General features: G+C 40.7%; 102 protein-coding genes, 21 tRNA genes, 1 rRNA gene, 1 riboswitch and 2 other annotated features (1 of these 127 running past the window's edge). Of the genes, 97 read left to right on the forward strand and 27 right to left on the reverse strand.

All coding sequences use genetic code 11. The features are described 5' to 3' along the window. From rrf to ACFVSW_RS19235, 27 genes are all read left to right on the forward strand, one after another. Nucleotides 1–91, forward strand: a 5S ribosomal RNA gene (rrf, locus tag ACFVSW_RS19105); the annotation flags it as partial. 10 nt (nucleotides 92–101) lie between these two features. After that, a tRNA-Val gene (locus ACFVSW_RS19110) sits at nucleotides 102–177 on the forward strand. A 24-nt stretch (nucleotides 178–201) separates the two neighbouring features. Beyond that, nucleotides 202–277 (forward strand) — tRNA-Thr (locus tag ACFVSW_RS19115). Between the two features lie 144 nt (nucleotides 278–421). Then, nucleotides 422–497: transfer RNA gene (locus ACFVSW_RS19120), tRNA-Lys, on the forward strand. A 14-nt stretch (nucleotides 498–511) separates the two neighbouring features. Continuing rightward, a tRNA-Leu gene (locus ACFVSW_RS19125) sits at nucleotides 512–596 on the forward strand. A gap of 15 nt (nucleotides 597–611) precedes the next feature. Then, nucleotides 612–686 (forward strand) — tRNA-Gly (locus tag ACFVSW_RS19130). A 5-nt stretch (nucleotides 687–691) separates the two neighbouring features. After that, nucleotides 692–780: transfer RNA gene (locus ACFVSW_RS19135), tRNA-Leu, on the forward strand. A 14-nt stretch (nucleotides 781–794) separates the two neighbouring features. Beyond that, nucleotides 795–871 (forward strand) — tRNA-Arg (locus tag ACFVSW_RS19140). Nucleotides 872–877: 6 nt separating this feature from the next. Beyond that, nucleotides 878–954: transfer RNA gene (locus ACFVSW_RS19145), tRNA-Pro, on the forward strand. A gap of 18 nt (nucleotides 955–972) precedes the next feature. Next, nucleotides 973–1,045, forward strand: a tRNA-Ala gene (locus ACFVSW_RS19150). A 21-nt stretch (nucleotides 1,046–1,066) separates the two neighbouring features. Continuing rightward, nucleotides 1,067–1,143 (forward strand) — tRNA-Met (locus tag ACFVSW_RS19155). A gap of 25 nt (nucleotides 1,144–1,168) precedes the next feature. Then, a tRNA-Ile gene (locus ACFVSW_RS19160) sits at nucleotides 1,169–1,245 on the forward strand. An 18-nt stretch (nucleotides 1,246–1,263) separates the two neighbouring features. Continuing rightward, nucleotides 1,264–1,356 (forward strand) — tRNA-Ser (locus tag ACFVSW_RS19165). 161 nt (nucleotides 1,357–1,517) lie between these two features. After that, nucleotides 1,518–1,591 (forward strand) — tRNA-Met (locus ACFVSW_RS19170). Between the two features lie 3 nt (nucleotides 1,592–1,594). Beyond that, nucleotides 1,595–1,671, forward strand: a tRNA-Asp gene (locus ACFVSW_RS19175). A gap of 7 nt (nucleotides 1,672–1,678) precedes the next feature. Beyond that, a tRNA-Phe gene (locus ACFVSW_RS19180) sits at nucleotides 1,679–1,754 on the forward strand. Between the two features lie 28 nt (nucleotides 1,755–1,782). Next, nucleotides 1,783–1,858 (forward strand) — tRNA-His (locus ACFVSW_RS19185). 11 nt (nucleotides 1,859–1,869) lie between these two features. After that, nucleotides 1,870–1,943 (forward strand) — tRNA-Gly (locus ACFVSW_RS19190). A 6-nt stretch (nucleotides 1,944–1,949) separates the two neighbouring features. Further along, nucleotides 1,950–2,023, forward strand: a tRNA-Ile gene (locus ACFVSW_RS19195). Nucleotides 2,024–2,035: 12 nt separating this feature from the next. Further along, nucleotides 2,036–2,110 (forward strand) — tRNA-Asn (locus ACFVSW_RS19200). Nucleotides 2,111–2,115: 5 nt separating this feature from the next. Beyond that, nucleotides 2,116–2,206 (forward strand) — tRNA-Ser (locus tag ACFVSW_RS19205). A 10-nt stretch (nucleotides 2,207–2,216) separates the two neighbouring features. Next, a tRNA-Glu gene (locus ACFVSW_RS19210) sits at nucleotides 2,217–2,288 on the forward strand. 453 nt (nucleotides 2,289–2,741) lie between these two features. Continuing rightward, nucleotides 2,742–4,691 (forward strand): 1,4-alpha-glucan branching protein GlgB, encoded by a 1,950-nt coding sequence (gene glgB / locus ACFVSW_RS19215; protein WP_387318221.1) that lies wholly within the window; start codon nucleotides 2,742–2,744, stop codon nucleotides 4,689–4,691. Continuing rightward, nucleotides 4,633–5,778, forward strand: coding sequence for a glucose-1-phosphate adenylyltransferase (locus ACFVSW_RS19220; protein ID WP_387318222.1), 1,146 nt, complete (start codon nucleotides 4,633–4,635; stop codon nucleotides 5,776–5,778). Before glgB ends, ACFVSW_RS19220 begins: the two co-directional genes overlap by 59 nt. A gap of 149 nt (nucleotides 5,779–5,927) precedes the next feature. Beyond that, nucleotides 5,928–6,959 (forward strand): GlgC family sugar phosphate nucleotidyltransferase, encoded by a 1,032-nt coding sequence (locus ACFVSW_RS19225; protein ID WP_387318223.1) that lies wholly within the window; start codon nucleotides 5,928–5,930, stop codon nucleotides 6,957–6,959. Further along, nucleotides 6,956–8,407 (forward strand): glycogen synthase GlgA, encoded by a 1,452-nt coding sequence (gene glgA, locus ACFVSW_RS19230; RefSeq protein ID WP_387318224.1) that lies wholly within the window; start codon nucleotides 6,956–6,958, stop codon nucleotides 8,405–8,407. The genes ACFVSW_RS19225 and glgA overlap by 4 nt, the downstream gene beginning before the upstream one ends. Further along, entirely contained in the window at nucleotides 8,397–10,790 is a 2,394-nt protein-coding gene (locus tag ACFVSW_RS19235) for a glycogen/starch/alpha-glucan phosphorylase (RefSeq protein ID WP_387318225.1), read from the forward strand. Before glgA ends, ACFVSW_RS19235 begins: the two co-directional genes overlap by 11 nt. 231 nt (nucleotides 10,791–11,021) lie before the next feature. Here ACFVSW_RS19235 and ACFVSW_RS19240 read toward each other — a convergent pair whose 3' ends face one another. Then, nucleotides 11,022–11,960, reverse strand: coding sequence for a 1,4-dihydroxy-2-naphthoate polyprenyltransferase (locus ACFVSW_RS19240; RefSeq protein ID WP_387318226.1), 939 nt, complete (start codon nucleotides 11,958–11,960; stop codon nucleotides 11,022–11,024). Between the two features lie 345 nt (nucleotides 11,961–12,305). Here ACFVSW_RS19240 and ACFVSW_RS19245 point away from each other — a divergent pair, with 345 nt between their 5' ends. From ACFVSW_RS19245 to menC, 6 genes are all read left to right on the forward strand, one after another. Beyond that, nucleotides 12,306–13,706 carry an isochorismate synthase gene (locus ACFVSW_RS19245; protein WP_387318227.1) on the forward strand — a complete coding sequence of 467 codons (1,401 nt, stop codon included), beginning with the start codon at nucleotides 12,306–12,308 and terminating at the stop codon, nucleotides 13,704–13,706. A 1-nt stretch (nucleotide 13,707) separates the two neighbouring features. After that, nucleotides 13,708–15,456, forward strand: a complete 1,749-nt coding sequence (gene menD, locus ACFVSW_RS19250; protein ID WP_387318228.1) for a 2-succinyl-5-enolpyruvyl-6-hydroxy-3-cyclohexene-1-carboxylic-acid synthase — start codon at nucleotides 13,708–13,710, stop codon at nucleotides 15,454–15,456. Further along, nucleotides 15,456–16,265 (forward strand): 2-succinyl-6-hydroxy-2,4-cyclohexadiene-1-carboxylate synthase, encoded by an 810-nt coding sequence (menH, locus tag ACFVSW_RS19255; protein WP_387318229.1) that lies wholly within the window; start codon nucleotides 15,456–15,458, stop codon nucleotides 16,263–16,265. Before menD ends, menH begins: the two co-directional genes overlap by 1 nt. 14 nt (nucleotides 16,266–16,279) lie before the next feature. Continuing rightward, nucleotides 16,280–17,098, forward strand: a complete 819-nt coding sequence (gene menB, locus ACFVSW_RS19260) for a 1,4-dihydroxy-2-naphthoyl-CoA synthase (protein WP_387318230.1) — start codon at nucleotides 16,280–16,282, stop codon at nucleotides 17,096–17,098. A 68-nt stretch (nucleotides 17,099–17,166) separates the two neighbouring features. Next, entirely contained in the window at nucleotides 17,167–18,648 is a 1,482-nt protein-coding gene (locus ACFVSW_RS19265; protein WP_387318231.1) for an o-succinylbenzoate--CoA ligase, read from the forward strand. Further along, nucleotides 18,645–19,751 carry an o-succinylbenzoate synthase gene (gene menC / locus ACFVSW_RS19270; RefSeq protein ID WP_387318232.1) on the forward strand — a complete coding sequence of 369 codons (1,107 nt, stop codon included), beginning with the start codon at nucleotides 18,645–18,647 and terminating at the stop codon, nucleotides 19,749–19,751. The genes ACFVSW_RS19265 and menC overlap by 4 nt, the downstream gene beginning before the upstream one ends. Nucleotides 19,752–19,988: 237 nt before the next feature. Here the strand turns inward: menC and ACFVSW_RS19275 are convergent, their stop codons facing one another. Both ACFVSW_RS19275 and ACFVSW_RS19280 read right to left on the reverse strand, forming a co-directional pair. Next, complete coding sequence (locus ACFVSW_RS19275; protein ID WP_024030132.1) at nucleotides 19,989–20,147, reverse strand: DUF1540 domain-containing protein; 159 nt, start codon at nucleotides 20,145–20,147, stop codon at nucleotides 19,989–19,991. A gap of 122 nt (nucleotides 20,148–20,269) precedes the next feature. Further along, nucleotides 20,270–21,217 (reverse strand): metal ABC transporter solute-binding protein, Zn/Mn family, encoded by a 948-nt coding sequence (locus tag ACFVSW_RS19280; RefSeq protein WP_387318233.1) that lies wholly within the window; start codon nucleotides 21,215–21,217, stop codon nucleotides 20,270–20,272. Nucleotides 21,218–21,410: 193 nt separating this feature from the next. On the opposite strand from ACFVSW_RS19280, the gene ACFVSW_RS19285 reads away from it, so the two are divergent. Next, nucleotides 21,411–21,983 carry a beta-class carbonic anhydrase gene (locus tag ACFVSW_RS19285; RefSeq protein WP_387318234.1) on the forward strand — a complete coding sequence of 191 codons (573 nt, stop codon included), beginning with the start codon at nucleotides 21,411–21,413 and terminating at the stop codon, nucleotides 21,981–21,983. On the opposite strand, the gene yidD is transcribed toward ACFVSW_RS19285, so the two are convergent. Continuing rightward, the gene (yidD, locus tag ACFVSW_RS19290) at nucleotides 21,958–22,203 is read right to left on the reverse strand and encodes a membrane protein insertion efficiency factor YidD (RefSeq protein WP_387318235.1); all 246 of its coding nucleotides are present in this window, start codon (nucleotides 22,201–22,203) and stop codon (nucleotides 21,958–21,960) included. The two genes, ACFVSW_RS19285 and yidD, sit on opposite strands and share 26 nt — an antisense overlap. Nucleotides 22,204–22,344: 141 nt before the next feature. Here yidD and ACFVSW_RS19295 point away from each other — a divergent pair, with 141 nt between their 5' ends. Continuing rightward, nucleotides 22,345–22,818 carry an S-ribosylhomocysteine lyase gene (locus ACFVSW_RS19295; protein ID WP_024030136.1) on the forward strand — a complete coding sequence of 158 codons (474 nt, stop codon included), beginning with the start codon at nucleotides 22,345–22,347 and terminating at the stop codon, nucleotides 22,816–22,818. 40 nt (nucleotides 22,819–22,858) lie between these two features. Here the strand turns inward: ACFVSW_RS19295 and ytzI are convergent, their stop codons facing one another. Together ytzI and ACFVSW_RS19305 are read right to left on the reverse strand one after the other, a co-directional pair. Then, nucleotides 22,859–23,029, reverse strand: coding sequence for a YtzI protein (ytzI, locus tag ACFVSW_RS19300; RefSeq protein ID WP_387318342.1), 171 nt, complete (start codon nucleotides 23,027–23,029; stop codon nucleotides 22,859–22,861). 116 nt (nucleotides 23,030–23,145) lie between these two features. Then, nucleotides 23,146–23,403 carry a DUF6154 family protein gene (locus ACFVSW_RS19305; protein ID WP_387318236.1) on the reverse strand — a complete coding sequence of 86 codons (258 nt, stop codon included), beginning with the start codon at nucleotides 23,401–23,403 and terminating at the stop codon, nucleotides 23,146–23,148. A 212-nt stretch (nucleotides 23,404–23,615) separates the two neighbouring features. Here ACFVSW_RS19305 and ACFVSW_RS19310 point away from each other — a divergent pair, with 212 nt between their 5' ends. Both ACFVSW_RS19310 and ytkD read left to right on the forward strand, forming a co-directional pair. Then, entirely contained in the window at nucleotides 23,616–23,939 is a 324-nt protein-coding gene (locus ACFVSW_RS19310) for a hydrolase (RefSeq protein WP_387318238.1), read from the forward strand. An 87-nt stretch (nucleotides 23,940–24,026) separates the two neighbouring features. Further along, a complete protein-coding gene (ytkD, locus tag ACFVSW_RS19315) occupies nucleotides 24,027–24,506 on the forward strand; it encodes an RNA deprotection pyrophosphohydrolase (protein WP_387318239.1) in 480 nt (159 codons plus the stop codon). Between the two features lie 21 nt (nucleotides 24,507–24,527). On the opposite strand, the gene ACFVSW_RS19320 is transcribed toward ytkD, so the two are convergent. The 3 genes from ACFVSW_RS19320 to ACFVSW_RS19330 are packed head-to-tail and all read right to left on the reverse strand — an operon-like array spanning nucleotide 24,528 to nucleotide 27,129. Further along, on the reverse strand, nucleotides 24,528–25,334 hold the full coding sequence (locus ACFVSW_RS19320; RefSeq protein ID WP_387318240.1) for an ABC transporter permease: 807 nt from the start codon (nucleotides 25,332–25,334) through the stop codon (nucleotides 24,528–24,530). Then, complete coding sequence (locus ACFVSW_RS19325; protein ID WP_387318241.1) at nucleotides 25,315–26,091, reverse strand: ABC transporter ATP-binding protein; 777 nt, start codon at nucleotides 26,089–26,091, stop codon at nucleotides 25,315–25,317. Before ACFVSW_RS19325 ends, ACFVSW_RS19320 begins: the two co-directional genes overlap by 20 nt. 21 nt (nucleotides 26,092–26,112) lie before the next feature. Next, nucleotides 26,113–27,129 (reverse strand): ABC transporter substrate-binding protein, encoded by a 1,017-nt coding sequence (locus ACFVSW_RS19330; protein ID WP_387318242.1) that lies wholly within the window; start codon nucleotides 27,127–27,129, stop codon nucleotides 26,113–26,115. 113 nt (nucleotides 27,130–27,242) lie between these two features. Here ACFVSW_RS19330 and ACFVSW_RS19335 point away from each other — a divergent pair, with 113 nt between their 5' ends. From ACFVSW_RS19335 to ACFVSW_RS19400, 14 genes are all read left to right on the forward strand, one after another. Continuing rightward, nucleotides 27,243–28,031: an alpha/beta hydrolase family protein gene (locus ACFVSW_RS19335; RefSeq protein WP_387318243.1), complete on the forward strand. Its 789-nt coding sequence runs from the start codon at nucleotides 27,243–27,245 to the stop codon at nucleotides 28,029–28,031. A gap of 36 nt (nucleotides 28,032–28,067) precedes the next feature. Beyond that, nucleotides 28,068–28,310 (forward strand): DUF2584 domain-containing protein, encoded by a 243-nt coding sequence (locus tag ACFVSW_RS19340; protein ID WP_024030145.1) that lies wholly within the window; start codon nucleotides 28,068–28,070, stop codon nucleotides 28,308–28,310. Between the two features lie 157 nt (nucleotides 28,311–28,467). Further along, entirely contained in the window at nucleotides 28,468–29,769 is a 1,302-nt protein-coding gene (locus ACFVSW_RS19345; RefSeq protein ID WP_387318244.1) for a Gfo/Idh/MocA family protein, read from the forward strand. A gap of 320 nt (nucleotides 29,770–30,089) precedes the next feature. Further along, nucleotides 30,090–32,807, forward strand: a complete 2,718-nt coding sequence (locus ACFVSW_RS19350) for a fibronectin type III domain-containing protein (RefSeq protein ID WP_387318245.1) — start codon at nucleotides 30,090–30,092, stop codon at nucleotides 32,805–32,807. Between the two features lie 167 nt (nucleotides 32,808–32,974). Next, the gene (locus ACFVSW_RS19355) at nucleotides 32,975–33,922 is read left to right on the forward strand and encodes a carbohydrate ABC transporter permease (protein WP_387318246.1); all 948 of its coding nucleotides are present in this window, start codon (nucleotides 32,975–32,977) and stop codon (nucleotides 33,920–33,922) included. Between the two features lies 1 nt (nucleotide 33,923). Beyond that, nucleotides 33,924–34,760, forward strand: coding sequence for a carbohydrate ABC transporter permease (locus ACFVSW_RS19360; protein ID WP_387318247.1), 837 nt, complete (start codon nucleotides 33,924–33,926; stop codon nucleotides 34,758–34,760). A 48-nt stretch (nucleotides 34,761–34,808) separates the two neighbouring features. After that, entirely contained in the window at nucleotides 34,809–36,149 is a 1,341-nt protein-coding gene (locus ACFVSW_RS19365; protein ID WP_387318248.1) for an ABC transporter substrate-binding protein, read from the forward strand. Nucleotides 36,150–36,276: 127 nt separating this feature from the next. Beyond that, nucleotides 36,277–37,395, forward strand: coding sequence for a glycoside hydrolase family 88/105 protein (locus tag ACFVSW_RS19370; RefSeq protein WP_387318249.1), 1,119 nt, complete (start codon nucleotides 36,277–36,279; stop codon nucleotides 37,393–37,395). Nucleotides 37,396–37,580: 185 nt separating this feature from the next. Further along, the gene (locus ACFVSW_RS19375; protein ID WP_387318250.1) at nucleotides 37,581–39,383 is read left to right on the forward strand and encodes a sensor histidine kinase; all 1,803 of its coding nucleotides are present in this window, start codon (nucleotides 37,581–37,583) and stop codon (nucleotides 39,381–39,383) included. Further along, complete coding sequence (locus tag ACFVSW_RS19380) at nucleotides 39,376–40,533, forward strand: response regulator transcription factor (protein WP_387318251.1); 1,158 nt, start codon at nucleotides 39,376–39,378, stop codon at nucleotides 40,531–40,533. The genes ACFVSW_RS19375 and ACFVSW_RS19380 overlap by 8 nt, the downstream gene beginning before the upstream one ends. 156 nt (nucleotides 40,534–40,689) lie before the next feature. Further along, nucleotides 40,690–42,096: a glucuronate isomerase gene (uxaC, locus tag ACFVSW_RS19385; protein ID WP_387318252.1), complete on the forward strand. Its 1,407-nt coding sequence runs from the start codon at nucleotides 40,690–40,692 to the stop codon at nucleotides 42,094–42,096. Nucleotides 42,097–42,116: 20 nt separating this feature from the next. After that, nucleotides 42,117–43,115 carry a LacI family DNA-binding transcriptional regulator gene (locus ACFVSW_RS19390; protein ID WP_387318253.1) on the forward strand — a complete coding sequence of 333 codons (999 nt, stop codon included), beginning with the start codon at nucleotides 42,117–42,119 and terminating at the stop codon, nucleotides 43,113–43,115. Nucleotides 43,116–43,217: 102 nt separating this feature from the next. Next, nucleotides 43,218–44,699: a tagaturonate reductase gene (locus ACFVSW_RS19395; protein WP_387318254.1), complete on the forward strand. Its 1,482-nt coding sequence runs from the start codon at nucleotides 43,218–43,220 to the stop codon at nucleotides 44,697–44,699. Beyond that, nucleotides 44,699–46,192: a UxaA family hydrolase gene (locus tag ACFVSW_RS19400; protein WP_387318255.1), complete on the forward strand. Its 1,494-nt coding sequence runs from the start codon at nucleotides 44,699–44,701 to the stop codon at nucleotides 46,190–46,192. Before ACFVSW_RS19395 ends, ACFVSW_RS19400 begins: the two co-directional genes overlap by 1 nt. Nucleotides 46,193–46,434: 242 nt before the next feature. Here the strand turns inward: ACFVSW_RS19400 and ACFVSW_RS19405 are convergent, their stop codons facing one another. Further along, nucleotides 46,435–47,196: an IclR family transcriptional regulator gene (locus ACFVSW_RS19405; protein ID WP_387318256.1), complete on the reverse strand. Its 762-nt coding sequence runs from the start codon at nucleotides 47,194–47,196 to the stop codon at nucleotides 46,435–46,437. A 207-nt stretch (nucleotides 47,197–47,403) separates the two neighbouring features. On the opposite strand from ACFVSW_RS19405, the gene ACFVSW_RS19410 reads away from it, so the two are divergent. From ACFVSW_RS19410 to ACFVSW_RS19430, 5 genes are all read left to right on the forward strand, one after another. Continuing rightward, nucleotides 47,404–48,054, forward strand: a complete 651-nt coding sequence (locus ACFVSW_RS19410) for a bifunctional 4-hydroxy-2-oxoglutarate aldolase/2-dehydro-3-deoxy-phosphogluconate aldolase (RefSeq protein ID WP_387318257.1) — start codon at nucleotides 47,404–47,406, stop codon at nucleotides 48,052–48,054. Then, nucleotides 48,051–49,064 carry a PfkB family carbohydrate kinase gene (locus tag ACFVSW_RS19415; RefSeq protein WP_387318258.1) on the forward strand — a complete coding sequence of 338 codons (1,014 nt, stop codon included), beginning with the start codon at nucleotides 48,051–48,053 and terminating at the stop codon, nucleotides 49,062–49,064. Before ACFVSW_RS19410 ends, ACFVSW_RS19415 begins: the two co-directional genes overlap by 4 nt. A gap of 26 nt (nucleotides 49,065–49,090) precedes the next feature. Further along, nucleotides 49,091–49,921, forward strand: coding sequence for a 5-dehydro-4-deoxy-D-glucuronate isomerase (gene kduI / locus ACFVSW_RS19420; RefSeq protein WP_387318259.1), 831 nt, complete (start codon nucleotides 49,091–49,093; stop codon nucleotides 49,919–49,921). 578 nt (nucleotides 49,922–50,499) lie between these two features. After that, a complete protein-coding gene (gene kduD / locus ACFVSW_RS19425; protein ID WP_387318260.1) occupies nucleotides 50,500–51,282 on the forward strand; it encodes a 2-dehydro-3-deoxy-D-gluconate 5-dehydrogenase KduD in 783 nt (260 codons plus the stop codon). Next, nucleotides 51,282–52,118 (forward strand): sugar phosphate isomerase/epimerase family protein, encoded by an 837-nt coding sequence (locus ACFVSW_RS19430; RefSeq protein WP_387318261.1) that lies wholly within the window; start codon nucleotides 51,282–51,284, stop codon nucleotides 52,116–52,118. The genes kduD and ACFVSW_RS19430 overlap by 1 nt, the downstream gene beginning before the upstream one ends. 61 nt (nucleotides 52,119–52,179) lie before the next feature. On the opposite strand, the gene pckA is transcribed toward ACFVSW_RS19430, so the two are convergent. After that, nucleotides 52,180–53,766: a phosphoenolpyruvate carboxykinase (ATP) gene (pckA, locus tag ACFVSW_RS19435; RefSeq protein ID WP_387318263.1), complete on the reverse strand. Its 1,587-nt coding sequence runs from the start codon at nucleotides 53,764–53,766 to the stop codon at nucleotides 52,180–52,182. A 262-nt stretch (nucleotides 53,767–54,028) separates the two neighbouring features. Continuing rightward, nucleotides 54,029–54,165, forward strand: a riboswitch (SAM riboswitch). Nucleotides 54,166–54,367: 202 nt separating this feature from the next. On the opposite strand from pckA, the gene metK reads away from it, so the two are divergent. Then, the gene (gene metK / locus ACFVSW_RS19440; RefSeq protein ID WP_024030147.1) at nucleotides 54,368–55,567 is read left to right on the forward strand and encodes a methionine adenosyltransferase; all 1,200 of its coding nucleotides are present in this window, start codon (nucleotides 54,368–54,370) and stop codon (nucleotides 55,565–55,567) included. Nucleotides 55,568–55,802: 235 nt separating this feature from the next. After that, on the forward strand, nucleotides 55,803–57,707 hold the full coding sequence (asnB, locus tag ACFVSW_RS19445) for an asparagine synthase (glutamine-hydrolyzing) (RefSeq protein WP_387318265.1): 1,905 nt from the start codon (nucleotides 55,803–55,805) through the stop codon (nucleotides 57,705–57,707). 82 nt (nucleotides 57,708–57,789) lie between these two features. Here the strand turns inward: asnB and ACFVSW_RS19450 are convergent, their stop codons facing one another. Next, a complete protein-coding gene (locus ACFVSW_RS19450; protein ID WP_387318266.1) occupies nucleotides 57,790–58,302 on the reverse strand; it encodes a gamma carbonic anhydrase in 513 nt (170 codons plus the stop codon). Nucleotides 58,303–58,479: 177 nt separating this feature from the next. Between ACFVSW_RS19450 and ACFVSW_RS19455 the strand changes: the two genes are divergently transcribed. Next, the gene (locus tag ACFVSW_RS19455; RefSeq protein WP_387318267.1) at nucleotides 58,480–59,283 is read left to right on the forward strand and encodes an alpha/beta hydrolase; all 804 of its coding nucleotides are present in this window, start codon (nucleotides 58,480–58,482) and stop codon (nucleotides 59,281–59,283) included. Between the two features lie 16 nt (nucleotides 59,284–59,299). Continuing rightward, complete coding sequence (locus ACFVSW_RS19460) at nucleotides 59,300–60,382, forward strand: tetraprenyl-beta-curcumene synthase family protein (protein ID WP_387318269.1); 1,083 nt, start codon at nucleotides 59,300–59,302, stop codon at nucleotides 60,380–60,382. Between the two features lie 23 nt (nucleotides 60,383–60,405). Here the strand turns inward: ACFVSW_RS19460 and mnmM are convergent, their stop codons facing one another. Next, nucleotides 60,406–60,978 carry a tRNA 5-(aminomethyl)-2-thiouridylate-methyltransferase MnmM gene (gene mnmM, locus ACFVSW_RS19465; RefSeq protein ID WP_387318270.1) on the reverse strand — a complete coding sequence of 191 codons (573 nt, stop codon included), beginning with the start codon at nucleotides 60,976–60,978 and terminating at the stop codon, nucleotides 60,406–60,408. After that, complete coding sequence (mnmL, locus tag ACFVSW_RS19470) at nucleotides 60,975–61,934, reverse strand: tRNA modification radical SAM protein MnmL/YtqA (protein WP_387318271.1); 960 nt, start codon at nucleotides 61,932–61,934, stop codon at nucleotides 60,975–60,977. Before mnmL ends, mnmM begins: the two co-directional genes overlap by 4 nt. Nucleotides 61,935–62,124: 190 nt before the next feature. Here mnmL and ACFVSW_RS19475 point away from each other — a divergent pair, with 190 nt between their 5' ends. The 9 genes from ACFVSW_RS19475 to ACFVSW_RS19515 all read left to right on the forward strand — a co-directional run bounded on the left by ACFVSW_RS19475 (nucleotide 62,125) and on the right by ACFVSW_RS19515 (nucleotide 71,242). After that, nucleotides 62,125–62,388 (forward strand): YtzC family protein, encoded by a 264-nt coding sequence (locus tag ACFVSW_RS19475; protein WP_387318272.1) that lies wholly within the window; start codon nucleotides 62,125–62,127, stop codon nucleotides 62,386–62,388. Between the two features lie 16 nt (nucleotides 62,389–62,404). After that, on the forward strand, nucleotides 62,405–62,569 hold the full coding sequence (locus ACFVSW_RS19480) for a glycogen biosynthesis protein GlgD (protein ID WP_387318273.1): 165 nt from the start codon (nucleotides 62,405–62,407) through the stop codon (nucleotides 62,567–62,569). A gap of 335 nt (nucleotides 62,570–62,904) precedes the next feature. After that, nucleotides 62,905–63,711: a hypothetical protein gene (locus tag ACFVSW_RS19485; protein WP_387318274.1), complete on the forward strand. Its 807-nt coding sequence runs from the start codon at nucleotides 62,905–62,907 to the stop codon at nucleotides 63,709–63,711. Nucleotides 63,712–64,009: 298 nt separating this feature from the next. Further along, the gene (locus ACFVSW_RS19490; protein WP_387318275.1) at nucleotides 64,010–64,522 is read left to right on the forward strand and encodes a NapC/NirT family cytochrome c; all 513 of its coding nucleotides are present in this window, start codon (nucleotides 64,010–64,012) and stop codon (nucleotides 64,520–64,522) included. 3 nt (nucleotides 64,523–64,525) lie between these two features. Then, nucleotides 64,526–65,977, forward strand: a complete 1,452-nt coding sequence (locus ACFVSW_RS19495; RefSeq protein WP_387318276.1) for an ammonia-forming cytochrome c nitrite reductase subunit c552 — start codon at nucleotides 64,526–64,528, stop codon at nucleotides 65,975–65,977. 327 nt (nucleotides 65,978–66,304) lie between these two features. Beyond that, nucleotides 66,305–67,498 carry an MDR family MFS transporter gene (locus ACFVSW_RS19500; RefSeq protein ID WP_387318277.1) on the forward strand — a complete coding sequence of 398 codons (1,194 nt, stop codon included), beginning with the start codon at nucleotides 66,305–66,307 and terminating at the stop codon, nucleotides 67,496–67,498. A gap of 157 nt (nucleotides 67,499–67,655) precedes the next feature. Continuing rightward, nucleotides 67,656–67,879 (forward strand) — a binding site (T-box leader). Nucleotides 67,880–67,921: 42 nt separating this feature from the next. Further along, entirely contained in the window at nucleotides 67,922–70,339 is a 2,418-nt protein-coding gene (gene leuS, locus ACFVSW_RS19505; protein ID WP_387318278.1) for a leucine--tRNA ligase, read from the forward strand. 149 nt (nucleotides 70,340–70,488) lie between these two features. Then, a complete protein-coding gene (locus ACFVSW_RS19510) occupies nucleotides 70,489–70,794 on the forward strand; it encodes a rhodanese-like domain-containing protein (protein ID WP_387318279.1) in 306 nt (101 codons plus the stop codon). A 262-nt stretch (nucleotides 70,795–71,056) separates the two neighbouring features. Beyond that, nucleotides 71,057–71,242 carry a sporulation protein Cse60 gene (locus ACFVSW_RS19515; RefSeq protein WP_024030555.1) on the forward strand — a complete coding sequence of 62 codons (186 nt, stop codon included), beginning with the start codon at nucleotides 71,057–71,059 and terminating at the stop codon, nucleotides 71,240–71,242. 6 nt (nucleotides 71,243–71,248) lie between these two features. Here the strand turns inward: ACFVSW_RS19515 and ACFVSW_RS19520 are convergent, their stop codons facing one another. Then, nucleotides 71,249–72,520, reverse strand: coding sequence for a BaiN/RdsA family NAD(P)/FAD-dependent oxidoreductase (locus ACFVSW_RS19520; protein WP_387318343.1), 1,272 nt, complete (start codon nucleotides 72,518–72,520; stop codon nucleotides 71,249–71,251). Between the two features lie 241 nt (nucleotides 72,521–72,761). Between ACFVSW_RS19520 and ACFVSW_RS19525 the strand changes: the two genes are divergently transcribed. Beyond that, a complete protein-coding gene (locus ACFVSW_RS19525; protein WP_387318280.1) occupies nucleotides 72,762–74,372 on the forward strand; it encodes a putative polysaccharide biosynthesis protein in 1,611 nt (536 codons plus the stop codon). 29 nt (nucleotides 74,373–74,401) lie between these two features. Next, nucleotides 74,402–75,121 carry a 16S rRNA pseudouridine(516) synthase gene (locus ACFVSW_RS19530; protein WP_387318281.1) on the forward strand — a complete coding sequence of 240 codons (720 nt, stop codon included), beginning with the start codon at nucleotides 74,402–74,404 and terminating at the stop codon, nucleotides 75,119–75,121. A 96-nt stretch (nucleotides 75,122–75,217) separates the two neighbouring features. Here the strand turns inward: ACFVSW_RS19530 and ACFVSW_RS19535 are convergent, their stop codons facing one another. From ACFVSW_RS19535 to ACFVSW_RS19545, 3 genes are all read right to left on the reverse strand, one after another. Beyond that, nucleotides 75,218–76,498, reverse strand: coding sequence for a polysaccharide deacetylase family protein (locus ACFVSW_RS19535; protein WP_387318282.1), 1,281 nt, complete (start codon nucleotides 76,496–76,498; stop codon nucleotides 75,218–75,220). 124 nt (nucleotides 76,499–76,622) lie between these two features. Next, the gene (locus ACFVSW_RS19540; protein WP_387318283.1) at nucleotides 76,623–77,057 is read right to left on the reverse strand and encodes a Dps family protein; all 435 of its coding nucleotides are present in this window, start codon (nucleotides 77,055–77,057) and stop codon (nucleotides 76,623–76,625) included. Between the two features lie 94 nt (nucleotides 77,058–77,151). Continuing rightward, complete coding sequence (locus tag ACFVSW_RS19545; RefSeq protein ID WP_387318284.1) at nucleotides 77,152–78,402, reverse strand: TolB family protein; 1,251 nt, start codon at nucleotides 78,400–78,402, stop codon at nucleotides 77,152–77,154. 170 nt (nucleotides 78,403–78,572) lie between these two features. On the opposite strand from ACFVSW_RS19545, the gene speD reads away from it, so the two are divergent. Next, a complete protein-coding gene (speD, locus tag ACFVSW_RS19550) occupies nucleotides 78,573–79,382 on the forward strand; it encodes an adenosylmethionine decarboxylase (protein ID WP_387318285.1) in 810 nt (269 codons plus the stop codon). 123 nt (nucleotides 79,383–79,505) lie between these two features. On the opposite strand, the gene ACFVSW_RS19555 is transcribed toward speD, so the two are convergent. After that, nucleotides 79,506–80,252: an AAA family ATPase gene (locus ACFVSW_RS19555; RefSeq protein WP_387318286.1), complete on the reverse strand. Its 747-nt coding sequence runs from the start codon at nucleotides 80,250–80,252 to the stop codon at nucleotides 79,506–79,508. Between the two features lie 127 nt (nucleotides 80,253–80,379). Between ACFVSW_RS19555 and ACFVSW_RS19560 the strand changes: the two genes are divergently transcribed. The 3 genes from ACFVSW_RS19560 (at nucleotide 80,380) to ACFVSW_RS19570 (ending at nucleotide 81,717) form a co-directional block, all read left to right on the forward strand. After that, nucleotides 80,380–80,808: a DUF2935 domain-containing protein gene (locus ACFVSW_RS19560; RefSeq protein ID WP_387318287.1), complete on the forward strand. Its 429-nt coding sequence runs from the start codon at nucleotides 80,380–80,382 to the stop codon at nucleotides 80,806–80,808. A gap of 147 nt (nucleotides 80,809–80,955) precedes the next feature. Next, nucleotides 80,956–81,378 (forward strand): SRPBCC family protein, encoded by a 423-nt coding sequence (locus ACFVSW_RS19565; RefSeq protein WP_387318288.1) that lies wholly within the window; start codon nucleotides 80,956–80,958, stop codon nucleotides 81,376–81,378. Continuing rightward, complete coding sequence (locus ACFVSW_RS19570; RefSeq protein ID WP_387318289.1) at nucleotides 81,379–81,717, forward strand: ArsR/SmtB family transcription factor; 339 nt, start codon at nucleotides 81,379–81,381, stop codon at nucleotides 81,715–81,717. A gap of 97 nt (nucleotides 81,718–81,814) precedes the next feature. Here the strand turns inward: ACFVSW_RS19570 and ACFVSW_RS19575 are convergent, their stop codons facing one another. Next, nucleotides 81,815–83,170: an amino acid permease gene (locus ACFVSW_RS19575; RefSeq protein ID WP_387318290.1), complete on the reverse strand. Its 1,356-nt coding sequence runs from the start codon at nucleotides 83,168–83,170 to the stop codon at nucleotides 81,815–81,817. Between the two features lie 185 nt (nucleotides 83,171–83,355). After that, entirely contained in the window at nucleotides 83,356–83,577 is a 222-nt protein-coding gene (locus ACFVSW_RS19580) for a DeoR family transcriptional regulator (protein ID WP_007086548.1), read from the reverse strand. Between the two features lie 452 nt (nucleotides 83,578–84,029). Here ACFVSW_RS19580 and pepV point away from each other — a divergent pair, with 452 nt between their 5' ends. The 6 genes from pepV (at nucleotide 84,030) to ACFVSW_RS19610 (ending at nucleotide 91,142) form a co-directional block, all read left to right on the forward strand. Continuing rightward, the gene (pepV, locus tag ACFVSW_RS19585; RefSeq protein WP_387318291.1) at nucleotides 84,030–85,451 is read left to right on the forward strand and encodes a dipeptidase PepV; all 1,422 of its coding nucleotides are present in this window, start codon (nucleotides 84,030–84,032) and stop codon (nucleotides 85,449–85,451) included. 24 nt (nucleotides 85,452–85,475) lie between these two features. After that, nucleotides 85,476–86,333 (forward strand): D-amino-acid transaminase, encoded by an 858-nt coding sequence (gene dat, locus ACFVSW_RS19590; protein ID WP_387318292.1) that lies wholly within the window; start codon nucleotides 85,476–85,478, stop codon nucleotides 86,331–86,333. Nucleotides 86,334–86,450: 117 nt separating this feature from the next. Continuing rightward, nucleotides 86,451–87,020 (forward strand): RNA 2',3'-cyclic phosphodiesterase, encoded by a 570-nt coding sequence (gene thpR / locus ACFVSW_RS19595; protein WP_387318293.1) that lies wholly within the window; start codon nucleotides 86,451–86,453, stop codon nucleotides 87,018–87,020. 26 nt (nucleotides 87,021–87,046) lie between these two features. Next, entirely contained in the window at nucleotides 87,047–88,033 is a 987-nt protein-coding gene (locus ACFVSW_RS19600) for a diacylglycerol/lipid kinase family protein (protein WP_387318294.1), read from the forward strand. Beyond that, on the forward strand, nucleotides 88,020–90,149 hold the full coding sequence (pulA, locus tag ACFVSW_RS19605; protein ID WP_387318295.1) for a type I pullulanase: 2,130 nt from the start codon (nucleotides 88,020–88,022) through the stop codon (nucleotides 90,147–90,149). The genes ACFVSW_RS19600 and pulA overlap by 14 nt, the downstream gene beginning before the upstream one ends. 219 nt (nucleotides 90,150–90,368) lie before the next feature. Beyond that, entirely contained in the window at nucleotides 90,369–91,142 is a 774-nt protein-coding gene (locus tag ACFVSW_RS19610) for a phosphotransferase (protein ID WP_387318296.1), read from the forward strand. Here the strand turns inward: ACFVSW_RS19610 and ACFVSW_RS19615 are convergent. Further along, entirely contained in the window at nucleotides 91,139–91,417 is a 279-nt protein-coding gene (locus ACFVSW_RS19615; RefSeq protein WP_387318297.1) for a YtzH-like family protein, read from the reverse strand. The two genes, ACFVSW_RS19610 and ACFVSW_RS19615, sit on opposite strands and share 4 nt — an antisense overlap. A 163-nt stretch (nucleotides 91,418–91,580) precedes the next feature. Between ACFVSW_RS19615 and trmB the strand changes: the two genes are divergently transcribed. Both trmB and ACFVSW_RS19625 read left to right on the forward strand, forming a co-directional pair. Further along, nucleotides 91,581–92,222: a tRNA (guanosine(46)-N7)-methyltransferase TrmB gene (gene trmB / locus ACFVSW_RS19620; RefSeq protein ID WP_387318298.1), complete on the forward strand. Its 642-nt coding sequence runs from the start codon at nucleotides 91,581–91,583 to the stop codon at nucleotides 92,220–92,222. Between the two features lie 93 nt (nucleotides 92,223–92,315). After that, nucleotides 92,316–93,158, forward strand: a complete 843-nt coding sequence (locus tag ACFVSW_RS19625; protein WP_387318344.1) for a YtnP family quorum-quenching lactonase — start codon at nucleotides 92,316–92,318, stop codon at nucleotides 93,156–93,158. A gap of 112 nt (nucleotides 93,159–93,270) precedes the next feature. Here the strand turns inward: ACFVSW_RS19625 and ACFVSW_RS19630 are convergent, their stop codons facing one another. Beyond that, nucleotides 93,271–93,600, reverse strand: a complete 330-nt coding sequence (locus ACFVSW_RS19630; RefSeq protein WP_387318299.1) for a PepSY domain-containing protein — start codon at nucleotides 93,598–93,600, stop codon at nucleotides 93,271–93,273. Nucleotides 93,601–93,778: 178 nt separating this feature from the next. Between ACFVSW_RS19630 and ACFVSW_RS19635 the strand changes: the two genes are divergently transcribed. The 12 genes from ACFVSW_RS19635 (at nucleotide 93,779) to ccpA (ending at nucleotide 106,703) form a co-directional block, all read left to right on the forward strand. Beyond that, nucleotides 93,779–94,852: a M42 family metallopeptidase gene (locus ACFVSW_RS19635; protein ID WP_387318300.1), complete on the forward strand. Its 1,074-nt coding sequence runs from the start codon at nucleotides 93,779–93,781 to the stop codon at nucleotides 94,850–94,852. Nucleotides 94,853–95,858: 1,006 nt separating this feature from the next. Beyond that, complete coding sequence (locus ACFVSW_RS19640) at nucleotides 95,859–96,380, forward strand: DUF84 family protein (protein ID WP_387318301.1); 522 nt, start codon at nucleotides 95,859–95,861, stop codon at nucleotides 96,378–96,380. A 136-nt stretch (nucleotides 96,381–96,516) separates the two neighbouring features. Then, on the forward strand, nucleotides 96,517–97,002 hold the full coding sequence (locus ACFVSW_RS19645; RefSeq protein WP_387318302.1) for a hypothetical protein: 486 nt from the start codon (nucleotides 96,517–96,519) through the stop codon (nucleotides 97,000–97,002). 197 nt (nucleotides 97,003–97,199) lie between these two features. Next, nucleotides 97,200–97,514, forward strand: coding sequence for a thioredoxin family protein (locus tag ACFVSW_RS19650; protein WP_024026692.1), 315 nt, complete (start codon nucleotides 97,200–97,202; stop codon nucleotides 97,512–97,514). A 95-nt stretch (nucleotides 97,515–97,609) separates the two neighbouring features. After that, the gene (locus ACFVSW_RS19655) at nucleotides 97,610–98,398 is read left to right on the forward strand and encodes a DUF1444 domain-containing protein (RefSeq protein ID WP_387318345.1); all 789 of its coding nucleotides are present in this window, start codon (nucleotides 97,610–97,612) and stop codon (nucleotides 98,396–98,398) included. 364 nt (nucleotides 98,399–98,762) lie between these two features. Further along, nucleotides 98,763–100,988, forward strand: a complete 2,226-nt coding sequence (locus ACFVSW_RS19660) for a DNA translocase FtsK (protein ID WP_483872387.1) — start codon at nucleotides 98,763–98,765, stop codon at nucleotides 100,986–100,988. Nucleotides 100,989–101,231: 243 nt separating this feature from the next. Next, nucleotides 101,232–102,530 carry a UDP-N-acetylmuramate--L-alanine ligase gene (gene murC / locus ACFVSW_RS19665; protein WP_387318304.1) on the forward strand — a complete coding sequence of 433 codons (1,299 nt, stop codon included), beginning with the start codon at nucleotides 101,232–101,234 and terminating at the stop codon, nucleotides 102,528–102,530. A 190-nt stretch (nucleotides 102,531–102,720) separates the two neighbouring features. After that, nucleotides 102,721–103,182 (forward strand): DUF948 domain-containing protein, encoded by a 462-nt coding sequence (locus ACFVSW_RS19670; protein ID WP_387318305.1) that lies wholly within the window; start codon nucleotides 102,721–102,723, stop codon nucleotides 103,180–103,182. A gap of 24 nt (nucleotides 103,183–103,206) precedes the next feature. Continuing rightward, a complete protein-coding gene (locus tag ACFVSW_RS19675) occupies nucleotides 103,207–103,701 on the forward strand; it encodes a YtxH domain-containing protein (RefSeq protein WP_387318306.1) in 495 nt (164 codons plus the stop codon). 80 nt (nucleotides 103,702–103,781) lie between these two features. After that, nucleotides 103,782–104,114: a bacillithiol system redox-active protein YtxJ gene (ytxJ, locus tag ACFVSW_RS19680; protein ID WP_387318307.1), complete on the forward strand. Its 333-nt coding sequence runs from the start codon at nucleotides 103,782–103,784 to the stop codon at nucleotides 104,112–104,114. A gap of 282 nt (nucleotides 104,115–104,396) precedes the next feature. Then, on the forward strand, nucleotides 104,397–105,473 hold the full coding sequence (locus ACFVSW_RS19685; protein WP_387318308.1) for a bifunctional 3-deoxy-7-phosphoheptulonate synthase/chorismate mutase: 1,077 nt from the start codon (nucleotides 104,397–104,399) through the stop codon (nucleotides 105,471–105,473). 231 nt (nucleotides 105,474–105,704) lie between these two features. Continuing rightward, a complete protein-coding gene (gene ccpA, locus ACFVSW_RS19690) occupies nucleotides 105,705–106,703 on the forward strand; it encodes a catabolite control protein A (protein ID WP_024030764.1) in 999 nt (332 codons plus the stop codon). Nucleotides 106,704–106,780: 77 nt separating this feature from the next. Here the strand turns inward: ccpA and ACFVSW_RS19695 are convergent, their stop codons facing one another. The 3 genes from ACFVSW_RS19695 to ACFVSW_RS19705 form a co-directional block, all read right to left on the reverse strand. Continuing rightward, on the reverse strand, nucleotides 106,781–107,950 hold the full coding sequence (locus ACFVSW_RS19695; protein ID WP_387318309.1) for an acetoin utilization protein AcuC: 1,170 nt from the start codon (nucleotides 107,948–107,950) through the stop codon (nucleotides 106,781–106,783). After that, nucleotides 107,947–108,594 carry an acetoin utilization AcuB family protein gene (locus ACFVSW_RS19700; protein WP_387318310.1) on the reverse strand — a complete coding sequence of 216 codons (648 nt, stop codon included), beginning with the start codon at nucleotides 108,592–108,594 and terminating at the stop codon, nucleotides 107,947–107,949. The genes ACFVSW_RS19695 and ACFVSW_RS19700 overlap by 4 nt, the downstream gene beginning before the upstream one ends. A gap of 90 nt (nucleotides 108,595–108,684) precedes the next feature. After that, on the reverse strand, nucleotides 108,685–109,317 hold the full coding sequence (locus ACFVSW_RS19705; RefSeq protein WP_387318311.1) for an N-acetyltransferase: 633 nt from the start codon (nucleotides 109,315–109,317) through the stop codon (nucleotides 108,685–108,687). A 192-nt stretch (nucleotides 109,318–109,509) separates the two neighbouring features. Here ACFVSW_RS19705 and acsA point away from each other — a divergent pair, with 192 nt between their 5' ends. Next, nucleotides 109,510–111,228: an acetate--CoA ligase gene (gene acsA / locus ACFVSW_RS19710; protein ID WP_387318312.1), complete on the forward strand. Its 1,719-nt coding sequence runs from the start codon at nucleotides 109,510–109,512 to the stop codon at nucleotides 111,226–111,228. Nucleotides 111,229–111,278: 50 nt separating this feature from the next. Here acsA and ACFVSW_RS19715 read toward each other — a convergent pair whose 3' ends face one another. Continuing rightward, on the reverse strand, nucleotides 111,279–114,068 hold the full coding sequence (locus ACFVSW_RS19715) for a transglycosylase domain-containing protein (protein ID WP_387318313.1): 2,790 nt from the start codon (nucleotides 114,066–114,068) through the stop codon (nucleotides 111,279–111,281). A gap of 144 nt (nucleotides 114,069–114,212) precedes the next feature. After that, nucleotides 114,213–114,435, forward strand: a binding site (T-box leader). A 43-nt stretch (nucleotides 114,436–114,478) separates the two neighbouring features. Here ACFVSW_RS19715 and tyrS point away from each other — a divergent pair. Then, nucleotides 114,479–115,343, forward strand: partial view of a tyrosine--tRNA ligase gene (tyrS, locus tag ACFVSW_RS19720; protein WP_387318314.1) — the 5' portion only. It continues 389 nt past the right edge of the window; 865 of the gene's 1,254 nt are visible here — the first part of the coding sequence; its start codon is at nucleotides 114,479–114,481; its stop codon lies beyond the right edge, outside the window.

Consider the following 115,343-nt stretch of genomic DNA (forward strand, 5'->3'; position numbering starts at 1 on the left):
ACCCGTTCCCATACCGAACACGGAAGTTAAGCTTCTCAGCGCCGATGGTAGTTGGGGCAGGCGCCCCTGTGAGAGTAGGACGCTGCCAGGCTGTACAATATGGAGGATTAGCTCAGCTGGGAGAGCATCTGCCTTACAAGCAGAGGGTCGGCGGTTCGATCCCGTCATCCTCCACCATATATACCGTAACTTGATTTATTTGCCGGGGTAGCTCAATTGGTAGAGCAACTGACTTGTAATCAGTAGGTTGGGGGTTCAAGTCCTCTCGCCGGCACCATTCTTTTCGAGCCATTAGCTCAGTTGGTAGAGCAGATTGCAGACTTCATTGAATAAGCTTCTGCGGGCAATCTGCGAGAAAGAACGAAAGTTCTTTTGAGCATCTGATTTACCACAATTAAAGATTAGTGAATCATCTTAGTATGAGCCATTAGCTCAGTTGGTAGAGCATCTGACTTTTAATCAGAGGGTCGAAGGTTCGAGTCCTTCATGGCTCACCATTTTAAATTAATATGCGGGTGTGGCGGAATTGGCAGACGCACCAGACTTAGGATCTGGCGCCGCAAGGCGTGGGGGTTCGACTCCCTTCACCCGCACCAATTAATATCTATAATGCGGAAGTAGTTCAGTGGTAGAACACCACCTTGCCAAGGTGGGGGTCGCGGGTTCGAATCCCGTCTTCCGCTCCAAAAGTGCCGGGGTGGCGGAACTGGCAGACGCACAGGACTTAAAATCCTGCGGTAGGTGACTACCGTACCGGTTCGATTCCGGTCCTCGGCACCATTTAAAATAATAATGCGCCCGTAGCTCAATTGGATAGAGCGTCTGACTACGGATCAGAAGGTTGTGGATTCGACTTCTTCCGGGCGCGCCATATAAACGGGAAGTAGCTCAGCTTGGTAGAGCACTTGGTTTGGGACCAAGGGGTCGCAGGTTCGAATCCTGTCTTCCCGACCATTCTTCTTACTTCTTTATGGGGCCTTAGCTCAGCTGGGAGAGCGCCTGCTTTGCACGCAGGAGGTCAGCGGTTCGATCCCGCTAGGCTCCACCTTGATTTAATTATATATTTGGCGGTGTAGCTCAGCTGGCTAGAGCGTACGGTTCATACCCGTAAGGTCGGGGGTTCGATCCCCTCCGCCGCTACCAAATATCTTAAAGTTGTATTCTACTTGGACCTTTAGCTCAGCTGGTTAGAGCAGACGGCTCATAACCGTCCGGTCGTAGGTTCGAGTCCTACAAGGTCCACCATTAGCTTCATATTATTACGGAGGAATACCCAAGTTTGGCTGAAGGGATCGGTCTTGAAAACCGACAGGCGGGTCATACCGCGCGGGGGTTCGAATCCCTCTTCCTCCTCCATATTGTCTTTATTATTATTATCGCGGGGTGGAGCAACGAGCGTTGCTTCAATGAATAATCTGCGAGTTGTATCAATCGAGCTGCTTCTTGAGTAAGCTTTCTGAGATTGATACAGTCTATGTAAGCTTAGAGCATGGACGAATTCTTATAACTTTTATTGTCGCGGGGTGGAGCAGTCTGGTAGCTCGTCGGGCTCATAACCCGAAGGTCGCAGGTTCAAATCCTGTCCCCGCAATTCGGTCTGGTAGTTCAGTTGGTTAGAATGCCTGCCTGTCACGCAGGAGGTCGCGGGTTCGAGTCCCGTCCAGACCGCCACTATAGTGGCTCAGTAGCTCAGTCGGTAGAGCAAAGGACTGAAAATCCTTGTGTCGGCGGTTCGATTCCGTCCTGAGCCACCATTTTTTATTTGAATAGGTACTTATTATGGCGATTGTGGCGAAGTGGTTAACGCACCTGATTGTGGTTCAGGCATTCGTGGGTTCGATTCCCATCAGTCGCCCCATATTATTTTATGCGGGTGTAGTTTACTGGTAAAACCTCAGCCTTCCAAGCTGATGTAGTGGGTTCGATTCCCATCACCCGCTCCAAAATATGGGCCTATAGCTCAGCTGGTTAGAGCGCACGCCTGATAAGCGTGAGGTCGATGGTTCGAGTCCATTTAGGCCCATTATTTTTTTATTCCGCAGTAGCTCAGTGGTAGAGCTATCGGCTGTTAACCGATCGGTCGTAGGTTCGAGTCCTACCTGCGGAGCCATTTATGGGGAAGTACTCAAGAGGCTGAAGAGGCGCCCCTGCTAAGGGTGTAGGTCGGGTAACCGGCGCGAGGGTTCAAATCCCTCCTTCTCCGCCATAAAATATTTGGCCCCTTGGTCAAGCGGTTAAGACACCGCCCTTTCACGGCGGTAACACGGGTTCGAATCCCGTAGGGGTCATACAAAAAAACTGATGATAATTATCATCAGTTTTTTTGTATTCTTTTTTAGATTGTCCAGATCACTCCTCACCAAATTTCCCTTATCTTTGGTTTGTTTTCACATAATAACATTATATCGAGATAGCATTTTTCTTTTAACTATTTTCTCGGATGTATTGGTACCGCTTACATTTTCCTCAAATGTACTAATTTCAGACTATTTTTTTATTAAAAATCAAATAATTTTTTTGCTGCATTTTTAAAAAATTTTTATAAAAAACTTTATAGAATTATGTCGATTGCTGCAAAATTATATGTCGTTCTGTGCTGAAATTTGATGAAAAACCCCTCATTATAACAGCCTGTATCGGTTGTTGTCAGAAAAGATAAAAAAGTTTTTCGAGGCATATGCTTCATTTGCACTTATAATTGGTCTTTGAAATACATATTTTCATTGAGGATGAGGAGAGCCATGACAGTGAACACGATATTTCCGACTGATTATCAGCTGCACTTATTTCACGAGGGGAATTTTTTTCAAAGTCATCAGCTTTTTGGCGCTCATATCTTTAAGGATTCCGACAAGGTTTATACACGATTTTGCGTATGGGCCCCTAATGCCAGCCAGGTGCGGCTTACGGGCGATTTTAATAACTGGAATGGTGAAGGATATGAACTACGAAAAGTTAATGATGAAGGCGTATGGATTCTAATTTTAAACCAGGAACTAGAAGGAAGGCTTTATAAGTATGAAATTTTCTCACAAACAGGGGAAAAATTTTTAAAAGCAGATCCGTTTGCATTTTATTCGGAATTAAGGCCAAATACTGCTTCAGTTGTGTATTCGTTAAGCGGTTATAAGTGGGAAGACGATAATTGGATGAAGCGAAGAGAAAAACAGAACCTTTTATCAGAGCCAGTAGTTATTTATGAAATCCATCTAGGATCTTGGCGAAAAAAACCAGACGGAAGCTTTCTGTCCTATAAAGAATTGGCCACAGAAATTATTCCATATGTAGTGGAGCATGGCTTTACCCATATAGAATTATTGCCGCTTGTCGAGCATCCGCTCGACGATTCGTGGGGATACCAAGGGACAGGTTACTTTTCAGCAACATCCAGATATGGTACACCTGACGACTTTAGATACTTTATTGACCAATGTCATCAGCATGGGATTGGTATCATTCTTGATTGGGTTCCTGGACATTTTTGCAAGGATTCGCATGGTTTATACCGCTTTGATGGAACACATATTTATTCTTACAGCCATGCTGAAGATAGAGAAAATGTAGTATGGGGTACTGCGAACTTTGACCTTGGAAAGGGAGAGGTACAAAGCTTCCTCATCTCAAATGCACTTTTTTGGATAGATTATTTTCATATTGATGGGTTTCGGATGGATGCGGTTGCTAATATCATTTATTGGCCTAATTCCTTTGGGAATAAACGCGAAAATCCATTTGGAATTAACTTTTTGAAAAAGTTAAATAAGGAAGTCCATGAGTATGATCGGCATTTTTTAATGATAGGAGAGGATTCAACCGACTTCCCTCAAGTAACAGGCACCGTTCAGTACGGCGGGCTTGGGTTTGATTATAAATGGAATATGGGCTGGATGAATGACATGCTGGAATATGCGGAAACTCCACCATTTTTGCGCTCAGAGGTTCATTCAAAAGTCACTTTTTCACTTTTATATACCTATTTAGAAAATTTTATGCTGCCATTTTCGCACGATGAAGTGGTTCATGGGAAAAAGTCGCTCCTAGATAAAATGCCGGGGGATTATCGGGAGAAATTTGCCCAGCTAAGACTGTTACTAGGTTACATGTTTGCGCACCCCGGGAAGAAACTACTATTTATGGGCTTTGAATTTGGCCAGTTTTCCGAATGGAAGGATAAAGAACAACTTGATTGGAACTTAATGGAATATGGCATGCACGAGAATCTAAATGCATATGTAAAAGTATTGATAAAACTGTATAAGCGTTCAAAAGCACTATATGAATTGGATCATTTACAGGATGGATTTGAGTGGATTGACGCCAACAACAGCAATCAATCAATTTTCTCATTTATTCGGAAAGGGAAGAAAGAAGCAGATAGCCTCATCATTATTTGCAACTTTACAGCGATTAGCTATCCGGTTTATCGGATTGGGGTCCCTAAATCGGGTGAATATCGAGAAATATTTACTAGTGATCAAGAAGAATACGGTGGGACTGGATTGATAAATAAAAAAACAATTTTGGCGATGGAAGAGCCATTTCATGGGCAGCCATATTCAATTAATTTAACAATTCCCCCGTTTGGTTTTCAAATAATAAGACCAGTAAACAAACGAAAGGAGAGAAAAGGAAATGGCAAAGAAAAAGTGCGTAGCCATGCTGTTAGCAGGGGGGAAAGGAAGCAGGCTTAATTCGCTGACAAAGGATTTGGCGAAGCCGGCTGTACCCTTTGGGGGAAAATATAGAATTATCGATTTTACGTTGAGTAATTGCACCAATTCAGGTATCGATACGGTAGGGGTTCTTACTCAATACCAGCCGCTGTTGTTAAACTCTTATATTGGAATTGGGAGCGCCTGGGACCTTGATCGCAAAGATGGCGGTGTGACTGTTTTACCGCCGTATAGCGAGTCTTCGGAAGTAAAGTGGTATACCGGGACGGCAAGTGCAATTTATCAGAACATGAATTATTTAAAGCAATATCAGCCTGATTATGTATTAATCCTGTCAGGCGACCATATTTACAAAATGAATTACGAGAGCATGCTGGAATATCATATTGAAAAAAGGGCTGATGTCACGATTTCTTTAATTGAGGTTCCTTGGGCGGAAGCGAGCCGATTTGGGATTATGAATACAAATGAGGATTTGAGAATAGTAGAGTTTGAGGAAAAGCCTAGCAGCCCGAAGAATAATCTAGCATCTATGGGTATTTATATTTTTAGCTGGAATATACTTAAGGAATATTTAGAAATGGATGATCGCAATCCTGAGTCGAGTCATGATTTTGGGAAAGACGTGATTCCGATGCTGCTCGAGGAAAATAAGAAACTGTTCGCCTATCCTTTTAAAGGATATTGGAAGGATGTCGGCACAGTTCAAAGCCTGTGGGAAGCGAACATGGATTTATTGAATGAAGAATGTGAGTTAGATTTGTTTGATCACGACTGGAGAATTTATTCTGTCAATCCGAATCAGCCGCCGCAATATATTTCTTCTGATGCGATTGTTAGAGAGTCGCTGATTAACGAGGGCTGTACGATTAACGGGGAAATTGAAAAATCTGTTTTATTTCAAGGTGTATCGGTTGGAAGCGGCTCGACGATTAAAGAATCCGTCATTATGCCTGATGTTGTTATTGGCAGCAATTGTTTGATTGAAAGGGCCATTGTTCCATTTGATGTTAAAATACCAGACGGGACCGTGATTCGTTCATTTGAAGATGAAATTATTCTTGTAACTGAAGAAATGTTAAGCGGGTTGTACCCTGCTTTTTAATATTTTATATTGTCTAGCTGCAGCGCCTAGGGGCTCGAGTCACAAGCCAATCCGTCCAAAAGGTTAAGGAACAACCTTTCGGCCGGCTCGTCTTGTGCTAGTCGCCCCTGACCAAGGCGCTTACGCTTTTATAATAGGAGGGACTTGGATTGAAAAGAAGGCTTTTGGGTGTAATAGATGCAACTACTTACCATGAAGATTTAGAGGATCTGCTCACACACCGTTCATTAGCGGCCCTGCCTTTTGCAGGACGGTACCGGATTATTGATTTTGTGCTGTCGAATATGGTGAATTCAGGGATCCGCAGTGTGGCGATTTTTCCAAAGATGCAGTATCGTTCGTTAATGGATCATCTTGGTTCAGGGAAAAATTGGGATTTAAATCGAAAGCGTGATGGTTTATTCTTTTTTCCATCTCCTATAGTAGATAGCGATGGTAATAGAATTGGTTCATTTGAACATTTTGCGGCGAATATCGATTTTTTCTACCGAAGTACACAGGAGTATTCCATCATTTCCAATTGTTATACCGTTTTTAATATGGACTTTAGACCAATACTTGATTGGCATAGTCATTCAGGGTGTGATATTACCGAAATCCACCAACGGGATAGCGGTTCAATGGAAATGTACTTAATAAAGACTTCCCTGTTAATAAAGCTGATTGAGACAAGACATGAAACAGGGTATACATGTATGAAGGATGTCGTGAACAATCGTCACCCTCTTTATAACATTTGCCACTATGAATACGACGGTTATGCAGTGATGATAGATTCGATCGAAAACTATTATAATACCAGCATGAATTTGCTTAAATCTGATTATTGGAAGCAATTATTTATCAAAGAACAGCCAATCTTTACAAAGGTAAAGGATGAGCCGCCGACCAAATATATTAAAGGCTCATTTGTAAAAAATGCAATGATTGCCAATGGATGCTTGATTGGCGGGACGGTGGAAAATAGCATCGTTTCCCGTGGGGTGAAGATTGGCAAGGGAGCAGTTATTAAGAACTGCATTATTATGCAGAAGTGCCAAATTGAAGAAAATTGTTATTTAGATTCGGTAATTTTAGATAAAGATGTGAAAGTGGACGCTGGAACCCATTTAACCGGAACAACCGCTGCACCTTATGTGATTCGTAAGGGGACAAAGCAAGGAGCGTTGATGAACTCATGAAAGTATTATTTGCTGTTTCAGAATGCGGACCATTTGCAAAATCGGGGGGACTTGCTGATGTTGCCGGTTCGCTTCCAAAAGAATTGAGAAGTCTTGGAACAGATGTCAGGGTCATTCTCCCTAAATACGGAACCATTTCTGATGATTATAAGAATGAAATGAAGAAGCTCAAGGAATTCTCCGTTCCTGTCGGTTGGAGAAATCAATATTGCGGTATTGAGGAGCTTACGCATCAGGGAGTTACCTATTATTTTGTCGATAATGAATACTACTTTAAACGTGAACGGCTATACGGTTTTTTTGATGATGGAGAAAGATTTGCTTATTTTAATAGAGCGGTTTTAGAAGCACTAGCGGAGCTGGACTTTTTCCCAGATGTACTCCACTGCCACGACTGGCATACTGCCATGATTCCTTATCTATTAAGGACGGAATATTACAAGAGAAAAGGCTACGGTCTTATGCGGACGGTATTTACGATTCATAACCTGCAATTCCAAGGGGTTTTTCCAAAAGAGGTTCTTGGAGATTTGTTAGGGATGGATCATCAATCCTTCCACCCAAGCCATTTAGAGTTTTTCGGGAATATCAATTTTATGAAGGGAGCGCTAGTCGCTGCTGATAAAGTAACGACAGTGAGCCCGACCTATAAAGAGGAAATTCAGACTGAAGTTTACGGGGAAAAACTAGAGGGGCTATTACGGGAAAGAAATGAAGATATTGTGGGTATTTTAAATGGAATTGATGAGGACTTCTATAATCCAGCGGAAGACCCATTGATTTATCAACCCTTTACAGCTGATAATCAGCGAAATAAGCTAATTAATAAACGAGAAATTCAAAAACAGTTTGGGTTGCGGCAAAGTTCTAGAACTCCTTTATTAGTGATGATTTCCAGGCTCACAAAGCAAAAAGGGCTTGATTTAGTGAAATGCGTTCTTCGGGAAATATTGCAAGAGGATTTACAGGTGATCATTCTAGGTACCGGCGATTTTGAATATGAAGAACATTTAAGGCAGGCTGCCCGCATTTATCCGGAAAAGTTAAAGGTTCATACTGGTTTTAATGAGGAACTTGCTCATAAGCTATATGCAGCGGCAGATATGTTCTTAATGCCATCCTTATTTGAGCCATGCGGTCTCAGCCAGTTGATTGCGATGAAATACGGGGCGATCCCAATTGTTCGTGAGACAGGAGGCTTAAACGATACGGTAAGGGCCTGGAACGAATTTACTTGCGAAGGAAACGGCTTTTCCTTCCGAAACTTCAATGCCCATGAAATGCTCACGACCATTCAAAGAGCAATAGATTTTTACCATGATACCGATACCTGGGAATCGATTGTAAAACAAGCAATGGAGATGGATTATAGCTGGGTACAGTCCGCGTTTCGTTATAACCAGCTATATGCTGAGCTCATCTCAAGGAGTGAAACCCATGTTTTCTAGTACTGCCGAATTTAAGGGGAATTTTCTAAAAAGACTTGAAATGTTATCTGGGAGGAGCTTTTCGGAAAGCACGCCTAGAGACTGCTATCAAACTCTTGGCCAGATGATTCGTGAATTTGTCAGCCATGATTGGATTACAACCAATGAAAAATATCTAGCTGCAAAGGGAAAGCAGGTTTACTACCTTTCAATTGAATATTTATTAGGGAAACTATTAAGACAAAATTTAATCAACCTCGGCGTTGAAGAAACGGTGCAGGCCGGTCTTCAGGAACTCGGGATTGATTTGGGGGAGCTTGAGGAAATAGAAGCAGATGCAGGCTTAGGAAACGGCGGCTTAGGAAGACTGGCCGCCTGTTTTTTAGATTCACTTGCTTCACTGAATCTACCAGGACACGGACACGGCATTCGTTATAAGCATGGCTTATTTGAGCAGAAAATTGTCGATGGCTATCAAGTCGAACTCCCTGAGCAATGGCTGCGGAGCGGCAATGTTTGGGAGATTCGCAAGGCGGACTGTGCGGTGAAAATTCCGTTTTGGGGCAAGGTTGAAGCAAAGCAGGAAAACGGCCGACTCGTCTTTCATCATCTGAACGCAGAGACGGTTACCGCTGTCCCCCACGACATGCCAGTACTCGGGTTTCAAGCAAAAACCGTTAATACATTAAGACTTTGGAACGCGGAGCCATCACAGTTTCCATTTCATGAGGATATCTTAAAATATAAGCGGGAAACAGAAGCGATTTCTGAGTTTTTATATCCGGATGATACCCATGATGAAGGGAAGATTTTAAGGCTAAAGCAGCAGTATTTTTTAGTGTCGGCAAGCATTCAATCCATCTTAAAAAGCTACCGTAAAAAGCACAGCAGCCTGAATTCGCTCCATGAACATGTTTGTATTCACATCAATGATACCCACCCTGTCCTTGCGATTCCAGAGCTGATGAGGATCCTCATCGATGAGGAGGGATTTGAATGGGAACAGGCCTGGGAGATTACCACGCATACGATTTCCTATACGAATCATACAACCTTATCAGAGGCATTAGAAAAATGGCCGATTCGCATTTTCCGACCGTTATTGCCGCGAATTTATATGATTGTCGAAGAAATTAATGAGCGGTTCTGTCAACAGCTATGGGAACAGACTCCAGGCGATTGGGAGCGGATTGCGAGACTAGCGATTCTTGCTGATGATTATGTCAAAATGGCTCATTTGGCTATTGTCGGAAGCTTTAGTGTCAATGGAGTTGCAAAGCTGCATACAGATATTTTAAAGAAACGGGAGATGAAACCTTTTTATCAGCTGTATCCCGAGAAATTTAATAATAAAACCAATGGGATTGCTTACCGGCGCTGGCTGTTAAAAGCAAATCCGAAATTATCCTCCCTTATTACGGAAACGATTGGACCTGACTGGACTTCTTCAGCAACTGACTTGAAAGAGCTCCTGAATTATCAAAATGACGCCGTGTTTTTGGAAAAGCTGTTAAAAGTAAAAAAGGAAAATAAGCAAACCCTGGCTAAGATCATCTTTGATAAGACTGGTACAGCTGTGGACACTGGTGCGATTTTTGATGTACAGGTGAAACGGCTCCATGCTTATAAACGCCAGCTCCTAAATGTTTTGCACATTATGCACCTATATAACCGGATAAAGGAAGATTCAAGTTTTTCGCTCGTCCCAAGGGTGTTTATTTTTGGAGCCAAAGCTTCACCCGGTTATTATTACGCCAAAAAAATAATCAAATTAATCAATACCGTAGCTGAAAAAATAAATAATGATCAAGTAGTGGCCGACAAACTAAAAGTAATTTTCCTTGAGAATTATCGTGTCTCACTTGCTGAAAAAATCTTTCCAGCAGCCGATGTGAGTGAGCAGATTTCCACGGCTAGTAAGGAAGCATCGGGGACAGGAAACATGAAATTTATGATTAATGGTGCCCTGACGGCAGGAACATTAGATGGCGCGAATATTGAGATTCGTGAGTTGGTTGGGGATGCTAATATTTTTACCTTCGGGTTAACGGCAGAGGAAGTTCTTCACTATTATCAACATGGGGGGTATCAATCGGTTGAATACTATCATCATGATTATCGGATCCGTCATGCTGTTGACCAGCTAGTGAACGGATTTTTCCCAGGGGTGAATAATGAATTTGAACCAATCTTTGATTCACTTTTGGAGGAGAATGATCAATATTTTGTCCTAAAGGATTTTGCCTCCTATGCAGACATTCAGGAGAAAATTGGAGAAACATATAAAAATCAGAACGTATGGCAGCAAAAGTCGTTGGTGAATATTGCTAACGCCGGTTATTTCTCAAGTGACCGCACAATTCAGGAATATGCGGATGATATATGGGGAATAAAACCCTTATAAGAAAAGGCTCCTGCCACGTGGCAGAAGCCTTTTATTTCAATCATTTCCTTTAATAACTTACCGCATTAATTCGTTATAATATTATTAGTATACATTCTATTCAACAGGTCCAATTGCAGGGGCAATCAATAAAATTGATATTTAGATTCTGACAAAAATAAAAAATTGTCGAGAAAAATACCCTTTCTCAACAATCTGAAAAGGCTCCTGCGACATGGCAGAAGCCTTTTCTTATGATACAAAGTGTCCGATGAAAATTCCAATTGCGAGTAAAAATCCAAAGATCGTATTGGTTTGCGCTGTTGCTTTCATCGCTGGTGCCATTTGAATTGGTAAGCTGTTTCCAATAAAACCTTTTGTCGCTTTAATTGCTTTGGGTGCACTTAGGATCACGATGGCTGTCCAAACGGGTATCACACCGCTGATAATAAGGGCAAGAACCCATAAATAAGAGATAATGAACATCAAGGCTAGTAAGTTAATTGCCTTCTTTTTTCCTAATAAAATAGCTACTGTTTTCCGGCCATTTTCTTTGTCACCATCGAGGTCACGGATATTATTGGACAACATAATCATGCCAACCAAAATCATACTCGGAACCGATACAAGAATACTTGAGCGCTCCACTGTCCCTGTTTGTATGAAGAATGAAATTAAGATAATCAGCATTCCCATAAAGAAGCCGGAAAAAATTTCCCCAAATGGTGTATAGGCTATCGGAAATGGTCCGCCGGTGTAAAAATAGCCAACAGCCATACAAACAAGACCAACAATGGCTAGCCACCAGCTGCTGTTTGCACAAATATAAATCCCTAATAATAAGGCGATACCGTAAAAACCAAAAGCAAGATTGATGACTGTCTTTGGCTTGATTCCATCACGGACAATGGTCCCGCCAATCCCGACTGAGTGTTCAGTGTCCAGACCGCGTTTGAAATCGAAGTATTCATTAAACATATTGGTTGCTGCTTGAATTAATAAACTGGCGATCAGCATCGCAAGAAAAAGCCCGAAATGAATTTTGCCGTTCCGAAGAGCTAATGCGGTACCAAGTAATACTGGTACGAAGGCAGCGGTTAACGTGTGGGGCCTCGTCATTTGCCACCAAACTTGAACACCGCGGTTTGACTCAACAGCAGGTTTCGAACTTTGCTGTAAATTTGGCTGCATATTGTTCTCTCCCTTTAAAAAATTTTCTATATAATATTTCATTTTAATAGGATAAAGGTCATTTCCCAACCCTTAGTGTATGGAATTCCCGTAAGAGTGTCAATTGATTTTTGCTATCAAAATTAGAAGATAATACCTGCCTGATTATTATTGAATGGTTCGAGGGAAAATAATCATAATGAAAATACTGAAAAGTTCATTTACCGCCACAAGGTGAAGATTTGATATATAATAAGGATAGATAGTGACAACTATTATTGACTTCATTACAATAAAGGTAGTAACTTAAAATAAGTAATAAAATGAATGGATAACAGTCATTTCGGCTGTTTTGGAGGGATTTGTTTGGTTACCATTCAAGAAACAGAAATAAACGAAAGAGGTCCTTTGGCTGTTAAGCGTGCGAAAGAACTAAGCAAGCCTATTTTGGTAAGTGAAGTTCATAAAATTGACACGGTTAATCCTTTGGCCTTTTTTAAGGCAGGAAAAGAACGCTTTTGTGGGGAACGTTTTTTTTGGAAAGACCCAACAGATGAAATTGTCCTTGTTGGACTTGGAATTTCTAAACAAATTCAGTCGGATCAGGTTACTGACCGCTTTTTTCATGTTGAAAAAGAGTGGGAGAAATTTTTAAAGGATAGTCTCATTTATAATACATATACTGAAATCGCTGTTGGTCCTGTCATGTTTGGTGGATTTTCCTTTGATCCATTAAAAGAAAAAACAGAGCTCTGGTCCAAATATGCCGATTCTTTGTTCCATATACCAAAATATTTATTGAGTATTATTAAAGGCCAGGCTTATTTAACAACCAATACCATCTGTACCCCCCATGATGATCTATCCTTATTTAGTAAGATAATCGAGGAGAGAAATCTGATTCTGCATTCTTTAACCACTAATTATCGGGCAAAGTCGACGTCTCTTATAAGGACCAATGAAATTATGCCGGAAAAATGGAAAGAGTCTGTTGATGGGGTTGTGAAAGAATTAACAAACGGCACCTTAAAGAAAGTAGTCCTTGCCAGAGAGCTCCGGCTCATTTTTGACGGTCAAATTGAGGCAGAGAATGTACTTGATCGTTTATTCTCACAGCAGCAAGAAAGCTTTATCTTTGCCTTTGAATCAAATGGCGATTGTTTTATTGGGGCTTCTCCAGAGAGACTTGTTAAAAAGCAGGGGAATGAAATTTTTTCTACTTGTCTTGCCGGTTCTATTTCCCGTGGGGAAACGGAACAGGAGGATAGGCTTTTAGGGGAGAAATTATTAACGGACCAGAAGAACCTTATTGAACATCAGTATGTAGTAGAAATGATTAAGGAAGCATTAGAAGAATCATGTCATGAAATGATCCTGCCCGATAAGCCGCAGCTTATGAAAATTAGGGATATTCAGCATCTTTATACACCAGTCATCGGAAAATGCCATAAAGATACTTCACTAATGTTATTGGTGGAAAGGCTCCATCCGACACCAGCTCTCGGTGGGCTTCCGAAGGATGCAGCCGTGGAAAAAATTCGCCAGGTTGAAGTGCTTGACCGTGGTTTTTATGCTGCACCATTAGGATGGGCTGATTATCGTCGCAATGGTGAATTTGCTGTATCTATCCGTTCCGGGCTCTTGCAGGGTGAGGAGGCATCATTGTTTGCCGGTTGTGGTGTCGTTGCCGATTCGGAAGCAGAAAGCGAATATTTAGAGACGAGTTTGAAGTTTACACCAATGCTTCGAGCTCTTGGAGGAAAATAATATGAGTCATCAAGAATCCTTAACAGCTTATATTGCTGCCTTTGTGGCAGAGCTTTATTCTTCAGGAATAACCGATGTTGTCGTCAGCCCTGGTTCGAGGTCTACTCCGATGGCAATGGTGATGGCCGAACATCCTGAATTAAAGGTCCATATTCATGTGGACGAACGTTCGGCTGCTTTTTTTGCCTTAGGAATTGCCAAGGCGACAAACAGGCCAGCTGCCATTCTTTGTACATCAGGTACAGCTGCAGCGAACTATTTTCCGGCGATTGTCGAGGCACATTCCTCCCGGGTCCCGCTTGTGGTTTTGACGGCAGACCGGCCCCATGAACTTAGAGAAGTTGGCGCACCCCAGGCAATTAACCAAATCCATTTATATGGGCAGCATGTGAAATGGTTTGCCGAAATGGCTTTACCGGAGAAAAATAGGGATATAATCCGTTATGCCCGGACCGTTTGTGCACGGGCAGCAGCCATGGCAGCCCAGGCTCCCGCAGGACCTGTCCATTTGAATTTTCCATTCCGCGAACCGCTGATTCCGAAGCTGGATGAGGAGCTTTTTCAGCTGGAGGAACGGCCAAATGGATATGTAAAGGTTCAAAACGGAGACTTAACGTTAGAGGATAACCATTTTCAAGACATTGCTGAGAAGCTAAAAGGGAAAGAAAGGGGAATTATCGTTTGTGGTAACTCGGCCGATCATCGATTCGCTGAAGCCGTAACTCGGCTTTCCGAGGCGTTAAACTTTCCGATTTTAGCGGATCCGTTGTCACAACTTCGAAGCGGCAGCCACAGTCAGGATAATATAATTGAAACCTATGATACTTTTTTAAGAAATGAAGACGCGAAAACCTTTCTAAAGCCGGAGGTTGTTTTACGTTTCGGGGCGATGCCCATTTCAAAAGCATTATCGATTTTCTTAAAGGAAAATTACGGGGCAGAGCAATTTGTTATTGATGGCGGCGGCGGCTGGCGTGACCCGGCAGCTTTATCCACAGAAATGATCTTTTGCAATGAAACAATCTTTTGCGAACAGCTGTTAAGCTTTCTCGATACCAAATCTCCATCCGGATTTTTGCATGATTGGCAAAGCGTCAACGTGCTTACAAAAGAAAATATGTCTCTTGTTAAAGACTTAACTGAATTAAGTGAAGGTAAATTGTTCTATCAATTGGCGGATTTGCTTCCAGATGGAGCAACCATGTTTGTAGGAAATAGTATGCCAATCCGCGATTTGGATAGTTTTTTCCTCAATAATGATAAATCAATTAAGCTCATGGCAAACAGGGGGGCCAATGGAATAGATGGTACGGTTTCAACCGCCCTAGGAGCTGCTTTATATTCGAAATCCTTATATCTGGTTCTCGGAGACCTAACTTTCTTCCATGATTTAAATGGTCTTATTGCAGCTAAGCTCTACAATATTGATATTCATATCATTCTTGTAAACAATAATGGCGGCGGAATTTTCTCTTTTCTGCCACAATCTGAACACCCTAAAAACTTTGAGCTTTTGTTTGGTACACCGCTAAATCTTGAATTTGAACACGCTGTTCGGATGTTTAACGGGAAGTTTACAAAAATTAAAGACTGGGACCACTTAGACATGGAAATGAAAAACACGATTGAAAATAGTGGAATCCATGTTTTCGAGATTGTGACAAATAGAGATAGTAATCGAGACGAGCACCGCGAATTTTGGCGCTCAGTTTCCCAGGAAATATCAAATTTTGTCAATGGGGCACAGTAATGAATGTGGTTATTGACGAGATCCGCTATCATGTCGAAGTTTGCGGAGGAGGTTTTCCGCTTTTACTGCTGCATGGATTTACTGGTGACGCATCCACATGGACATCATTTTGTCATGACTGGGGTCAGCACTCGAAATTAATTGTCCCTGATATTATCGGACATGGAAAAACGGAGTCGCCCGAAAAGCTTGACCGTTATCAAATTGAATCCACTGCAAATGACTTAAATAGGATACTTGATGTTTTAGGTGTGAATCAAGTGGATTTGCTAGGTTACTCGATGGGGGGCAGGCTTGCCCTAACCTTTGCCATTTTGTTTCCCGACAGGGTGCGGAAATTAGTGTTAGAAAGTGCTTCTCCCGGCCTCTTGACAGAGGAAGAGAGAGTATCTCGTCGTATGAAAGATGCCGAATTAGCAAAGTGTATTAGAGAAAATGGCATTAATCCGTTTGTTGATTATTGGGAAGAGATTCCCCTATTTTCAACGATGAAGCGGCTTTCAAAGGACATTAATGAATCAATAAGAGCCCAGCGGTTGAACAATTCTCCTGTGGGACTTGCCAATAGTTTACTTGGTATGGGAACCGGCTCCCAGCCTTCCTGGTGGGGACCTCCTTTAAAGCAACTGGAATGTGAGATATTATTGGTGACAGGCGCAGAAGATGAAAAGTTCTGCAGAATTGCTGAAGAAATGCTGAAGGATCTAAAAAATGGCACGTGGATTGCTGTTGAAAACAGCGGTCATGCAATTCATGTGGAAGAACGGGAAAAGTTTGGTACAATAGTAAGTGGATTTTTACATAAATAAAGGAGGTTTTTATTTTGACAGTAGAATGGGTTGCAGGACGCAAGTATGATGAAATTTTATATGAAACGTATAATGGAATCGCAAAAATCACGATAAACCGCCCGCATGTACATAATGCTTTTACACCGAAAACGGTTATGGAATTGATTGATGCTTTTGCTTATGCACGCGATGATTCCAATGTTGGGGTTATTGTGTTAACTGGTGCTGGAGAAAAGGCATTTTGCTCCGGCGGCGACCAAAAGGTAAGAGGACATGGCGGTTATGTTGGCGAGGATCAGATCCCGCGTCTAAATGTTCTCGATCTGCAGCGCTTAATTCGAGTTATTCCAAAGCCGGTAATTGCCATGGTTAAGGGATATGCAATTGGCGGCGGCCACGTTCTTCATATCGTTTGTGATTTAACGATTGCCGCGGATAATGCTGTTTTTGGACAAACAGGACCTAATGTGGGCAGCTTTGATGCAGGGTATGGCTCAGGTTACCTGGCAAGAATTGTCGGCCATAAAAAGGCACGTGAAATTTGGTTCCTATGCCGCCAATACAATGCACAGGAAGCACTTGATATGGGCTTAATTAACACGGTTGTTCCTCTTGAGCAAGTAGAAGAGGAAACGATTAAATGGTGTGAAGAAATCCTTGAGAAAAGTCCAACAGCGCTTCGTTTCTTGAAAGCAGCGATGAATGCTGATACAGACGGCTTAGCAGGGCTGCAACAATTTGCCGGTGACGCGACATTACTTTACTATACAACAGATGAAGCCAAAGAAGGCCGTGATTCCTTTAAGGAAAAGCGCAAGCCAGATTTCGGCCAATTCCCGCGTTTTCCTTGATTTTAAGCTTTTACAACAGCTTGATGGTATCCATCAGGCTGTTTTTATATAAAAGAGAAGGTGCCAAAATGCAAAACGAAACAATGCCGAATTTTTTAAAGAATAGAGCTTTTCTTACCCCTGAAAGAACAGCTGTTTACTTTAAGGAACAAACATTAACATTTAGGGAACTTTATTATCGCTCTCATGAAACAGCAGGCCAAATCCAGGCCTTTGGTGTACAACAGGACCAGTATGTGGGCGTATTATTGAAAAATCATCTTGATACCGTGGTAATTTTGTTTGCCCTCCAGCTATTAGGGGTCAAAGCGGTCATCTTGAACAATCGTTTAACCCCAGCAGAATTAGTTTGGCAATTGAAAGATTCAAAAGCGGCCTTCTTGATTCTTGAAGATTCTTTTGCTGAAATCGAACAAGAAATTAACCAACAAACCGCCAGCTTGAAAACCATTACGAAAGAGCGACTTTTTCTAATGGAAGCAGCAGTGCCAGCTATTAAAGAAGAAATTTGCCTTTCGCAAATCTGTACCATCATGTATACATCAGGCACGACCGGAAACCCAAAGGGTGTCATGCAAACATTTGGCAACCACTGGTGGAGTTCGGTAGGCTCAGCACTAAATTTAGGCTATAACGAAGGCGATAGCTGGCTTTGTTCCGTTCCACTTTTCCATATTAGCGGGTTCTCGATTCTCATGCGCAGTGTTATCTATGGTATGCCGATTGTCCTCCATGAACGCTTTGATGTGGAACAGACGATTGCGGATATTTCCGGGAAAAAGGTTACGATCATGTCAGTTGTTGGAACAATGCTTTCACGGATAGTTGAAAAGCTTGAAGACAGGAGGCTTCCAGAGCATTTCCGCTGTATGCTATTAGGAGGTGGCCCCGCACCATTACCATTATTACAAGCATGTGTGAAGAAAGATATTCCTGTCTTTCAATCGTATGGAATGACGGAGTCTTCCTCGCAAATCGTGACACTTTCTCCAGAATACAGCCTAAAAAAGCTGGGTTCCGCTGGGAAGCCTTTGTTCCCGGCACAGCTCAAAATTGTCGATGATAACGGCTTACCGGCAGAAGCTGGTGAAGCTGGTGAAATCATCGTAAAAGGACCAAATGTTACACCAGGGTATTTAAATCGTCAGGAAGCAACGGAAGAAAAGTTCCATGCTGGCTGGTTTTCCACCGGAGATATTGGCTATTTAGATAAGGAAGGGTTTTTGTATGTCCTCGACCGCCGTTCTGATTTAATCATTTCCGGTGGAGAAAACATCTACCCAGCAGAAATCGAAGCAACGCTGCTAGCCCATCCTGGAGTTGCCGAGGCTGGGGTGACAGGTATTAATGATGCGAAATGGGGGCAAGTGCCGATTGCCTTTATCGTAAAAAACAATACGGTTTCCGAGGATGAGCTTCGACAATTTTGCCTAGAGAGAATTGCGAAGTATAAGGTTCCGAAGGCATTTTACTTTATTGAAGAGCTTCCTAGAAATGCGGCGAAAAAACTGTTGCGAAGACAACTCCGGGATTGGGTGGCTAATAAATGAAGATTGCCTCAGTTGAAATTTATGTGATTCAAATGCCCTTAAAGTCCCCATTTCTAACGCATTTAGGCGCCGTTAAAGACCGCGTGGGCATCATTGTAAAGGTAACCAACAATGATGGTATTTCAGGATTTGGCGAAGGTGTGGCCTTTTCTACGCCATGGTATACCGAAGAAACGGTGGAAACTAGTTTACATATGTTAAAGGATATTTTGATTCCCTTGCTGCAAAAACATCCAATTACTCGTCCTGAAGAGGCTTCACATCTTTTCAGTTCGATAAGGAGAAACAATATGGCAAAGGCAGCCTTAGAAACGGCCCTGTGGGATTTGGATGCGAAGAGCCACTCAGAGCCTCTTTCTAAAATGATTGGCGGAACACGCGAGATTATTGCTTCTGGCGTCGTAGTTGCAACTGATTCAACAGCAAAGGCACTAGAGCAAATTGAACAATATCTCGAAGAGAGGTATCAGCGGATCAAAGTGAAAATTAATCCAAATCAGGATTACTCATTTCTTGCAGAAATTCGCCGCCATTATCCGGACTTGCCGCTTATGGCAGATGCAAATTCAGCCTATACATTAAATGACATTGACCGTTTAAAGGCTCTCGATGAATTTAACTTGATGATGATCGAGCAGCCGCTGGCACATGACGATATTATCGAACACGCTGTGCTGCAAAAGGAAATCCGCACTCCCATTTGCTTGGATGAAAGTATCGTCAGCTTTGATGATGCTAGAAAAGCAATTGAATTCGGGAGCTGTAAGGTGATTAATGTTAAAGTTGGCCGGGTTGGCGGCTTGTATGAAGCCAAACGAATACATGATTTTTGCTTTGAAAGGGGAATTCCCGTCTGGTGCGGCGGGATGATTGAATTTGGCATTTCCCGTGCACATAATATTGCGCTCGCCTCACTTCCTGGATTCTCCATTCCAGGTGATATATCCGCCTCCAGCCGGTTTTGGGAAGAAGACATCATCGCCCCAGAAGTAACCGTTGAAAATGGCTACATTACCGTACCAAAGGCTCCTGGTATCGGGTTTGAAATAAATGAAAAAAGACTTCAAGAAATACTATTAACCAAGAAATCATTTGTTTTTTAAAAAAGGCTGTGTTAAAGCACATTGTTGATTTTGAGCACAATGTTGATTGGAGTGGAAGGCGCGAGACTCCTGCGGGAGCAGCGGGACAGGTGAGACCCCGCAGGCGCTTTAGCGCCGAGGAGGCTCACCGCCCGCCCCGCGAACCGCTCGCGCCTGGAACGGAAATCAACATTCACTACTTTTAACAGGGCCTTAAAAAAAGAACCAGGCGAAAAAAGATGCCTGGTTCTTCAATCATTATAGATCACTTGCTTCAAAGGTTTTACAGTCGGTTTCTTTAGTCGAATCAGCCGTTTCACCGGTATGGCTGACAACGTAGATTTTATCGGCACTGCATTTATTGCCTTTTGCCCAAAACGTGCAGTTATTCACTTCACATAATACATCTTGTGCCATTCGTATCACTCCTTAAATTTTCTGCAATACAGTGATAGCATTTGCTGAAGTCGATAACAGCATGCCCGAAAACGAAAGGAAATAGATGCGAGAATTGGCAAAGAGACCAAAATCTTTCTAGTTTAATTATTTAATGCTGTATTTAAGGTCTCAAGATTATTTTTCATTAAGGAAAAATAAGTTTCCTTATTTTTAATGTCATCTTTGGATAAAACAGCGAGATTATGAATCGGCAATGCTTTTGCACCAATTTCTTTTTGAACGACCTTGCCCAGTTTAGATTGCACGTTTTGTTCGAAAAGAATATAGTGTAAGCCCTCATGGTCGGCGACAGAAATAATTTTTTCTAGTTCCTTTTGTGTCGGTTCATTTGTCGTCGAAAGCCCTGAAATACTTATTTGTTCAATCCCGTAACGATGTTCCCAATAGCCAAACGCTGCATGGGTGACAATGATTTTTTTATGCTTCGCATTCGTAATGGTTTGCTCATACTGAGCGTTTAGATTTTCTAATTCTAAGGCAAGCTTTTGATAATTTTCAGTGAAAAGTTCTTTGTTTTGCGGCATTTTTTTAACTAATTGATCATGAATAACCGTAGCCATCTCCTTTGAATAAAGCGGATCAAGCCATACATGCGGGTTTACATCCCCATGGTGATGGTCATCATGCCCATCTTCATCTTCTTCATCTGCATGAACATCTTTTGGCAGCTGCAGCTTATCGGCAACAGGCACTAAGGTAACATTTTCGTTTTTCAACGTTCCTTTTGCTTTTTCCACAAAGCCTTCAAGTCCGAGCCCAATGTAGAAAAATAAGTCTGAATCTGCTAAGTTCATCATATCTTTTTGAGATGGTTCAAAGGTATGTTCATCGGCACCTGGAGGGTAGATCGTTTTTACATCAACATATTTGCCGCCAATCCGTTCTGTAAAGTACTGGAGAGGGAAGACTGTTGTATAGATCGTTAACTGGTCCTTCTTTGTATGTGTCTGGTCTTTATTATTTGAACAGGCGGATAATATCAGACTCAATGGTAAAAAAATAGAAAGAATAAGAATAATTTTTTTCATAAAGGCTCCTTCATGTTGTTAAATCGGTATTATTACGATTTAATGCCGAAAAATTTTTAAAAAAATAAATGTATAATACGGAACGATTCCGATTTCCCTATGTATCTTACAAAAAAAATGGGCAAAATGCAAGTATAAAATTTGAAAAAAACATGGTCTTTTATGTATGCTGAAAAAGAAAGGTGGAATTTAAATGAACAACTCATCTATTTTGAACGAAATTCTCGAACATAATAAAAATTTCGTAGAGAATCGTGAATATGAGAAGTATGAAACAACGAAATTTCCTAATAAGCGGATGGTTATCCTTACTTGTATGGATACACGATTATTGGAATTATTGCCGAAGGCCTTAAACCTGGGAAATGGTGATGCCAAGCTGATTAAAAATGCTGGAGCGCTTGTTTCACACCCTTTTGGAAGTATTATGCGGAGTATTTTGATTGCGATATATCAATTGAAGGCAGAGGAAGTTTTAGTTATTGCTCATTATGATTGTGGAATGAGCGGCTTAAAAGCAGAGCCCGTGATTGAGAGTATGAAAGAACGAGGAATTTCCGAAGAAACGATTGATACGCTAGATTATTCTGGTATCGACATTAAACAGTGGCTTCATGGATTTGATAATGTGACAGAGAGTGTAGAGCATAGCGTTAACATTATTAAGCATCATCCGTTAATGCCGAATGGTGTTCCGGTACATGGATTGGTCATTGACCCTAAAACAGGAAAGCTTGATCTCATTGTTGATGGTTATCAGGCGTAGGCTTTTTCTCTGGAACCGGGTCTAAACCACCTGGATGAAAAGGATGGCATTTTGCTATCCTCTTAATGGTAAGCCAGCCGCCCTTTAAAGCACCAAAGCGCTGAACTGCTTCTAAGCCATAATGCGAACAAGTAGGATAAAATCGGCATGTTGGTGGTTTTAAGGGTGAAATGACGACCTGATAAAAACGAATAATGGATAGAAAGCCTTTTTTCAACATCGAATGATCTCCTTCTTTCTGATTACTTACAAGATAACATAAAAAATATTTTTCGGCTAAATTTTTAAATTTGATTAAGTAGATGAAAAAACTCGGAATTTATAGTATGATAGGGAATAGATGATAAAAGGAGTGATATTCATGCCTTCAGTTGAAAGTTTTGATTTAGATCATAATGCCGTGAAAGCCCCTTATGTAAGACATTGCGGTGTCCATAAGGTAGGAAGTGATGGCGTTGTTAATAAATATGATATTCGTTTTTGCCAGCCAAATAAACAGGCAATGAAGCCTGATGTGATTCATACACTTGAGCACCTGCTTGCCTTTAATCTGCGCAACCATTCCGAGAAGTATGACCACTTTGATATTATTGATATCTCGCCGATGGGCTGCCAGACTGGGTATTACCTAGTAGTCAGCGGTGAGCCGACTGTGGAGGAAATTATTGATCTTCTTGAGGATACAATGAAGGATGCAGTTGAAATTACCGAAATTCCAGCGGCAAATGAGCGCCAATGCGGCCAAGCAAAGCTCCATGATTTAGAAGGTGCGAAACGATTAATGCGTTTCTGGCTTGAGCAAAGCAAAGACGATTTAAAACAAGTATTTGCCTAATAATATGAAAAATTCCTATTCGCTAAGAATAGGAATTTTTTTACGCCTTCTTTTGGTCTTGGTCTTGTTCCGTCAACTCTTGGTCGACATATGGGTTATTTTCTAATGGATCAACTGTATGTTTATACGTATAGGCTTTTGAAGTGGTAATAACCGCGAGAAGCAAAACGACAATGATAATAATAATACTAACTACTAATATCGCATACAACATTTTCTAGTGCCCCCTTTACCACTACATTGTAACATGAAAAACTCATATATTAAGTACAAAAGGCATAAAAAAGGAAGCTGTTTTTAAGCTTCCTCTGAATTTGGTATGTAAAATCAATGAATATTTCTAGGATAGTAAGTATTCGTGCGTTGTTGACCGTACTCTTCTTTGGCGAATTTCCCTTTTAAGCTCTCAATTAGGTATAAACCCATTAAGTCATAAAGTTCTTGTTTATCCATTTCTTGAATTAAGGCAATCAGGTCTTCTTGCGACATCTCTTCTAAAAAGGCAAAGGCAAGCATATCAATATCCTCTTCATCGCCGGTAAGCTTGTTCCGGTACATTTCATATAATTCATCGACTAATTTCAATTGCAGAACCTCCTAAATTTTTACTCATACTTATTCCATTCCCTTAAAAAGATAAAATAATTCCTCCATTTCACATTGGGAATTAACTGAAAAATCTGTTTTATTGATTGTATTCTATTATAGCGTATTCATTTCTAAAAAATGAGTCGAATTTTGAAAAAGAATAAATTTTATCTGTTTGTGGATTAATAAAAAGAAAAGGGGATGACATAATGGCAGAGCAGAAGAAAACCTATTATATAGATGTTGGAACTGGGGGAATATTCCAAAGTGCCACAGGTTCGACTTGGAGCTATAAAATACAAGCAACTGATGAAGAAATTATCGAGCTTCGTAATTTGTTTAATCAAAACTATTCGACTGAGTGGAAAAACTTTTTCAGAGCACATATACCTTATCTTGAATATCACCATGACCGTTTAAACGATGCGTACGACAGTACGATTCAGCAGGTGTATGGCATGCTCCATAAGCTTGGTGATGATGAAGCCAAAAGCCATATTGAAAGTATGAATATATTGCCTTATGGAGATTAACGGCTAGAAGGAAAATCTAAATTATTTATGGGTTTTCCTTTTTTTCGTTTATAATTAGAGCATTAAAAATATGAGGCAGGTTTTGAAATGTTACAGTTTTTGGATGATAACGGGAACAAGGTGGAACTGTCATTTGCGCAAGTCGCATTTCAAGAGGAAGCAAAACATGTTTTGGTTATTTGCCAATTTGGAGAAGGATGGCTTTTAACCAATCATAAACAAAGAGGACTTGAGTTTCCTGGCGGCAAAAGGGAAGCTGGCGAGACCCTTGAGGAGGCCGCAAGACGTGAGACCTTTGAAGAGACCGGGGCTATTCTTGCTGACTTGAACTTTTTGGCGCAGTACAGAGTTCAAGACGAAAAGGGTCCCTTTGTAAAGTCTGTTTTTTGGGGGAAGGTTCAAAGGGTAGATGAAACAAGCAATTACTACGAAACAAATGGCCCGGTTACCATCAAAGGCGATATTTTACAATTGCGGTTCGGGGATGAATACAGCTTCATCATGAAGGACCGAGTCGTTGAGGAATGTATAGCCCACATTCAAATGCTGCAAAACGAAAAAGAATAGCAGGGAGCTCGCGCCAAACCGCTATTCTTTGATAAGTTTTTTTTCAAGAAGTTCAACGAGCTGGTACATAATCGTAGCGATAACAGCAATTACTAAAAGTGATAAGAACACGAGGGTAAAGTTAAAAACTTGAAAGCCATAAATAATCATGTACCCAAGGCCGCGGGATGATACAAGGAATTCTCCAACGATGACACCGACCCATGACAAGCCGACATTCACCTTTAAGGTTGAGATAATTGTTGGAAAACTTGCCGGCAAAATCGCTTCCTTAAAGCATTGAATGCGGGAGGCTCCAAACGTTCGGAGCACCTTTACATAATTGGGATCGACCTCTTTAAATGAGGTATAAACAACGATGGTGGTAATGATAACCGAGATAATCGCACCCATGGCAATGATTGAAGGGTACCCGGGAGTAAGCGCGACAATTAATATCGGACCAAGTGCTACCTTGGGCATGGCATTAAGGATTACCAGGTAGGGGTCAAGGATTTTTTGAAGCAGCGGCGACCACCAGAGAACAGCTGCTAAAATGGTGCCAAGTAATGTACCAAGAATAAAACCAACAATCGTTTCGGTCAGCGTTACACCGGTATGTGTCAGTAACGACCCGTCTTGTATTTTATTCAAAAATAAATGCCAGATTTTAGACGGCGAACTGAAAATCAGCGGGTCAATCCATTGCTTTTGACTCGATAGTTCCCAACTGGAGAAAAAGACGATAGAAATGACGGCTTGATAAAATCGCACCCGCCATCGCTCAATTTTTAACGATTGGATGTAATTTTTATGGAGGAGTTCTACCTTATTCTTCTGCTGATTCAAGGGACTCCAACTCCTTCCATATCGTTTGAAAGATACTAGGGTATGTTTCATGATTCCTTGCTTCAAACGGAGATATCTTCTTTAATTCCTCTGGCATGGTAAAGGTTTTATAAATTCTTCCCGGACTCGGTGAAAGCAAAAAGACACGATCGCTCATGGCAATGGCTTCCCCGATATCATGGGTAACGAGAATCGCCGTTTTGCCGAATTCAGTTAATATATTGGAGACTAGATCCTCTAGCTTTAGCTTTGTTTGATAATCGAGCGCGGAAAAGGGCTCATCGAGCATCAGTAGTTTTGGCTCTGTAGCTAGTGTCCGCACCAAAGCAACACGCTGCCTCATCCCGCCTGATAACTGCTTTGGCAGCTGTTTCTCCACTCCGGTCAAACCAATTTGCTTTAATAACCCGAGTGCTGCTGACTTGGTTTTTTCATTTAATTGCTTTGACAGCTTCAGACCTAATAAAATGTTCTCATCAATCGTTTTCCAAGGGAACAAATAATCCTGCTGCAGCATATAGCCTATGTCATTTTTGGCAGTCGAAATCGGTTTGTTTTCCAATAGAACAGTTCCAGTGGTCGGTTTTAGTAAGCTAGAAATGATGGAAAGCAGTGTCGTCTTCCCACAGCCACTTGGGCCGAGGATGGAGACGAATTCCCCTTCCTCAACCGTAAGTGATATATTGGAGAGGGCCGTGGCGGCGGTGTCTTTCGTAAAGTAAGTATGGTGAATATCCTGAACTGTTAAGAAGCTCATAAAAACGGCCTCCCTTCCTGTTTATTTTTTCATGACTTTTTCGGCAAAATCGGTATTGACGAGCGTTTTATAATCGACATCTTTCGGAAGCTCGCCCGCTTCATTCATAATATTTTTCAAGTTACTCCACTCTTCTCCATCTAAAATGGGGTCTGTTGCAAACGAGCCTTGACTCTTATAGCGCTCAACAACGGTTTTCATAATTTCAGGGTCTGTATCCGGGAAATACGTTTCAACTGCTTTGGCAATTTCTTCTGCGCTGTGAGATTCGACCCACTGTTGCGCCTTGTAAACAGCTCTAGTGAATTTTTCAATCGTTGCATTGTTTTTCTTCATAAAGCTTTCTTTTGCCATAAAGCAAGTATATGGAACATGGCCGGACTCTTTTCCAAAGGAAGCGACAATGTGTCCTTTTCCTTCTTTTTCAAAAATGCTCGCTGTTGGTTCAAATAATTGCACGAATTCACCCGTGCCCGAGGCAAAGGCATTGGCGATGTTGGCAAAGTCAATATTTTGGATTAGATTTAAATCTTGATGCGGGTCAATGCCATGCTTCTTTAATACGAATTCACCGACCATTTGCGGCATCCCGCCTTTGCGCTGACCAAGGAAGGTTTTGCCCTTTAATAAATCCCAGGAAAAATTATCGGTTTTATCCCGGGCAACGAGGAAAGTGCCGTCTGTTTGCGTCAGTTGAGCAAAATTGATAACAGGATCGTTTGCGCCCTGAGCGTATACATAAATGGAAGTTTCTGAACCAACGAGGGCAACATCTGCCCCTCCTGAGATCAATGCGGTCATTGTTTTGTCGCCGCCGGGAGTCGTCGTCAGTGTTACGTCTAAACCTTCCTCTTTAAAAAATCCTTTTGCGAGAGCAACATATTGCGGGGCATAAAAAATGGAGCGGGTGACTTCAGCAATCCGAACTTTTTCCAATTTCTTTGTTTTCGCATTGTCATTACTGTTGCAAGCAGCTAAGGAAAACATCAGAATAGCAATTAGAAGGAAGGAAAAACTGAACTTTACTGATTTTTTCATAAAAAAATGAACCTCCTTAAATCTGGGCTGATTAACTAAGATTATCGTATGAAGCAAAAAAAAATGTGTGAATGCCCAGTTCCACAAAATTTTTAAAAAGGGATCGATACAAGATGAACGATGGAAAAATTGTGGCTATTAACCGGTTTCCTTCCCCTAATCCCAAGGTAGAATTGATGGAAATCACCTATATTTCTAATGGATTGAAAGTGAAGGGGCTGCTCGCAGAACCTAAAGATGAAGAAGTATCCGATGGCTTTCTTTATTTAAGAGGCGGGATTAAAAATGTCGGGAAAGTCCGGCCGGCACGGATTGCCCAGTTTGCATCAGAAGGGTTTATTGTGTTTGCGCCGTATTATCGCGGCAATCAAGGCGGCGAAGGGAATGAGGATTTTGCCGGAGAGGACCGAGAAGATGCGTTTGCTGCCTTTTTACTATTAAAGTCTTTACCAAAAGTTCGTGATATTCATGTCTTTGGATTTTCACGCGGTGGCGTGATGGCATTGCTAACGGGGATTCAATTTCCCGAAGTGGCATCGATTGCCACCTGGGGCGGTGTTAGCGACATGAGCCTAACCTATAGGGAACGGAAAGATTTACGAAGAATGATGAAAAGAGTAATCGGTGGAACGCCTGACAAGTATCCGGAGCGATATCACGAAAGAACTCCACTATATGAGCTGGAAAAATTAGCAGCTCCAGTATTAATCATTCATGGCGCTCACGATGAAAATGTATCCGTCGAGCACGCCTATCGGCTGGAAAGAAGGCTTAGGGCATTGGACAAATCGGTCGAATGTTGGTATTTTGCAGAGTTTACGCATTATTTTCCACCTACTGTAAATCGAAAAGTCGTTGAAGATTTAGCAAAGTGGATGAAAAGTCAGCACAAAAGATGGTAATATAGAGTTAATATAAGCAGAGGAGCGGATTTTTTTATGGGTATGCCTCTTGAACTCAATACGATGATTGTAACGAAAGGAAGAGAGAAAAGGGTGGAGGAAAACCTCTTTGTCTTGGAAAAAGCAGGATACAGGCTTTATCCAATTGAAATTCCGATTGAGGTTAGAAAAACGATGGATAGTGATTCAAGTGGTACGGCGCTAATTAAGAAAGTCGAGTGGCAGAATAGCAGCACGACACTAACCTATCAACTAATTTCATTAAATTCAACGAATTAAGCAGGGGCTTTGAACCTGCTTTTTCTTTTGGTATACGATATAAAAATCTTTTGAATTTAAGCTAATATTTTTGTGTGTTTTTTCTAAATAGGCCGTTATTCTGATTAATTTGCTAAATTATAAGTGATTAATAGGAAATAGAGCTGGGGGATGAAGGATGAAAAAAATAGTCGTTTGCGGACTAAGTAATCGCGCCTTGGGAATGTTTATCGAACCAATCCTAACTGATTTTGCTCATGAAAATAAAATTGTCGGACTTCTAGATATAGACGAGCGACGAATTGAACTTTGTAAAGAAAGTTTTCCGGAATTGTGTTCAATTCCGTCCTATAATGGAGATCAATTTGATCAGATGATAAAGGAAACAAACGCTGACACAATCATCGTTACAAGCAGGGATGATACACATATTGACTATATTTTGCAAGGCCTTGAACAGGACTTAACCGTCATCACGGAGAAACCGATGGTAACAAATGCGAACGATGCCATGAGGGTGATGGAGGCAGAGAAACGTAGTGAAGGAAAAGTGATTGTGGCTTTCAATTATCGCTATGGTGCATTCCATCGAAAAATAAAAGAACTGATTTTAGAAGGTAAAATTGGCAGAATTACATCCGTCGATTTGAATTGGTATATTGATACGTATCATGGCGCCAGTTACTTCAAGAGGTGGAATCGAAACAGAGCGTATTCCGGTGGCTTGTCGATTCATAAATCTTCCCATCATTTCGACTTGGTCAATTGGTGGCTTGACCAGAAACCGGAAGAAGTCTTTGCATATGGGGCCTTAAATTACTATGGTAAAGATGGTGAATTTAACCCTAGCTTAGCAGACAATCGACATTGTAGTACATGTCATGAAAAATATAACTGTCAGTATTATATGCGGTGGTCAAACCGCAGAAATAATATCGCTGTTAAAGATGATCATATTAAAGCAGATAATATTGAAAAGTCTGCTGAAAATTATACAGATTACCGCCCGGATGCCTGTATCTTTGATCATGACATCGAAATTGAAGATACATATGCAGCAATTGTTAAATTCGATAAAGGTGCGCTGCTAAACTATTCCGTTAATTTTTCTGCTCCATATGAAGGCTATCGTCTTGCGATTAATGGAACTAAAGGGAGAATTGAAACAACCGAATACCATGAACCAAGCCGCATTTCGTTTCCATTCCCGGAACAAACGATTGAATATTATCCTTTATTCGGATCGAAAGAGACAATCCATGTCGTACAAAATGAAGGTTCACACGGGGGTGGAGACCCATTGTTGCAGGAAGATCTCTTCTTGGGCGTGGATCCTAACAGACCTTATCAAATTCTCGCAGGTGCAGAAGCCGGAGCCTACTCGATTGCAGTAGGAGAAGGTGTATGGCGGTCATGCAAAGAAAACAAGCCGTTTCGGATAAACGAGCTGCTTCGGTCCGCAAGTGAAATAAAATATTAATGAGTTCAATCCCTGTTTCTGATGAAGAAGCAGGGAATTTTTTTGAAAAAACCCCCAATTTCCTCATTAGGATTTTAGTATTTATAAAATGTAAATTACAGGATAATCATAGGTAATTTGGAATAACAAGGAAAAAACCGCTAAAAATATCAAACAATCACATAAAGATTTTATATTTTTAAAAGATTCCGTTTTTATATAATTACAGGTGAACTTTAACTTGCGGATAAAGGGGGAAGGAGCATAACGGGATATAAGATAAGGCGAAAATGGCGCCGCTATTTCATTGGATTGCATCATAAATTAAGGAGGAATTCGAATTGAGATTTATTAAGAATCTATCAATATTATCAATTGTTGTGCTCATGCTTAGCTCGCTTTTAAATGTAAGCGGTTTCGCTATTGAGGTTAGTGCGGAAACAAACATATTACCACCACAAAACCTCAAGGTACCTGCATTAGCCTCCGATGAAAACAGCATTACATTGGTCTGGGAGAAACCAGCGGACTATGAAAACATTGTTGACTACAATGTGTATATGGATGGCAAGAAAATTGGCAGCGCCAATAATCAAGCCATTTCCCCGGCAAAATCACATATTGACAAATTCTACGCAGATCCGAACAATAGCGGGCATGTGAAAGTTGTTATGCACAATTTCACTGCAACAGATCTAAAGCCTAAAACAAATTATCACTTTACAGTGAGAGCTGTTGACCGTAATGGGAATGAATCCATGGAGAGCAATTCTGTCAGTCAATCGACAACAGCCGTCCCAAAAGTATTCAATATAAAAGATTATGGTGCAATTGGCGATGGCAAAACATTGAATACCGAAGCGATTCAAAGAGCGATTGACGAAGTTACTCCTGGCGGAAAGGTGTTAATCCCAAATGGAGTCTTTAAGACAGGTGCGATCTGGCTGAAAAGCGATATGACACTTGAAGTTGCAGAAGGTGCTACCCTTCTTGGTTCTGAAAACGCTGATGACTACCCATATCATTATTTATTATATGACTATTCCACAGATGAGCGCTTCTATTCTCTCATCAATGCGCACACCTATGACTATGGCAGTCTTTCAAATATAAGGATTGTCGGAAAAGGAACGATTGACGGGAATGGCTGGAAACAGAATGGCACCGACCCGGATGGCTTTCCGCTTTCTCAAACTAGCAGCTCCACCACCGTCTATGAAAATGGTATTCTTGCAAAAGTCCAAGTTGAAAGAGCTGAAGAATTAGGTAGTGAGAAGCCATATCCAACGAGATCGAACCTGATTACTCTTCGAGGGGTTAACAATGTTTATTATAGTGGTTTTACGGCGCTAAACCCGTCCAATCATACTTTAGTTAATTTAAACAGCAACAATGTCACCGTAAATGGTGTAAAGCTATTAACTTATGATGTGAACAATGCAGACGGAATTGAATTTGCCCATGGCGATGGTCTCACTGTATTTAACAATGTCTTCGATACAGGGGACGATGCGATGAATTTTGCTGCAGGCTTAGGTGCTTCGAGCGAGCACGAAGACTCGACCAAAAATGCCTGGATTTTTAACAATTACTTTAGAGAAGGTCATGGGGCCGTTGTTACGGGAAGCCACACAGGTGCTTGGATTGAAAACATCTTAGCAGAAGATAATGTCCTCTACAAAACAGAGATTGGCCTTCGCTGCAAAACAAACCCGGATAATGGCGGCGGTGCCAGAAACATTGTTTTCAGGGACAATGCGATGAAGGATATTGCCAAAGAAGGGTTTATCTTTACTTCAGCCTACTCGGATGCAAATGCTGCGATTGAAGTGGAGCCTGCTGCAGTAAAGGGGCAATTTAAGGATATTGTAGTTAAAAATATTTCCGTAGATGGGACTGGAAAAGAAGCAATCAAAGTGGAAGGCGTGTCAGATCAGTTTCATGAAAATATCCATTTCGAAAATGTCTTATTTATGAATGCAAAGGCAACGAAGATCAATTATTTAAAAGATAGTTCATTTACTAATGTAAAATTTAACAATACAAAGAATCCATGGGCCATCACTAATTCTACTGGATTAACCTTCGAAGGTGATACAACGGCAACACCGGTTTCCATTGATGCAAGCAGTGCCCCTGTTTGGTCCAATGAAAGCAAACTGGAGGTAGTGAATACAGATGATGTATCCGTTACATTAAAATGGGCTGGAGCCCAGGATGCGACGGGCGTTAAGAGCTACAATATCTATGATGGGGAAACGCTTGTAGCAACGGTCAACGGATCTGCTCAAACGTTTAAAATAACAGGACTTTCTCCGGCATTAACCTATAAATTCAAAGTAGAAGCTGCTGATGCCACTGGAAATTGGACAAAAAATGGGCCAAGTTTACAAGTAAAAACAACCGGTTCAAAAGATGCAATCGCTCCTGCTGCACCTATTGGAGATAATATCCTCTCCCTTGGTACAGTATCTGGCAGTCTTGGGACTTCATGGGCCAAAATTAATTGGCTGCCAGGGGCGGACCAATACGGAATACAGCGATATGAAATCTATGTGAATAATCAACTGGCAGGAGCGGCTGATGGTAATGTAAATGCTTATACCGTTACCGGATTGAAGCCGGATACTAGCTATGTGATAAAAATAAAAGCAGTTGATGCAGCAGGTAATGGAACGATGTACGATACCGCTTTACAGCTGACTACAAAAGCAGTATATGACACTGGGGCGCCAAAATGGCCAGCGAAAAGTGAAGCTAAGGCACTAGCAATCACACAAACAAGTGTAAAATTAAGCTGGACCGCTGCAAATGATGATAAAGCGGTCATTGGCTATAGGATCTATCAGAACGGAAAACCATTGGAAGAGAAAGTTAAATTTACTCCAATCAATACTGAAAAGTCGGTTACAGGACCAAGTTATCGAGTAGAAGGCTTAGAACCTAATACAACCTATACATTTAAGATCGAGGCTGGTGATGCCGCCGGAAAATGGACTGGCACTGGCCCAAGCTTGACGATTACAACCAAAGGACCGCAAAATGATAAAAAGAAATAAGTAGTAGTTATTGAGCTTCCTAATTTTTGGGAGGCTCTTTTTTTGGGGGGAAAAAGGGACAATAAAAGACTGAAATATATAAAAATATTAAACACTTACCCAAAAATTTTGAATTCTTAATGTAAGCGTTTTCGATTACAATGAGAAAAGAAAGGAGGATCCATAATATGCGCTTACAAGAAAAACTAGAACTGAATGTTATCTCCCCTGAGCAAAGTAAACCAAGAAAAAAATTTAAAACTGAAAAGTGGATTCCTTACTTATTTATTTTACCTTCAACATTAATGATTGTTGCATTTCTTTTTTATCCGATCGGAACGGTTTTCTACTACAGTTTGCAAAACTACAATCTGGCTGCTCCTTTTTACGACAGTTTTGCCGGGTTTGATAACTTTATCAAAATCTTTACAGAGGATAAATTTTTTTTCCCAAGTCTGTTTACGACGCTTAAATGGGTCGTGTCACAGGTTGGTCTCCAGTTAATCTTTGGTATGATTGCTGCAATATTATTAAATAAGACATTTAAATTTAGAGGACTTGTCCGGGCAGCGGCATTTATTCCTTGGGCAATCTCAGGGGTGCTCGCATCCGTCATGTGGTCACTTATGTATAATGAACATATGGGCGTTATTAATGACCTGTTAATGAGACTCGGGATTATCCATGAAAACCAAGCATGGCTGGCCAATAGCAGTACAGCATTTATCTCCGTCGTTATTGCCGAATTATGGAGAGGGATTCCCTTCTTCGCCATCACACTGCTTGCTTCACTTCAAAGTATTCCTGAAGAACTTTATGAGGCGGCACGGGTTGATGGTGCAGGACGATGGAAGAGCTTCATTTTTGTCACGATTCCACAATTGAAAAACACGATTATTTTGACGACACTTTTGCGTGTTATCTGGGAATTTAACAATGTTGATTTGATCTTTAACTTAACAGGCGGCGGACCTGCAGGCAGTACAACAACTCTTACGATGTATATTGCCAAACAGGCCATTCACGGCAGTAATTTCGGTTATGGATCAGCACTTACTGTTATCTCATTTGGAATTCTATTAACCTTTGCGATTGTGTATTTGAAAATTACACGGTTTGAAAGAGAGGAGGGCTAACGTGAACGGGGCACAAAAAAGACTTGATAAATTATTTACCTTCAATATACCAATTTTAATCATGCTGATGTTTACTGTCTTCCCTCTTTATTGGACAATTAATACTGCCTTTAAACATGAGGGAGATATACTTAAACGACCACTGCAATATGTACCTGCATCTCCAACAATAGAAAATTTCGTTTCTGCTTGGACCAATGTCGGATTTGCTACGTACTTTAAAAATAGCTTAATTGTCGGTATTTGTACCGTAGTGATCGTGATTATCCTGTCAATTCTTTCTGGATATGCGTTAGCTAGATATCGTTTTAAAGGGAAGCGTGCATTCCTGCTTATGCTGCTTTGCACCCAGTTTATCCCAAGGTCGATGCTGATTATTCCGTTATTTATCGTATTTAAACACCTAGGCTTAATTAGTCATCCGCTTTCACTGATTCTCACTTATGCAGCAGTTGAGATTCCATTTACAACAGTTTTGATGAATGGCTTTATTTCAAATGTGCCTCGTGAGCTTGAAGAAGCAGCGATGATTGATGGCTGCAATCGTCTGCAGGCACTGCGTTACGTCATTTTTCCATTGCTAGTTCCAGGAATTGTCGCAACAGCGGTATTTACCTTCATTTATACTTGGAATGAGTTTTTACTCGCATTAATGCTGACCAACCAGCAGGGACGTTTTACCCTTCCAGTTGGATTAAGTTATATGATGGGTGAGTTCAATATTAACTACGGTGCTTTAGCAGCGGGAAGTGTAATCGCTTTAATTCCTGCCGTCATCCTATTCTCTTATGCCCAAAAGCATTTAGTTAACGGCTTAGGCGGAGCAGTAAAAGGATAATAGGCAGTTTATTAAAAAATATAAAAAAAAGATACAGGGGGAGTTAATTTGTATAAGAAGTTACTTAAAACAGTCGCTGCTACCTCAATGGCTGCTTCATTACTACTAGCCGGCTGTAGTAAAGACACAAAAGATGCAAATGCTGGTGTTAAGGAAAAGAAAGAAGATCCAAACGAAAAGGTAACATTAACCTTTTGGGATGAAAATGCTGGTCCACAACGGACGCCTATTTGGGAAGAATTAATTAAACGCTTCCATGATAAAAATCCGAATATTACGGTTGAATATGTGGGATTGCCGAAGGATTCTGCAAAACAAAAGTATGATGCCGCAATCGCAGCAAATGACACTCCAGACGTTGCAAGTGTGCAGACAAGCTGGCTGCCTGAGTTTTCTTTACGTGAGGCATTGCTGCCACTTGACTCCTATTTTGATAAATGGGAAGACAAGGAAAAAATTAATCAAGGTTCGTTAGACTTTAATAAGAAAATCGTCCCGGATCAAAAGTTATATGGAATCCCATATACACAAAACCTAGACATTCTTTGGGTGCGTCCAGACTGGTTTAAGGAAGCAAATGTTCAAATTCCGGAAAATTGGGATGACTTCTTTAGTGCTGTAGAAAAGATGGCCGAAAAAGATAAAAATCGATACGGCTATACGATTCGCGGCGGTGCAGGCGGTTCCTTCCAATTACAACGGATGATGTATGCTTACTCTGGAATCAATGATTATATTAAAGACGGAAAAAGCACCATTAATGATCCAAAACATGCTGAATTCTTAAAGAAATACTTTGCATTATATAAAAAATTCACACCACAAAGTGATATTACGAACGATTATAAAGCAATGATTGCCGGTTTTGACACTGGAGCAGTTGCGATGGTTCAACATAATATCGGTTCATTTGGTGAGCATAGCAAGGCATTACAGCCTGATCAATTCCAAGCCATTCCATTACCAAAGACTGCAGACGGAAAATATGTGGCTGAAGGCGGAAATACGATTGGAATTAGTATTTTTAAAGGAACAAAGCATCCGGATGCAGCTTGGAAATTAGCAAGCTTCTTAAACTCAAAGGATAGCCAAAGCTATTGGAACCAACAAGTTGGACAAATCCCAACTAACTCAGACGTACTAGGGGAAGAGTGGATTAAACAATCACCGCATATCCAAACAGCATTCAAGGTATATGATGATAAAGACACAGTGCTATACCAGCCGCCGTTCTATCTTCCAGAATACAGATCGATTTTGGATACAGTTGTTGATCCAGGAACACAAGCTGTATTAAGTGGAAAAATGACAGTAGAAGAATTTTTAAATGAATGGGCACAGGCTATGGAAAAAGCCCAAGCACAATATGACGAACACTTCAAAAAGTAGGATATAAATAACGAGCCGTCTTGAAGTTAAATTTCTAGACGGCTTCGCTATTACCATAAGGACCAATTCGAATTAATGGACATAAGGTGAGAAAAAACGACAAGATCATCATTTAGGAGGACTCCAAATGACAAACAACCATGAAACCGTATTATCACAATTAGATGCAGCTATTCCGATTTCAATGGCAGAACGAGCAAGCCAGACCTTGATGAATAGGTTTACCCCTGCAAATCTGCCGCCGGCCAATACATGGCACTATCATCAAAGTGTGTTCCTTTACGGAATGCAGCGGGTTTGGGAGAAGAACGGGAAACAAGAATACTTTGATTATATAAAAGGCTATGTTGATACATTTGTTGATGAGGATGGTAATTTCCTATTTGCTAGGGATGAGCTGGATTCCATTCAAGTAGGGATTTTACTTTTTCCGTTATATCAAGCAACGAAGGATGACCGTTATAAAAAAGCGGCAACGAAGTTAAGAAATTTGTTCACCACCCTTAATAAAACAAAAGAAGGCGGCTTTTGGCATAAAGATAAATACCCGTATCAAATGTGGCTTGACGGTTTATTCATGGCTGGGCCATTTGCCTTACTGTTTGATCAAGCCTTTACCGAGCCTGAGTTAGTTGACATGGTATTATACCAGGAAAGCTTGATGAGAAAGTATATGACGAATCAAGAAACAGGGCTGCTTTATCATGCTTGGGATGAGACGAGAACCATGCCATGGGCAGATCCACAAACAGGATGTTCACCGGAATTTTGGGGCAGGTCTGTTGGCTGGTATGGAACTGCATTAATTGATATTCTTGATATTCTGCCCGAGAATCATGAGGGAAGAGCAGTTCTGATTGAAGCACTGCAAAAACTAATCAGCGGCTATGCCAAGTTTCAAGATGAAAAGACAGGCTTATGGTACCAAATTGTCGATAAAGTAGACCGCACTGACAATTGGCTTGAATCCTCTTGCTCCAGCCTCTTCATTTATACGATTGCTAGAGCAGTAGAAAAAGGCTATGTAGATAAAGAGTATCGAACAATCGCCGTCAAAGCCTACCAAGGTCTTTTGGATGAAATGATAGAATGTGACAATGAAACGTGGAAAATGAAGGGCATCTGCATCGGCACTTCAGCAGGTGTGTACGATTACTATGTTTCACGGCCAGTATCTGAAAATGATTTACATGGAGTAGGCGCCTTTATTCTTGCAAGTATGGCAGTCGCAACTATAATCGAATAAGGAAATAATTATTTCCATCTTGGTGAAAACCCATGCAAGGTTCTTGGTATGGGCTTTCCCTCTTTAGGTTATTTGGGGTTATAGGTGTCCATAAATATACCTATTTACCATATTCTTATATTTTAGTATCTTTAAACTATAGGACTAATATCATTTTCTACATCCAGAGGAGTCGTTAGACTGCCATGTTAAGACAACAAATCAAAAAATGGATTAAAAAGTATTTTCTATTTTCTTTAAAGTCGACAATCATCTCGTTATTTCTGCCTGTTATTATTATTTTTATCGCGATTATGGGCTGGGTATCTTATATGCTGGCTGCTGCACAGCTTGAGGAAAATGCTTATAAAAATATCGATGATACCGTTTTCCAGACAAAGGCTTATTTAGAGAATCGGCTATCAGATGTATTTGAACAATTGGTAACGTTTTCAAATAATCCGCGAACATTATCAATAATAAACTCAGAATCTACTGAAATCAGTCCAACAGATTATATTGATATGAGTAATTTGCTTAAGACTATTCACTTAAATAACACCACCGTCATCGATTCGATTTTCGTTGATATGCATCATGGAACATTTTCATTGTATCGAAGTGATTATTCTTTAAAAATCAATGAATTCCCCTATAGTCAATATAACAATCACTACCATGGTAATCGAGAAGGATTTTATTGGCATAATGTTCATACAGACGATATTTTTCAAAGCAACACCAAGGTTGCCAGTGTATTTAAGCTGATTGGAAACAATCAATCGAAGGCAAATGGAGTTCTCTTGTTTAATTTACGTAATGACTTTTTCGAAAAGGTTTTAAATAAATCCCTGATCGGTGAACAAGGGTATATTACACTGATTAGTCCTGACGGATATATGAATTCTAAGAATGTCACACAGGAATATAGTTTGGATGCAGAAAATGTTACATATTTAAGAGATCTAGAAGAGGAAAGTGGGAAATATCAGTATCAAAACATGGATGGCAAGAAAATGATGGTCGTCTACGATACAATCGGAATTAATAAGTGGAAGGTTGCTGCGATTTTTCCGGTAGATGAAATGTTAAAAAAGGCGAACTATATAAAATTTGTAACGATTGTTGTGATTATTACGCTTACAGGCATTGCCATCTTACTAGCTAACTTTTTAGCAAGGTATATATCCAATCCTGTTTCATCTTTGGTGAATCAAACTAAATTAATTAGCGAAAATCACCTGGAAATGAAATATGATCATCGTGGACCACGGGAAATCCAATTTCTGAATATAGCAATCGAAGATTTAATGGTTAGGGTAAACGAACTGCTGAATCAAATAAGGTTGGAGCAGGAGGAAAAGCGGCAATTGGAGTTTGCGATTTTGCACGCCCAAATAAATCCCCACTTCTTATATAACACGCTTTATTCAATAAAAGGCCTTTGTGATATGGGCTTAAATAAGGATGCTAGTTCAATGGTTACCGCCTTATCCAATTTTTTTAGAATTAGCATTAGCCAGGGGCAGGAAATTATTACAATAAATGAGGAAATCACACATATAAAAAATTACTTATATATTCAGGAAATGAGATATGGCGATGATTTTTCCTATGAAATCGATATTGCAGAAACCATTTCTTCCTATAAGATTATTAAACTCACATTGCAGCCGTTAATTGAAAATGCCATCTACCATGGCGTTAAACAAACGAGAGGAAAAGGCAAGATTACCATCAAGGGCTATGAATTAGGAGAAAATATCTGCCTTGAGGTAATCGATAATGGCAGTGGCATGAGTCATGAAAAACTTCAAGCAGTTCGGAAAGAATTATATGAAAAAAGATCTGGTCAGCCAAAAATCGGAATAGGCCTAAGAAGTGTCCATGAAAGACTGCAAATGCATTTCGGTGAACAATATGGTCTGGACCTAGAAAGTCAAGAAAATGTTGGAACTAAGGCATTGGTTGTTATTCCAAAATTAAAAGGGGGATGTGCAAATGTATAAGGTTGCAATCGTGGATGATGATCGCATCATACGCAAAGGGCTATCAAGTGTTATTCCCTGGGAAGAGCATGGCTTTCAATTAGTTGGTGATGCAGCTGATGGCGAAAAAGGTTTAGAGCTGATTGAAAAGGAGCAGCCCCAGATTGTTGTGTCCGATATTAAAATGCCATTTATGGATGGCTTAGAAATGGCGCGGATTAGCAGAGATAAAATGCCATTGATCAAATTCATCTTTCTAACCGGATACGAAGACTTTCAGTATGCCCATGAGGCAATCAAAATAAGGGCATTTGATTACTTATTAAAACCGGTTGATTCCGAAAGTTTACTTCAAAAAATAAAAGAAGCGGCAGCGGCGTGGGAACAGGAAGACCAAAAAGAAAAGCGATGGAATGAAAGCAGCCCTTTTAATCAAAAAAAGTTTCTTGAAAAATTTGCCGTTACACATTTCACAAATGAGGAACTAAAAAAGGAGCTTAGCTTATTTGGAATAAGACTGGACGGCTCAACATTCTTAGAAGGAAATTTAACCAAGCTGATCGAATTAGGATTAGCCTCAAAAGTGAATGATTATCTTGAAGAAATAAAGAACCAACTGGTTGAAAACAGTAGTGTTTCTTTACAAGAAGTACAGTTGTTGGCAATCAGAATGGTGGGGCTTATTGGGGCTGAAGCTGCTAAATGGTTAAAAGAATCCAGCAAAAGCCCAACTAGTTCACAAAATCATTCAGAAATCCTTGAAATGAAAACGATTTCGGAGATTTTTGAAATGGTAAAAAAGATTGCAATCGAGCACGCCATTTATGCGAATAAGCTAAATGAAAACAAAAAAATCTCACTGGTAGATAAAGCAATTGCCTTTATTGAAAGCAACTATCAGCTGGCAGAGATATCCCTGCAAAAGGTAGCGGAAGAGATCCATGTCAATCCCGCCTATTTAAGCAACCTTTTTAAAGTAGAAAAAGGATTTAACTTTGGAGATTTTCTTGTGGAAACACGAATGAAGGCAGCGATGGAGCTAATTAGGCAGAGCGATTTGAAGAACTATGAGGTTGCTTCCAAAACCGGCTACTCGAATCCACAGTATTTTAGTATTTGTTTTAAAAAGTATACCGGCTATTCTCCCGCCCAATTTAAGAAATTAATATAGATAGGCTAATGAAAACGGCCCTGGTTAAAGGGCCATTTGAATTCACAAAAAATTCGTCATTTCGATATCGAATTACCGGCTGTTAAACGGTAAAACAAAAGTATAAATGTTAACGTGAACATTCTTAAGAAAACTAAAATAAAGGATGATGAAACTGTGGAAAAGTTTATGGGTGAAAATTTTTTACTAAAGAATGAAACCGCTATCACATTATTTCATGATTATGCTAAATATTTGCCAATCATTGATTACCACTGCCATTTGAACCCGAAGGAAATCTATGAAAATAAAAAATTTAAAAATATTACCGAGGCATGGTTGTACGGTGACCATTATAAATGGCGTGCTATGAGGGCGAACGGCATTTCCGAAGAATATATCACTGGTAATGCTAGTGATTACGAAAAATTTATTGCCTGGGCAAAAACAGTCCCAATGGCGATAGGCAATCCATTATATAATTGGACTCATTTAGAATTGCAGCGTTTTTTCGGCATTTATGATGTATTGAATGAAAAGAGTGCACCGGAGATTTGGGAAAAAGCTAATGCATTATTAAATGGCGAAGGTTTTGGAGCGAGAGATTTAATTGAGAAATCCAATGTCCGCGTAGTTTGTACGACGGATGATCCGGTGGACAGCTTAGAATACCATTTATTATTAAGAGAAAATGATGATTTTAATGTTAAGGTTGTTCCGGGATTCCGGCCTGATAAAGGATTGGAAATCAATCGTGACGGCTTCCTTGATTGGGTAAACCAGCTCGAAGGAGCATCGGAGTTATCAATTAACAGCTACGCTGATTTTTTAAAGGCGTTAGAAGCGAGAGTGAAGTTTTTCCACGCTGCGGGCGGCAGGGTTTCAGATCACGCCCTTGATTCCATCGTATTTGAGGAAGCTGCTGAAGATGAGGTTGAAAGAATCTTTAGCGAAAGATTAACAGGAAATAAAATCCCATTAATCGATGAAAATAAATTTAAAACGTACACGTTGATTTATTTAGGTAAACAATATGCAGAATTAGACTGGGCGATGCAATTCCATATTAATGCAAACCGAAATAATAACAGCAGGATGTTTAAGGAACTGGGGCCAGACACCGGTTATGACTCCATAAACGACGATCAAATTGCAAAACCATTATGCAGGATTCTGGACGCATTAGAAAAAGAAAACAAACTGCCGAAGACGATTCTTTATTCATTAAATCCGAATGATAACCCTATCATTGCAAGTATTATTAATAGCTTCCAGGATGGAAATACACCGGGTAAAATCCAATTTGGTACAGCATGGTGGTTTAATGATTCGAAGGAAGGCATGCTTGAGCAAATGAAGGCATTGTCCAGTATCGGTCTTTTCAGCCGTTTTATTGGCATGCTGACAGATTCAAGAAGCTTTCTTTCCTATACAAGACATGAGTATTTTCGAAGACTTGTCTGTAATCTGATTGGCGAATGGGTTGAAAACGGTGAAGTTCCCCATGATCTGGAGTTATTAGGAAGCATTGTTCAGGGGATCGCGTATAACAATGCAAAAGAATACTTTCAATTTCCACAATAGAACCAATGGAATCTATGCGGATGGTGACCATTAAAGATATTGCAAAATTGGCAAACGTATCACATACAACCGTTTCACGGGCATTAAACAACAGCCCGTTAATTAAAGAGCCAACGAAAAGAAAAATTCTTGAAATTGCCGCTCAGTTAAATTACACGCCTAACTTCAATGCTAAAAGCCTCGTGATGCAAAAGTCGCATACGATTGGCTTGTTCTTTACAAGTATTAGTGAGGGGACGTCAGCAAGTTTCCTTGCCGAAACCATCAAGGGTGTTAATCGTGTTATCGGTCAGGAATACAATTTATACGTTCGCGGGATCGATGACTACAAAGAGTATTCACCAATCAATAATCAGCGGTTTGATGGAATCATTTTAATGAGCCAAAGTGTAAGTGACAACCCTTTTATCTATCATGTCAAGCAAATGAAGATTCCGCTAGTTGTTCTTAATCGGGAGGTCGAGGACGACTCCATCATTACGGTAGTATCAGATGATAAAGTTGGTTCACGGCAGGCGGTTGAACATCTCATTCAAAATGGACATAAAGATATCGCCATCATTGAAGGCAAGCAGGGCTTTAAATCAGCTCAGCAGCGAAAAGAAGGCTATCTAAAAGCGCTGAATGAAGAAAATGTTACGATCAATAAAGCATATGCTGTTGAAGGTAATTACGATATGGAAAGCGGGCATCAGGCAATGGAACAGCTTTTATCGCTTCCCCATCCTCCAACAGCGGTATTTTGTTCCAATGACGATATGGCGATAGGTGCCTTAAATGCTGTCTTTGCAAGAGGGCTAAACGTTCCGGATGATATTTCCGTCGTTGGATTTGATGACATTGGGTTCGCACAGTATACGAATCCAAGGCTGACAACCGTAAAACGGCCTGTTGAACAGATTAGTATCATGGGTGCAGAAAATATCCAGTCATTAATCCAAACAAAGAATGTAAGCGGTGAAAAAATCTTAGTAAATACAGAATTAATCATTCGGGACTCAGTAAGGAAAATAAAATAGCTACGCAGGATGTCCCATGTGTTTATTAGGTTAAACCACCTCGAGACATCCTTGTTTTTCAATAAAAATGTTCACGTGTGCAAAGGGATGGAGTGATATTTCGTGCAATTACTTAATAAGAAAGTCTATAAAGCATTCAAAACCTATCCGGAAAAAGTCCTCCAATTTGGGGAAGGAAATTTTCTAAGGGCGTTTGTTGATTGGCAGATACAAGTCTTAAATGAGAAAACCGACTTTAATGGCAGCGTAGTCGTTGTTCAGCCCCGCGGCTCTGAAAAAATTGAGCGGCTCAATAACCAAGATGGATTATTTACACTTTATCTGCAAGGAATTAAGGAAGATAAAATTGTTAATGAACATTTGGTGATTGATTCGATTAGCAGGGGAATTAATCTTTTTACCGATTATGATGAGTATTTAACACTTGCAGGCCAAGAGGATTTACGATTTATTGTTTCCAATACAACGGAAGCAGGAATTGTATTTGATGCAGATGATCAAGTGGATGATCGGCCGCAAAAAAGTTTTCCAGGAAAGCTCACTGCTTTTCTTTATCAGCGTTTTAAAAGCTTTAATGGGGATTTGGCGAAAGGTTGTATTATTATTCCCTGCGAATTAATCGAAGAAAATGGCATTAGGCTGAAGGAAAGTGTTCTCCAGCTTGCAGAACACTGGAAGTTGGGTGCAGAGTTTATCGGCTGGCTTCACGATGCGAATACATTCTGTTCCAGTTTGGTAGATCGAATTGTTCCTGGTTATCCGAAAGATTCACTCGAAGAAAAGCTGGAAGAGCTAGGGTTTCAGGATCATTTAATGGTAGTTGGCGAGCAGTATTATCTGTGGGCAATTCAAGGACCTGAATGGCTCAAAAAAGAGCTTCCGTTTGAAGCTGCCGGGCTGGGCACATTGATTGTTGACGATTTAACTTCTTACCGGACAAGAAAGGTGCGGATATTAAATGGAGCTCATACTGCCATGACTCCTGTCGCTTATTTATCTGGCATCGAAACGGTAGAAGAATCCGTGAATCATAGTCAAGTAGGCGAATTCATCAAAGAATTTATTTTTGAAGAGGTTATTCCAACTTTGGATGATCCGCGCAATGAACTGAATGAGTACGCCAAGGAAGTACTTGACCGCTTCAAGAACCCATACATTAAACATTATTTACTAAGCATTTCTTTAAATTCGATTTCCAAGTTTAAGACGAGAGACTTGCCGACCCTAGTAGAATTTGTAAGGCGTTACGGGACATTGCCTAGTAGATTAGTATTTTCGTTTAGCTGCCTGCTTTATTTTTATAAAGGGAAAAGAGGGTTGGAAGATATCGAGCTGGATGATCATCCAACGGTTTTGAGCTTGTTTACAACCCTATGGGAAAAATACGATTGTCAGGAGCTAGAAGTAAGCGAACTAGTAACGGTGGTATTAGCTGACAAACAGCTTTGGGGCGAAGACTTGACTGCCATTCCAGGACTTGCAGAAACTATGACGAACCATCTGGTGCGGATTGAGCAGGAGGGAGTAATTGCACTTCTAAGGGAATTTACAGCATCAGCCAGTAAAACGGGAGGAGCAAAATAATGAAGGACTTCATGCAAATCAATGCAAACGATATTATTGTCTTAGCATTAAGAGACTTGAAACAATCAGAAATACTAGATGTCAATGGTCAAGAAATTGAGCTAAAGGAAGATATAAACAGAGGGCACAAAATTGCCGTGAAAGTGATCAATGATAATGAGAATATAATAAAATACGGTTTTCCTATTGGTCATGCCATAACAGGCATTTCACCGGGGGAATTAGTTCATTCGCATAACACGAAAACGAACCTATCAGGTACCGAAGAATATGTCTACACGCCTAAGCAAACAACTGCCCTTTATAAGGAAGAAAATCGAACCTTCAAAGGATACAGAAGAGAAAATGGCAAGGTTGGAATCCGTAATGAATTATGGATTGTTCCTACAGTAGGCTGTGTGAATGGTATTGCTGAAAAAATCATCAAACGCTTTGAAAAGGAAGTCGGGGATGATAGTCCGTTTGATAATGTCCTCGTCCTTAAGCATAATTACGGCTGTTCCCAGCTGGGCGATGACCATGAAAACACGAAACGAATTTTACTGGATGCCGTTAATCATCCGAATGCCGGCGGTGTTTTAGTGTTAGGACTTGGCTGTGAAAACAATGAATTACCGGAATTCCAAAAAGCTCTTGGACCTGTAAACGAAGGCAGAATTAAATTCCTTATTTCCCAAGCCGTTTCCGATGAAATTGGGGAAGGATTGAAATTGGTAAAAGAAATCTATGAATTTGCTAAACATGATAAACGAGAAGACATCCCGTTATCTGAATTGAAAATCGGCCTAAAATGCGGCGGCTCTGATGGTTTTTCCGGAATCACAGCAAACCCTCTTCTCGGAAGATTCTCGGATTACCTGATTGCCCAGGGCGGCACGACTGTGTTAACCGAAGTTCCGGAAATGTTCGGTGCGGAAACCATCTTAATGGAACGGGCAGTAAATGAAGTGGTTTTTGAGAAAATTGTCTACTTAATTAATGATTTTAAGGATTATTTCCTTAAGCACGATATGCCGGTTTACGAAAATCCATCACCGGGAAATAAGGCAGGCGGAATTACCACTTTGGAGGACAAATCACTTGGCTGTACGCAAAAGGCCGGTTCTTCTCCGGTTGTCGATGTGTTGAAGTATGGCGAGATTCTTGAGACTAACGGGCTAAACTTGCTTAGCGCCCCGGGAAATGACTTGGTGGCTTCCACGGCATTAGCAGCAGCCGGCTGCCAAATGGTGCTGTTTACGACAGGCAGGGGTACTCCTTTTGGAACCTTCGTGCCAACCATGAAAATCTCTACAAACACTCAGATTTACAATTCCAAGCCTCATTGGATTGATTACAATGCCGGCACCCTACTCGAAGAAGGAGTCTCATCAGAGCAAGTGCTGGAGGATTTTGTTGACTATATTGTAAAAGTGGCAAGCGGGGAATTCGTAAATAATGAAAAAAATGACTTTAGAGAAATTGCGATTTTTAAAACGGGTGTAACTTTATAAGAAAGGCTGTGTTAAAGAACATTGTTGATTTTGAGCACAATGTTGATTGGAGTGGAAGGTGCAAGACTCCTGCGGGAGCAGCGGGACAGGTGAGACCCCGCAGGCGCGGAATTCGCCGAGGAGGCTCACCGCCCGCCCCGCGAACCGCTCGCGCCTGGAACGGAAATCAACATTCACTTTTAACACAGCCATAAGAAAAATAAACCCGTTACTGAATATAACGGGTTTATTTCAAAGATTCATTATAGAAGGTCACTGATAATAGCTGCCTTGCAGGTTTGAATGGCTTGAATGGTTTCCGTTAGCAATTTATTTGTGACGCGATAGTGAGGAATGCTGACACTAAATGCACCGTGATTTTTCCCATTCACGGTTATAGATGCGCCGATGCAAAAAACCTCATTCTCATGTTCCCTGTTGTCAAAGGAAAACCCTTGATTTCTAATTTTAGCGATTTCCTCCATGAAGGCTGCTTCATCAGTAATTGTATTTTCGGTCATTTTTACTAAAGAATTAGCTGCTAAATACTGTTTTATTTCTTGGTCGGTTTGATCAGCCAATACAGCTTTGCCCATAGCGGAGCAATATAACGGAATCGATTTTCCGATTTTCGAATATAAACAGACTGGATTTTTGCTCTCAATTTTCGTGACGTAGATGATACTTGTGTTGTCTAGAATACCAAGATGGACAGTTTCCGATGTTTTTTGTTGTAGGGTTTCTAGATGCGGCTGGGAGATTTGTTTAATATCCAGCTGATTAATCGCTTTATTCGCAATCTTGATAAGTGCGGTGCCGAGACTGAACTTTTTGGTTTCGGGGTCTTTTTGAACATAGCCAATCAGGAGGAGCGTGTCCAATATTTTTAACGCAGTTGAATTTGTCAATTCAGCCTCTTTTGAAATCGTATTTAAGGATTGCGGCTGATCACTGGCTGACAAAAAATCGATGATGCGGGCGGCCTTTAACAGTACGGTGCCATATGGTTGTTTATTCATGTTCATCATTAATCCCTTCTCTTATTCGAGTTGTAAATTAGTATAGTGGATTATGGTTTAAATGGCTATTGCTCTAAAAATTTCTATAAAGTTATCAAAATAGTTTTATCTATTGAAAACGTTAACATCATTATATATAATAAATTTATAATTTCCAAATAATAAATTAAATTTCCAAATAGGAAATTAATTGAATGCAAGGTGGTGAAAGGTATGAAAAAACTAAACGTTCTAAATAGCATTACGGAGTGTGGAGTTGTTGCGGTTGTAAGAGCTGATACGAGAGAAGAGGCCATTCTTATTTCCGAAGCATGTGTAAAAGGCGGAATCGTCGGAATTGAGATTACCTTCACAGTGCAGGATGCAGAATCAGTACTGAAAGAATTAACTTCTGTTTATTCAAATAGCGAGGTCTTAATTGGGGCAGGAACTGTTCTCGATGCGCAAACTGCACGGATTGCCATCATGAATGGTGCACAATTTATTGTTAGTCCATGTTTTGATGTAGAGACAGCAAAGCTATGTAATTTATATCAAATTCCTTACATGCCAGGCTGTATGACGATTAATGAAATGAAAGAGGCACTACAATACGGTGCCGATATTATTAAGCTGTTCCCGGGCAATGCCTATGGTCCTGAATTTATCAACTCGGTAAAAGCTCCGCTGCCGCAAGTAAATATTATGCCAACAGGGGGCGTCAGCTTGGATAATGTTGCCGAGTGGATCCAAAATGGCTGTGTGGCTGTAGGGGTTGGCGGAAATCTAGTAACACCCGCTAAAACAGGGAATTATGCGCAAATTACCGAGTATGCAAGCGAGTATATTAAAAAAGTAAAAGAAGCAAGAGAGGCGAAACGATGAAAAAGATTGTCACTCTTGGCGAAATTATGCTTCGGTTTTCAACAAATGCAGGGGAGCGGTTACAACAAACGAATACGCTCTCAATGCACTATGGCGGTGCCGAGGCCAATGTAGCTGTGTCTCTTGCCCATTTTGGCTATCAGACTTATTTTGTAAGTAAAGTGCCGAACAATCCATTAGGAAGGGCTGTCGAACGTCACTTGAAATCTCATGGGGTACATACTGATTACCTTGTGAAGGGTGGAGAAAGATTAGGTTCCTATTATGTAGAATCAGGTGTAGGCGAAAGAAGTGCCCAAGTAATCTATGACCGCAAATACTCCAGTTTTTCCAACTTAAAATCTGAAGAGTTAAATTTTGAAGAAATTTTTAACGGTGCGCACCTTTTCCATGTTTCCGGAATCACCCTCGCGTTGTCCGCTGAATTAAGGAAGCTGACATTACAAGCGTTGAAATTTGCCAAGGAAAAAGGAATTACAACAAGCTTTGACTTTAATTATCGGGCAAAGCTGTGGAGTCAACAAGAGGCTGCTGAAGCAATAAAGCCGTTATTGCCCTATGTTGATATATGTTCCTGCGGCGAGCTTGATGCCATTCATTTATTAGGCATTGAGGAAACTGATCCTTCCCTTTCGAAGGAAGAACGGCTGTGCTATTACTACGGGAAAATACAAGAAATGTATCCGAACATCCAATATATGTGTTCAACATTCCGTAAGGTTATATCGGCATCGGAGAATACACTCCAAGGCAATCTATATCTTGATGGAGAACTGTACCAATCGAAGGTGCATCATATTTCACAAATTGTCGACCGCATTGGCGGCGGAGATGCCTTTATGGCGGGGGTATTGTACGGAATCCTAGAAAAATTGCCGTCTAACCAGTTAATTTCCTTTGCAGCTGCTGCATCGGCCTTAAAACATACAGTGCATGGTGATTGTAACCTGTTTTCGACAGATGAAGTCCTTTCATTTGCCGAGAACGCACCAGGTAAAATCGTTCGATAAATTGAAATAAAAAGGAGAAATGAAAAATGGAAACACGTTATGCTCATCATCCAGAGGATGTAAAAAAATATACGACAGAGGAATTAAGAAATCACTTTTTAGTAGAAACACTTTTTGAAGCCGGCCAAGTACACTTGACTTATACTCACGTGGATCGAATGATTTTTGGCGGTGTTACTCCGGCTAAAGAAGAATTAACAATTAAACTTGATAAACAGCTTGGCGTAAATTATTTCTTAGAGCGCCGCGAATTAGGAATTATTAACATCGGTGATGCGGGTGTTGTTGTTCTTGATGGTGTTGAATACGACATGAACCGGAGAGATGGTTTGTATGTTGGCAGAGGGACAAAAGATGTACGATTCCGCTCAAAGGATGCAAACAAGCCAGCTAAATTCTATATCAACTCGACTCCGGCGCATCATACATACCCGACAGTCAAGATTGATATTAACCAAATTGACCCGCTGCAAGCAGGTGCTCCTGGCACATTAAACGAACGGAAAATTTATCAATATGTTCATCCAAATGTATGCCAAAGCTGCCAGCTGCAAATGGGCTTAACGATGCTTTCACCAGGAAGCGTGTGGAATACAATGCCTTGCCACACACATGAACGCCGGATGGAAGTGTACTTATACTTTGATATGGAGCCGGAAACTCGTGTATTCCATTTCATGGGCAAACCAGAAGAAACAAGACATCTTGTCATGAAAAATGAACAAGCGGCCATCTCACCAAGCTGGTCGATTCATACAGGTACCGCAACAAGCAACTATACCTTTATTTGGGGCATGTGCGGCGAAAACATTACCTATGATGACATGGATTTCGTAAAAATGGAAGACTTGCGTTAATAGAAAGATAGATTTTTAACTTCTGCTATTTTCATTATTTTTAGACCGGAGAAGATTTCGGTAGCCTATAAGACCGATAAGCGACCGAACGATACCATTTCTTAAGATTTCGGTAGCTTATAAGGCCGATAAGCGACCGAACGATACCATTTTTTAAGATTTCGGTAGCTTATAAGGCCGATAAGCGACCGAACGATACTATTTTTTAAGATTTGGGTAGCTTATAGGATCGATAAGCGACCGAACGATACCATTTTTTAAATTTTCGGTAGCTTATAAGGTCGATAAGCGACCGAACGATACCGTTTTTTTAGATTTCGGTAGCTTATAAGGCCGATAAGCGACTGAACGATACCATTTCTTAAGATTTCGGTAGCTTATAAGACCGATAAGCGACCGGACGATACCATTTTTAAAGATTTCGGTAGCCTATAAAGTTTATTAGGTAGCTAAGAAGCTCGATTGACTGCGGCTTTTATTTTTTGGGGGTAAACGGTTGCAAATTTACTCGATTGCTAGCATTTATTAAAAAATCAATCAAAATAAAAACGACCAACATAGTATTGGAGGTATAAAAGATGACGAGTGAATTAAATGCTTTTTCAATGGATTTTTTCCAGCTTGACGGGAAAGTAGCGATTGTAACGGGTGGTAATACCGGCCTCGGGCAGGGATATGCCGTAGCTCTTGCCAAGGCGGGTGCCGACCTATTTATCGTTACACACGGCACTAATTGGGATGAAACGCGGGATTTAATTAAGCAAACAGGCCGCCGGGCAGAATTTCACCAAGCGGACCTAAGCGATAGACAGGCAATAAAAGGGATAGTAAACGAATGCCTAAATGCCTTTGGCAGAATTGATATTTTAGTTAACAATGCTGGCACGATTCGCCGTTCGCCAATCCAAGAGTACAAACAAGAAGATTGGGATGCAGTAATTGAACTAAACTTAAATGCTGTTTATCTCCTTAGCCAGGAAGTGTCTAAAGTAATGGTTGAGCAGCGAAGAGGCAAGATTATTAACGTTGCATCGATGCTATCTTTCCAAGGTGGAAAGTTTGTTCCGCCGTATACGGCCAGTAAACATGCTGTGGCTGGCCTGACAAAGGCATTTGCCAATGAATTAGCAGAATATAATGTCCAAATTAACGCCATTGCCCCTGGGTATGTGGAAACAAAAAATACGGCTCCGATTCGCGCAGATGAAAAGCGCAATGCCGAAATTTTATCACGTATTCCTGCAGCACGCTGGGCAACACCGGCAGATTTGATGGGTGTTGTTGTCTTCTTATCCAGTAAGGCATCTGATTACATGAATGGTCATATTTTGGCGGTTGATGGAGGGTGGCTGGCGCGATAATGAATCTAGGTATAAGGGCACACGATATTGACAATCAGTCGTTAGAAAAGTTAGTAAAGAAAATTAGTGATAAAGGGCTGACTTCAATCCAGTTAGCCTTAAATAAATCCTTTCCGGATATGAATACAGCGACAGGCAGTTTATCCCCTGGCTTCGCCCAGCATATCCGCCGGTCCTTACGGGAGCAGGATATCCAAATCGCTGTCCTCGGCTGTTATATAAACATGATTCATCCAGATCAAACAGAGCGCAGTAAGGCATTGGAGCGGTTCAAAGAGCATATCAGATTTGCCAGAGATTTTGGCTGCAGTATTGTCGGTACAGAAACCGGGAATGTGAATGCGGAAATTGCTTATACAGTCGAAAATTTTAAAGAAAAGCCATTCTTTGAAGTTGTCGAAAGCGTTCGTGAGCTTGTAGCCGAAGCTGAAAAATTTGGTGTTATTGTCGGAATAGAGGCAGGTGTGAATCACCCAATTTATTCTTCGAAGGTGATGAAGCGACTTTTGGATTCTGTCGACTCAAATAATCTTCAAGTCATCTTTGATCCAGTCAATCTGTTAACGATTGAGACATATCAAAACCAAGAGGAAATCTTCCAAGAAGCATTTGATTTATTTGGGGATCGAATCGTGATTTTGCACGCAAAGGATTTTATCGTAGAAGATAACATGGTAAAAACAGTTGCTGTTGGCCAGGGGATATTAAACTACAACTTCGTGTTGAACTATATAAAAAAGAAAAAGCCGTTTATCAATATATTAATGGAAAGTACGCAGGAGCCCTATATAGACGGAAGTATTGAATATTTAAAGAAAAAGTATCAAGAGGCTTAAATGCCATGCAATCTGCAAAAAAAGTCCCGTGTAAAATAAATTTCACACGGGACTTTATTCATTAAGCAATTGGTCCGCCTTTTTCTTCAATTTCAGCAGACACAGCGGTAAATTTCTTAAAGTTTTCACGGAACTTCGCCGCTAATTCTTTCGCTTTCTTTTCATAGGCTTCTGGGTCTACCCATGTTTTATTTGGCTGGAGAACCTCATCAGGAACACCGGCAATATGAAGCGGAATATTTAAGCCGAAGAATTCATCTTTAACTGTTTCAACATGGTTTAGTTCGCCTTCAAGGGCTGCTTGAATCATCGCTCTTGTATAGGAAAGCTTCATCCGGTTGCCGACGCCATATTGGCCGCCAGTCCAGCCTGTATTGACTAGAAAAACATTGGAATTGTGTTCTAGAATTTTTTCGCCGAGCATTTCTGCGTAACGAGTCGCAGGAAGCGGCAGGAATGGTGCTCCAAAGCAGGTTGAGAAGGTTGCTTCAGGTGATGTCACACCGCGTTCAGTCCCGGCTAGCTTGGATGTATAGCCGCTTAGGAAATGATACATAGCCTGTTCTTTTGTTAACTTGGCAATTGGCGGTAATACGCCAAAGGCATCGGCTGTTAAAAAGACAATTGTATTGGGATGACCGGCAATACTCGGCAGGATAATATTATCAATCGCATCAATTGGATAGGCTGCCCTTGTGTTCTCGGTTAATGTTCCATCGTCATAATCAGGGATTCGCGATTCCTGATTGATAACAACATTTTCGAGGACGGTACCAAAGCGAATCGCATCGAAAATTTGCGGTTCTTTTTCACGGGAAAGATTGATGCATTTTGCGTAACAGCCGCCTTCAATGTTAAAGACGCCGTTTGATGACCAGCCGTGTTCATCATCACCAATCAGACGGCGGTTAGGATCAGCTGAAAGGGTGGTTTTTCCTGTTCCGGATAAACCGAAGAATAATGCTACATCTCCTTCAAGCCCGACATTCGCCGAACAGTGCATGGAAAAAATATTATTCTCCGGCAGCAAATAATTCATCACGGAAAAAATCGATTTCTTCATTTCACCTGCATATTCGGTCCCGCCGATTAAGACAATCCTGCGTTCAAATGATATGATAATAAATGTTTCGGAATTTGTGCCATCGACAGCGGGATCTGCCTTGAAATTTGGAGCCGAAATAACAGTAAATCCGGCATCGTGAGTCAGCAATTCATCCTCGGATGGGCGTATGAATAATTGATGCGCGAATAAATTATGCCAAGCATATTCATTTACGACTTGAATGGGCAGGCGGGATTTTTTATCGGCGCCGGCAAAGCCTTTAAACACAAAAAGTTCAGGTTGTTGTTTTAAGTATTCAAGAACCTTATGATAAAGACCTGTGAAAGCGTCTTCGGAAATCGGTTGGTTGGAAGGGCCCCAGGCAATTTTATCTTTCGAAGACTCCTCCATCACTATAAATTTATCTTGAGGTGAACGGCCTGTATATTTGCCGGTAGAAACACGAACTGCACCTGTGGCGGTTAATGTTCCTTCATTACGGCATAAGATTTTCTCGACTAATTGGGGAACGGATAATTGTACTTGAACATGATTTTCCTTTAACAGCTGCGTTAACTCATTAGGAATTTTTAGAGAATTCATTTAATGAAACCTTCCTTTTTTCATGGTTTTTGTATTAAATAGTATAACACATTGACGTCAATAGTCTACACTATTTAACAAAATCAAATTGCATTTTATACATTATTCATATTATTTATAATAAGTTTTAACATTCATTTAATTTTTGCATATGATTGAAAAAATAACGTTGTTTTTTCTAAAGTTTTTGCAGGAAGTTTCTTTAAAAATTCATTGACATTGCTCGATATTGTAGCGTATTATTCTATTTTGAACGGATACTCTCTTATCCCGAGCTGGTGGAGGGACAGGCCCAATGAAACCCAGCAACCTGCAATATGAAAAGTTGGCCGTTTACAGGTGCTTTTCAAGTGCAAAGGTGCTAATCTGACGCAAGGCTGCTGCCTTGAACGATAAGAGTGAAAGGCCCGGAACAACCTTTCCTCGACAGTGGTTAGGTTTTTTGTTTTGTATAAGTCCTTTTATGAAAAGAGTCCCTAATAAAAATCCTTTGTTTATTTAATACTAAGGCTGGGAGTACCGTATCAATTCACGAGGTCCAAGAAGTATTCCTGTAACCTTCATAAAACCTCGATGATCTCATAATATAGGAGGAATTCAGATGTCAACAAAACGTCGTTTGTTCACTTCTGAATCAGTAACTGAAGGTCATCCAGATAAGATCTGTGACCAAATTTCTGATTCCATTTTGGATGCTATTTTAGCAAAGGATGCTAATGCTCGTGTTGCGGCTGAAACTTCAGTGACAACTGGATTGGTTCTTGTTGCTGGTGAAATCACTACGTCTACTTATGTAGATATTCCAAAGATTGTTCGCGAAACCATTAAAGGTATTGGTTACGATCGTGCGAAATATGGTTTTGACTCCGAGACATGTGCTGTATTAACCTCAATTGGTGAACAGAGTCCTGACATTGCCATGGGTGTTGACCAGGCCCTTGAAGCACGTGAAGGCCTAATGTCAGATGAAGAAATCGAAGCAATTGGAGCGGGTGACCAAGGGTTAATGTTTGGGTTTGCTTGTAATGAAACGAAAGAGCTTATGCCACTTCCGATTTCGTTAGCACACAAGCTTGCTCGTAAATTAACAGAGGTGCGTAAAGATAAAGTTCTTGAGTACCTTCGTCCGGATGGAAAAACGCAAGTAACCGTTGAGTATGATGAAAATGACCAACCTGTGCGCATTGACACGATTGTTATCTCAACTCAACATAATCCTGAAGTAACATTAGAGCAAATTCAGCGCAACCTGAAAGAATACGTTATCAACCCGGTTGTTCCAAAAGAACTAATCGATGAAAACACAAAATATTTCATTAACCCGACAGGCCGTTTCGTTATCGGCGGACCACAAGGGGATGCTGGCTTAACTGGCCGTAAAATCATTGTTGATACGTATGGCGGCTATGCTCGCCATGGCGGCGGTGCCTTCTCTGGTAAGGATCCAACAAAGGTTGACCGTTCTGCAGCCTATGCAGCTCGTTACGTAGCGAAAAACATCGTTGCTGCAGGTCTTGCTGACAAAGTAGAAGTTCAACTTGCTTATGCCATTGGTGTCGCACGACCAGTTTCGATTTCGATTGATACGTTCGGAACTGGCAAAGTGAGCGAAGAGGTTTTAGTTGATTTAGTAAGCAAAAACTTCGACCTCCGCCCAGCCGGAATCATTAAAATGCTTGACCTTCGCCGTCCAATTTATCAACAAACAGCAGCATACGGTCATTTTGGCCGTACCGATGTTGAGCTTCCATGGGAGCTTACTGATAAAGCGGATACGTTACGTCAAGAAGCGAATCTATAATAAATTAGGGAGTTACATTTCGGATGTAACTCCCTAATTTATTTTTCGTCTAACAATTAGTGTAGTTGTCTTTAAAAATGAATAAAATGTTTAAGTAGGACTATAGAAGTAAAAAATGAAGGTACAGTAAATTTCCTAATGTTTTCAGTGCATTTTTCTAAAAAATAATGGTAGTATTAGATAGATGTTTTTTTAGGTGATGTTTTATTTTGAAATGGAGTAGGTGAGGTACATAATGTGTGGTTTTATCGGTTGTGTACACGACAAAACACAGAATTATAGTGATGAACAAAGACAACAATTTAAACATATGAACGATATCATTACTCATCGCGGACCGGATGATGATGGTTTCTTTTATGATGACCATATTCAATTTGGCTTCCGTCGTTTAAGTATTATCGACATTGAGAGCGGTCATCAGCCGCTTACGTACGAAAATGAGCGCTATTGGATTATTTTTAATGGTGAAGTATATAACTATGTGGAGCTTCGTGAGGAATTACTCAAAGAAGGGTTATCGTTTGCGACGAGCTCTGATACGGAGGTTATTATCGCCCTATACAGCCACTTGAAGGAAAAAGCAGTCGAGAAGCTGCGCGGAATGTTTGCCTTTGTTATTTGGGATAAAGAGGAGCAAACCCTTTACGGTGCGCGTGATCCGTTCGGGATTAAACCATTTTTCTATATGCAGGACGGGGAAAGAACGTTGTTTGCATCAGAGAAGAAAAGTATCTTACTCGCCCTTGAAAATGACGTTTTGGACTATGATTCGCTGCAACACTATTTAACCTATCAATTTGTTCCTGAACCAAACACTTTGTCTGAGGGAATAAAAAAATTAGAGCCAGGTCACTATTTCACAAAAAAAATAGGCGGACCTATGGAAATTAAACGATATTGGAAAGCGCAATTTAAGCCAGTCCAAAAATCAGAATCTGATTTTATTAAAGAAATTAAAGATGTTCTGTTCGATTCTGTTAAAATGCACATGCGCAGTGATGTTCCAGTTGGTTCCTTCCTTTCAGGCGGAATTGACTCTTCGATCATAGCGTCGATTGCGAAAGAGTTCCATCCGGCAATCAAAACGTTCTCTGTCGGCTTTGAACATAATGGCTTCAGTGAAATTGATGTCGCCAAAGAGACGGCAGAAAAGCTGGGTGTGGAAAACATCAGCTATGTGATTACACCGCAAGAATATATGAATGAAATTCCAAAAATCATGTGGCATATGGATGACCCGCTGGCAGACCCGGCATGTGTGCCGCTTTACTTTGTTGCACGTGAAGCGCGTAAACATGTTACAGTGGTCCTATCTGGTGAAGGGGCCGATGAATTATTTGGCGGCTATAATATTTACCGTGAGCCGCAAGATTTAGAAGTGTTCAATAAAATTCCGCGGGTAGGAAAAGTCCTATTAAAAGGGATTGCGAACATGATGCCTGAAGGAACAAAGGGAAAAAGCTTCATTGAACGCGGTGTAACACCGATGGAAGAACGTTATATCGGGAATGCCAAGATGTTTACGGAAGAAGAAAAACGTGACCTTTTGAGCGTCTATCGTGAAGGATTGAACTACTTAGATATAACAAAACCGCTTTATCAGGAATCAAAAGGTTATGATCCTGTTGATCGGATGCAATATATTGATATTCATACATGGATGCGCGGCGACATTTTGCTTAAGGCAGATAGAGTCACAATGGCACATTCGTTGGAACTTCGAGTTCCATTCCTTGATAAAGCCATGTTTGAGGTGGCATCGAAAATACCGACCAGCTTGAAAACAGCAAATGGTACGACAAAATATATTTTACGAAAAGCAGCTGAAGGCATTGTGCCGGCGCATGTGCTTGACCGTAAAAAGCTCGGCTTCCCAGTGCCGATTCGCCACTGGTTAAAGGCGGAAATGAATGAATGGGCGAAAAAAATAATCCGTGAAAGTAACACGGATCATTTAATTAATAAAACATACGTTTTAAGACTGCTTGAAGACCATTGCCAAGGCAAAGCTGATAACAGCCGGAAAATCTGGACGGTATTAATGTTTATGGTTTGGCATCAGGTATATGTGGAAAACGTTTATTCTTTTCAACGTGATTTTGCGCTGCAAAAAGAATTACAAACAATGAAACACTAATATGAAAGCACCCATATGATGAGATGGGTGCTTTTGTTTTGAGGTTGGGACAAGGAACCTGTCCCTATTTATTTTTCTGTATTTATGATTGCAAGGACTTATAATATTGTGCCTTCTCCGCATATTCTATATAAATGCGTTCCATATCTTTTTTGTCTTCCGCTGTTAATTCTCTAATAACTTTTGCAGGTCTGCCGAATGCTAAGCAATTAGGGGGGATTTTTTTCCCTTGGGAAACCAGACTGCCGGCACCAATAAAAGCACCTTCGCCGATTTCAGCTTGGTCAAGTATAATCGAACCCATACCGATTAACGCTCCTTTTCTAATGATACAGCTATGGAGAATGACCTGATGGCCAACGGTTACCTCATCCTCTAAAATTAGCGGGTTATTGGGACTTTGGTGTAAGATAGAATTGTCTTGAATATTGACTTTGTTACCTATCTTAGTTGGTGCGACATCACCTCGAATTGAGGTGTTAAACCAAACACTGGATTCTTCACCGATTTCAACATCACCGGTAATCGTTACATAATCGGCAATAAAAGCAGTTTCGGCAATTAAAGGATATTTATCTTTAAACGGATAAATCATTCTTTTCGCTCCTTTATGAGTGATAGTTCTATTGTAGCGAAAACGTTAGGCACTTTTCAAAAGGTTTAACTTTTTAAATGAAGGCAATTTGTCCATTATGGCTGGTGCACCCGATTTTGCAGGTTCATTGTTCATCTATGGTAAAATGAAATATAACTTTTCTAGGGGGAAATAAAAATGTGGAAGTGGGAAGCTGAAGGGGAAGCGAAGGCGGTCATCGTCATTGTTCATGGAGCGATGGAACACCATGGCAGATATGGCTGGCTGATTGAGATGTGGCGTTTATCTGGCTTTCATGTCATTATGGCTGACCTTCCAGGGCAAGGGATGACGACCAGAGCCAACCGCGGCCATATCGATTCTTTCGATGAATATATTTTTGAAGTTAAGGATTGGGTCCAAGCTGCTTACCGTTATGATCTGCCTGTTTTTTTACTTGGACATAGTATGGGCGGATTAGTCTCGATTCGCTTACTTCAAGAAGAGAAGTTAAATGTCGCAGGGGTGATTCTATCTTCCCCGTGCTTAGGACTGGTCCATTCCCCTTCCAAATTTTTAGATGCGCTATCCCATGTGTTGAATGTGGTTTTTCCTTCGTTACGAATGAATTCAGGATTGACTGTCCAAATGGCGACGAGAAATGAAGACGTAAGGGAAGTGGACTCGAATGATACCCTTTACGTGACAAAGATATCGGTTAGATGGTATCGTGAACTTGCTAAGGCGATGAAGCAATCGTTTGTCAATCTCGAAAAAATACAGGATATCCCTATGCTGGTCATGCAGGGTGGAGATGACAAAATCGTCAATAAAACGACCGTTAAGGAATGGTTCAATCATGTCCCACTATCCGAAAAGAGATATAAGGAATGGCCGAAATGCTACCATGAAATTTTTAATGAACCGGAGCGCGAAGAGGTCTTTGAATACGCAAAAGATTTTGTTTTGAGTCAATTAAAAGCAATCGGATATATCGTTTAGAAAGGTTGTTGTTTCCATGATGCCAATCACCCTCATGTCCAGGGTATACCGCAAAATTCTTCCAGCAGTCCATCAAGAATTGGCTTATTGGAAAAGCCGGGCTGAAAAAATACCCAATCCGGAGTTACGAACTCAGGCGCTTGCCAGTATTGAGCATAAAACGTTTCACTGTGAAGGTGGAGCAATCTTAGCGCTCACAGCCGGCGCGGATTATAAGAAAGCAATCAAGTTTATCGTCGCTTATCAAACGATTAGTGATTATTTAGACAATCTTTGCGACCGAAGCACATCGCTTGATCCTGAGGACTTTACGGCCCTTCATGAGTCGATGGCTGATGCCCTTTTACTTAGGACTGATAGGAAAAACTATTACCGGCTTCGCGAGGATCAAGATGATGGGAATTATTTGCAGGATTTATCACAAACATGTCGTTCTGTCCTAAATGAGACAGAGCATTACGATGTAATCAAAGATTACCTGCAGGAGCTGTGCCAGTATTATTGTGATTTGCAAATTCACAAACATGTGGTTCACGAGGAGCGGGTGCCGCGGCTTGAAAGATGGTTCCATCGTTACCAAAATCGGCTCCCTGAGATGGAATGGTATGAATTCTCCGCCTGTTCCGGTTCGACATTGGGAATTTTTTGTTTAATATCGTATGCCATGCGTGAGGATTTTCAGGCAAGTGACGCCGAAAATATTCGTAACGGCTATTTCCCTTATATTCAAGGTCTCCATATTCTCTTGGATTATTTTATTGATCAAGAGGAGGATATGGCCGGAGGGGACTTAAACTTTTGTTCGTATTATGACAATCAGGAAACACTTTTTCAACGGCTAAAGCATTTTGTTGTGGAAGCGGACAGGCATACGGAGTACCTTCCGCATAAGAAATTCCATCAGCTTATTAATCGGGGGTTGTTAGGAATTTACTTATCGGATGAAAAGGTCAGAAAACAGAAAAATGTCCGCAAACTGGCAAAGGGAATCATTAAATCAGGCGGATGGGTCAGTTATTTCTTTTATTTTAACGGACGCGCCTACCGCTCAGTGCAAAAATTAGTTCCAGCGTTTGTGACAAGACTTATGGTGAAATAAAAAACCAGGCCCGGCCTGGTTTTTTAACGTTTTTCTAATGCCACAATAAATGGCGGGTTATTTTGCTGATTGATAAATTGGTATCGCAGCACATGTGCTTTTTTTTGGTCTAAGTGTTGGCAGAATTGAAGAAGGATGTCCCGTTCCACCGCACCTTGTTCGTGCCCATGGTAAATTACAAGGACAATGATTCCCTCTGGCGCCATAATTTCCAATAACTGCTCGATTGCGGCAATGGTTGTATCTGGTTGAGTAACAATGGATTTATCGCTGCCAGGCAAGTAGCCAAGGTTAAAAATCGCTCCCGTAATGTTTCGCTGATCAGCAGTTGGAATTTTTGCGGAAAGCTGTTCGTGTCCTTCGTGAAAAATGGTCACCCGTTCTGACAAGCCATGTGTCGCCAAGCGCTCCTTTGTTGCCAGGATTGCCTCTTTTTGCACGTCAAAGCCGTAAACTTTCCCGTTGTCTCCAACAAGCCCCGCCAAAAACACGGTATCATGGCCATTTCCAACTGTCGCATCGACGACAACATCACCGGGTTGAACGGCTTTTTCGAGTAAATTTTTCGCAAACGGAAGAATACGCTCCATTTTCATCGGTTCAATGCCCCTTGATAAAATTTACCCTGCCAGCTGTCTCTACGCTTCAGTTCTGCATCAATGGAATTTAATACTTCCCACTTATTCACACTCCACATTGGGCCGACCATCAAGTCAATCGGTCCGTCGCCGGTAATTCGGTGAACAATCATTTCCGGTGGTAAAATCTCCAATTGGTCACATACTAAGTTGACATAGTCCCGTAGTGATAGAAATTCAAGCATACCTTTTTCATATTGCTTGACCATCGGTGTGCCTTTTAAAAGATGGAGCAAATGAATCTTAATTCCCTGAACGTCTAATTTAGCAACTTCACGGGCCGTTTCCATCATCATTTCATTCGACTCAAGCGGCAGTCCATTAATAATATGAGTGCAAATCCGAATTCCATGCTTTCTTAGTTTATTAACACCGTCAATATAACTCTGGAAATCATGGGCGCGATTGATAAGAAGCGCGGTGCGTTCGTGCACAGTCTGAAGCCCGAGCTCTACCCATAAATACGTCCGTTTGTTTAATTCCGCTAAATATTCGACGACATCATCGGGCAAGCAATCTGGACGAGTGGCAATCGACAAACCGACGACGCCTTCCTGCTTAAGGACGGTTTCGTATTTTTCACGAAGAACTTCAACGGGTGCATGGGTATTCGTGAACGCCTGGAAGTAGGCCATGTACTTGCCATCTTTCCATTTCGTGTGCATTTTTTCTTTAATCTCATTAAATTGTGTTTCCAGTGTCTCGACACGATTACCGGCAAAATCTCCTGAACCGGCTGCACTGCAGAAGGTACAGCCCCCATGAGCAACAGTACCGTCACGATTCGGACAATCAAAGCCGCCATCAAGTGCTATTTTAAACACCTTATGGCCGAAATGCCCGCGCAGATGGTAATTCCAGGTATGGTATCGTTTATCATCGGCTGCAAATGGAAAAGGTTTTGTCTGAAGCATGTCAGAAAACCTCCTTTTAATTTTACATAAAAACAATTTTAACATGAAGCCAAGCCTTATCCAATTGTAATTGTTTCAAAGAAAGTTGGTAAAAAATTATCCTTCGGTTTCTGTAATAGGAAAAAGAATGGAGAACACAATAAGAAATGAAGCCGTGCGCTTCATAGCAGGGATTGAAGGGGGTTCTTAAATGGCTACTCGTGATTCAATGGATAACCTGATGCAGCAGTGTGAGGATGCTATTCGATTTGCCGAGGAACAATATAAGCAAAGCAGCCTCCAAGAACAATATAACGATGATAATTATACACAGGCACTACAGGCTCTCGAAGACACTTACGGTGATATCGCCAAAATGGCCCATTTTGCTAATTCGCAACAGCGGGAGCAGCTCCATAGGATGAGACTTCAGCTGCAGCAACTGCAAAACTCAATGATATTAAAAGGCCATTAAGAGGAGGAGAAACTTCTTGAAAAAAAGATCAAAACAGCAAAATCCAGAACAAAAAACTCGAAATGGAATCAATAATCAAGATCTCGAACTCGGCCAGGATGTTGACCTTGTTAAAAAAGCAAAAAAGAAATTTGAACAATCAGGCGGTCAGCCAGTAAAATCCAAAATGCATCAAGAATAAAACCTTTAAATCTCTCAACAATTTGTTGGGAGATTTTTTTGTGGGTATTTTAAAAAAATTCTTTTAAATCACTTGGAACATCAATTTCTTAATAAAAACAACATGAAAATAGAAGAAAACCATGTTCACATTTTAGCAACAACTACAATTTTTTGTGTGATGTAGCTCACAGATGGGGAGTGTTTAACATGGTTTAAATGAGATATGGATTTAAAAATCTCATTCCATGAATACCACTTTTTGCTAAGTGAACCTACTTAGCACCTTTCTTAGAACATTTTGTGAATGCGTTCACATTTTATCCACAAATTTTGCTTAGCAAAGGAAGTATTGAAATGAAAAAATACCTTTTTATCGGTAGCATCATTCTGGCCTTTATGTTTCCTTCGGTTAGCTTCGCTGAGAGTAAAATTTTAAGCTTGGAAGAGCTGACGATACAAGTCATGCCGGAGTATGCATATCATCCAAATGATCAACAAAAAGATTATCCACCGCTGTTAATTGGTTATCAGGGATCAATGGTAAATACCTCTGATCAGCCGCAAAAAGGACAAATTGAAATACCGCTGCCAATGGGAGAGAAAAACTTCCGAATTGGCTATGTGGCAGATTACTCAAGCGATTTACGAACGACCTATGAAATTGAATATGCCATCGACCGTGAAAAAGGAACGATTTCCTGGACAACAAGTGAAGAGATTGGTCCGAATGAACGCTATAAATTTGTTATTGAATTTTATACAGACAGCCTAAAGATAAATAAAGGAAAGAAAACCTTAGCGTATCATTTTAAAAGCTTTGCTGATATCGGACTCGTCAACGTTACCTTTACAGAGCCGACTAAGGCAAAAAAATTCAAGCTCTCACCGGCCCCTGATGAAAACCAGAATCATGGTGAAGCAGCTAACATTTTCTCCTACCTTTTCCAGGGGGTAAAAGCGGGTGAAGAAAAAAACCTCACCTTAACATATGAACGCACCGAAACGAAGCCGAACACAGAGCTTTTAAATGATTCAGCTGAAGTAAAAGTAAACGAGAATAAGAAAGCCACAATTATTGCCGTTAGCGCATTTAGCGGGATTAGTGTTGTATCTGTGGCTGCCTTGACTATCCTGATAAGAAATCGCAGGAAAAGGCAGTAATAAACAGAAGCGCCTTTTGGCGTGATTCCATGGGAATTAAGGTGCCTTCAAGGTACTTTAATAAATGGCTGTGTTAAAGAACATTGTTGATTTTGAGCACAATGTTGATTGGAGTGGAAGGCGCGAGACTCCTGCGGGAGCAGCGGGACAGGTGAGACCCCGCAGGCGCTTTAGCGCCGAGGAGGCTCACCGCCCGCCCCGCGAACCGCTCGCGCCTGGAACGGAAATCAACATTCACTTTTAACACAGCCTAATAAATAAATAGAGAGTATCCAGATTATTCATGGGAGGTGAAATAATGTTTAAAAAGCTTCTAAAGATGGACAAAAAGTTTTTAATCGTCTTAGCACTACTTATCGGCGTGTTTTTATCATTTTCGACAGTCAAAACAATGGCTTACTTGGATTCACCGGGATTTTGTCAGAACTGTCATACGATGAAATCCGTTTATTCGTCATTCGTGGATTCAACTCATTCCGATTTGCAGTGTAATGATTGTCATTTGCCGCACAAGAGCGAGGTTGGGAAGTTATTTTTTAAAGGCCGCGCCGGGATGACACATATTTATTTCAACACACTCGGAACAGACGATATTCCGGATGTAATCCAGGCGACGGACCGCACAAAGGATATCATGAATGACAACTGTATCTCGTGCCACAAGAGTACGCTCAGCAATGTCTCACATGACGCTAAGGATAAGTGTATTTCCTGTCACAAAACAGTTCCACATGGGAAAGGCTTTAAAGATGATCATTATAATAAGCCACCTAAATCAGGAGAATTATTAGAAAATAAGGGAGGATTTTAAAAAATGGGAAGGATTCGATATGGGGCATATCTTCTCCTGCTGGCATTTGTGTTGATGATCACTGGCTGCAGCAATGATTCCGGTGAAAAAACAGCTGCGGCAGCAGGCAAGAAGACAACAGGCCTTTCAGCCGATGAAATAAACAATGAAGCATTTAAGGACTTATTTCCGCTACAATATAACAGCTACAAGAAAAATGAAAAAATGGAAGACACAAAATACGGCGGCTCTGTAAAAAGGAGTAAATTTGACCCAGACAAGGAGCCGCTGTTACCAATTCTTTTCAATGGCTATGGCTTTGCGACTGAATACAATGAAGACCGCGGTCACACATACGCCTTAGAGGATATCCGCAGTGTGAAGAGGATTACTGACAAGTCTGTTGGCTCTTGCTATACATGTAAATCAACTGCTGTTCCGAAAATGATTGAAGAAATGGGCGACAGCTATTGGGGCGCTAATTTTAACAAAGATATTTGGCCAAAAGGCGAAGCGATGGGCCACTCGCCAATCGGCTGTTCCGATTGCCATGATCCAAAAACAATGGATTTACGTGTAACACGTCCTAGTCTTTTTAAAGCGTTGAAGGCAAAGGGTGTCGATGTGTCGAATCCAACGAAGAACGAAATGCGCAGCTATGTGTGCGGGCAGTGCCATGATGAATATTACTTTGCTGCTAATAATAGTGAGGTTACCTATCCGTGGACAAAAGGTTTTAAGCCTGAAGATATGTATGAATACTATAGCACAATCGCAAAAGAAAACGGTTTTGAGAAAGACTGGATCAGCAATATTTCCGGCACACCAATGTTAAAAGCACAGCATCCTGAATTTGAAACACACCTATCAGGCACGCATGGGAAAGCAAATGTATCCTGTGCCGATTGCCATATGCCTTACGAACGTGTCGATGGAAAAAGAAAGATCACATCACACTGGTGGACTTCACCGCTTAAAACGATGCAAACATCTTGCGGACAATGTCACGGTGACCGTGATTTAGACAAACTAAAGGATCGAGTAATTGAAATTCAAGATGCAAATGTGAAGGGATTACATGATGCCCAAGATATTTCCACTTCAGCCCATTACTATGTAAACAAAATGATAACATCAGGCGTGAGCCAGGAAAAAATTAAACAAGCTCAGGAATATGTACGTAAAGGACAATGGTTCTGGGATATCATTGCCGCTGAAAACTCCGCCGGCTTCCATAACCCGCAAGGATCAATGGATTCACTGCGAATTTCAATTGAGGAATCCAACAAGGCCATTCGCCTAGCAACAGAAGAGCTTGTGAAAAAAGGCGTCAACATGGATGAGCTTGACAAGGAAATTGAAAAGGTTAAAAAAGCTGTTGCCGATGAGAAAGTAAATGAGAAGAAAAAAGATCACGCAGTCAACAGCTATTTCCCAGCACAAGCGCCAGTAGTACCTTCAGTTCCAAAAAAATAGACCCTTTCCATTACATTCTTATTCGTCCCGCTAAGAAGGAATAAGAAATTTAAGGAAAGAGCCCTTGAATACGTTTTTGAAAGCACTGTTCCAGTTGAGGAACAGTGTTTTCTTGTAGTTATTGTGACAAATTTGTGGCTAGATGTCAATTTGCGGGACTTGTTTTTTGGTTTGGCGAAATTCCTTCGGGAATTGGCGGAATCCTCCTTCAAATCCGCGGGATTATTCTCCAGTGAAACTGGTAATGAAAAATGATTGCACCCAAACTAAAAAAAGACTAAAATAGCCTAGGGATTTGAAATAGTTAATGTTAAAGGAGCGTTTTTCATGCCTCGTGCCTTATGGCTTTTAATCATCGGGATGGCAGTGAATGTAATAGGCTCTTCTTTTTTATGGCCTTTAAATGCAATCTATATTCACAATCATTTAGGAAAGTCCCTCTCCGTTGCAGGGATTGTCCTCATGCTCAACTCGGGAGCAAATGTAATTGGAAATCTTTATGGCGGCTTTTTATTTGATAAAATTGGCGGTTATAAATCTATTATATTGGGAATTGCTATTTCCCTCTTATCATTAATCGGCCTATCTATCTGGCATGACTGGCCACAATACGTCGTTTTCCTTACCATTATCGGCTTTGGAACAGGAATTATTTTTCCATCGATGTATGCCATGGCAGGTTCAGTTTGGAAAGAAGGCGGGCGTAAATCGTTTAACGCCCTTTATGTCGCTCAAAACCTCGGCGTTGCCGTAGGTGCGTCACTTGGCGGATTCGTAGCAGCTTACTCCTTCCAATTAATCTTCTTAGCGAATACCATCATGTATGTAATCTTTTTACTAATTGCCATATTTGGATATAAGGGAATTGTGGTAGAGCCTGCGAGACACAGCCATCATGAAAAAGCAGTGAAAACTGTAAAAAGCAAAGGCAATCTGCAGGCTTTACTGATTGTTTGCGCGGGTTATTTACTCTGTTGGGTTGCTTATAGTCAGTGGACAACAACCATTGCTACTTACACACAGGAAATCAATATTTCATTGAAGCAATATAGCTTACTATGGTCGATTAACGGTGCTATCATCGTTCTTGGACAGCCGCTATTAAACGGAGTGCTTAAGAAACTTTCCGCATCACTCAAGGTGCAAATCCTTATTGGAATTGGAATTTTTATCGTTTCATTTTTAGTTGCTGGAAAAGCGAGTGCTTTTTCGGGATTCCTCGTTGCTATGATTATCTTAAGCATCGGTGAAATGTTCATCTGGCCTGCCGTACCTACCATTGCTTTCGATTTAGCTCCTAAGGGGAGAGAAGGCTTTTATCAGGGAATCGTCAACAGCACAGCTACAGGCGGCAGAATGGTTGGTCCATTACTAGGCGGAATAATAGTAGATACGTATAGCATGTCCTCATTATTTTTCGTATTGATCGGACTATTCCTAATCGCAATCCTCACCACACTTATGTATGATCGTGGAATAAAAAGGAAAATGGTGTCAGGCACCCTTCGTGGACAAATGTAACATTTGTCCACGTGGGAAGGACAGTGGGGAATGAATCTCCATTGTCTTTTCTTTTGGTTGTTTATAAAGAAGATTTCCTGTCCATCCTGAATTTAGGCGCAAGTTTACTTGCATACCATCGAAAAATTTAATACAATAACCGTAATACTTTTATATTAGAAAAACAGTGATCAGGAGTAGTAATGGTCAATACCCGAAATGTAGAGAGTTGACGGCTGGTGGAAGTCAACCGGGTACATCATGAACTCGCCTTTGAGTTGCAGGCATGAAAGAACAGTAATGCTTGCCGTATTCCGCGTTAAGGATGAATGAAGCGAGTGCATGCATGCACTAATGTGGGTGGTACCGCGGGAAGATACATACAATCCTCTCGTCCCTTTTTGGGATGAGGGGTTTTTTATTTTTTTATAGGAGGAAAGCATTATGAGTTTCGACCATCAGCAAATCGAAAAGAAATGGCAACAGAAATGGGAAGCAGAAAAGACATTCAAAACGAGTGAAGAATATGATAAACGCAAGTTCTACGCGTTAGATATGTTTCCCTATCCATCAGGTGCTGGGCTTCACGTTGGACACCCTGAAGGCTATACAGCTACTGATATCCTATCTCGTATGAAGCGGATGCAGGGATATAACGTCCTTCACCCAATGGGCTGGGATGCATTCGGACTGCCGGCAGAGCAATACGCGCTAGATACAGGCAACGATCCTGCCGAATTTACCGAACAGAATATTAACACTTTCCGCAGACAAATTAAAGCGCTTGGTTTCTCCTATGACTGGGATCGCGAAGTTAACACAACCGACCCGGAATATTATAAATGGACCCAGTGGATTTTCTTAAAGCTTTGGGAAAAAGGGCTTGCTTATATTGATGAGGTAGCCGTAAACTGGTGCCCGGCACTTGGAACCGTTTTAGCAAACGAAGAAGTCATTGATGGTAAAAGCGAACGCGGCGGCCATCCGGTTGAGCGCCGTCCGATGAAGCAATGGATGTTAAAAATTACCGCTTACGGTGACCGCTTACTTGAAGATTTAGAAGAGCTTGATTGGCCGGAAAGCTTGAAAGACATGCAGCGTAACTGGATTGGCCGTTCTGAAGGGGCGGAAGTAACCTTTGCAATCGACGGACATGATGAAACCTTCACTGTTTTCACAACTCGTCCGGATACGTTATTCGGTGCAACCTATGCTGTTTTGGCTCCGGAGCATGCCTTTGTTGATAAAATTACGACAGCCGAACAGCGCGCTGCAGTTGAAACTTATTTAGATAAAGTGAAGATGAAAAGCGATCTTGAGCGCACGGACTTAGCTAAAGAGAAAACAGGCGTATTTACCGGTGCCTATGCCATCAATCCTGCCAATGGCGAAAAAATGCCAATCTGGATTGCCGATTATGTATTAGTAAGCTACGGAACCGGTGCGATTATGGCCGTACCTGCTCATGATGAGCGCGACTATGAATTCGCGAAGGAATTCGGTCTGCCAATCAAACCAGTTGTTGCTGGCGGCGATGTAGAGAAAGAAGCCTATACGGGTGATGGTGAACACATCAACTCCGACTTCTTAAATGGATTAAATAAAGAAGAGGCAATTACCAAAATGATTTCCTGGTTAGAGGAAAAAGGCATCGGTACCAAAAAGGTAACTTTCCGCTTACGTGATTGGTTATTCAGCCGTCAGCGCTACTGGGGTGAGCCAATTCCAATTATTCATTGGGAAGACGGCACGATGACAGCTGTGCCAGAGGACCAGCTTCCATTGATGCTGCCAAAAACAAAAGATATCAAACCATCCGGAACCGGAGAATCACCACTTGCCAATATTGCCGATTGGGTAAATGTTGTTGATCCGGAGACAGGCAAAAAGGGACGACGCGAAACGAATACAATGCCGCAATGGGCCGGCAGCTGCTGGTATTATTTACGTTATATTGATCCAAAAAACAGCGAAGCACTGGCTTCTGCCGAAAAATTAAATCACTGGCTGCCTGTTGATATTTACATTGGCGGTGCCGAACATGCCGTTCTTCACTTGTTATATGCCCGTTTCTGGCATAAATTTTTATATGATATTGGTGTTGTTCCAACAAAAGAACCATTCCAAAAGTTATTCAACCAAGGGATGATTTTAGGCGAAGGCAATGAAAAAATGAGTAAGTCAAAAGGAAATGTGGTTAATCCTGATGATATCCTCGAGAGTCACGGTGCCGATACGCTTCGCTTGTATGAAATGTTTATGGGACCACTTGACGCCTCAATTGCTTGGTCGACAAACGGTTTGGACGGTTCCCGCCGTTTCCTTGACCGAATCTGGCGCTTATTTGTGGAAGAAAACGGTGAATTAAATCCGAAAATCCAATCAAATGAAGAAGCGTCCAATTTGGAAAAGGTTTACCATCAAACTGTGAAAAAGGTCACCGAGGATTACGAAGGCTTGAGATTTAATACCGCAATTTCACAAATGATGGTCTTCATTAACGAAGCATATAAAGCAACAGTACTACCTAAGGATTATGTAGAAGGGTTCGTCAAAATGCTTGCACCTGTTAGTCCACATATTGCAGAAGAGCTTTGGAATAGATTAGGACATAGCGAAACAATCTCTTATGAGGCTTGGCCTGCATACGATGAAGCAAAGCTAGTTGATGACCAAGTGGAAATTGTCATTCAAGTAAATGGTAAGGTAAAGACAAAGCTTATGGTGCCAACGGATGCGAGCAAAGAGGCATTGGAAGGCATTGCAATGGACGATGACCGCGTGAAGGAACAAATCGAAGGAAAGACAATTCGCAAAGTTATCACGGTTCCGGGTAAACTAGTCAATATCGTAGCAAATTAATAAAGAAAACTCGCCGATTGGCGAGCCGTTAGGCGGTTCATGAGGCGTAGTTGCACTTATGCCTGATGGGAAAGTTATACTTTCCCATCGGCTAAAATAGAACATCCTCCTGCAAAACTGGGGGATGTTTTTCTGAAGGGATGAATAGGATGGAAGCAATTCAAACGATTACACCAGAAGAGTTACAAAAGAAGCTCGCGGCAGGGGAAAAGCTAGAGCTTGTGGATGTTAGAGAAGATGAAGAAGTAGCAATGGGGATGATTTCGGGAGCAAAGCATATTCGTATGGGGGAAATTCCTGCTAACTTGGACTATTTTGATAAGGATAAAGAATATATTTTTATCTGCCGCTCAAGCGCCCGCAGCGGTAATGTTTGCTACTACCTTCAGGATCAGGGCTACAAAGTCCGCAACATGATAGGCGGCATGATGAATTGGACTGGAGAAACGAAATAACCGATTCCATTTTTGGAATCGGTTTTTCTTTTTAATGAAACTTGTTAATGACATCAATTTTGACTTTTATGAGATAATTTTGAGCAATTACTAGATATTTTTGAGCACTTACGACATATTTTCATTCATTTAGAACACATTAACTGAAACTTACGACATTTCCTGGATAATATTTGAAAAAACGTAACTTTTCCAGCTCTCTCTTTTATAAAATTCAGAAAAATGGTCAATAATGATATTAAAAAGGGAGAGGGAGAGTAGATTGATACAGGTGAAATTGTTTGATCGGGAGCATGAGAAGGATTTGGAAAAGGAAATGAATCGTTTTCTAAGAGGAATAGATGAAAAGAGTCTGCTAGATATTAAGTATAACGTTGCAGCGATGCCGGAGGAGGAAGAGGAAGAACAGATTTATTGCTTTACAGCGATGATTATTTACAAGGCCTGACAAAAGTCAGGCCCGATTTTTTGCCGCTAGAGCGGCATTGGTTCCCGCAAGCCTGCCGGTCACAAGTGCGGAGGTAATATTATACCCTCCTGTATAACCATGAACATCAAGAATTTCACCGCAAAAATATAAACCATCCATTAATTTCGAGCCCATCGTTTGCGGTTCAATTTCCTTAACAGACACGCCGCCGCCCGTGACAAATGCTTTTTCAAGTGGAAGTGTGCCATTAACGTTAATCAAGAATTGCTTGCAGCTTTTAGAAAAACTACGAATTTTTTCATTGGAAATCATGCCTCCCTGCTCGGAAGGGTCGATACCATTTTGTTCTAATAGAAATAGTAAATAACGTTCAGGCAGCAAGCCCTTTAACGTATTTTTAATACTTTTCTTAGGCTCACTTTTTACAAGTCTAACAATTTCCTGAACAATTTCCTCTTCTTTTTTATCTGGAAGGGCATCGAGGCTCATGGTAACCTCTTTTAATTTCCACTTCTTCATCGCCTTCACAACAAACTGGCTGCAGCGCAGTACTGCAGGACCGCTGATGCCAAAATGAGTAAACAGCATGTCCATCCGATGGGAGATAATTGGCTTTCCTTTTGGATTTAACACACTTACGTCAATATCGCGCAATGACAATCCTTGCAGAGTCTTATTTCTTATAAAAAGTTCACTAGACGTGACAGGGACTTCGGTTGGAAACAATTCGGTAATCGTGTGTCCAGCCTTCTTCGCCCAGGCATAGCCGTCGCCGGTTGATCCTGTATGGGGGACCGATTTGCCGCCAACAGCAATGACGATGGATTTAGCGGCAATTTTTTGGCCATCCTTTAATAAAACAGCAGCCGTTTGTCCATTTTCATAGATGACTTCCGCTGCCGGGGAGTTTTTGAATACACGAACATGAAGCTTCTCTAATTGCTCCAAAAGAGCATCGACAACGGATTGAGCTTTATTCGAGACGGGGAACATCCGCCCGTGATCCTCTTCCTTTAAGGAAATTCCTAATTTTTCAAAAAAGACAATAATGTCCTCGTTACTAAAAATGGAGAAAGCACTGTATAAAAATTTCCCGTTTCCAGGCAAATGTTTAATGATTTCTTCCACAGGCAGACGGTTTGTGACGTTACAGCGTCCACCACCGGATATCGCCAGTTTTCTGCCAAGCTTGTCGCCTTTATCGATTAACAGCACCTTTGCCCCTTTTTCACCAGCGGCGATGGCAGCCATTAACCCTGAGGGGCCGCCGCCAATGATGATTACATCGTATTCCATATTTGCACCAACTTTATGTTCATTCATTTTTATCGGTAACCTAATGGTATTTATACCAATTACTCCATTATAACCATTTCAGCCCATACTGAAAACAAAACAAATGGACAACAATTTTTAATAAATTTTTGGGGTTGTTAGTGGCGCCATTGGGAAAAGAGTTGTAAACTACAATAGTGTGCAAAAAAAGTCGAATTTACTTGATGAGGCGCTTGCGCTTTTCGAATTAGGAAGGGATTTTATGCAGTCTAAGCTTTTAAGAGGAACATTTATCTTAACCTTTGGAACGATCCTATCAAAGGTTATCGGCTTAATTTACGTTATTCCATTTTATCAAATTGTCGGAAAATATGGGACACAGCTTTACTCTTACTCGTACGTCCCATATACAATTTTTATTAGTGTTGCCACGGCTGGTGTACCGCTCGCAGTGTCAAAGTTTATTTCAAAATATAATGCCCTTGAAGAATATGCCGTTGGCCGAAAACTATTTAAATCGGGAATAGTGGTCATGCTATTTACGGGGATTGCAGCCTTTCTTGTCATGTATTCAGCGGCACCGTTGTTGGCAGAGATGAGTCATCCTGGTAAAAAAGACATGGCAAGTGTTATTACCGTCATCAGAGCTGTTAGTTTCGCGTTGATTGTTGTGCCATTTATGAGCTTAATCAGGGGATATTTTCAAGGACATCAATCAATGGGACCTTCTGCTGTTTCACAGGTTGTGGAACAAATCGTCCGGATTATTTTCACGCTTGCCGGTGCCTATGTTGTCCTGAAATTTTTAAATGGAACGATTGTTTCAGCGGTTAGTGTCGCAACTTTTGCTGCCTTTATTGGTGCAATCGGCGGCTTGATCGTTTTATTTTGGTATTGGTATAAAAGAAAACCATATTTGGATCAGCTTTTAGACCACGATAAAGGAACCATCGATATCTCGTTAAAGGAAATCTATAAAGAAATATTTATTTATGCAGCACCATTTGTGTTTGTCGGGATTGCCAATCCACTATTTCAATTCATTGACCAAATTACTCTTACGAGAGCTTTGACGGATATCGGATTGAATAAGAAGTTAGCAGATGTTGCTTTTGGTATCTTAAATTTTGAATCACATAAAATTGTCATTATTCCTGTTTCACTTGCAACGGCTTTCTCTTTAACACTAGTGCCAAGCATTACAAAAGCATTTGTTGAGAATGATCGCCAAAGTATGAACCGACAGTTAAACCAGACATTTCAAGTCTTATTGTATTTAACATTACCGGCAGCGATCGGATTGTCTTTATTGGCCGAACCAGTTTACACTGCGTTTTATGAGCACGATGCCCTCGGAACGCAGGTATTAGGCGCCTATGCTCCGGTTGCGATTTTATTTTCTCTATACGCGGTCACAGCTGCCATTCTGCAGGGAATCAATGAACAGCGCTTTACCATCTTAAGCTTACTTGTTGGTTTATTGGTAAAACTAGCTTTGAATATCCCACTAATAAAAATGTTCGAAACACGAGGTGCCGTATTAGCAACAGCACTTGGCTACACAGTAGCGATTATTATTAATTTGATTGTAATTAAAACCTTTTCGCGTTACCAATTCCGTCTTGTTTGGCGAAGGAGCTTACTAATCGTGATTTTTGCAGGATTGATGTGGGCGGGGACAGAGATTGTTTATAAATTCCTTTTGCTATTTCTTTCACCAGCATCAAAGGGGCAATCTGTCTTAATTATCCTAGTAAGTGCTGGAGCAGGTGCTGGCATCTATTTTTTCCTTGGATTAAAATCAGGGCTCGTTGACCGATTATTTGGAGATCGGGTTGTTCGTTTAAAGCAAAAATTAAGACTTCGCACCTGAAAATCTTCTAAATGTAAGGGGGATTATCATTGAGAATTGATAAAATGCTCGCCAATCTCGGCTACGGCAGCCGCAAGGAAGTGAAGCAGCTGCTGAAAAGAGGGGCCGTTAAAGTAGATGATGTCGTGGTTAAGGATGCCAAGCAGCATGTCGATACAGCAAAACAAACTGTCACCTTAAATGGCGAAGTTGTTGAATACAAAGAATTCATCTATCTGATGATGAACAAGCCGCAAGGGGTATTGTCAGCGACAGAAGATAACTCATGTGAAACGGTCATCGATTTATTGGAGATGGAGGATCAGGTGTATGAGCCGTTTCCAGTTGGGCGGTTGGACAAGGACACAGAAGGCTTGCTGCTGATTACGAATGATGGTCAATTAGCGCATCGTTTGCTTTCACCGAAAAAGCATGTGCCGAAGACTTACTTTGCAGTGATTGATAGGGAAGTGGACGCGGCAGACGTTGAGGCATTTGCAGAAGGGGTAACCTTGGATGACGGTTATGAAACTAAGCCCGGCGATTTGAAAATCTTGAAATCCGGGGTTCGTTCTGATATTGAGCTAACCATCACCGAAGGCAAATTTCATCAGGTGAAAAGGATGTTCGAAGCGGTTGGAAAAAGTGTTGTGTACCTAAAGCGGATTACAATGGGACCTCTGCCGTTGGACGAAACACTTGAGCTCGGTGAATACCGGGAATTAACAGACGAAGAAGTAGAGTTATTGAGGAATTATCAGGTAAAATAGAGAATATTTATGAAAAAGCAGCTGAAAAGTAGGCTGCTTTTTCATTTTTTATATACTTTGATGTTCAATGAATTTAAAGTTTCTGCCTTAAAAGGGTTATTGATACCCTTTAATATTCAACAAATTTTCCAAGTCAACGATTTCAAAATTCCTTTTTTGCAATTCCTCGATTAACAGTGGTAAAGCTTTTTTGGTCTCAACTTTATCGGAATCTGAGTGCATTAAGATAATGTCGCCATTTCGAACATTTGCCAGCACATTATTAACGATATTTTTGGAATCCTTTTGCGACCAATCTAAAGTGTCAAGCGACCAAAGGACAATGGAATATCCTTCTTGTTTGGAAATCGCCGCTACATCTGCATTCGTATCGCCATAGGGGGTCCGAATGATGGCGGGTTCTTTTCCGATAACAGATTTTATCGCCTGGCCGGTATCGGCAATTTCCTTGCGAACATCTTCTTTACTTAACTTGGTTAATTCAAGATGATGATAGCTGTGGTTTAGGACTAGGTTTCCATGCTTGAATGCCTCCATAACAACATCCGGGTGCTCCTTAACTTTACTTCCGATAAAGAAGAAATTTCCCTTAACATGATGGGCCGCTAAAATATCAATGATGGCCGGGGTGATGACTTCATCTGGACCATCATCAAATGTTAGGGCAACTTTCTTTTTATTTGGTCCATTAATAAACACATTTTCTTGATTTTTCGCAAAAAGGACAATTTCCTTCCGCCATTTCTGCATCGATGCCCAAGCTGAGTCGGTTAATTTATTCGATGTTCCTTTTATATCTAGAATATAATCGCCTGTCGATTCTGCTCTTTTAGGATTAAAAACGGAAATATGATCGATGGTCTTGCTGCTATTCGGAATGATTATTTTTAATTGAATGTCTTGACCCGCTTCATAAAGATAAATATTTTCATTGTTGTTGTCCTTTATCTCTGCTGGCTGTCCGAATGCTTTTACAATCATCTGCTCGGATACATCTTTCAAATCACTCGCATAAGAGCGGACATCGAAAATTTCGCCTGCCTTGTTGTATCCTAGAACCATATTCTTTTTATTAAAAGTAGCATAGAAGCCAAGGCCTGCTTGATCGACCGTATCAGGGTCTCCCCATTTAGTTTTTACCTGTTCTATAGTGCTATCAAACGCATTAAATGGACAGTTTTTAACCGTTCCGTTCTTAGCCAATTCCATCATTTCAGTAAGATACTGTGAATTGGGGCGGTTTACTTCCTTAGGATGTATGGCATTTTCTTTTGGTGGCAGGTTTTTACTGTCGTGTGGCTTTTCAGAAACACATGCTGTTACTATGATGGAAGAAAAGAACAGAATCACCCACAAGGTTTTGGGTAATTTCCCCACGATTCATACCTCCTTAAATTTCTTACCTTTATCATAACAAAAACATCATTAACATCTAAATATTTTTTAAAAAAATAAAAAGGACAAAGCATGAAGCCTTGTCCATTAAAAGCTATTGGATTTATTACGCCTGTAAGAAGGATTTCAACATCCAGTTATGTTTAGTAAGTTTGCCAATTAGGCCGAGGAACATATCGCTGGTCACTTCGTCGTTACTTTGTTCGGCGACTTCCATCCCCGTTTTTAATTCATCAATGATTAATGAAAAGTCATTGATGACTGACTGAACCATTTCTTCTGCCGTTAATTTTTCATTCGATTCTTCAATCGTTGCCAATTGAAGGGACTCTTTTAAAGTGGAAATAGGGCTGCCGCCATTAGCTAGTAATTGTTCAGCGAATTCATCGATTGTAGCCGCTGCTTCATCATAAAGTTCTTCAAATTTACCATGTAAGGTAAAGAAGTGAGGTCCTTTCACATACCAGTGAAACTGATGTAATTTCGTGTATAAAACGGTCCAGTTGGCGATTTGTTGATTAAGTACTTGTTCGAGTGTCATTCAGCATTCCTCCTAATTTCTTATCTAAATTAATTATAACATATACTATTTTATAATCAATAGTAAATTATAGTTATTATAAATAAGTGAGTTATCATTGTTTATCTTCATAAAATTCATACCCGCCGACATTTTTAATCCAAACCTTGGCATTGTCTCCGTTTTGATCGGCAATCCATAAATCTCTTTGGATGTCAGCCAAGTCCTTTTTCCGCAGCCATGTTAATTTACCGGATGTACGAAGATAGATCGGGGCGTAATCACCATAGTCCTTAGGGGGATGGGTAATTTGTATTTGTTTTTGCTCGCCAATTTTTATCAAAAATAATGAAGGGTCTGGCCTCTGTTTGGCGTCGTTCGACCATTCGCTTTCTTTCACTCTTGAAACAATTAAGGTATTATCATCCTTCCAAGTAAAACCTAATTCCGCAAACTTTTGCGGGGTAAGGATGATTGACTTAAATGCAGGAAGCTCGGTTACTTTCATATCTTTATCTTTGAAGCCTAAGACTATTCTGCCGCCACCAGCAATATACCCTAAGCGATTTTGCTGAAAGGCCCATTTTACTGGGGATTCCCCATTTATTTCATCGATTGTTTCGAAGTGCCGGCCATCAGCCAAAATAACACAGACCATATTGCTGTCCATTGGTCCTGAACCCGGCGGGCTGACGACAAAAGAAACCCACTTTCCATCAGGAGAAAATTGAAAGTTAGATACATAAATTGCCTGAACGTTGATGTTCCCTTTCTTTAATTCACTAGGAATGGTATAAAGGTTCTTCACATTTTTTGTTAGACTGGTGATTTTGTCTAAATCCTTTTCAAGGCCAATTTGAAAGAGAACCGGATTTGTCCAGCCATCGGGCCTTAGGGAGGCGCTTGAAGCTGTAATGAAGGAGCGGCCATCCGGGTACCAGCTGTAATCACCTACCCCCAACGCAATATTATAAAAGTGTTCAAGGTTTGAGACATTTAAGACCCCCCCGCTTTTAAAAGCAAGGATATTCTCGACCGGTGACCACCTGGGATCTGTTCCATCTCTAGAAATCCGTTTGTGCTTTTTCGTTTCAAGACTATACATCCATATTTCTGTTGACTCGATGTTCATTTTAGATTCAACTTCATAAGCAATCCATTTCCCGTCATGTGACCATTTGGGCTGATAATCGTATTTGGCTTTTCCTTTCGTGATTTTTTCTTCCTTACCATTTATTTTAGTCCAGAGAAAGCCATCCCTGACAAAAGCCACTTTTACATTACTTTCATTAAAGGGTTCCGCATTTGCATAGCCGTTAGGTATCAAAAATAGAAAAATAAAAAACAAACAAAGCTGTTTTTTCATCACTCCACCTCATTCTTAATTTCTTCAAGAATTGGTGAATTATGATGAAAAAAAGCAAAGTATTGGATTAGCAGTCCATAAAGAGTTCTTTTAGAAAAAATAAGTAACCGGGTATAACAATGGGTACTATATATCTTAATTAGGTTTAGGTTATGAAGGGGGAATGAATCATGAAACTTACACACGAGCAGGCGATTGAGTTACACGGCTTTAATAACTTAACGAAGTCGTTAAGCTTTAATATGTATGATATTTGTTACACAAGGACGAGGGAAGAACGGGAAGCTTATTTAAACTATATTGATGAAGAATACAGTGGGGAAAGGTTGCAAAAAATTTTGCGGCATGTCTCAGATATCATTGGCGCCCATGTCTTAAATGTTGCCAGCCAGGATTTTGAGCCTGCGGGTGCAAGCGTGACCTTGCTGGTATCGGAAGGGCCTGTGGCAAATGCTCCATCAGAATCATTCGAGGAATCACCGGGGCCGCTTCCCGAATCAGTGGTGATGCAGCTCGATAAGAGCCATATCACTGTTCATACATACCCGGAATTCCACCCTGATGAGGGGATTAGTACGTTTCGGGCAGATATTGATGTCTCAACCTGCGGCGAAATTTCACCGCTTAAGGCACTCCATTATTTAATCCGAACATTTGAAACCGATGTGATGACAATTGATTACCGTGTTCGTGGGTTTACAAGGGATAAAACAGGTCACAAGCTTTTTATCGACCATGAAATTAACTCAATTCAGAATTACATCCCTGAAGATGTCGGTGAATTATTCGATATGATTGATGTAAATGTCTATCAGGAGCATATTTTCCACACAAAATGTAAGCTGCGTGAATTCGATTTAAATAACTATTTGTTTGGCTATACAAAAGACAAGCTGACTCCGGATGAACATATTGAGATAACAGAGAGATTAAAGTTAGAGATGGATGAAATTTTTTATGGGAAAAATATTGTTCCATAAAAGAGCGCAGTTGTTGTGCGCTCTTTTTGTGGGGGATAGGAAAGTATAACTTTTCTATCAGGCATAAGTGCAACAACGCCTCATGAACCGCCTAACGGCTCGCCAATCGGCGAGTTTTCTTTATCATTCATTTAACAAATGGTGAAGCATTCTATTTTTATCATCGAAAAATTGTTTCATGATTCGATAATGATTCGTTTCCTCAAGGCGGCGCTCGTTGATTCCTTCTTCGGAGAACTCAAAAATCCTCGCCTCTGGATATGCCATAATGATGGGAGAATGGGTAGCAATGATAAATTGCGAATTCTCCTGAACTAGGTCGTGGATTCTTGTTAACATCGACATTTGCCGTAATGGCGACAAAGCCGCTTCCGGTTCATCCAAAATATAGATTCCATTACCGCCAAAACGGTGAAGAAATGTAGCAAAGAAGGCCTCGCCGTGTGATTGTTCATGAAGGGAGACTCCGCCAAAGGAATCAATTATCCGTCGACCCCTGCCCTCACGATCCAATTCCTCAATGTTGGAAGCAACATTATAAAAGCTTTCCGCCCGCAAGAAAAACCCATCCTTCGGTTTTTCAATCCCTTTGATTACTTTAAGATAGTCTCCAAGAGGTGAATGGGAATCATAGGTTGAAAAATTAAAATTGAAGGAGCCGCCTTCAGGGTTGAAGCCTAATGCGGTTGCTATCGCTTCTAATAAGGTTGATTTGCCCATTCCGTTTTCCCCAATAAGGAAGGTTACATTGGGATGAAAACTTAGTTCATTTAAGGTTTTAAAACTCGCCAAGTTAAAGGGATATTTTTTAATAGAAGGGACTTCGTCTCTCTTAAGTTTAATACTTCGGATATATTGACTTTTCAGCATAAAACTACCTCTAAAGTTTTTCTTTTATTGTAACACTTTCTGGCGCATCTACTGATTAAATATCTTAATGCATATTTTTAAAGCCTGCCCCATAGATTGGAATGATATATAAGATGGGGGGATGTCTTTGCAATTTTACTATGGACCGCAAATGCCACTACGAATTTTAGATGAGGCCGAATTTTGGAAGCATCAAGAAGAGGAGCATACAGTAGTAATTAGGGAGCTGGTCTCGGGACTGGAGCCGGAATTTGTCGATGCCTTGAAAAAGTGGGAACAAGCTCTTGGGGAAACTCATCAGCAGGTTGTAAAATTTATTGAATCTGTGATCCGCTCAGGTTCTCAAGTATCGGACCAATTGCATCAGCAGGTGCTACAGCTTGTTACTTATTGCTTGCAGGAAAGCGAGTCTTTTATTCAATTATGTGAACAGATTAAAACACATAGTCAAGCTGTAAGCGGTAATCATACTGCTAAAGTGGTTTTAAATCATATTATTCGCGAATCCGAGTACTTTGTCGGAATTGCTCAAGCCTTGCTATCTAGCGGTCAATAAACAAATTTCTTGAATGAAAATCAATGCTTACGGTGACTTTACTTAATATGGAGTCACCTTTTTAATGCTTGACATGGAACCAAAAGGTGTTATATTATTATGTGAAACCAAATGGTTTCGTATTTTATTTAAAGAGGAGCAATCATAATGGAAAATCAAACTCAAACATTACCTGATATTAGACACACACTAGTGTATAATGCACCAATTACGAAAGTATGGAATGCTGTAGCAACATCAGAAGGATTAGCGGCCTGGTTCATGCCAAATGATATGAAACCAGTTGAAGGTCATGAATTTCACCTAAACGCCGGCCAGTTTGGAATGTCCCCATGTAAGGTAACGAAAGTCGACCCGCCAAATAGCCTTTCGTTCAATTGGGGCAAAGATTGGACACTAACATTCGAATTAAAAGAGCTCGATGGAAAAACTGAATTTACGGTTATTCATAGCGGTTGGGATGCTGCCAAAGTCACAGAATTTGGTGCTCCACATACTCCGATTCGCGAAAACATGAATCAAGGCTGGGCGGGTCTTGTACAAAAATTGCAAGGATATGTTGAGGCATAAATGGCTACTTCTTCAGCAAAGCATGATGTCTTTCAAGCCATTGCTGATCCAACAAGGCGAAAGCTGTTGAAACTTCTAAGCAACGAAGAAATGCCTGTCACAGCTATCAGTGGGCACTTCTCGATGAGCCGAACGGCCGTGTCCAAGCATCTGGGTGTATTAGCGGATGCAGGTCTAGTTAAGAAGCAAAAAGTCGGCAGGGAAACAAGGTACAAGCTTGCGCCAGAACCACTACATGAATTAAAAGACTGGCTCCAATTTTTTGAATTATATTGGGAAAATAAACTTGGTGCGCTGAAACGTTTAGTGGAGTCGGATGAGCCCGATAAAGATACCTGAGCCAGGCTAATCGCCTGGCTTTTTGCCTATCTAGGTTGGTGGTAATATCCATGGTTAGAGGAAACAAAAAGCCAGCAAAAATTTTGCTGGCTTTGTCTTAAGCGGTTAATTTAGTAACTTCAGTTTTTTTAATAAAAAACGAAACGATAATTAAAAACCCAATAGTTACAACGCTAACCGAAGAACCGATGACGTTATTTGAATTTAACAAAAATCCGATAAAGATAACGCTCAAAGACAGAATAGCGAAAATGGTCGTATATGGGAACCATTTTACTTTAAAAGCAGGTTGATTTTCGTAAAGCGGTCGCAGCTTTAACTGTGCGGCACAAATACTAATCCAAATGAACATGACTGTAAAACCTGGAATCGTCATGAGATAGCCGATAACCTCACTTGGAGTCAGATAGGCTAAGTAAAGACCAGCTAAAATACAGACACTCGTGATGATAATCCCTGTTAAGGGGATTCCTTTAGAGGATACTTTTGCTAACTTTTTAGGTGCAACACCGCTTTGTGCCATCGAAAACAACGTTCGCGATGTTGCATAAATTCCGGAATTTGCGGCCGAAAGCACTGCTGTCAACAGGACAAAGTTCATAATATGGGCTGCGCCGGGCAACCCGGTGCTGCTGAAAACCTGAACGAATGGACTGTCTGCACCTGTGACCTTGTCCCAAGGCATGATGCCGCATATGATTAGAATTGGTAAAATATAAAAAATGATGACGCGCCAAACTGCCCCTTTAATAATCGTTGGCAAAACGCGCTCCGCATCTTTTGTCTCTGTTACTGCTACCCCGATTAATTCTGCTCCGCCATAGGAAAACATGACAACTAAAAAGGCGCTGAAAGTTCCAGCAATTCCGTGCGGGAAGAAGCCACCATGTGCTGTGTAATTCGAAAATGGATCGTGTACCGTACTAGGAATCATACCAAAAAGGAGCAAGCAGCCTAAAATGATAAAAGCAACTAAAGCAATAATTTTAATCCCAGCAAACCAAAATTCCATTTCCCCGTAATATTTTACTTGAAATAAATTAATCCCAACGATAATAACCGCGCAGAGAAAGCTTAGAAGCCATAACGGGATGGAAGGGAACCAGAATTGCAGGAAGCTTCCGGCTGCTAATAGTTCAACGACGGTTACGATAATCCAGTTGATCCAGTACAACCATCCGACTAGAAAAGAAAACTGGAAGCCAAATGCTTTGTTTACTAGATGCTGCACATTTAAATTTGGAAAGGCTAAGGCCATTTCCCCTAAGGCAGCCATAATTATAAATAGCAAAAGCCCGCCAATTAAATAGGCAACGACGACACTTGGACCGGCAATATTTAACGTGTCAGAGCTCCCTTTAAATATCCCTGTTCCAATCATGCCTGCTAAAGCAATGAACTGAACATGCCGCGGCAATAAACCCTTTTTTAATTCCTGATGATTATTTTCCATGATGAACCAACTTTCTATTCCGCTTAGACGCTTTTAAGCGTTAAAGTATTTTTATACTAATATAGCATAAATTTAATGGCTGTCAATTAGAATTGAGATTCATAATAGTTTTTTGAAACATAGAAATAGCACGCGATTGGCTCGCGTGCTATTCCTATGTTTATATTTAGATTTTGTAGTAGGTTTTAGGAGGACATCTTCACTTTCTTTTGTGTTGTCGTCCATTTTCCACGGCTTGGGCTTATGACCAAGTCATTATAGGCTAAGACATTTAAATCTCGTTGTATGGTGCGAGGAGTGATACCAAATTCCTCTACAAGTTCTTGCGTCGTGACAGTGCCGTTATTTCGAATAAACATGTAGATACATTTGATGCGGTTTAACATCCGGTTAGTCGAAGGTTTCAAAGAACCACTCCCTATCCTTTTTTCAAACCTATGGCAAAATCCTGCTACCGACAGCTTTTTTGAAGAATACTCTTCAAGAATATGTAGTTTTCTTTTCCGCGCAGCCATCTCCTTTTTTTGGGATCAAATGAAGTGAGTACTTTATTGTCTACCTCTAACCATATTGTACCCACAATTTTCAAAAATTTCTACTACTATAGTAAGAAATTAAAATAAACTTAACAATCTTTTACAAAATAGGTGGATTCATCCCCTTTTTTATTATTCTCATACTATAAGTTATGGTGTTGAATGCTTGTTTTATGATGAATTATTTGAATTTTTAGTAAAAAGATTCCCTTTATTTTTGCATAATCGCAATTTTATAAAGAAGTTTAAGAAAAATTGCTTAGCTATTTGCAAAAATGATATTGTTAAAGATGGATAAATATCTTGAATAGGGGGGAATAAAATTGACACAGATTAATTGGATAAGTGAAGTGGAAAAACGAAAAGATGCCCTTGTTAAGGACACACAGGATTTATTACATATTAAAAGTCTTTTGGATGAAGAACATGCAACAGATGAGGCACCGCTCGGGAAAGGTGTAAAAGAGGCACTGGATTTTATGCTTGAGCTCGGTGAAAAGGATGGGTTTACCCAGAAAAACGTCGGGAACTTGGCGGGGCATCTTGAGTTTGGTGAAGGTAAGGAGCTGCTCGGAATCCTTTGCCATGTGGACGTCGTTCCAGAAGGCGATGGCTGGACAAGTGATCCTTTTGGAGCGGAAATTCGTGACGGGAAAATTTTTGCCCGCGGTGCGTTAGATGACAAAGGACCGACAATGGCTGCGTATTATGCAATGAAAATTGTGAAAGAGCTTGGTCTGCCGCTTAAGAAGCGTGTTCGAATGATTATTGGCACCGACGAAGAAAGCAAATGGCGCTGTGTCGATCATTATTTTAAGCACGAAGAAATGCCATCGTTAGGATTTGCCCCCGATGCGGATTTTCCAATCATTAACGCAGAAAAAGGAATTGCTGATTTTGATATGGTTCAGAAGGCGTCAATGCAGGATTCGGCTGAGGCAAATGTAGAGGTCGTGAGCTTTGTTTCTGGAAAAAGATACAATATGGTCCCAGACCATGCCAAAGCTGTCATTTTGGTTAAGGAAAACCAAAATGAGGTGGTCGAACAATTTATCACCTTCATGAAGGAATATGAGCTGGAATATAGTTACCATGCTGAAAATGGAACATTAATTTTAGAAGTAGTAGGCGTTTCGGCACATGGAATGGAACCGAGAAATGGTAAGAATGCCGGTTTGTTTTTAGGTGAATTTCTTTCTAAACTAAGTTTGGATGCAAAATCAGCTCATTATTTCCACTTCTTAACCCGTTATTTCTTTAACGATTCAAGAGGTGTAAACCTTGGTGTGACTTATTCTGATGATATTTCCGGAGAATTAACGATCAACCCTGGAAAACTGGCTTTTTCTAAGGAATTTGGCGGCAGTATCGGGATGACCTGCAGATATCCTGTAACAAACAAAATGGAAGAAACGAAGGAGAAGTTGGATGCGCTTTTGCTAGATGAAGGATTTGCGATTGAAAACTTTTCAGATTCTAAACCGCATCACGTCGATGAAAAAGAATTCCTGATTCAAACCTTGAAAAAGGTGTATGAAGAGCAAACAGGTGAAAAGGCAGAACTGATTGCGATCGGCGGAGGAACGTACGCTCGTTCTCTCGAAGCTGGAGTGGCGTTTGGTCCGTTATTTCCCGGAAGACCAGATATCGCCCATCAAAAAGACGAATATATGTATATTGAGGATTTACTGAGAGCTACGGCTATTTACGCACAAGCGATTTATGAATTAGCTAAAACAGAATAAATAATTCAAAGGGGAAATGGGAGCATGGGATTTGCAATATTAAATGGGAAAATGATTGATCGTTCAGAAGCGAAAGTGGATGTCGAGGACCGTGGCTATCAATTTGGCGACGGGGTGTATGAAGTCATCCGTGTTTATAACGGAAAAATGTTTACCGCCGCGGAACATTTGGAGCGTTTTGGTAAGAGTTCAGACAGTATCGGCATTTCTCTCCCATACAGAACAGAGGAATTATCGGCATTACTAGAAGAGCTGATTGAGAAAAACAATCTGCAGCTTGGGATTATTTATATGCAGCTAACGAGAGGGGTATCTCCTCGTAATCATGCTTTTCCAATTGAGAAGATCGCTCCTGCCCTAACAGCCTATACGAAGGAGTTCGCAAGACCTGATGAAAGCATGAAAAAGGGTGTGTCGACGATTCTGACAGAGGATATCCGCTGGCTCCGCTGTGATATAAAAAGCTTAAATTTGCTGGGCAATTTATTAGCCAAACAGAAAGCAGCGGAAGCAGGCTGTTTTGAGGCCATCCAGCATCGCGGCGAAAATGTGACCGAAGGAAGCTCGTCGAATATCTATATTGTCAAAAACGGTGTGGTGATCACGCATGAATCCAATAATCTTATTTTAAAAGGGATTACTAAAGACGTGATTCTCGAATTGTGCTTGGAAAATAATATCCCTGTAGAAGAGCGGACCTTCACTCTGGAAGAGCTGGCAAATGCGGATGAAGTGTTCCTTTCCAGCACCACTTCAGAGGTCATGCCGATTGTGGGAATAGGCGATAAAAAAGTAACCGAAGGTCATCCAGGCCAAGTAACAAAAAAACTACAAAAACTATTCCAACTAGAAATCGAAAATCAATGCGGCAAACTGAAATAAAACTAGGTGTCAGGCACCATGTGAAAAATTCACATGGTGCCTGACACCCTTTTTACATTAAGATGGATACAATTTGGGGAACATAGACTAAAATTAAGTAAAGGAATGAGAAATGATATGGAGCAGCGAAACCACTTTTTCTTTGCAGTGAAAATTCCGGAAAAAACGAAATTGATTATGAAGAATCATCTGAATCAATTAAAAGAAAAGATCCCTTTTAGCCGCTGGGTCCACCATCAGGACCTCCATATTACATTGGCCTTTCTTGGTGCTGCACCAGCTGAAAAACGTACAGCTGCAGAAAAAAACGTTAATGAGGCGCTTAAGGAGACAGCAGCATTAACTTTGAATATTAACAAGCTGGGATTTTTCGGGATGGAGAATGCCCCGCGTGTGTTTTGGGCCGATACCGAGGAAAGCGCTGAGCTGAAGAATATCAGGGAAAAGGTGTTTTCTGCCTGCGAGAGGGCGGGATTTCAACTGGAAACAAGACCCTTCCGTCCTCATATTACCCTTGCCCGCAAGTGGAATGGAACGACGGCATTTCAAAAGGAATGGTTGGAAATATGGCATGAACTTCAGTCTGCACCTCTTCCATTTCAAACAAATGAGGTCGTATTATACCAAACACATCTTCACCAAACACCAAAATATGAAGTAATTAATCAATTCAACTTACAGGTTTAGAATATTTTTAGATAAAGGTTGATTTTATGAAGCACATCTACTTTATTATTAATCCAAAAGCGAAAAACGGGCATTGTTTGAAAATCTGGGGGGGAATTGAAGCGCAGCTAAAGACAGAACAAATTTCCTATCTAGCCTTTTTCACTGAATTTCCCGGTCATGCAAAAATACTCGCCCATCAAATTGCCGACAACAAGAATGAGGCGGATAAAATCATTATTGCTGTTGGCGGCGATGGCACGATCCATGAGGTCATGAATGGGATAATCAAGCATAAGAATATAACACTTGGATTTATTCCCGGCGGTTCAGGGAACGATTTTTCAAGGGGATTTCAGATTCCGTCAGACCCGTTAGAAGCCTTAAAGGTGTTATTAAGGCTTATGAAGCAGGAACCAGCTTTTATTGATGCCGGGAAAATGACGCTCGAAGATCAATCGGAACATTATTTTATTAACAATATGGGGGCAGGATTTGATGCAGTTATTGCCTATAAAGTTAATCATTCTCGGATAAAGGCTTTGTTAAATAAGCTATCCCTTGGTCGCCTGGTTTACGTATATTTTCTGATAAAAGAATTATTTACTTATAAGACAGCCACAATTGATTTATCAATTGATGGGCAAAAGCATATATTTGAAAAGACATGGTTTGTGACCGTCTCTAACCAACCCTACTATGGCGGCGGTATGAAGATTGCTCCAGGAGCCGAGCCGGATGATGGCCAGCTTGATATTACCGTTGTCCACCAGTTAGCGAGATGGAAGCTCTTGCTTGTGTTCATCAGTGTTTTTTGGGGGATACACATTCATTTTAAAGAAGTAAAAACATTTAAAGGAAGTGTAGTTTCCATCCAATCGGCGACATCGTTGTATGTCCATGGAGACGGGGAACATATTGGCTATACTCCCTTAAACATAGAGGTTCAGGTAAAGGAATTGCAGGTGTTAACGAGAAGAGGCAGGAAAGAAAACCTTGATTTGAAAGAGAGGGGAGCGAATGATATTTACTGACAGGAATTTCCTTGCCTATTTGGATGAGCTGACCATCATTACGATACTGCTTCCGCTTTCATATCATCAAGGGGTGTCAGCCTCTTTTTATCTCATCGATCATTCCGGGAAGAGCCCGCTGTCAATCCTTAGTATAAACCAGATTGAAAATAATCAAAAATATATTTGCCGGCTTGAAGTTGACATTTCATTTGGTAAACAATATTGGATCATGGATGAACATGGGGGCAAAACAGACCTGCAAATAGGTGCAGTGATTCGAACGGAGTCATTTGATCATCTATTTTATTATGACGGGAATGATCTTGGTGTGACATATGATGCCAATCTGACCCGATTTAAACTTTGGGCACCAACAGCCACTCAAGTGAAACTCAAATTATTTCCGCCTAACAGTCATTTTTCAGAAATCATCAAGATGAAACGGGAGGACTTCGGAGTATGGTCTGTTGGTATCAACCGTGAGCTAGAGTCCTTTCAATATCGTTTTCTCGTTCAAGTCAATCAGGAATGGCGTGAGGCTGTTGACCCGTATGCTAAGGCTGTGACGGTTAATGGAGAGAAAGGTGTAATTGTAAAACTCGAGAAAACCCGCAAAACGAAACCCGTGTTACCGCCCATCGAAAGTCCAGTGGATATGATTATTTATGAAACCCACATCAGAGACTTTACCATCCATGAAAATAGCGGAATCATCGATAAGGGACTTTACCTAGGAGCCGGAGAGCTGAACACGAAGGGAAAAGGCGGAGGGAAAACCGGGTTATCCTATGTAAAAGATTTAGGTATAACCCATATTGAATTCCTTCCTTTTAATGATTTTGCTGGAATCGATGAACTAGAACGAAATAAAGCCTATAATTGGGGATATAATCCGCTTCACTTCAATGCTCCTGAAGGCAGCTATTCCACCGACCCCTTAAATCCATATGCAAGAATTATTGAGTTAAAACAATTAATTGAAAAAATTCATCAGAGCGGTCTCCACGTTATAATGGACGCAGTTTATAATCATGTCTACATTCGTGAAACTTCCTCATTTGAAAGCATAGTCCCTGGCTATTATTTTCGCCATAATGAGATGGGATTGCCTTCTAACGGAACAGGAGTCGGAAATGATATTGCTTCCGAACGGAAAATGGTTAGGAAATTTATCGTTGATTCGCTTCGCTATTGGCAGGAGGAATATGGTATTGATGGCTTTCGGTTTGATTTAATGGGGATATTGGATGTAACGACCATATCGGAGGTATGTGAGAGTTTACCTGAGGGAACAATCCTTCTAGGCGAGGGCTGGAACTTGAATACCCCCCTTCCTCCAGAACAAAAAGCAATGATAGCCAATCAAGCAAAAATACCTCAAGTAGCCATGTTCAATGACAAATTTCGCGATACGATTAAAGGCAGCACCTTCAATTTGTTTGATAGAGGGTTTGCCTTAGGGAATGATGAACATCACACTGAAACGGCACTCGAGGTCATTACAGGTAGTATAGGTTTTAAAAAGCAAGAAAACCGGCTTTTTAACGAACCCTATCAATCAGTAAATTATATTGAATGTCATGATAATCATACACTATGGGATAAACTTCTCTCTTGCCTGCCAGATGCGGATGACTTGACGCGCATGAAATATCACCGGCTTGCTACAGGGATTGTACTATTGTCTCAAGGAATTCCTTTCCTTCATAGCGGGCAAGAGTTTTTCCGAACAAAACAAGGTGATGGAAATAGCTATCGCTCCTCTAGCGAGATTAATCAGCTAGATTGGGACCGAAAATCGGAGTTTATTGAAAATGTAAATTATCTTAAAGGGCTGATTCAAATTCGAAAGTCATTTTCATGTTTCCGAATGAGAACTGCTGGGGAAATCCGCAGCCATATTCAGCCATTATCAACAGCTGCACCGCTTTTAGGCTGCTTATTAAACAAGGACTCTTATGAGGTGATTTTGTTGATAAATCCCTCTCCTAAACAGCAAATTGTATCCCTTCCTGAGGGAGATTGGTCCATATTGGCTAATCATGATTATGCGGGGATTTCGTCCAAAGTCGCCACTGTAAAGGAAGAATTCACGATAGATTCTGTATCGCTTAATGTTTTGCTAAAAAAATAGTTTTCCAAGATGACTTGACGAAAAAAGGCAATTGGAGATAAAATTTAATAAGATGGCTATTGTATGGCATGGTTTCAATAGCTTTTTTTTTATTTTAAAAAAAGTCCAAGCTGTTGATTTGAATGTGGTAAAATTAAACCTTCGGCAGCATAGACGTTACCTCTGAATAAGATGGGCAGCGAAGCTCGTTAGAACGGCATAAATTGAAGGTGAACAATTTTGGAACATATATTAGGACAAGAATGGGAGATAATCCCTGCTGGGGGCGCAACGGGAGAGGCCTTTTATGCAAGCTATGAGGATCAGAGGCTTTTTTTAAAGCGGAATTCATCTCCCTTCCTTGCTGTTCTTTCAGCAGAGGGGATCGTCCCAAAGCTTGTTTGGACGAAACGCTTGGAAAACGGGGATGTAATCTCGGCACAACAATGGCTAGAAGGCCGTGAACTAAAACCTGCTGAGATGAATCATGAGGCTGTAGCCAGGTTATTAAAGAAGATTCACTGCTCAGACCCAATGCTTGGGATGCTTAGCCGGTTAGAAACGTCCCCATTGCTTCCGGAGACTTTTTTTCAAGCTGTGGTAAATGAGTTGGATGAACAAGTGCTTTCTTTGATGGAAGTGCAAAAGGCGATGAACTTTTTAAAGAAGGAAGCTAACAATGTTTATTGTGAGGAAAAAGTCGTTTGCCATGGTGATGTGAACCATAACAACTGGCTGCTTGCGGAAGACAACCAGTTGTACTTGATTGATTGGGATGGGGCGATGATTGCCGACCCTGCCGTTGACTTAGGATTACTGCTTTATTGGTATATTCCTGAAGAAAACTGGCAAGATTGGCTAAACATGTACGGAAAAAGCTTTACCGATCATTTAAGGTTACGAATGAAATGGTATGTTGCACTGCAAACCTTAACCTCGATTCAATGGTATAAGAGTAAAAACCGCCTGGAAGAAATGAACAAATGGATAAAGTTTTTGGACGATATCCTTTAACTTAACTGATCAATGTTGTTTACCCATTGTGATAGGTTATCTTGGTTAGATGAAATATGCTGATCTAAATCAGCAGTCTGCGCACCGTGCTGGCTGTACTGATAGACCTCCTGTAAAATGTTTTTGACATTTTCATCAACTTGAGTGTTGACCATCAGAGATTTTACCAGTCTTTCCAATTGTTCACATTCTGCTACAGAACCACAGCAATCGGCCTGGTGGTTGTTTAAAATATCTTTTAATAAAGTAACCTGGTCATCATGACTTAACGGCATGAAAACACGCCCTTTCAACGTGGGAATTTAAAAAGGAATTCACAGTTAGGATGTGAATTCTTTTTTTGTTTATACTTCAACTTACTTTCCAGCAAAAATTACTTGCATGGGAACAGTTTTTAGTGATATGGTTTGAACGATAATTTTTTTAGGAGTGTCATAAATGAGACTGAGGAATAAGCCTTGGGCAAAGGATAAAATAGAGCAGCATCCACAATATATTGTCGCAAATCCCGAAATGTACAAGGGAAAATGGCATGAAGTATTTGGCAACGAGCAGCCGCTTCATATTGAAGTCGGAACGGGAAAAGGCCAATTTGTAACCGAAATGGCCAAAGCGAATCCGGGCATCAATTATATGGGGATAGAATTGTATGATAGTGTCATCGTTGCGGCGTTAGACCGTTTAATTGAAGCTGATTTACCGAATCTCAGACTGTTAAACGTTAATGCAGCTGATTTAGAGAAATATTTTGCTAAGAATGACGTTGACAGAGTTTATCTGAATTTTTCTGATCCATGGCCAAAAGTCCGTCATGAAAAAAGAAGATTAACGTACAAAGATTTCTTAAAACTTTATGAGGATATTTTAATCGATAAGGGTGAAATTCATTTTAAAACCGATAATCAGGGCTTATTTGAATATTCACTTATGAGCTTTTCCGAGTATGGATTATTGTTAAAGTATGTAAGTCTTGATCTTCATAAAAGTGATTATCAAGGAAACATCATGACAGAGTACGAAGAGAAATTCTCCGAACAAGGGAATCGGATTTATCGCTGTGAAGTTAAATATCAGAATTAATTGGATGGACAGTTCTTTACCAGGGCTGTCCTTTTTTTGTTTTCTAAATAATCAGCCAATGGTAAAATGGTGGAAAAGAGGAGGTATTGGATGATGGAGACATTGCAGATAGGGAATGTTTCACTGACATGGTTATCAGGAGGGGTGACAAACCTAGACGGCGGCGCGATGTTTGGGGTCGTTCCGAAAGGGTTATGGTCGAAAAAATACCCTAGTAATGAAAAAAATCAAATCGAATTGCCGACAGACCCAATTTTAATTCAGATGGATGGAAAGAATATTTTAGTCGAATCTGGACTAGGAAAAGGGAAATTAACTGAAAAGCAATTAAGAAATTTCGGTGTTTCCAGGGAATCCGAGCTTGAAGCTTCCTTAGGGAAATTAGACTTAAGTGTGGGAGAAATTGATTATGTCTTAATGACCCATTTGCATTTTGACCATGCCGGAGGCCTGACAAAACTTGAAGAGGGACAATATGTATCAACCTTCCCAAATGCAAAAATTATTGCATCACAAGTGGAATGGAACGAAATGCGCAATCCTAATATTCGTTCGAAAAATACATACTGGAAAGAAAACTGGGAAGCAATTGAATCACAGGTAGTCCCTTTTAAGGAGAAGTGGAATTTAGGGGCCATCACGATGATTCATACCGGCGGGCATAGTGATGGACATTCAATCTTGGTTATTGAAGACGGTGGAGAAATGTCCATCCACATGGCAGACTTGATGGCAACGCATGCCCACCAGAATGTTTTATGGGTGATGGCATATGATGATTACCCGATGGATTCAATCGCGGCAAAGGAAAAGTGGCTGCCATACGGATTTGGGAAAAATGCCTGGTTTACTTTTTATCATGATGCCTTTTACCGGGCAGTTAAATGGGGCTCTGATGGTAAACAAATTACCGAGAGCATTAAGCGGGAAAGATAAAGAATAAAAGCGGAAGCTTCAGTTGCGCGGCGTATGGACAGGAGCGATTATTAAAATTTCCTAAACGACAAAAAATAGCCGTATCATTTTAAAGATACGGCTATTTTTGCGGCTATGATATTAGTTCATCTGATAAAGGGCGTATATCCAAAAGGGTTCCTGTCTGGGCATCAGCGATAAATTCAAATTGTTCATTCGAGCCGTTGTTATTTTTCGAAATGCCACCCTTGTAAACTTTATAGTGAATTTGGTGTTTTTCATACGGCTCTGCTTCCATATGTATCCATGAACCACTAATTGGCCCATTCTGTTTAAATTGATTCTTAACCTGTTCTAATACCTTTTCAGGTGAAACCTTTAGCTTGTTATTTAGGACTTCATGTGCAGCATATCCGCCAATGATACCAACCGCTGCACCCAGGATAAACGACTTCCAGTTCATTTGAAAACCTCCAAATATTAAATTGGAAAAGATTACATTTACCATTCTCCTCTTTAGTATATCGTATTTAAAAGTAAGAAGGTAATATTACTAATATTGAACTGAAATATTGGTAAGCGGTCAAAAATTTCTGTAAAATAAATTCTATACATAAATATAAGATTAAAAGGAGCACAAAATGAACGAACAAACCTTAAAGCTTTTTCAAACGTTAACAGAGCTGCCCGGTGCACCCGGAAATGAGCATTTAGTAAGAAATTTCATGAGAGAACAACTTTCTCAATATTCTGATGAAATGATCCAAGATAAATTAGGAAGCATTTTCGGTGTGAAAAAAGGAAATGGATCTGGACCGACCGTTATGGTTGCTGGACATATGGATGAAGTGGGATTCATGGTGACATCCATTACGGATAATGGCATGCTTCGTTTTCAAACGCTTGGCGGTTGGTGGAGCCAGGTGCTTCTCGCACAGCGTGTCCAAGTGATGACCAAAAATGGCCCAGTTATTGGTGTCGTTGGCTCGATTCCACCACATCTGTTAGACGAATCAAAGAAAAATAAACCAATGGAAATCAAAAATATGCTTATTGATATTGGTGCCGATGATCGGGAGGATGCGGAACGGATTGGAATCAAGCCTGGTCAGGCAATTTTGCCGATTTGTCCATTTACACCGATGGCAAATCCGAAGAAAATTTTAGCAAAAGCTTGGGATAACCGTTACGGCTGTGGGTTAGCAATTGAGCTGCTTCAGGAATTAAAAGATGAAACATTACCAAATATCCTTTATTCCGGAGCGACCGTTCAGGAGGAAGTAGGTTTACGCGGTGCGCAAACGGCGGCCAATATGATTAATCCTGATATCTTTTTTGCGCTTGATGCAAGTCCGGCCAATGATATGAGTGGAGATAAAAAAGAATTTGGTCAATTAGGCAAAGGGGCATTACTTCGCATCCTTGACAGGTCGATGGTGACGCACCGCGGTATGCGCGAGTTTATCCTCGATACGGCAGAAACAAACAATATTCCTTATCAATATTTCGTTTCACAAGGCGGAACAGATGCAGGCCGCGTTCATTTATCTAATGAGGGTGTTCCAAGTGCTGTCATTGGTATTTGTTCGCGTTATATTCATACCCATGCATCCATCGTTCATATCGATGATTACGCAGCCGCAAAAGAACTAATCGTTAAACTTGTCAAAGCTTGCGACAAGACAACCGTGGATACCATTAAAGCAAACAGCTAATATTCGTGGAGAGGGGGGCATTTTATATGCCTCCTTTTTAGGCTGGTCCCTTATGAATGGGGTGTTGGGGACTAAAAAGGGTCAGGATCAAAGAAAGCGGTCGGCAATAAGGGCTATTGGAGCCCGTTGATGCTGAAAAAAGCAGGCAACGGTCGTTAAGAGAGGTTCATAAAGCCCGTGGACGCTGAAAATAGTCGCAGAGGGTCTATAAGAGCGATTCATAAAGCCCGTCGACGCAGAAAAAAGCCTCAGACGGTCAATAAGAGCGATTCATAAAGCCCGTCGACGCTAAAAAAAGCCGGCAACGGTCAATAAGAGCAGTTCATAAAGCCCGTCCACGCAGAAAAAAGCCTCAGACGGTCAATAAGAGCGATTCATAAAGCCCGTCAACGCTAAAAAAAGCCTCAGTTGGTCAATAAGAGAGGTTCATAAAGCCCGTCGACGCTGAAAAAAGCCTCAGACGGTCAATAAGAGCGGTTCATAAAGCCCGTCAACGCTAAAAAAAGCCTCAGTCGGTCAATAAGAGAGGTTCATAAAGCCCGTGAACGCAGAAAAAAGTCGCAGTCGGTCAATAAGAGCGTTTCATAAAGCCCGTCAACGCTGAAAAAAGCCGGCAACGGTCAATAAGAGCGATTCATAAAGCCCGTCGACGCAGAAAAAAGCCGCCGACGGTCAATAAGAGCGATTCATAAAGCCCGTCCGCGCAGAAAAAAGCCAGCAACGGTCAATAAGAGCGATTCATAAAGCCCGTCGACGCTAAAAAAAGCCGGCACCGGTCAATAAGAGCAGTTCATAAAGCCCGTCCACGCAGAAAAAAGCCGCCCACGGTCAATAAGAGCGATTCATAAAGCCTGTCGACGCAGAAAAAAGCCGGCGAAGGTTTATAAGAGCGTTTCATAACGCTCTTTGTTGCAGAAAAAAGCCGCCGACGGTCAATAAGTCCCATCAATTATGCCCAGAAAAACAAAAATAGAGAAAATCACTAGTAAAAGGAGCTTCAGCTATAATGAAAATCATTATTGGCTCAAAGAATCCAGCAAAAATTAATGCTGTAAAAAATAGTTTTTCCCAACAAGAAGCAGAATTTATTTCGCTTGATATTCCATCAGGTGTGAACGCACAGCCATTTTCCGATGAAGAGACAATCCAAGGAGCAATCAATCGAGCTGTAGGTGCATTAAATCAAGGAAGCGGCAATATTGGGATTGGCCTTGAGGGCGGCGTTCATGAAACAAGCCTTGGATTGCTTCTTTGCAACTGGGGGGCAATTGCCACGCACAACATGGAACCGATTATCGCCGGCGGTGCCAGATTCCTTCTCCCTGAGGAGATAGCTACAAGGCTTAGAGTGGGGGAAGAGCTCGGTCCGGTAATGGATGATTACGCAAAAATGAAAAATGTGAGAAAACACGAAGGAGCGGTTGGAATTTTTACAAATGGCATGATTAATCGTATGGAAATGTTCACACATGTTACAACACTTCTAGCAGGACAATATACCTATCGCCAAAATCAACTTAGAAGATAAATCTTTCTTTTTCGACAGCAATAATTGACAAAGGTCTTGTCATTCGAATATACTGACGGGTATTATAGGAATAGGACTTTGTTCATATTGCGAGGGGGCGAAAAATCTGAAATTCTTCAAAACCATTACTTTTTTCATGGTATCTATCCTGTTATTAACTGCTTGTAACAATACTTCGTTTAAAGATGAAAGTAAGGCATCGGTAAAAACAGCAAAGGCAACTTTCAATGAACAGGAAAAAAAGCCAAATCAAAAGAGTGGAAAAACTCATTTTTACTTACCTTCCGGATACAGTATAAAAGATAAATCACCAAATAATATCATTTTACAAAATGGCGCTGACACCTATATTCTGTTCATTAACCCGCAAGAAGACAGCTCAAGTGATGTTGTCTATAGCGCAACGGTCGACCAATACAAGGAACTCGATACGAACGAGAAGTTTACAAATGATAATAAACTTGGCTTTTTAACAATTAAGCAGTTGAAGGATAACAGCTTGAATGAATTAACTATCGGTGTAGGCGGAGCAAAAATAACGACACAAGCCAAAACAAGTAATCTGAACGATGATGCCAAAGTAATGATGGAAATTGTCAATTCAGTTGAAACTGAAAAATAAAACGGAGGGTGACCCCCTTCGTTTTTTTTGCTGTGTTGGACTGAACAAGATTAAATATAAAGCTTTTTTGGGAACAATGAGAGTGAACCTGACATTTTTCAACCATACCCCTAGTGCATATCATTGGACGGAGAAGTCGCGTGACTGCTATCATTTGGGAAGAATCTAACAACAAAAGAGAATCGGAGGCGTAGAATTTGAAAAATTTAGAGTCAATGGAGCAATTTGAACAACTTCGTGACGGATCTAAAACGATCTTTATGTTTTCAGCAAACTGGTGCGGGGATTGCCGCTTTATCGAACCTGTGCTGCCGGAAATAGAAGCTAAATTTACTGAATATACGTTTATTCATGTGGACCGCGATCAATTTATTGATTTATGCCAACAGGTAGATGTTTATGGCATTCCAAGCTTTATCGCTTATGAAAACGGAAAAGAGCTTGGCCGCTTTGTCAGCAAAGACCGGAAAACGCAAGAAGAAATCGAAGGATTCATTTCGGGTTTAAAATAATTTAGCCTTAACCCTCTCTCTTCTTTTGAGATGAGGGTTTTTTTAATGTACAATAGAAAAAGCAGCTCCTGGAATTGGAGGGTTACCAAGTGAAAATGGATAGCAAAAAAATGAAACGAGAATTAGAGGCGCGGCTTGCCGGGAAAGACAGAGTCATTTCTTACGACCGTGAAAAGGATCAGCTCCGCATTGAAAGTGAATTAGTCGGTAAAGGTATTACCATCTCATTGCCTGGAATCGTGGCTAAATGGCATGTCAATAAAGATAAAGCCATTGATGAAATCGTTTATTACGTGGAGGAAGGACTCCGAGCAATGGAGGAGCCGATTCAACTGACAGACCACGAGCGAAAAATATTCCCTATCATCCGCTCCACTTCGTTCCCGGCAGAAGCAGAAGAGGGGATTCCGTTTTTGAGTGAAGAACATACGGCAGAAACCAAGATTTATTACGCCTATGATATGGGCAAAACCTATCGGTTGATTGACACTAGGATGATGGAAAAAGAGGGCTGGGAACCTAACAGGATAAAGGAGATTGCCCTTTTTAATGTCAGGTCACTATCAACGCCATTAAAAGAAGACCAAGTTGCCGGGAATACGTTTTATTTTCTCAATACGAATGATGGTTACGATGCTAGTCGGATATTAAATAAAGGTTTCCTCACTGATTTTGAAAAGAAAATGACGGGGACAATGGTTGTTGCTGTTCCTCATCAAGATGTGCTGATTGTTGCTGATATTCAGAACGACCGAGGCTATGATGTTATGGCCCAAATGGCAATGAGTTTCTTTGCCAATGGTCATGTGCCAATTACGGCATTATCATTCATATATGAAAATGGGGAATTAGAACCGATTTTTATTATGGGAAAAAATAAATAACACCTCATTCGAAAAAGGATCACAGAAAAAGTGGTCTTTTTTCCTTACTGCTACTATACAGTTAGAAGATATTTTGACTCATTCTCAAGAATTATGTCGAAAAAATAATTTTTACTGATAAAATAGATTGATAGATAAAGTAGAAAGAGTGATAGTTTTGAGTTGGATTCAAGACTTGTTCCAAAAATTCAAACGAGATGATGAAGAAAAGTACGAAGATTATAGCCTGCATAATCATAAACCTGAAAACCTCCCGTTTATTAACCAATATGAAAGTCTCAAGGATTTAGATGCGAAAATATCTTATCAGTATCCAAAAGGCAGTGTTCGTCCTTCTGCTGTGCCGCAGGAAAAGCGGAAAGCAATGGAAACGACAGTACGCCAAAATAGATCTAAGAAGCTTATCGAGGAAAGAAGAAAGATAGAGCAACAGGAAGTTCAACCAGTAAAAAAAGAAGTGCCCAAAACGAAGTATGAACCAATATCGAGAAGCCGTGGGCCGTTTCAGCCCACTGAAATTCCTTCACCGGTTTTTGGATTCAACCGGCCGAGAAAAACGGACACAGTCGTGGAGCATGAATTGAGCCACTTTTTAGAAGATGATTTTGATAATCAACTGGAAGAGCTAGTTCTTCAAAAAGAGTCAGCGCCAATAGTTTCAATTCAAAAAGAGTCAGTATTAATAACCCCAGTTCAGGAAGAGCAATCGCTGATAGTTCCAGTTAAAGAAAAGCCAGTGCCAATAACAACCCCAGTTCAGGAAGGGCTAAATGAACTGAATGCTGCAGATGAATTAGAGGTAATTAATACAGCCGCTAAAGCTATAGAAATCATTCAGAATCAAAAGATCATCCCTCTTGCCGAAGAGTTAGCTGATGCTCACAATGAAGCAATGGAAGAGGCTGCGCCTGGACTTGAGCTTGAAATGGAGTCTGAATCAGCTCTTGAACAAAAAGGTGAATTAGAACCTGATCCGCCAGCACCAAAGCGGTCCCATTTGCCTTTCAATGTCATGATGTTAAAGCAGGATAAACAAAAATGGGAAGAACGAAAACGAAGAAGTGAAAGGGAAGTACAGCGAGTTATTTCAACCGAAATCAAACCTTTCGAAAACGTTCAGCAGATTAATCAGCACACTCCTGACATAGTGGAGGAAATCCAGCATAAGATGGATGATGGATTATATGCACTCCCGAAATCCAGTTTGTTAAACCCGCCTGTTACCGAGGTGAGGGATACCAAATGGCTGCTAGAACAAGAAGAGCTTTTAAACCTTACGTTACAAAACTTTAATGTTGGCGCAAGTGTTGTCCATGTTACCCAAGGTCCGTCAGTTACCCGCTTTGAGGTACAGCCGGAGCCGGGAGTAAAAGTAAACAAAATTACTAATTTAAGTGATGATATTAAACTAAGTCTTGCAGCAAGAGATATTCGGATTGAAGCTCCAATCCCAGGGAAACATACGATTGGGATTGAGGTTCCTAATCAAAAGTCACGGCCTGTACTCATCAATGAAATTATCCAGACAAGTGTTTTTGCAGAATCAGTTTCACCGTTAACCGCGGTCCTTGGCCTTGATATTGCCGGGAAGCCGATTGTTACTGACCTTAAGAAAATGCCGCACGGCTTAATTGCCGGTGCGACAGGTTCAGGAAAAAGTGTATGTATTAACTCGATTTTAGTAAGCTTGTTATTCAAAGCAAAACCTGAAGATTTAAAGCTTTTATTGATTGATCCAAAAATGGTGGAACTTGCGCCATATAATCGAATTCCCCACCTTGTCAGCCCGGTTATCACGGATGTTAAGGCAGCAACCGCTGCGTTAAAATGGGCTGTCGATGAAATGGAGCGGCGTTACGAGCTATTTGCCCATACTGGGGTTCGCGATATTAACCGGTTTAATGAACTGGCAATGCAGCATAAGCGTTATTCTGATAAGCTTCCGTTTATTGTCATCGTAATTGATGAGTTAGCTGATTTAATGATGATGTCACCAGCAGATGTAGAAGAGGCCATCTGCAGGATTGCCCAAAAAGCAAGGGCTTGCGGAATTCATTTAATTGTTGCGACGCAGAGACCATCAGTTGATGTGATCACCGGCCTAATTAAGGCGAATATTCCAACTCGGATTGCCTTTTCGGTATCTTCCCAGGTTGACTCGCGGACAATTATCGATATAGGCGGCGCTGAAAAATTGCTTGGCCGCGGTGATATGCTGTTTTTAGAAAATGGTTCTTCAAAGCCTGTCCGTTTGCAAGGAACATATGTATCTGATGAGGAAATCGATCTTGTTGTTGCCCATGTTAGAGAGCAGCGGGAGCCTGAATACTTGTTTGAGCAAGAAGAGTTATTGAAAAAGGCCCAAGTAACGGAAGAGGAAGATGAACTTTTCTACGAGGCCTGTGAATTTATTATTGAGCAAGGCGGTGCCTCTACCTCAAGCCTGCAGCGGCGTTTTAAAATCGGCTATAACCGGGCGGCAAGGTTAATGGATATGCTTGAAACGAATGGATATATCACCGGTGCAAACGGCAGCAAGCCGCGTGATGTATTAATAACGGAGTCCGATTTAGAAGCGATTCAAGACTAGGACTATCTAATTATCTTTTGTATTATTTATAGACAGTGACAAAGAATAAATAGTACACTGATTGAACGGATTTAACCCTAAAAGGTTATCAAATAGTTTTTCTTATGGAACAATGTTATAATAATGAAATGATTTTTAAAACGTAAAAACCTTATTCTATATTTCAGTAAGGTTATAAATAATGTCAAATACAGACAGATATCATATACTGTTTACAGTATTACGTTCGTTGGAGGTTCTTCTATGACTATTTACCATTTTGTAGGTATAAAGGGGTCTGGAATGAGTGCACTTGCACAAGTTCTACACGATATGAAATTTGAAGTGCAAGGCTCTGATTATGAAAAGCATTTTTTTACTCAGGATGCTCTTGAACAATCAGGGATCACAATCCTTCCCTTTCAAAAGGAAAATATCAAGCCAGGATTGACGCTTATTGCAGGGAATGCTTATCCTGATACCCATGAGGAAATTCAAGAGGCGATGAAGCTTGGGCTTCCTATTGTACGTTACCATCGCTTTTTAGGCGATTTTATGCAAAACTTTACAAGTGTGGCGATTACCGGTGCACATGGAAAAACATCCACAACCGGACTGCTTGCACATGTAATAGAGGGAGCTAAGCCCACCTCTTATTTAATTGGTGACGGAACAGGTAAGGGCAAAGAAGGTGCTGAATATTTTGTGTTTGAAGCATGCGAATACAGAAGGCACTTCCTATCCTACTTTCCAGACTATGCCATCATGACAAATATTGATTTTGATCACCCTGATTATTTTGCCAACATTGAGGATGTTTTTTCAGCCTTTCAAGAAATGGCCATCCAAGTGAAAAAAGGGATATTTGCTTATGGTGATGATGAGCAGCTGCAAAAAATTCAGGCAAAGGTTCCCGTTTTGTTTTACGGATTTGGTGAAGAAAATGATTATCAAGCCAAAAATCTTGTCAAAACCACAAATGGAACAAGCTTTGATGTTTTTATTCGTAATACATTTTTTGATACCTTTTCGATTCCGGCCTTTGGCGACCATAGTGTCTTAAATGCACTGGCCGTTATCGGTTTATGTCATTATGAAGAAATAAATGTGGATGTCGTTAAGGAACTATTAACAACGTTCCAAGGTGTGAAACGAAGATTCACAGAAAAAAGAATCGGAACACAAATATTAATTGATGATTATGCCCATCATCCAACAGAAATTAAAGCTACCATTCAGGCAGCTAAACAGAAATATCCTGATCAAAAGATTGTCGCTGTCTTCCAGCCGCATACATTTACGCGCACCCAAGCCTTCTTAGAGGATTTTGCCGAAAGTTTACGCTTGGCGGATAAAACGTATTTATGTGAGATCTTTGGTTCGGCACGGGAAAATCATGGAAAGTTGTCAATTAAGGACTTACAAGATAAAATTGCTGAGTCTGAAATTATTACGGAAGAACATACATCCGTCTTAAATGAACATACCAACAGTGTCATTATTTTTATGGGCGCTGGAGACATCCAAAAGTTTCAGGAATCTTACGAAAAACAGATGTTCTAATTAAAAAGGATGCCGGCAATTTGCCCGGCATCCTTTTACTGTTAACATAAATAAACTCTAGTGTGAATTTTTTAACACAAAAGGCAGGAAAACAAGACAAAGATAGGGAACTAATATAAGATAATTAGTGAGGTTTATATCCATCTGGGATGGGTAATACATAATGATAGAATTAAGGCGGGGGTGCATTATGCAAATTATTTTATACTTAAGCGTAGCCTTGATTGCGATTGCGTTTTTAGTGCTTGTAATTTATTTAGCAAAAACGCTTAGATCACTTCAGGGTACACTGACAAGCGTTTCGCAAACGTTAACAGGATTGGAAAAACAACTGGATGGTGTGACAAGTGAAACAACGTTGCTGCTACAAAAAACAAACGCACTAGCTGAAGATATTCAGCATAAATCCGAAAGTTTAAATAGTGTGGTTGATGCGGTAAAGGACGTTGGGACAACAGTTTCTAAATTTAATGGCACGCTCAAGAACATTACGAATTCAGTTGATATCCAGGTAGAGGAAAATAAGGAGAAAATTTCGCAAATTGTTCAATGGAGTAATGTCCTGCTTGAACTAAAGGATAACTGGAAGGCAAGAAAAGAAGCGAAAACTAAAATAAGCCCAGCTGAGGGCAAGAAGGTAAGAGCACATTAGAAAATTCTGGGGGGTTAGTAATTAATGGCCAATAGAGAATATGAATCACGCGAAACGAATCAAGCTCGGAATGAGGGGTCTTCAAATAGTTTTTTACTAGGAGCTCTAATCGGCGGTATAGCAGGTGCTGCTACAGCGCTGTTTTTGGCGCCTAAAACAGGAAAAGAGCTTCGAAATGCAGTAACAAATCAAGCTGGTTCTTTAATGGATAAAACGATTCAATTGCGGGGAAGCGTGAAGAACAAAAGCAATGAATTAGCCTCTAAAACATCTTCACTTTCCCAAGGGCTCGTCCAGCAATCCTCTGGTCTATTAAAGAAAGTTAAAGGAAGAGCTAGCAGCCAAGATGAGGCCGGGGAAGAAGCAAATTCAACCTTTATTCCAATTCAAGCACCAAAAGAAAAGAAAACACTCAAAAAATCCATTCCAATCGGAACTTTAGACAGTTCCGAGATTAGAAAAAAGCTGGAGGAAGCTCAAAAAGCTTTTGACGCGGAAGAAAGTAAAGTAAAGCTTTAAAGGGAGTTTATTTGTGATACAAACGGTGGAGTGATAAAATGACTTCACCGTTTATTTTTTATTTAATGGAGGTTGTTGGGATGCTTAATAAGGTGGATTCTGTTGAAGAATTTAATCAACTAGTAGAAACAGAAGGTAAATTTTTTCTTTTAAAACATAGTTTAACTTGTCCAATTAGTCATGCTGCATATAAAGAATATGAAAAATATGCAAATGAGCACCAGGATATTCCGACGTATTACTTAGCGATTCAGGAAGCACGTTCATTGTCAAACGAAATAGCGGCGAAATTCCAGATCAAGCACGAATCCCCGCAAGTGATTCTTTTTTCGGGCGGAGCATCATCATGGAATGCCTCCCACTGGAAAATAACGAATAGTGCATTGGTAAATGCCGGAATGAACACTCAATAAGACTGTACCCGCCGGCAAAAGATAAAATTACAAGCAAATGATGCACAAATTAATTTTTTTAAACATAATTTAATTTAATAGACACAAATACTCTTTAATACTTAAAAGCGTTTAATCATTAAAGAAAAAAGAGATGACAAAGAAAAATATTTCCGATATAATAAAGCCTAATTAAAAAATTATAAAATTTAAAAATATTTGCTTGTAAGCTAGTATCTCATGATTGAATGGAATTAACTATGATATTAGACTGATTTGCAAATGAAAGGACGGGGACGAAGGATGGGCAAAAATGATTTGGATCAACTAAGGGCGCGTGTCGATGAACTTAACTTGGAGCTGCTGAGGCTGATTAATGAAAGAGCAGGGCTCGTCCAAGAAATTGGACAAGTAAAAGGAAATCAAGGGGTTTACCGTTACGATCCAGTCCGTGAAAGAAAAATGCTAGAGGTCATTAAGGAGCATAATGATGGTCCATTTGATAATTCAACCATCGATCATATCTTTAAAGAAATTTTTAAAGCGGGCCTAGATTTGCAAAAGGATGACCATGAGAAAGCTTTACTTGTTTCGAGAAAGAAAAAGCCTGAAAATACAATTGTCACCTTAAAAGGTGAAAATATTGGTGATGGAAAGCCGCATTTCGTTTTCGGTCCTTGCGCGGTAGAGTCTTATGAGCAAGTAGCTACTGTAGCCAAAACAATGAAAGAAAAAGGCTTAAAGCTGCTTCGTGGCGGTGCCTACAAACCAAGAACTTCTCCGTATGATTTCCAAGGTCTTGGGGTAGAAGGATTAAAAATCCTAAAACGGGTAGCAGATGAATTCGATATGGCTGTTATTAGTGAAATCGTAAATCCTGCTGATATTGAAATGGCAGTTGACTATATCGACGTCATTCAAATCGGAGCTCGGAATATGCAAAACTTTGAATTACTGAAAGCTGCTGGTGCCGTTAAGAAACCTGTTTTATTAAAAAGAGGTATTGCAGCAACAATCGAAGAATTCATCAATGCTGCTGAATACATTATGGCACAAGGGAATGGACAAATTATTCTGTGTGAGCGCGGGATTAGAACATACGAGCGAGCAACAAGAAATACCCTAGATATTTCAGCCGTACCAATTTTAAAACAAGAAACACACTTGCCAGTCTTCGTTGACGTTACACATTCAACTGGCAGGAGAGACTTACTGCTGCCAGCAGCGAAGGCCGCTATTGCTATTGGTGCAGACGGAGTAATGGCTGAAGTCCATCCGGACCCTGCTGTTGCCCTTTCCGATGCCCAGCAGCAAATGGATCTGAACCAATTTGACACATTCTATAATGAATTGCTGGCATCACACTTTGTTCGGATTTAAATAACCGTGAAGATCCCATTAAAAAAACCTTCTGCTGTCTTCATGCAGGAGGTTTTTTTAATAAAATATCGGGAAATTACGAAAAATGTTGACAAATGCAATTGCGGCTTTAATCTTCTTATCGTATGATTAAATACATATATCAGATTGTATATTTCCTCACAATGAGTAAATTTATCTTAGATGTTGTAAAATAAAGAAAACAATGTACGTTTTAGGAGAGTGTTATTAGTGAATATAACTATTTATGATGTGGCAAGAGAAGCCAATGTTTCCATGGCAACCGTTTCCCGTGTAGTAAACGGGAATCCAAATGTAAAACCAGTGACCCGCAAAAAGGTTTTAGAAGTCATCGAAAGATTGGGCTACCGTCCAAATGCTGTTGCCAGGGGTTTAGCAAGTAAAAAAACGACAACTGTCGGTGTTATCATTCCAGATATCTCAAATATCTTTTTTGCTGAATTAGCCCGCGGAATTGAAGATATTGCCACGATGTATAAGTACAATATTATTTTGAGCAATTCTGATCAAAATAAGGACAAGGAATTTCATTTGCTTAATACGATGCTGGGCAAACAAGTGGACGGGATTGTCTTCATGGGAGGAAATATTTCCGCGGATCATGTGGAAGAGTTTGAAAAATCGCCAGTACCAATTGTTCTTGCTGGCTCTATTGAAGAGTCGAATCAGATACCTTCTGTAAATATTGATTATGAACAAGCTGTTTTTGAATCTGTTAATGAATTTATTGAAAAAGGACATAAGAATATTGCCTTTGTTGTTGGACCACTTCATGAGCCGAAAAATGCCCTGAAAAAACTCAAAGGGTATCAAAGAGCATTGCAAGAGGCTGGGCTCCCTTATAATGAAGAGTTGGTCGTTGAAGGTGACTATACCTATGACTCCGGCATGGAAGCAGTGGAGAAATTACTTGAAGCATCAGAGAGACCAACGGCTATTTTAGTGGGCGCTGATGAAATGGCACTGGGAGTTGTCCATGGCGCAGAAGATAAAGGCTATACCATTCCTGACGATTTTGAAGTAATCACTTCTGATAATACAAGGCTGTCGTTGATGGTACGCCCGCAGCTGACTACTGTCGTTCAGCCGTTATATGATATCGGAGCCGTTGCTATGAGGCTGTTGACTAAATTAATGAATAAGGAAAAAACAAGCGAACACATTGTTGTTCTGCCGCACCGAATTGAACACCGTCAATCCACTAAGTAATTTGAAAAACAATGGAGACACTATGTCCTCTGAGTTGGATATTAATGAAAAGGGCTGCCAAAAGTATTGGCGGCCCTTTAACTTGATTGACTTTTTTGATTGCGAATCGGGTACAGTGCCTTTTCAAGTGTGATTAAATTCTTTTCTGTTATTTCCGCTTTCCTAGGGATAGGGGGATACAAGGTCTCAGGATCATCCCATTCCTTTGGTAATGCTACAGGTGATTCCTTTTGCCAGTAATCTACCCAATCAGCAGGTAAACTGCCAAAACAATTTGGGTTTTCCGTCATTTCTAACCAAATGTGGGCCCATGCCCTCGGCACAACCCTCCAAATATCATAACCGCCGCCGCCGACCGCAATCCATTTCCCCCCGCAATATTGATGGGCAATTTCATGGGCGAGCTTTGGAATTTCCCGGTAAATCTTCATCGTGGCTGATAAATGTGTTAAGGGATCAAAATAATGGGAGTCAGCCCCATTTTGCGTCAAAATCACATCCGGTTTAAAAAACTCAGCTACTTCTTTAAGGGCTTCTGTGTAGGCATACAGCCACGATTCATCTTCAGTAAAGGCATCAACGGGAATATTAAAAGAATAGCCGTAGCCTAATCCCTGGCCCCTCTCATTGATGTTTCCGGTTCCGGGAAATAAATACCTTCCAGTTTCATGAATCGACAGTGTGCATACGTTAGGATCGTCATAAAAGGACCATTGGACACCGTCACCGTGGTGCGCGTCGGTATCGACATATAAAACACGGGCATGGTATTTTTCTTGAAGATATTTAATCGCTACTGAACTATCATTGTAAATGCAAAATCCTGAAGCTTTTCCGCGAAAACCGTGATGCAAACCGCCGCCGAGACTGAGCGCGTGCAGAGCCTTGCCAGTCATCACCTGATCGACTGCTGTCAGTGTCCCTCCAACTAACAAAGAGCTTGCCTCATGCATATTAGCAAATACGGGGGTATCTTCAGTACCCAAGCCGTAGTTCTCGGCAATTTCTTTTGGAAGCTGTCCATGGCCAGCTTTTTTTACTGCCTCTATGTAGCTTGGATCATGAATGAGTGCCAGCTCTTCTTCTGTTGCCATTCGTGGCGCGATAATATGCTCTGGATCTAATCCATTAATTTTATATAATAAGTCTACTGTTAGTTTTAGCCGGAATTGATTGAAAGGATGATGACTGCTGAATTTATAACTTAGCAGTTCTTCTGAGTAAATAAAGGCTGCACGATCTTTCATAAAGAAATCTCCGGCAGATTTGGCCAAAGGACATGATGACCGGCCATTTTAAGGTCATGAATTAATCCGGTGGGATTCATTAATTGGACTCTAATGACAAGGATTTTAAATTGCTCATCCTGTTTATCCGGGTAAACCAGCACACTAAGAATATTCGCTTTTCGCTTGCGAATGATATCAGCAATCTTACTGAGAACACCTGAGATATTCGGCACCCTTAGTTCAATTTGCGACCCCGGCTGATGGGCACCTGTTAACTCGACCATGGTTCGCAGTAAATCTGTTTCAGTTATAATCCCGACTAATTTCTGATCCTTTATGATTGGAAGTGCACTGATTTTATGTTCGTAGACGAGCGCGGCAACTTCCTCAACAAAATCAAGCGGGTGTCCAGTAATAACATTGCGCTCCATAATCACTTCAAGCGGTTTTTTCAAATCGTCCGGATTGTCATTCGTCCGAAAAGTTGATGATGTTGCCTCTTTTAATCGGGAAATGGTGACAAGACCGACTAAATTTTTTTCATCATTAACAATGGGAATGTGGCGAATATTATTGATTTCCATTGCTTGAATTGCTTCAGCAATGGTGTTTGTCGGTTGTAACGTTACCACATCTGTTTTCATTATTTCTTCTACAATCATTAGGAAATCCCCCTAATTAAAAAAATTTTCCTATGTCTAGCTCTTCTCGCCTAGCCCCACGGGGCTGATCAAGGCACTTACGCTTTTCAATTAATACATGAACCGATTCATAAAGCGGAGTCGGTCAAATTTTTGCACGGTATCAAGATCAATGCGTTTCCCAATTCGAGCCATAAGGCAGTTGGCCGGATGTGAGCATATTTCGGGATCATCTGTTGCATACCATTCTAAGCCGCCAGCATTCATCATTTTCTCCATTACCTTCCGATATTCCCACACATTTAATTTAGTGTTTTTTAAATCCCAATGCCAATAGTACTCTGTTGTGATAATAAGATAATCTTCCATCGTATCATCCATCATCGATACAATTAATAGATTCTTTCCGACAGCACAGCCCCTGAATTCTGGGATTACCTCAATTGCCCCGAGTTCGATTAAATTATCCATTTTTCCTTCAGACCAGCGCTCTAACGGGTCTGGATAAAGGTATGTAACATAACCAACGATGGTATGCCGGTTTCGTGCAATAATAATCCTGCCTTCTTTCAGTTTCGCTATCCCAATTAAGGCCTGGTGCTGTTGGGCAGGAGGGCGAAATGCGACAAGGTCTTCATGAAATTCGTAGCCTGCTAGTTTATCTGAAGAAATAGGACCTTCAATGATTAAGTTCCCATGAGGAGTTTTCAATTGTTTAGCATTATAAGTCTTTTTGTGTTCCATACGGTCACCCACCCGGTAAGATCGTTTGTGTTTCAATTCTATTATACATAAAAACAAAAAGGAAAAGTTGACTTTACAAAATTTTCAGTGTTGTTAAAAATATTAAAATAATAGCGAATGTATTTTTAAAATTGTGAATAGTTACTATTTGTACTATAATAATCTCATATTCTTCAAGAGGGGGAGATTGGAATGAAAGTGGAAGCGTTGCCGGTTGTGCAGGGGGAACATAATTTACGCAATTATGATGAGATGTATAACCAATTCGACTGGAAAGAAACCGAGAAGGCATTCTCTTGGAGTGAAACAGGGCTTGTTAATTTGGCATATGAGGCCATTGACCGCCATGCTCAAACCTTCCGAAAAAATAAGGTTGCCTTATACTATCGTGACGCATCAAGAAATGAGAAGTATACCTTTAAGGAAATGAGAGACCAGTCAAACAAAGCTGGGAATGTGTTAAAGAATTATGGTGATGTAGAAAAAGGTGACCGTGTATTTATTTTCATGCCTCGTTCTCCCGAGCTTTACTTTACAGTTTTGGGTGCGATTAAGCTTGGGGCAATTGTCGGTCCATTATTTGAGGCCTTTATGGAAGGTGCTGTCAGAGATCGTTTGCAAGACAGTGAAGCTAAGGTATTAGTTACGACCCCGGAATTGCTGGAACGTGTTCCAGTAAATGAATTACCGGCATTAAAGCATATTTTCCTAGTCGGCAAAAATGTAGATGAAGAGGGTCCTTATATTAATTTCTTGAACAAATTTGCAGAGGCAAGTAAGGAATTAAGAATTGAATGGGTGGACAGGACATATGGTCTGATTCTGCATTATACCTCCGGTTCTACTGGGAAACCAAAAGGAGTACTGCATGTACATAATGCAATGATTCAGCATTATCAAACAGCAAAATGGGTCCTTGATTTAAAAGAGGAAGATGTATACTGGTGTACGGCCGATCCAGGCTGGGTTACCGGGACTTCTTACGGAATATTTGGCCCTTGGTTAACAGGAACATCTAATGTGATTATTGGAGGCCGCTTTAGTCCTGAGACCTGGTATCAAATGATTGAAGAATTTGGGGTCACGGTTTGGTATAGTGCTCCCACCGCTTTCAGGATGTTAATGGGTGCAGGTGACGAGGTTGTTAAGAAATTCGATTTAAGCAGCCTTCGACATGTGCTGAGTGTTGGCGAACCGTTGAATCCGGAAGTAGTGAAATGGGGAGCAAAGGTATTTAATAAACGAATTCATGATAACTGGTGGATGACTGAAACAGGTGCCCAGCTGATTAGTAACTATCCTTGCATGGAAATTAAGCCTGGATCGATGGGTAAACCAATTCCAGGGGTGATTGCTGCTATTGTTGATAATCAAGGCAATGAGCTCCCGCCGTATCGAATGGGGAACCTTGCGATCAAGAAAGGCTGGCCATCGATGATGAATGCGATTTGGAATAACCCGGAGAAATATGAATCATACTTTATGCCAAATGACTGGTACGTCTCCGGAGATTCCGCCTATATGGATGAAGACGGGTATTTCTGGTTCCAAGGACGGGTTGATGATGTCATCATGACGTCCGGTGAGCGTGTTGGACCATTTGAAGTAGAAAGCAAGCTTGTTGAGCATCCCGCTGTTGCAGAGGCAGGCGTTATCGGAAAACCGGATCCGGTTCGCGGTGAAATTATCAAAGCCTTTATTGCCCTGAGGGACGGATATGAACAGTCAGATGAACTTAAAGAGGAAATCAGGCAATTTGTTAAAAAAGGTCTCGCTGCCCATGCAGCGCCGAGGGAAATAGATTTCCGCGACAAACTGCCGAAGACGAGAAGCGGTAAAATTATGCGCCGCGTCTTGAAGGCCTGGGAGCTTAATTTACCAGCAGGCGACCTTTCAACTTTAGAAGATTAATTAAAAATAAAAACCGCACCGGTCAAATTAAATGATCGGTGCGGTTTTTATTATTGCGGTGTTGTTGTTTCAGGTGTTGTTACAATAGGATCAGGTATTGTTATGCCGACCTCTACAAGATTAGATGGAGCGGATTCGTTGCCAGCGATATCAACTGCAGTTACATAATAAACTCCGTTTCCGGCTTTATACGAAAGGCTCGAACCATTAATAACGCTCGTGACTTTAGTTGAAAATACATTTCCTTGATAGACTCTATAGCCCACTATATCATTATCCCGGGCTGCTGACCAAGTTAATGTATTACCTGAGGCTGTTAAACGGACACTATCAGGCTTCTTCCCATTATCGACCATTTTGGAGTCAGGAACGAGAATTTTCGCCCAACGATCTTTCTCAGGTATAAGCTGTCTTGTATTTTTGAAATTCTTTCCGACCATTCGAGTAATAAAGTCCGGGTTTAAGATAAGACCAAACTGGGCAAACTCTTTTGGGGTAGAATCTAACGCTAAATATCTTTTCCCGCCAATCGTAACAAACTTTCCTTCAATCAAGCTATCATCAATTTTCGTCGGAACATCTTTGACGTTAAAGTAATCACTTTCAATTAAGCCGGCCTTCGAACAGGCATTGGACGGCAGCATCCCTGAAACAGCACAATAGGATCGTTTCACGATTCCTTCAGGCATGGTAAATGACTCTTTTGGTGCCACTAAATCCGGTCTGATTTTATATGCTGCATTAATTAATTCAGCCCAAAGGTTATTTGTCCGCTGGCTGTAAGACAGCACTCCTTTAGACTGCAGCGATTTTGGCGTATCGTAACCAGTCCAAATACCAAAGGTTACGTTTGGATTTGTCGCAACAAACCAGGAATCCGTATATTCATTACCTGTTCCTGTTTTACCGGCCCAATCGGCTCTAAAGTTCAATTTACTATTGATCCCGGCGGCAGTTCCCGTTTTAATTACATCGCGCATCATATCTAGAGTTAAATATGCTGTTTGCGGTTTAAAAACATCAACTGGCTTTACTTCGTGTTGATAGATTATTTTGCCGCTTTTATCGACAATTTTATCAATCAAATAGGCATCAATAAATTTACCATTGTTTGCAAAGGTACTAAAGGCATTTGTATTCTCTTCAATGGTAACACCCTTCTGTAACGAACCGATGGCAGCTGAAGGGTTTGTATGATCATCTTTTAGAAGAGAGGTAATTCCCATTTTTTCTAGGTATTTTGCCGGTTGTTGGTCAACAATTTCCTTGTATAGTTTTACGGCAGGAACGTTATAGGATTTTGCAAGTGCATAGCGAGCAGAAACTAAACCGCTATAACCTCCACCGTAATTTCGCGGCCATGGTTTACTTCTGCTGGGGTCCAAATATAATTCAACATTTGGCAGCGGTGTTCCCGGTGCCGCTTTACCTAATTCGATTGCAGGGCCGTAGACAAGCAGCGGTTTCATCGTGGACGCATTTGGCCTGTATGCACTAGTTGCATGATTAAGCTGTTGTTTGTTGTAATCCCTTCCGGCAACAAAGCTAATAATCTTACCGGTCTTATTTTCGATTAGTTCTGCTCCAACCTCGACAGGCTCCATAATCGTTTTCTTTTCTCCAGTTTCCGGGTCTTCCACTTCCTGAGGTTTATCTGCTCCATAGTATTTATAATTGTCTTTTACCAGCTGCATCACATCGTAAATCTCTTTATCAATTGTCGTATGAATTTGGTAGCCATTTTGATGTAAATTATGGTTAGCTAACGTTTTGTACTTGTAATAAAGATTATCATCATTTTTTAAGTCTTTTTCTGTATAGCCATCCTTTTGAGCTAGTACGGTAGTCAGAGTATCGATAGCACGCTTTTCAATTTCAACCGTCAGCCAAGGGTATTTTTCAAGCGGATTTGTAACCGGCGCGATAAAGTCCTTGGTGATATCATAGGCAGATGCCTCAGCGTACTGCTGCTGGTTTATATACCCGCCGTCAAACATACGCTTTAATACCGTTTTCATTCGGCTAAGTCCTGGTTCAAGGTTGTTCTTAATGGTCCCCTCTCTTGTAAAAGGGGTATATCCGAATGGACTTTGCGGCAGCCCAGCGATGAAGGCTGATTGTGCCAAGTTCAATTCACTTGCTTTTTTGCCGAAAATGCCTTTAGCTGCCGTTTGGACACCGGCAATGTTTCGTCCGGATGAGTTTCTTCCAAAGGTTGAAACATTCAAGTAAGCTTCAAGAATTTCTTTTTTGTCAAAGAACTTCTCTAATCGAAGGGCAAGTAAAATTTCATTGGCTTTCCGTTGAAATGAAACCTCATTGGTTAAAATTTGGTTTTTTATTAATTGCTGTGTTAAAGTACTGCCGCCTGTTTGAACAGAAGAGTTTGAAACTTCCTGGAAGACGGCGCGAAAAACAGCTTTTGGGACGACTCCATTATGTTTGTAGAAGTATTCGTCTTCGGTAGCGACAACTGCGTTAATTAAATCCTTCGATACTTGATTGAGTGTCACTTGTTCGCGTTCAAGATCGGTTCTGAGCTTACCAAGATAGACATTATTAGAAAAATATAATTCCGATGTTTCTGTGTAATTATAAATATCCTTTTTCATACTTTCGTATGAGCGTACGGGTTCATCCTTTACAAGCGAGGCGAAATAACCTGCTCCTACCCCTGCACCGAATGAGCCTCCAATAATGACAACGGTCAATATTAGGAGGAATAAGTTCCAAAAGACTTGATATGTGATTCGTGCACTTTTTACCGTTTTTTTATGGGTAAACAAGTTAAGTGCGGATTTAGCTTTTTCCAACCATGCTTGTAATTTTTCATTTTTCAAAAGCATCACCTCTTTTAAAATCACATCCATTATAGCATACAGACGCTATAAAAAACTGACAAACTTCTACATTTTTCTGATATTTCCAGTTCGTGTTTGACAGTTAGAAGAAAATATGATAAAAAAACTATAAGTTAATTTTATATTAAAGCTGTGAAGGGAATCAATTGTAGTTCTTCTATCCCTGTTATTAGAGAGCCGGCGGTGGTGGGAGCCGGTACATATAGAAGAATGAATTACGTCCTCGAGCTTTCTCTGTGAATATTATTATTAGTAATGGAGAACGGTGATAACCGTTATTTTTTTCAAGTTGGAGGATGATGATATCCTCAAGCTGGGTGGTACCGCGTAAAATTACGTCCCTGCATTTTTGCAGGGACGTTTTTATTTTGAAGTTGGAGGGATTTAGAATGGATTTATTACAGGATTTAGCATGGAGAGGAATTATTTACCAGCAGTCAGACGCCGAAGGGTTAAAAGAGCTTCTAGATACAGAGAAAATCTCACTATATTGTGGTGCCGATCCGACGGCGGACAGTTTGCATATCGGGCACTTGGTACCGTTTTTGACATTGAGAAGATTTCAACAGCATGGTCACCGACCTATCGTATTAGTCGGCGGTGCAACAGGGTTAATTGGTGATCCAAGTGGAAAGAGTGAAGAGCGCAATCTTCAAACCCTTGAGAAGGTACAAGAAAATGTTGCCGGTATCCAAAAACAGTTAGCGGCAATTTTCGAATTTGAGGGTGAAAATGGCGCAACAATGGTTAATAACTACGATTGGGCCGGATCGATGGATATCGTTACTTTTTTACGTGACATCGGCAAGCATATCGGTGTTAATTACATGCTCGCTAAAGATACTATTGCCTCAAGGCTTGAAACAGGTATTTCTTTTACTGAATTCACCTATACCATTTTACAAGCAATGGATTTCAATCATTTGTACCAACACCATAATTGTAAACTGCAAATCGGAGGCAGTGACCAATGGGGTAACATTACCTCTGGGTTAGAATTAATTCGGAAAATGCAGCCTGAAGGGGCAAAGGCCTATGCTTTAACCATTCCGCTCGTGACAAAAGCGGATGGGACAAAATTTGGCAAGACAGAGGGCGGCGCTGTTTGGCTCGACCCTGAAAAAACTACGCCATATGAGTTTTATCAGTTCTGGATTAATACAGCTGATGCCGATGTTATCAAATACTTAAAGTTTTTTACGTTCCTTTCACATGAGGAAATCGAAAAATTAGAAACGGCCGTTGCTGAAGAAC

The organism is Neobacillus sp. NPDC058068, from assembly GCF_042885335.1.
Classification (GTDB): domain Bacteria; phylum Bacillota; class Bacilli; order Bacillales; family Cytobacillaceae; genus Neobacillus.

Coding starts and splice junctions, on each gene's coding strand:
- ACFVSW_RS19540 (WP_387318283.1), bottom strand. CDS start 77,057: ATGACACTCGAACAAGTACTTAATCAACAAATCGCCAACTGGACCGTT.
- trmB (WP_387318298.1), top strand. CDS start 91,581: ATGAGACTGAGGAATAAGCCTTGGGCAAAGGATAAAATAGAGCAGCAT.
- ACFVSW_RS19310 (WP_387318238.1), top strand. CDS start 23,616: ATGGCAGAGCAGAAGAAAACCTATTATATAGATGTTGGAACTGGGGGA.
- ACFVSW_RS19280 (WP_387318233.1), bottom strand. CDS start 21,217: ATGAAAAAAATTATTCTTATTCTTTCTATTTTTTTACCATTGAGTCTG.
- pulA (WP_387318295.1), top strand. CDS start 88,020: ATGATATTTACTGACAGGAATTTCCTTGCCTATTTGGATGAGCTGACC.
- acsA (WP_387318312.1), top strand. CDS start 109,510: ATGAAAGTGGAAGCGTTGCCGGTTGTGCAGGGGGAACATAATTTACGC.
- ACFVSW_RS19640 (WP_387318301.1), top strand. CDS start 95,859: ATGAAAATCATTATTGGCTCAAAGAATCCAGCAAAAATTAATGCTGTA.
- leuS (WP_387318278.1), top strand. CDS start 67,922: ATGAGTTTCGACCATCAGCAAATCGAAAAGAAATGGCAACAGAAATGG.
- ACFVSW_RS19700 (WP_387318310.1), bottom strand. CDS start 108,594: ATGATTGTAGAAGAAATAATGAAAACAGATGTGGTAACGTTACAACCG.
- menC (WP_387318232.1), top strand. CDS start 18,645: ATGAAGATTGCCTCAGTTGAAATTTATGTGATTCAAATGCCCTTAAAG.
- ACFVSW_RS19450 (WP_387318266.1), bottom strand. CDS start 58,302: ATGATTTATCCGTTTAAAGATAAATATCCTTTAATTGCCGAAACTGCT.
- ACFVSW_RS19430 (WP_387318261.1), top strand. CDS start 51,282: ATGAATCTAGGTATAAGGGCACACGATATTGACAATCAGTCGTTAGAA.
- ACFVSW_RS19600 (WP_387318294.1), top strand. CDS start 87,047: ATGAAGCACATCTACTTTATTATTAATCCAAAAGCGAAAAACGGGCAT.
- ACFVSW_RS19410 (WP_387318257.1), top strand. CDS start 47,404: ATGAAAAAACTAAACGTTCTAAATAGCATTACGGAGTGTGGAGTTGTT.
- ACFVSW_RS19220 (WP_387318222.1), top strand. CDS start 4,633: ATGGCAAAGAAAAAGTGCGTAGCCATGCTGTTAGCAGGGGGGAAAGGA.
- ACFVSW_RS19400 (WP_387318255.1), top strand. CDS start 44,699: ATGAAGGACTTCATGCAAATCAATGCAAACGATATTATTGTCTTAGCA.
- yidD (WP_387318235.1), bottom strand. CDS start 22,203: ATGTTGAAAAAAGGCTTTCTATCCATTATTCGTTTTTATCAGGTCGTC.
- ACFVSW_RS19275 (WP_024030132.1), bottom strand. CDS start 20,147: ATGGCACAAGATGTATTATGTGAAGTGAATAACTGCACGTTTTGGGCA.
- ACFVSW_RS19670 (WP_387318305.1), top strand. CDS start 102,721: ATGCAAATTATTTTATACTTAAGCGTAGCCTTGATTGCGATTGCGTTT.
- ACFVSW_RS19510 (WP_387318279.1), top strand. CDS start 70,489: ATGGAAGCAATTCAAACGATTACACCAGAAGAGTTACAAAAGAAGCTC.
- ACFVSW_RS19490 (WP_387318275.1), top strand. CDS start 64,010: ATGTTTAAAAAGCTTCTAAAGATGGACAAAAAGTTTTTAATCGTCTTA.
- ACFVSW_RS19570 (WP_387318289.1), top strand. CDS start 81,379: ATGGCTACTTCTTCAGCAAAGCATGATGTCTTTCAAGCCATTGCTGAT.
- ACFVSW_RS19555 (WP_387318286.1), bottom strand. CDS start 80,252: ATGCTGAAAAGTCAATATATCCGAAGTATTAAACTTAAGAGAGACGAA.
- ACFVSW_RS19370 (WP_387318249.1), top strand. CDS start 36,277: ATGACAAACAACCATGAAACCGTATTATCACAATTAGATGCAGCTATT.
- metK (WP_024030147.1), top strand. CDS start 54,368: ATGTCAACAAAACGTCGTTTGTTCACTTCTGAATCAGTAACTGAAGGT.
- ACFVSW_RS19575 (WP_387318290.1), bottom strand. CDS start 83,170: ATGGAAAATAATCATCAGGAATTAAAAAAGGGTTTATTGCCGCGGCAT.
- ACFVSW_RS19380 (WP_387318251.1), top strand. CDS start 39,376: ATGTATAAGGTTGCAATCGTGGATGATGATCGCATCATACGCAAAGGG.
- dat (WP_387318292.1), top strand. CDS start 85,476: ATGGGATTTGCAATATTAAATGGGAAAATGATTGATCGTTCAGAAGCG.
- murC (WP_387318304.1), top strand. CDS start 101,232: ATGACTATTTACCATTTTGTAGGTATAAAGGGGTCTGGAATGAGTGCA.
- ACFVSW_RS19235 (WP_387318225.1), top strand. CDS start 8,397: ATGTTTTCTAGTACTGCCGAATTTAAGGGGAATTTTCTAAAAAGACTT.
- ACFVSW_RS19545 (WP_387318284.1), bottom strand. CDS start 78,402: ATGAAAAAACAGCTTTGTTTGTTTTTTATTTTTCTATTTTTGATACCT.
- ACFVSW_RS19415 (WP_387318258.1), top strand. CDS start 48,051: ATGAAAAAGATTGTCACTCTTGGCGAAATTATGCTTCGGTTTTCAACA.
- ACFVSW_RS19265 (WP_387318231.1), top strand. CDS start 17,167: ATGCAAAACGAAACAATGCCGAATTTTTTAAAGAATAGAGCTTTTCTT.
- ACFVSW_RS19705 (WP_387318311.1), bottom strand. CDS start 109,317: ATGGAACACAAAAAGACTTATAATGCTAAACAATTGAAAACTCCTCAT.
- glgA (WP_387318224.1), top strand. CDS start 6,956: ATGAAAGTATTATTTGCTGTTTCAGAATGCGGACCATTTGCAAAATCG.
- mnmL (WP_387318271.1), bottom strand. CDS start 61,934: ATGCTTCAGACAAAACCTTTTCCATTTGCAGCCGATGATAAACGATAC.
- ACFVSW_RS19345 (WP_387318244.1), top strand. CDS start 28,468: ATGAAAAAAATAGTCGTTTGCGGACTAAGTAATCGCGCCTTGGGAATG.
- pckA (WP_387318263.1), bottom strand. CDS start 53,766: ATGAATTCTCTAAAAATTCCTAATGAGTTAACGCAGCTGTTAAAGGAA.
- kduI (WP_387318259.1), top strand. CDS start 49,091: ATGGAAACACGTTATGCTCATCATCCAGAGGATGTAAAAAAATATACG.
- ACFVSW_RS19615 (WP_387318297.1), bottom strand. CDS start 91,417: ATGCCGTTAAGTCATGATGACCAGGTTACTTTATTAAAAGATATTTTA.
- ACFVSW_RS19695 (WP_387318309.1), bottom strand. CDS start 107,950: ATGAAAGATCGTGCAGCCTTTATTTACTCAGAAGAACTGCTAAGTTAT.
- ACFVSW_RS19285 (WP_387318234.1), top strand. CDS start 21,411: ATGAACAACTCATCTATTTTGAACGAAATTCTCGAACATAATAAAAAT.
- ACFVSW_RS19625 (WP_387318344.1), top strand. CDS start 92,316: ATGGAGACATTGCAGATAGGGAATGTTTCACTGACATGGTTATCAGGA.
- ACFVSW_RS19675 (WP_387318306.1), top strand. CDS start 103,207: ATGGCCAATAGAGAATATGAATCACGCGAAACGAATCAAGCTCGGAAT.
- asnB (WP_387318265.1), top strand. CDS start 55,803: ATGTGTGGTTTTATCGGTTGTGTACACGACAAAACACAGAATTATAGT.
- ACFVSW_RS19645 (WP_387318302.1), top strand. CDS start 96,517: ATGGTATCTATCCTGTTATTAACTGCTTGTAACAATACTTCGTTTAAA.
- ACFVSW_RS19485 (WP_387318274.1), top strand. CDS start 62,905: ATGAAAAAATACCTTTTTATCGGTAGCATCATTCTGGCCTTTATGTTT.
- mnmM (WP_387318270.1), bottom strand. CDS start 60,978: ATGAAAATGGAGCGTATTCTTCCGTTTGCGAAAAATTTACTCGAAAAA.
- ACFVSW_RS19685 (WP_387318308.1), top strand. CDS start 104,397: ATGGGCAAAAATGATTTGGATCAACTAAGGGCGCGTGTCGATGAACTT.
- ACFVSW_RS19405 (WP_387318256.1), bottom strand. CDS start 47,196: ATGAACATGAATAAACAACCATATGGCACCGTACTGTTAAAGGCCGCC.
- ACFVSW_RS19500 (WP_387318277.1), top strand. CDS start 66,305: ATGCCTCGTGCCTTATGGCTTTTAATCATCGGGATGGCAGTGAATGTA.
- ACFVSW_RS19460 (WP_387318269.1), top strand. CDS start 59,300: ATGATGCCAATCACCCTCATGTCCAGGGTATACCGCAAAATTCTTCCA.
- ACFVSW_RS19335 (WP_387318243.1), top strand. CDS start 27,243: ATGAACGATGGAAAAATTGTGGCTATTAACCGGTTTCCTTCCCCTAAT.
- ACFVSW_RS19340 (WP_024030145.1), top strand. CDS start 28,068: ATGGGTATGCCTCTTGAACTCAATACGATGATTGTAACGAAAGGAAGA.
- ACFVSW_RS19330 (WP_387318242.1), bottom strand. CDS start 27,129: ATGAAAAAATCAGTAAAGTTCAGTTTTTCCTTCCTTCTAATTGCTATT.
- ACFVSW_RS19455 (WP_387318267.1), top strand. CDS start 58,480: ATGTGGAAGTGGGAAGCTGAAGGGGAAGCGAAGGCGGTCATCGTCATT.
- menH (WP_387318229.1), top strand. CDS start 15,456: ATGAATGTGGTTATTGACGAGATCCGCTATCATGTCGAAGTTTGCGGA.
- ACFVSW_RS19565 (WP_387318288.1), top strand. CDS start 80,956: ATGGAAAATCAAACTCAAACATTACCTGATATTAGACACACACTAGTG.
- ACFVSW_RS19525 (WP_387318280.1), top strand. CDS start 72,762: ATGCAGTCTAAGCTTTTAAGAGGAACATTTATCTTAACCTTTGGAACG.
- ACFVSW_RS19475 (WP_387318272.1), top strand. CDS start 62,125: ATGGCTACTCGTGATTCAATGGATAACCTGATGCAGCAGTGTGAGGAT.
- ACFVSW_RS19630 (WP_387318299.1), bottom strand. CDS start 93,600: ATGAACTGGAAGTCGTTTATCCTGGGTGCAGCGGTTGGTATCATTGGC.
- ACFVSW_RS19240 (WP_387318226.1), bottom strand. CDS start 11,960: ATGCAGCCAAATTTACAGCAAAGTTCGAAACCTGCTGTTGAGTCAAAC.
- ytkD (WP_387318239.1), top strand. CDS start 24,027: ATGTTACAGTTTTTGGATGATAACGGGAACAAGGTGGAACTGTCATTT.
- ACFVSW_RS19635 (WP_387318300.1), top strand. CDS start 93,779: ATGAACGAACAAACCTTAAAGCTTTTTCAAACGTTAACAGAGCTGCCC.
- thpR (WP_387318293.1), top strand. CDS start 86,451: ATGGAGCAGCGAAACCACTTTTTCTTTGCAGTGAAAATTCCGGAAAAA.
- ACFVSW_RS19655 (WP_387318345.1), top strand. CDS start 97,610: ATGGATAGCAAAAAAATGAAACGAGAATTAGAGGCGCGGCTTGCCGGG.
- ACFVSW_RS19520 (WP_387318343.1), bottom strand. CDS start 72,520: ATGGAATACGATGTAATCATCATTGGCGGCGGCCCCTCAGGGTTAATG.
- ACFVSW_RS19390 (WP_387318253.1), top strand. CDS start 42,117: ATGGTGACCATTAAAGATATTGCAAAATTGGCAAACGTATCACATACA.
- glgB (WP_387318221.1), top strand. CDS start 2,742: ATGACAGTGAACACGATATTTCCGACTGATTATCAGCTGCACTTATTT.
- ACFVSW_RS19355 (WP_387318246.1), top strand. CDS start 32,975: ATGCGCTTACAAGAAAAACTAGAACTGAATGTTATCTCCCCTGAGCAA.
- kduD (WP_387318260.1), top strand. CDS start 50,500: ATGACGAGTGAATTAAATGCTTTTTCAATGGATTTTTTCCAGCTTGAC.
- ACFVSW_RS19660 (WP_483872387.1), top strand. CDS start 98,763: ATGGAAACGACAGTACGCCAAAATAGATCTAAGAAGCTTATCGAGGAA.
- ACFVSW_RS19325 (WP_387318241.1), bottom strand. CDS start 26,091: ATGAGCTTCTTAACAGTTCAGGATATTCACCATACTTACTTTACGAAA.
- ytxJ (WP_387318307.1), top strand. CDS start 103,782: ATGCTTAATAAGGTGGATTCTGTTGAAGAATTTAATCAACTAGTAGAA.
- ACFVSW_RS19295 (WP_024030136.1), top strand. CDS start 22,345: ATGCCTTCAGTTGAAAGTTTTGATTTAGATCATAATGCCGTGAAAGCC.
- ACFVSW_RS19495 (WP_387318276.1), top strand. CDS start 64,526: ATGGGAAGGATTCGATATGGGGCATATCTTCTCCTGCTGGCATTTGTG.
- speD (WP_387318285.1), top strand. CDS start 78,573: ATGAAACTTACACACGAGCAGGCGATTGAGTTACACGGCTTTAATAAC.
- menD (WP_387318228.1), top strand. CDS start 13,708: ATGAGTCATCAAGAATCCTTAACAGCTTATATTGCTGCCTTTGTGGCA.
- ACFVSW_RS19375 (WP_387318250.1), top strand. CDS start 37,581: ATGTTAAGACAACAAATCAAAAAATGGATTAAAAAGTATTTTCTATTT.